The following is a 115,343-nucleotide window of genomic DNA, read 5'->3' as shown; positions in this document are numbered from 1 at the left end:
CTTTTTAAAATAATCTCCAAACGAGAAATTTCCTAACATTTCAAAAAATGTATGATGTCTAGGCGTTCTCCCTACATTTTCCAAATCATTAGTTCTAATACATTTCTGATAAGTCGTAATCCTTTTAAATGGTGCCTCCTTTTCTCCTAAAAAGAACGGCTTAAACGGTACCATTCCTGCTACAGTCAGCAATAAGCTCTTATCATCTGGTATAAGCGACGCACTTTCAAAATGCTTATGCTCTTTCGATTTAAAAAAATCTACAAAACTTTTTCTTATTTCATTTCCTGTCATTATTTGTTTGAGATTGTTGAAACAATCCCGCTCCTTTCCTATTGTATCTTTATTTTATTATTGTAAAATTATTATTTTCAACCAATATTGCTTCTTTATTATTAATCAATTTTAAATCCAATTTATCTTTATATAATTCAACAGTATTTCTCGAACTTTTCACAAAAGGCTCTTCCTCAAAATGAGGAACTATGTAAAAATCTACTAAACTTAACCCTGTATAATCATTTAATTCTGTTGCAAATGTCTTATCATCCACTATAGAGGCGTACTCTATGTCTGGAGCCGCTATTACTGAACCTGCTGATTCTCCAATATAGAGCAGTCCATTTTCTATTCTTTCCTTTAAATAAGATGTCAAATTTTTTCTTTTTAATTCTTGCAATAAATAGAAAGTATTTCCACCAGAAATAAAAACTATTTTCGCTTCTGATAATTTCTCTTTTGCAGTATTTTCTGAAAAAATAGAAACATCAAAATTCTCCACTTCATAACCAAAATCTTCAAATGCCTTTTGAGTAAGATGTATGTATTTTTTATATTCGTCTACATTAGTTGCTGTGGGAATAAATAGTATTTTTTTACTTTCAGTATTTTTATCTAAAAATTTTTTTACAAGTTCTATACTTTCGTATAAAGATGATGTTAAAATCATATTTTTCAAAAAAATCATCCTCTCTAATCAAGTTTGAAGTTATCCCCTAGATACACTCTTCTAGCTGTTTCATCATTTGCAATCTGCTGTCCTGTTCCTGCAATCAAAATTGTACCTTCTGCCATTATGTAGGCTCTTTCCGTAATTCTCAATGTTTCACGCACATTATGATCGGTAATAAGTATTCCAAGCCCACGTTCCTTTAACTGCATTATTATATTCTGAATATCCTCAACTGCAATCGGATCTACTCCCGCAAAAGGCTCATCAAGCAGTATAAAGTCTGGATTTGTAGAAATAGTTCTAGCTATCTCCACACGTCTACGTTCTCCTCCAGAAAGTGCATATCCCAAACTTTTGGCTACATGAGACAATTTAAATTCCTCGATAAGATTTTCCATTGTGGCAATTCTTTCTTTCTTATTAACTCCTCGCATTTCAAGAACCGATACAATATTTTCCTCCACAGTCAAGTTTCTAAAAACAGAAGCCTCCTGAGGCAAATATCCAAGTCCAAGCCTAGCTCTCTTGTACATAGGCAACGTTGTAATTTCCTCTCCATTGTACATTACTCTTCCATGATTTGGTCTTACAATACCTGTAATCATATAAAAGGTAGTTGTCTTTCCCGCTCCATTAGGTCCAAGAAGTCCTACAACCTCGCCCTTTTCCATTGACAGACTCACACTTTTCACAACTTCCCTGTTTTTATATATCTTTTTCAAGCTATCGGCTTCTATACTAATTTTTCTAGCCATATCTTCTCCTATTTTAAAATTATCATTCAAATAACTTTACTTATCGAAAGTTACCACTTCGCTATATTATAAATCATTTTTGCTTTTTTTTCTACTTTTTTTTAAAATTTGCAAAAAGTCAGATTATTATTTTATCCTTCTATCCATATATTCCACATTCAAATATATTACACACTGTAAAATTACAAACAATATCAATATAAAAGTTCCAAAAAATTCAAAAAAAACTGTACCAAATATTGTACTAAAAAATAAATATCCAACATTTAATCTTTCTAACATTGGGTATGTTAAACCTAAAAAACTTTCTGTAGTAAAAAAAATAAAAATTAGATATGTAATAACGAAAAATATTATTTTCAGCCAGTTTCTTTTCATCAAATGTAAATTATAATCCCAAGATTCCTTTAAATTAAACGGTCTTGCAGAAAATAATGGAATAAAATAAAACATATACAACAAAAAAATTACCATCGCTATCCAATGTATTGCGAGAAAAACTAAGAGAAGTTCATCAAAAAACATCAAATAAGGAAAAAAAGATTCCCCGATATAATTAACTATATAATATATAAAATATAAAAAGAAAAATTTTGATGCTGACTGTCCTAGTCTTAAATAATTTTTTTCTTCTATTTTAAAAATTACTTTTTGATAAAACAAAAAAAGTACCAAATAATAACAAAAGTTAAAAATCGAAAATAAATTTAACACAGGAGAAAGTGAAGTATTCTGAAGAAGATAACCTCCCATAATTCTAATACAATCTATTAAAAAGAAAAATAATATCCACCACACACCATTTCTGTCAAAAAGTAAACTTTTAAAAATAAAAAAAGTATATTTTATTTGCTGAAAAATATTTAATTTTTTTCTATCAATTTTTCTTGTAATTCTTTCATATCCATACTATTTAATGCATCCTTTCTTTTTATAATTTTTTATATTTTTTTTATATTAAAGAAAAGTGAGTATATTTCCTACCCACTTTTCTTATTTATCTAAAACTGTTTCTGATAAGAAGCACCACCGTATCTTAATGTTGCAACATTTCTATCTCCATTTTTGCTCCAAGAAATTGGCACATCTATTGTTCCCTTGTTCACATTTACTCTTACTGACGAAGGTAAGTTGCCGCCATCTTCTGGAACATAAATGTTTCTTGCAGCTCTAACAAGCATTTCATGAGCTGATTCAGTAGGAACACTTACATTAAATGTTCTTTCTGCTGTATCTACACCAGCTTTAGCTGTTGCAGTTAAAGTTACTCCTTTACTTCCACCACCATAAAATTGCTTATTAATTCTTCCAGATACTGAGAACAGGCTAGAATTCGAAGAACGCCATCTTATCGCAACTGGAACTCCATTTGAGGCAGTCATTGATTTTGGCAAGTTAATTCCGCCTCTTGTGCTTACTTCTCCTTCAGGAATTGATAATTTTCCAATTACTTCTTGAGTTGCTGCCGCATTTTTAGGGTCTGACTTCCCTTGTTCCTCGTTATTCTGAACTTCATATTGCATTTGGATATTACCTTCATTTTCAAGGATTCTTCTATCTATGTCATAAATTGCACTTTTAGATGAAATTTGGGTTTTTCCTTGATAAGTTACTACGTTTCCATTTAATTTTATTCTTTTATCTTTCAAATAAATTGTAGCCTTGTCGGCACTTGTATTAATCGTTCTGAACTGTGGCAATGTACTTACGATTTTTACATTGTTTCTGGCATACCCTTCCTGCTTATTCATATCCATATAAAGATAATTTGCTGTCATTTTTGTATTATTTTTAAAGTCTACCATAACTTTGTCTCTTGCAAGAATAAGGTTCCTTCCAGAGTCCATCTCATTATATTGAGAATCAAGTGTAATATCCTTATAAGTCATATGCACATTTTCTTTGATTTCACTACGTGTAATACTCATATTACTTCCATTTTTATGTGAAACGAAATAAACTTTGGCAGTATTTCCTATGAAGTTTACTGCTTCTGATTCTACAAGCGGTCTTGGGTCATTTACAAGATCTTTTACATTTCCACGGATTTTACCTTTAACATGCCCATCAAACCTAAATTCCTTTTTCTCAAAACTTCCACGCCCTGTATCAGATGTAATTCTATCTCCCTGAACACTTGTCATTTCCATTTTATTAGCAAAAATATCTTTTGAAATTGTGTTCATTGTTCCATTCGCACCATGTACATTAAAGTTTTGCTTTTTCACGTTAAACGGACCATTCATTCTGGCATCTCCAGTTGGGAACACATATATAAGCCCTGTTCCATCCATTTTATAGTCATCATAATTTGCAGTATAGTAGTCATTTGTTGTAAGTGTTTCTGTCTTTAAGTCATAAACTCCACTTCTATATGTTCCAGTAGTTTTTCTTGGTAAATAGTTATAAGTTCCATTTCCATCACCATTCAATATTCTAGCAATTTCATCATAGAATACATGATCTCCTGTTACTATTAAAGTTGGACTTGTATATTTTACATGTCCTCTTCCATCAACCTGTTTTTTCTTTACAAAGTATGAAGCTGTGTCTGCCGAAATCACACTATTTTTACCAGTATAGACAATATTCCCCTGCCCATCTATACGCTCATCCTTCATATAATAGTCAACTTTATTTCCTGTTAATTTATTTTCAGGATCTGTATAAATTACATTTCCTTCTGCATTTCCAATTTTGTTTATATCATCATAACGCATTTTGTTAGCACGCAGTTCTCTTTTTGTCTGTTCTTCTTTGTAAATTACATGACCTTCTGCATCTGACACTTTTGTTGGATCATGATATGTAATTTTGTCTGCTGTCAAAGTCTTTTTATCTTTCTTGTTATTATAACTTGCATTTCCGATTGCTACGATTGTTTCAAATTTCGTTGTTGTTTCAACTCTATCTGCTTCAGAAACTGTATCATCAACAGTATTTATAAGTTTTGTCCTTACTGGTGAAATTAATAAATCGCCTTGTTTCTTGTATTCTACACGTTCTGTATAAATTTCCCATTTTTTGTCCTTAGTTGTTCCAACGACTTTTTTCATTAATGTAACATCAGATGTTTTAGTATTGACTTCGCCTTCTTTTCCAGAAATTATCATCTGTTTCTTTACCAAATCTACTATTACATTTTTGAATTTGATTACTTCATCTCCTTCAGATCCAATCTGTTCATCCGCATAAATGATAGCATCATCTTTTAATCTATACACAACTTTTTTTGCTTTCATATGCTTTTGCATCTGTTCAAGCGGTGTCGGAATTTTTTTAAAGAATACCGCATATATAAAATATATCAGTATTAATACAAGTCCTCCATAAGCTATTTTTTTCCACATTATTTTTCTCCTATTTTACCAATTTTAATTATCTTTTTTGATTTCTTGCTTTAATTCAAACAAAAATTTTATAGCATCCATCGGTGTAACATTATTCACATCATAATTTTCTATTTTATTCACAATTTCTAACAAACTTTCCTTTTCTTCTTCAACCTGTACTAATTTTTCCGTATAAAATTGATTACTTTCAGTATTTTCAAAATCATTTGCACTTTCATTTTCAAATTCTTGAAAATCATTCTCTAACTCTGAATTTCCTCCAAAAAGTGAAAGCTGGTGAACATCTACGGTTCTTTCAATCAATTCCTTTTTTTGCTCCAGCCGTTTCAATATTTTCTTGCTTTCAATCAATATTTCCTTAGGAAGTCCAGCCAGTTTTGCTACTTCAATACCATAGGACTTGTCTGCTCCGCCTTTTACAATATTTCGTAAAAACATTACTTTTCCCTGCTTTTCATCCACTTCTATCCGATAATTTACAATGTGTGCGAATTTATTTTCCAGATCAGTTAGTTCGTGATAATGGGTTGCAAAAACTGTCTTAGCACCAATTTTATCGTGAATATACATTGAAATGGCAGTCGCAATGGAAACTCCGTCGGTTGTAGAAGTTCCACGTCCAACTTCATCAAGTATTATCAGGCTTTTTTCAGTCGCATTGTTTAGAATGTTGGAAACTTCACTCATTTCCACCATAAATGTACTTTGCCCTGTCAAAATATCATCAGAAGCTCCAATCCGTGTCAAATATTTGTCTATAACTGATAAATTTGCTTTTTTAGCAGGGACAAAAGAACCAATCTGAGCCATTATGGAAATTAATGCGATTTGCTTCATATATGTTGATTTTCCTGACATATTAGGGCCTGTCAATACGACAAAACTTTCCTTTTCAGTAAAGACTGTATCATTTGAAACATAATCCGTCCTTCCAATCAGTTTTTCCACAACTGGATGCCTTCCACCCTCAATTTCAAAGGAATATTCCTCATTCATTTCAGGTTTTGCGTAATCATTTTCAATGGCACTTACAGCAAAAGATACCATTACATCAATATATGCCAGCCTTTCCGCAAGTTCTGACAAAATTTTCCGATGTTCCTTGAGTTTTCCGCTAATTTCCTTGAACAAATGATATTCTAAATCTTCGATTTTTGCCTTAGAATTTATTATTGTGTCCTCATATTTTTTCAGTTCAGGCGTAATGTACCTCTCTGAGTTTGAAAGAGTCTGTTTTCTTATGTAATGTTCTGGCACCATATCCAGATTTGCTTTTGTAATTTCAATAAAATAACCAAAAACCTTATTAAATTTTATTTTCATATTTCTAATTCCAGTTGCTTCCCTTTCACGCTGTTCAATATCCAGCAAAAAGTCTTTCCCAGAATTCATGATATTTCTAATTTCATCTAGTTCCGCATTGTATCCAGATTTTATAATTCCACCTTCACGTACTGAAAATGGCGCATCTTCATTTATACTATCATCAATTATTTTATAACACTCAAACAAAATATTTGCATCAATATCCTTAAAAAAATCAGTATTTCCCAAAATTCTCATTATTTCAACAGCAGATTTTATCGTTTTTTTCAATGCTGTCAAATCTTTTCCATTTTCACTTCCAAAGATTATTTTCCCCAGAAGCCGCTCTAAATCGTAAATATTCTCAAGTTTTTCTCTCAAATCCTCACGAATCAAGATATTATCAATAAAATACTGCACATCTTTCTGTCTTCTTCTTATTTTATCAACATTTAAAAGTGGATTGTTTATAAATCTTTTTAAAAGCCGTGTTCCCATCGAAGTTTTACACTCGTCCAGCACCCACAAAAGCGAACCATAGACAGTTTTTTCCCTCTGATTTTTCAAAAGTTCCAGATTTCTGCTTGTAATCGCATTTATTTCAGCATAATTGGAAATATTCACAAACTCAATTTTTTCCACAGTCAGCTCATGCTCAACCTGCATAGCAGCTGAATAATCAAGTGCCATGGCTGCAGCTCCAATTATCGCTTTTTTATCCTTAATCCCATAACTTTCCAGCGACACAATCTCAAAATAATCCATAAGATACTTTGCACTGTCCCGAACCTTATTCACAAAAGTTACAACTGAATCATTCTTTTGTAAAAAATCATCTAACTTTTCTTTTATTTCTCCATAAAAATCATCTGTAACAAGCACTTCCTTAGGCTCAATCTTATTAATCTCATTAAATAATTTTACAAAATCATCATCCTTTTCAACTTCCGTTACTTTAAACTCTCCAGTCGTTATATCAATATACGCAATTCCAAGTTTATTCTCAATTTTCAAAATACTCATCAAGTAATTATTACTCTTGGCATCAAGTGCCTCCACATCCACAACTGTCCCCGGCGTTATAATCTTCACAACTTCCCGTTTTACAATTCCTTTTGCCATCTTCGGATCTTCTGTCTGTTCACAAATCGCAACCTTATACCCTTTTGAAACAAGTTTTGTTATATATGAATCTGCTGAATGAAATGGAACTCCCGCAAGCGGTATATCCACATTCTTTTCTTTATTTCTCGAAGTAAGCGTAAGTCCCAGCTCTCGTGACGCTTTCACCGCATCCTCAAAAAACATCTCATAAAAATCACCCAATCTAAAAAACAATATAGAGTCCTCAAAATTTGATTTTATCTCCTTATATTGCTTCATAAGCGGTGTATCTGCCATCGTTATTTTACCTCTGTTCTCTTTATTTTTTTATCTTTAAATTTTATCATAGTTTATTTTCTTTTTCAATTTTTTAAAAAATTAATAAAAATTTTTTCTTTTCCATTTTTATATCAATTTTTTTATTTAATAATTATTGTTATTTACACACTTTATAATCTTTTTTAACGCAGAGGTATCAAACGCCATACCTCTGCACTCCCGCTCTTGAATTTTAATTTTACAGCAAAAGACAAAACTCGCTTTTAATAAAAGTTATTTTAATCTCATGAAGTTGTTCTCAATTCAAATAAAATAGAAAAGCTCAAACAAGTTGTCTTTTACCGAAAAATTAAAATCTCGGAAATTTATAATAAATATTTTTTCTTTAACAAAATAAATTTTTTAGTTTAAAAACCGACGGAGCTTTTATTTGACCAACTACGACTGTTTGACGACGAAAGGAGGAGTTTCGGAGTTGGTCAAATAAAAGTCGGAGTCTAGCCATAGGTGCAGGATTTGCGGCAATGAGCAATCCTGCGAAAATAAGTAAAGAAAAAACTTAATAATACAAAGAAAATATTTATTAATAACAACATATGTTATAAATCCTTAGTAAAAAATCAAGTTTTAATTTATTCTTTTTAAAATTTCATCGTAAACTCTTTCACAATTCCCCTTATCCACATACTTCAAAAACTTTTCTCTCAACTTATCAGACTTTTGCTTCATTTCCTTATCATAATGAAAATTATTTTCCGAAATTTCAATAATTTCTTCAACGCATTTTTCTACAGTTTTGGCTTGTTTTCCAAATAAGTCCTTGTCTAGGTCTACATAAGAGCCGACTTTTTCTTCGTATTCACGTTTATCGAACTGGAAGAAGACGATTGGTTTATTTAGATAATAGAAGTCATAGGCTACGCTTGAATAATCTGTTATTAATAATTTTGATTTTTGCAGTTCTTCAGTTATGTTTACTTCTTTTGGGAGTATTTTTATATTTTTTCCAAGTTTTATATTTCCAAAGTTTTTTAGATAATCCTGCATTAACTGATGAATGTAAATATTTAATTTAATATCATTTTTTTCCAAATAGTTATTTAATTTTTTGTCTGTAATTAAATTTGCAATATTTTGGAAATATTTTGTATCTTCAAATTTCTGGTTTTCTGAGTTTTCAAATTTTAACCAGCTTCTCCATGTTGGCATGAAAAATATTTGTTTTTCAATAACTTGCAAGTTGTATAGTTTATCATATCTTGGATAGCCTGTTATAACCGTTGTTTCTTTCGGAACTTCCCACCAAGTTTCTGTTTTCGCTTTTCTTTCAAATTCTGAATCACAGATGTTTAAATCATAGGATTTTACAAGGGCTTCTCCTACTTTTGCTGTTTTTGGATTCATTGCCTGTCGAACTTTAAAGCCTACTGTTCCGTGATTCAGGAATACTTTGAATACTTTTTTGTGAAATTTGTTTATTAATGGCACTACAAATAGGTATGGAACAATGTCTGCAGAAATTGAGTGGGAAAATAATGCAACTTTTGCATTCATAAAATAAAGGTAGCTTTTTACACTTCCCTTTATTAGTTTTTCTCCTGGGATTTTTTTTGCAATTTTGGCATTTCTGTTTATTACCCAGTACACTTCTTCCTGCTGTCTTGACCGTAAATACTCATACATCGCACGTCCATTATCTACAAAAAGTTCTCCTGCGTTTCCACCCACAAGCCATATATTTCTATTTTTGAATTTTCTTTTGTTAAATGGATAAATGAGATAAGCTATTATCATATTTATCAAGCATTTTATCTTATCCATATTCTTCTCCTAATTTTTAAATTTTATATTTTGTATATCCTATTTTTCTCCCCTTCATCACAACCCTATGATATCTTCTATTTCTTGTAATAATCATTCCAACAAAACTTCTAAACTGCCGTTTCCAGTATTTCAGAATATAAAATCTGTTTTTTCTGCCTTTTACTTCCTTTTTTACCAATGCTCCAAAACCTAGAGCATATTTATAGGCACGTTCCAAATCATTATAATTTCCCTTTTTAGCTGGATGGTAAATTATATCGTTTGCAAAATATCTTCCCTTGTAACCTTTGTGAAGTAATGTCAACACATAGTCAGTTTCTTCTCCACTTCCAAAAGTTGCACCAACTCCTAAATTTTCATCAAATAAAATGATGTCATCCTTGCCATAATTTACAAAAAATGTTATAGATTTCACAGTCGTATCGACACTATCCTTCGTTATTTCCGTGTCTTTTTTCTCCATAACACCTGTTCCATAGTTTTTCCCACGTTCAAGCGTACGGCACGAGTAAATTCGATAATTCTTTTTTCTTTCAAAAAATTCTACAACTTTTTCAAGTGTGTCGGGACTATATTCACAATCATCGTCAGGAAATCCCACAATTTCGCCTTTCATCAAGATAAGTCCTCTATTTCTATTTAGGCTTAACCCTTTTTCATCACTTTTTACATATTTTATTTTAAAGTCCTCTTCGTAGTCTTTCACAATTTCAAAAACTTCATTTCCTTCATTCTGATCCACTACAATTAGCTCAAAATCTTTATAAGTCTGTGCCTTCAGGCTTTTTAGAAACAAATCCAGTTCTGTTGTAACATTTATTGTTGGCATTACAAGGGAAATTTTCATACTTTACATCTCCTTCTTCTTTTATTTTATATCTAAAATTGTCATATACGGAAGATGATCCGACAGTTTTGTCCAGTCCTGCGTTGCATCATTAATAAAATAGCTTGATTTTACCTTCCATTTTTTCGACTGGCTACCAAAAATATAGTCAATACGTGGATCTGAAAGTGTTCTTACACCACTAGCATTGGATTCCATGTAAGTATCTCTCCAGTCTTTTGTAATTTCTTCATAATATTTTGTCGTTGGCAAAAAATTAAAATCTCCACTCAAAAACTTTATATCATCTTTATCAAAAAATTTTGTAAGTAAGTCCAGCGATTCCATTTCTTCAGGCTTTATCTGTTGCTTAAAGTCCAAATGCGTATTCATTACCAGCACCTTTTTCCCAAAAGTTTTTTTAGAAAGCTCTGCAACTATAAGCTGTCTTTTTTCTACCCCTTCCGACGGCAATTCATAAGTATATATTTTCTCAAGCGGATATTTTGAAATAAATGAAATTCCATATTCTCCACCATCATAATCTCTTGATTTCTTAAAAAAATAATAATCATAACCAAGAACTTTTGCAATATCAGAAGTTATATCACGAAAATTACTTCTTTTCGTAAACTTGTCAACTTCCTGAAGCGACACAAAATCAGGCCCATACGGCTTAATGCTCTCACCCAGCTTCTGTCCATCCGTAAGCCTTCCTCCATAAATATTATATGTCATTATCTTAAATTCCTTAGCCCAGCTAACAGTTGCCCCACAAATCATAAGCGACAACAATATTTTTTTTAAATTACTCATTTTTCCAATATTTCTCCTAATCCTTCTTTATTTTCTCAAAATAACAGTTTCTCTAATAAAAATTTATCTGTTATTCCAAATTTTTCATTCAATTATATCACTTTTTTTAGTATCTACCAAACCTTTTTATTTTTACTTTTTTATTTCTATCTAAATACTCCTTATTTTTATCTCTTTTCCTTCAAATAAAACCTCGCAATTATCCTCATCTTTTTAACCAGTTTTTTTACTCCTGACAAATGCTTCGTTTCCAAAAACAATCTAGCCTTCAAACTGCTCCAGCTGTCATTCCACCAATGAATTCCGTATGTTTTAGGTTTTATGCAATCATCAGAATAAACATCCTTAAATCCGTAAGGATAAAAATATTCTTTCGGAAAAATAACTATCTCCCCATTTTTCAAAGCATTTTCCCTTTTCTCGCTCAAATTATACTTTTTCTCAAAAGTATAGGTAAAAATCTTAGGAATTGTCCAAATCGGCTTTTTCCAAATGTCATTCTCGTAAAAATCTTTAATGTCCTTTAACACTTGATTATGCTTAGTTGTCCCAAAAATCCCAACACTTATGTGTTTTTCATCTTCATAGCCAATAAAAAAATTCATCTTCCCATTTTTAGAAAATTCATCTTTCCCTTCCAAAATCGGTGTCAAATCCTTAATTATTTCCATATCCGTATCCACATAAATTCCAGAATTTTCATACATAAAATGCACTCTCATATAATCTGAAACATACGCCCAAAGCCTTTTTTCATAACATTCACGAAAAAATCTATTTTTCGCAAGATGTTTTTCCATATCAAAATTTTTCTCATTTATCTCTATAATTTCAAAATTAGGCAGATTTTTCTTCCACGATTCCAGACATTTATAAAAAATATCTGGCTTTTTGGCGTTTCCAATCCAGACATAATATATTTTTTTTTCTATCATTATTTTCTCCTATTTTTCATCTTTTTTCATAATCATCATATACTTTTTCATCGGATTTTCAGTAACATTCACAACTTCAAATCCAACTTTCTCATACAATTTCTTTGCCCCCGCATTACAATCAAACACATTTAACGTAATCGAATTCACGTCCTCATCTTGAAAAATTAAATTTATAAACTCTATCAAAGCACTTTTTCCAAGTCCTTTTCCAGTAAGTTCGGGATTAATCAAAAATCTTCCAATATGGACATTATCCATCTCTTTTCGTATTTTCTGAATAATCCCCACAAACTCATTCTCACAAAAAATCGAGTAAATATCATTCAAATCATCAATCTGACTTTCTGTAAGTGGAAAATCAAGACTTTTTCCAGCCCATTGCTCAAGAAAGTCCTTTCCCTTTTTATTAGTCCATTTGACTATATCATTTTTATTTTTATCATTTATTCCGTCTATTATTTCTATATTTTCTACTTCCATCAACGTTAAACTCCTATTTTCCTACACCAACTCATATTCAATTCCATTAACAATACAAAATTTCAATATTTCTTCATAAAAAGTTTCGTAATCCTCATCCTTTCCAGAATTTTTAAACTCTGAATTTTTAGAGGTAATTAATGTATAAACCTTTTTTTCATTATTTCCAAAAATTTTTAATATTCTGTATCCAAAATCTATCGTTCCACTTTTTGTATTCGGATTTGTAATCATTAACTTTTTTATATCATACTTACTGTATTTTTCATCATCAATACTTATAAAATTACTAAATATTTTTATAATTTTCGGTGTATAAATTTTTATTCTGATTAAAGAAATAATTTGTAAAATAATAACTCCCAAAATAATAATTATCAAAAAGTAATTCAAAAAAATATTATCAGAATAAACTATTTTAACTACTATCAAGATAAAAATTATTTTAATAGTATTTTTAAAAATATCTTTGTATTTTTCTGTAAATAATTCTTTTTTTGGAATTTCAAATACTGTATTTTCAATTTCCATTTTTTCAAGTTGAAATTCACAAATAATTTTTTCAAGTTTTAAGCAGTTTTTCTTTCCAAACAAATAAATTGGAACATCATAGTAATCTACTGATAAATGTTTTAATACACTACTCCAATGCTTTTGATAAAATATCCTAATATTATCTTTTTCTATTCTCACACACCAAACTTCTTTTCCTCTTTTATAATATGTCAAAATATTGTCAAAGGCTTCAATTTTTTTATTAAAAACAAAAATAGATAAAATTAAAAATAGTATGATTGAAAGCAGAACAGTTAAAAAACATTTAAAAAATATTTCATTTATTGAAAAATCGAAAGAAAATCTCCATCCCCAAAAAAGTAATGCTGGAATATAAATCAATTTAAATACCATTTTTAATTTCTCTACCCAATGCACTTTAAATACTTGTTCTTTCTCATTCAATCCCACTCAACTCCCTAAAAAATTAAATCAGTTCCTTCTTTTCCTCAATTTTTCTATACATATAGTCAAAACTGAAAATTATCACATAAACTGCTATTAGCATTGCCATATTTTTTATTAGCCCTTCTCCGAAGAATGAGCCTCTTGGGATATAAAATAAATTTGGTATGAAGTAATAGCTTGTTAATAATAAAAATCTATTTTTTACAACATATTTTTCGTATTTTATAATAAAAATTCCAAGCAGAATTGAAATTACAATTAACCAGAAGTAGCCTAAATCATACATTTCTGCGATATAGTTTGAGCCAATTCCTTCTCCTTTTAAATAAGCACCTGAATTTAGGTAATATGTTAATTTATCCGCAATAGAGTTGGTTGTGGCAAGTGTTTCCAGCGACTGTGGCTTAAAGCCGAATATTCCCTGCAAGATGTAGGGGTAGCTTCCGTTTCCAACAATGCTGTGCTTAAAATTGATTGTGTAGCCAAGTACAAGATAACTTACTCCTTGAGAAAATAGAAAATTAAAAATTGTGTTTACTAAATCCAGACTGAATATTTTTTTACTTCGTACAGACACTAGAATTTGTGAAAAAATCACGGTAAATCCTACTAATTTTACCATTGTTTTGGCTTTTATCCTGATTCCATAGACTTTTGCGTAATACCACATTATAAAAAGAAGCTGTGTCAAAAATATTGCTCTTGCCCCCTTAAACGAATCCAGCAGTTTTACCATAAGATAAAGTGAAGAAATTGTCAAAAATTTTCTTTTGGATGGAATTGAAATTAAAAATATCAAAAATCCAATTGTCATTACTGTACCAGAGCCTTTTGTAAATGCAGGATAATCAACCCCTTTTAAAATTCCAGTATAATAAGCCTCGTATCCAGCCCGCAAAATAACCCTCAGTTGAATAAACATCTTGTAGGCCAAAGCAGGCAATGAAATTATAAACAGAGCCATTCCAACATTCGTAAACAGCCTTCTGCTTTCAAGCGTAACACTGCTTCTAATATCACTAATCTTCTCATTTGAAATCGCAATGAAAAATCCTAGATGTGTAAACAGTAATACTAACAGAAAAACATTTATTATCTCATTTCTCACATCATAAAAAAAATAAAAGTTAGCAAACTTCGTAGCCCATCCAAACTCCCTATAATTCACAATATCCAGAAATATCCTTGTAAAATTAAACAAAAACAGCGTATACAAAAAAATCATATACGAATTTAGCCACTCCAAATAAATTTTCGCTGTAAAAAACGTATAAATATAAACACCCATAAGTAGACATTCCAAAAATTTCATCTCCAGCGCCTCATTCTGAAAAGTAGCTACATTTTTCAAAAATAGCACAAATGCTATAAAAAATATATGAAATATCAAAAACCCAATTTTATCTTTTTTCATCAATTTACCTCTATTTTTCAATTTTTTCTTATTATTTCATCTAAAATTTTACCATATCACCATTAAAACTTCAATCAGAAATGTTGTATCATTATTTAATTTTTTTTACTTTAAAATCGTTTTCATTTACTAAATAAAAATTTTAAAACTAACAACTTTCTAATGAAATTCAAAAAAAAAAAAAAAAAATAGTGATATAATTTAAATAAACAATATTTTTTAAAACAACAAACAAAAATAATACAAAGGAGCTGATTTTTATATGAAAAGTCTATTTAAAATTTTGATTATCGCTATGCTTGGCTTGAGTGTTGTCGGATGTGAATTGCTTGATCCAAAAGGATGGGAAAGAGCACGTCAAAAGGCAGCCGAAAGAGGAAGAAAATGTTATGAAAAATATAACGGAAATGTATACTGTGAGGATACTAAATAAAATATTAATTTATAAATTAATATAATAAAAATACAAAGTTGAAATATTTGTTTTAGGGAAAATTGCTCTATATAAAATTTTGAGTAATTTTCTTTTTTTATTTCAAAAAATTGATTTATCTTCTCCAAATAATTCAAATAAACAGAAAAACTCAAACAAATCCTATTTTACTGAAAACTTAAAATCTCAAAAATTCTATAACAAATATCTTTCTAATTTACTAAATCAGCAGAACTTTTATTTGTTCGACTGCAATTTTCTGACAAGTAAAAAGAAAAGTCTTGAAGTTGGAAATAAAAATGGAAATCTGGCAACAGGCATTATGTAGCTAATCTTAATTACTGGGATAAATATTTACTACAATAAAAGTAATGAATAAACAGGTAAAAAAGAAAAAATGTAATGAAAATAGTAAAAACTGCTATTAAAAAAATCAAATCTTTCAGAAATTACTTAAAAAATTTGACTTTTTTCTTACTCTATTTTATTGTGACTTCAAATATTTTTTTAAAGTTTTATAAAAATTTTCTCTTGTTCCTGCTAATAGTACAATAACTATTTTTTTATCTTCTATCTTAATTGTATACGCTAGTTCATAGTTAATTTTATTGTAAAAAATATCATAACCATATATGCCTGCTAAATCTGATTTTTTCATTTCTCCTATTTCAGGATTTTCCTTAATTTTTTTAATCGCTTCAGCAAATTTTTCTTTTAATTTTTTGTCTTTTAATTTCTTAAAATATTTTGTAGCACCAGTGGATATAATCACTTCCGTTTCCATTATTAATCCTCCCCAAATACATCCTCATAGCTTACCCCATTTTTTTCTGTGTCCGATATTAATTTCTGAATTGCAGGCTTGATATTATTTTTTCTAACTTTAAATTCTTTTAGAAGTTCTTCTCCTGAATATCCCTCCTTTATCAAGTCCTCCAAAATCAAATCTGAAAATTCCATATCTTCATTTTCTTTCACAGGCGTTACAATCAAAGAGCCTTTGCTAACCTTTATTTTTGCCTCTTTTGTAAAACCTAGATGTTCCATAACTTTTTTAGGAATTGTAATCTGATTTTTAGAAGAAATCGAGATTGTCTTATTCATTTCCAAAATATTACTTTCCATAAAAAAACTCCTTTTTTGGTTTCTTTGTTTCTTGGTAAAATTATAAACCTAATTTCAGGTTTTGTCAATTACATTTTAGAGCAAAAATATTTATAATCTAAAGTCAAAATTTATAATTATTGAACTTATCAACTTTAAAAATTTTGATTATCGCTATGCTTGGATTAAGTGTTGTCTGATGTGAATTGCTTGATCCAAAAGGATGGGAGAAGGCTTCAGAGTACAGAAGAGAAAGAGGAAGAAAATGTTATGAGTATTCTAGCGAATATATACATTGTGAAAATACTAAATAAAATATTAATTTATGAATTAATGAAATAAAAATACAATACTTAACCAAAAAGGACAGGAACACATTCCCCCTTCTGTTTTAAATATCTATGTCAAATTATTATTCCATTTTATGTGTTAACTGCTTATGTTTTTATATTTTTATTGTACAATATTTTATGTTGGAATACAAGGTGTATTCTATATTTCTTCAATTTGTTATTTTCAAAATTTTAACTACTATCCTTTAGATTTTAAGCGATTTAATACTATTTACCCATTTAAATAACGAAATTATTACAAACTTTTCTAATAAAGGGTATAAATCTAATATTTTCAAATAATTAAAATATAATTTTCATTTTTCAAACAGATTCTAGTATAAATAACCCGTCGGAGCATTTTTCTGTGCTGGCAAAACTGTCTGAGCATAGCGAGTTTTTTGTCAGTGCAGAAAAATGTCGTAGAATAGCCATAGGTTATTGCGTAGCAATCTTGCCACAATTTTAATTATTAGGATAAACTTTTACTGCAAGATAAGGTTTTGCGGCAATGAGCAATCCTACAAAAATAAAAAGAAAAAACATAATAATATGAAAAAATATTTATTAATCAAAATATCTAAAAAATAAATAAAAATAATTTACTTGAATGATTATGAATTCGTTATTAAACAACCCTATTATAAAAATTTCCAAAAAAAAGACTGAACATGTTGTCCAGTCCCATATAATCTATTTTTGTTCCACATCTTTATCTTTTTTAGCAAGTTCCGAAAATGCTGTAACCATTCCAGCCAGATTTTGTAATTCGCTTGGAATAATGATTTTTGTTGATTTTCCGTCTGCCACTTTTTCAAATGTTTCCATTCCTTTTAGTGACAATACCTCTTTTGTTGGTGCTGCTTCGTTTAACAGTTTCAACGCTTCTGCTTGTGCTTTTTGAATTGATAAAATTGCTTCTGCACGCCCTTCGGCTTCTTTTATCTGCTGTTCTTTTTTAGCTTCTGCTCTTAAAATTGCAGCCTGTTTTTCTCCTTCTGCAACCAAGATTGCCGCTTCTCTTTTTGCTTGTGCTTCCAGAATGTTTGCCCTTTTTTCACGCTCTGCCTTCATTTCCTTTTCCATTGCTACACGAATGTCAGCTGGTGGCAAGATGCTTTTCAATTCCACACGGTTTACTTTTATTCCCCAAGGATCTGTGGCATCATCCAGTTCCTGACGCATTTTCGTGTTGATAATATCTCTTGAAGTCAATGTCTGATCGACTGTCATATCTCCAATAATATTTCTCAAAGTTGTTGCTGTCAAATTTTCAATTGCTGAAAGTGGACGTTCTACTCCATAAGTGTACAGCTTCGGATCAGTTATCTGAAAATAAACAACTGTATCAATTTGCATTGTGGCGTTATCCTTTGTAATAACAGGCTGTGGAGGAAAATCCACAACTTGTTCCTTTAAAGACACGCTTCTTGCAACCCTATCAAAAAATGGATTCAGAAAACTAAGCCCCGAACTTAGGGATCTATCGTATTTCCCCAATTTTTCAATAATAAGTACACGTGATTCTGGTACAATCTTTATCGATTTAAAAATGTAAATTAACGCTATTACAATAAGAATAACTATTAATGGTAAACTCCAATACATAATAATACCTCCTATTTTTATTTAAAAAATTATCATTTTCTTTCAAGAATTATCTTGTTGCCTTTAAAGCCTTTAATTTTAACAATTTCTCCATTTGACAATATTTGCTCGCTTACTCCTGTCCAAATGGACCCTTTAAATTTTACTTCATATTCCTTTTCAGTTTGTTTAGTATCGACTACTTTTTCAATTTTTACATCAGTCCCTTTCATGCTCGCATCAAAATTTGTCTTTCTTTGCGATTCAATATATTTTCTCAAGACTGGACGTGTAAATATTAGAAAAATTACCGAAAGTACAGCAAATATTAAAAACTGTATTAGTGAATCTTCTATAAAATTTGCAAGAAACATTACAATTAAAGCTGAAAGTGCAAACCAAATTGTTACAAGCCCCGGAATAATTATTTCCAGAATTGCCGCTGTTCCTGACAAAATTGCCCAAAATAATGCTCCCATTTTTCTCTCTCCTTTTTTCTGATAAATACTTTAGCTACAAAATCTTAAAGTCCTGAAAAACCTACTCCAACATGAATCGAATTTGTCCCTTTTCCAGTACTGCTGCAAGCTACAAGTGTAAACAAAATCATAATCAAAATAATTAGTTTTTTCATTTCATCCTCCTAACTTTTTCAGTTATAAATTTTTAAATTTTAGTAACAAATTTATCGTTCTACTTTATAACAAATCTCCAGTTGCCATCAACTTTTTCCATTAATTCTCTGCTTTCTCCATAACTATAAACAGCATTTTTTAAATTTAATTTCACAACTTTTCTTGCAGTATCCTTTATTATGCTGTCTATTTTTTGTTTGTCTGTATTTGATAAAATTTTTCCATCAATTTTTTCAAAAGAATAACCCATTTGTCTTTTAAATTCATTTTTAAACATTGCATCATATTTAGGCAGAGAATTTGTTCCTATTGTCGGAGTTTTGTATTTAGCTGTTATTTCTGCTTTTTTTTCACTTAAAAATTCAATTTTAGTGATTGTTATTTGAGCATTTGTAGACAGTATAATAAGCGTTTCATCAACAAACTTGCTGTATATCTCGTCTGATAAATTTTTATTTTTTTTATCTTCTATACGTGAAAAATGATTTTTCAATCCAGATTCTGTGAATGTATTTATTACACTTTTTTCTATAAGCACAGAATTTTTTTCCATTTCGCTCTGCGTCATTTTTACAGAAGTTCTTTTAGAAATTTTATATTGTGCTGTAAAACTTATAGAAAATATCATTAAATACAACAATATTAAGAATTTTTTCATAGCCTTAACAACCTTTCCTTAAAATTAAAAATAAACTCCAACTCCACCATGTACTCCACCCGGTCCAACACCTACATTAGCTGATAAGCACGAACTTAAAGCTAAAGCCAATAAGACCAATATCAAAAGCTTTCTCATATTCCCTCCATTTTAAATTTATTTTACTTAATATATTTTACAACATAATTTTAATTTTTCAAGTTTTTTATTTATTAAACTTGTCTGATAACTTAAATCCTAATATTATTTATACAAATTCATTGATTCCTTAAACTTAGCAATTTTGTTTTCAAGCTCTTCTTTTATTCTTTTTTCTTTTTCCACAGCTTCAGGTTTTGCCCTGTTTACAAAATTTTCATTAGACAATTTTTTCAATACTTTATCTAGTTCAACTTGAGTTTTTTCAATGTTTTTTTCCAATTTTTCAATTTCCTTGTCTAAGTCAATTAACTCTGCTAAAGGAACAAAAATCTCAGTTGTGTCAACTAGTCTAAATCCAACAAGTTTTGGAATTTCCACATTAAATTCATATTTTTCAACATTTGCCAGTTTATCCAGTATTTTGGCATTATTTTGTAAAATATTCCTTGCATTTTCATCAGCTGTCTTGAAAATAACTTCAATTTTCTTAGATGGGGAAACATTTGCTTCTCCACGGATATTTCTAATTGCCGAAATAATTTCCTTCAGATAGTCAAATTCCTTTTCAGCCTCAATATTTATAAACTCTTTTTCCTCTTCTGGAAAATCTGATAACATAATTGTTTCTTCGCCAGTCTGTAATTTTTGCCAAATTTCCTCAGTAATAAACGGCATAAATGGATGCAGCATTTTCAGCCCTTTATCAAGAACATGTCTTAACACCCATTGTGCCACAACTTTATCACTGCCTTCCTGTCCATAGACACGTGTTTTGGCAATTTCTACATACCAGTCACAGAAATCTCCACGGAAAAATTCGTATGCCAATTTTGCAGCAGCGTCCAGTTCATATTTTTCCATATTTTCATTAATTAATTTTGAAGCAGTCTGCAATTTGGATAAAATCCATTTATCTTCAAGTTTAAATTCAGAATTATCCACAGTTGTTGAAACATCAAAATCTTCCAGATTTGACAATACAAATCTTGATGCATTCCATACTTTATTTGCAAAAGCTGAACCCATTTCAAGCAGTTTTTCTGAAAAATGGATGTCTTGCCCTTGTGAAGTATTGTATAAAAAGCTGAATCTTATTGCATCTGCACCGTATTTTGCTATCAAGTCAAGCGGGTCAGGCGAATTTCCTAAAGATTTACTCATTTTTCTACCTTTTTCATCCCGTATAATTCCGTGCAGATAAACATAATTAAATGGAATTTCATCTTTTATGTAAAGACTCATCATTACCATTCTTGCTACCCAGAAGAACAATATGTCTGCCCCTGTAACAAGTGCATTTGTTGGAAAGAATTTTTTCAGATCTTCAGTTTCATTTGGCCAGCCCAATGTTGAAAATGGCCATAATGCTGATGAAAACCAAGTATCAAGCACATCAGTTTCTTCCGTCAAGTTTACATCTTTTCCAAATTTTTCACGTGCCTGAATTTTTGCCTCTTCCAGACTTTTTGCCACAAAAACTGTTCCATCTTCTGAATAATAGGCAGGTATTCTGTGTCCCCACCAGATTTGACGTGAAATTGTCCAGTCCCTTATATTTTCCAGCCAGTTGTAATATACTTTTTCCCATCTTTTTGGGGTAATTTGAATTTTTCCATTTTTTACAACTTCCAGTGCTCTTTTTGCAAGCGGCTCCATTTTTACAAACCATTGTGTAGAAACTCTTGGCTCAATAATCGAATTACATCTGTAGCAATGCCCCACAGCATTTTTATGATCTTTTACTCCGACTAGCAGTCCCTGCTCTTCCAAATCAGCAAGTATAGCCTCTCTAGCTGCAAATCTTTCTAGCCCCTGATATTTCCCACCATTTTCATTTACATGTGCATCTTCTGTAAAAATATTTAAAAAGGCAAGTCCAGTTCTTTTTGCCACTTCAAAGTCATTAGGATCGTGTGACGGAGTCATTTTAACTACCCCAGTCCCAAATTCCATATCCACATATTCATCTGCCACAATTGGAATTTCCCTATTCATAAGAGGTAAAATTACAGTTTTTCCAATCAAGTGTCTGTATCTTTCATCATTTGGATTTACTGCAACCCCTGTATCTCCAAGCATTGTTTCAGGACGAGTTGTAGCAATTACAAATTCCTCATCACTATCCTTAACTGGGTATCTGATTTCCCAGATTTTTCCATTTTTATCCTCGTGATTTACCTCATCATCAGCAAGTGCCGTCTTGTCATGCGGACACCAGTTTACAATGTATTCTCCACGATAAATAAGCCCATCATTGTAAAGTTTGATAAATACTTCCTTTACAGCTTCTGAAAGCCCTTCATCCATAGTAAATCTCTCTCTTGTCCAGTCCAGTGAAACTCCCAGTTTTCTAAGCTGCTTTGTAATCAGCCCACCATGTTTTTCCTTCCATTCCCAAGTTCTTCTCAAGAACTCATCATATCCAATTTCCTCTTTGGAAGTTCCTTCATCAGCCAGCATTCTCTCAACTTTATTTTGCGTAGCAATCCCAGCATGATCCATCCCCGGAATCCAAAGTGTATCAAAGCCGCTCATTCTCTTATACCTAATAATAGTATCCTGTATTGAATTATTAAGCATATGCCCCATGTGCAAAATTCCTGTAACATTTGGCGGCGGAATAGCAATTGAATATCCTGGCTTTTCTGCATTGTGCTGTGCATTAAAATACCCTTTTTCTTCCCATATTTTATACCATTTATCTTCTATTTCATTTGGTGAATAAACTTTATTCAGTTCGTTTGGCATTATTTTTCCTCCTGTTTTAATTATATATAGTTTTTATTTAAATTTTTTTATTTCACAAATCATATTGTATATTTTATCACAAAGATGAGTTTTTTTCTACTTTTATAAAAAAATTAACAAAAAAAGCTCACTAAAATGATTAATCATCATTCAAATGAACTTTTCATATTAAATCTTTAAAATTAAATTTCTAAAATGCTGTAATCGTTGCAAGTAGCCCAAAGACTACCCCTGGAAAGTTTGCTGCTGATAAAGGATAATCTTTTTTTTCCTTTAAAAGCCCATAACTTGTCCATATTGTACAGTTAATTGCTGCTGCTAAAGGCTGTAAAAAAAATGTTTTGTGTCCGTGCAAATTTCCCATTATTTGTGGAACATAAGACACATACATTATTACAGAAAGTAATGTTCCAATCCATCCTAAGATTTTTAAATTCTTTTCACTCATTTTGTTCTCCAATCTTTTAAATTTCAATAAAATTAACAAGTATTAATAATAAAAGTATATCACAAAGTCTTTTGAAAAAACAACAAAAAATCAAATTAAATTTTCCTTGACATTACAATAAAAATTCGATATAATATCTTTGTAAATTTTGCCGCTTTAGCTCATCTGGTAGAGCAACTGACTTGTAATCAGTAGGTGGTTGGTTCGAGTCCGACAAGCGGCACCACTTTATAAAAATCACTCATATTATAATTTTAGGACTATTTTATTTTGATAAAATAGTTTTTTTTATAAATTTTTGAAAATATCAACTTTAATTTTTGGTATTAAATTATAAAATATTTTATAACTCAAAAAGAATAATAATCATAAAAATTTATAATAATATTTCTTTAAATTCATTTGATATTTATTCATCTATAAATCTTGATTCTTTATATTCCAAATCATTTAAAATGATTTCAATTCTTCTATTATTATATCTTCCTTCTACAGTTTCATTTGTATCCATAGGTTCCTCCCCACCTTTTCCTATAATTTTCACAATGGAAAATCTTTTATCTAATCCATATTCCCGCAATAATTTAGCCGCATTTATTGCCCTTTCCAAAGATAATTTTAGATTATGTTTTTTTGAACCAGTTGAATCTGTATGTCCTATAATTTCAAGGGAACCTTTTTCTATATGGGTATTAAGCATATTTGCAATGTATTTCAAATCATAACTTTCAGATTCATTCATTTTTTCTCCATCCACCTTAAATCCACGAACTACACATTTTCCATATGTCAAATCACAAGGTGGAAAACCGCAAATTATCTGAGTTGACTTTGGGGGTTCTGGAATATAATTAGTATTCTCTGTATTAACTTTTTCCTCTTTTTTTAAAATTTCCTCTGCCTGCACACTCATACTTGTTACTATCATCAAAAGTATAATTAATTTTTTCATAACCTTTTTTCCCTAGATAAATTCTATAATAAAATGCAATAAATTTTAACCCCCCCTTTTTTTAAATTCGATTTTATTTTCCTGAAGTTTCAAATTCCACATTATTCAAAAGAATCTCAACCCTTCGGTTATTGTATCTGCCATCAGCTCTATCGTCTGTATCCACAGGCGAATTTGCCCCTTCGCCTTTTATTTTTCCAAAGGAAAATCTTTTATCCAGCCCAAATTCCCTCATTAATCTTGCAAAGTTTTTTGCTCTTGTTTCTGATAATTTTAAATTATGTTTTTGTGAACCTGTAGAATCTGTATGCCCTATAACATCGATTGTTCCAGATTTGCCATATTTATTTAAATCATTGACAATTTCTCTAATAGTTGATGCTTCAGACTCATTCAGAACATTTCCATCTATGTTAAAACCTCTTATTACACATTTTTTTTCTTCTACTGAGCAAGGTCCTCCTAAATGTGCCATTACATTTATTCCAACTGCCATTACCAAAAATATAATTGCTTTCTTCATTACTATCACTCCTTAATATTTTTTCATTATAATTATAACACATTTTTGCAAAAAAAAAGAAAAATCTGATAAAATCAAATCTTTCTTTCATAAATTAATTTTAATTATTATTTTTTAGTTTTTTTCGCTAATAATTTGTTGTGTTCCTTTATTACTTCGTTGAAGTTTGCAAGTACATTTTCCGGTGTCCCTTCCTCAGTCTGTGCAAAGAAACTGTCACTTACAGATGAATGCGAAGCTTTTTCCTTTTTCTCTATTCTTTGGATAAATACATTTACAGATTGCCTAAATTTATTTGCTTTCTGGATAAATTCACTGTGGTCTCCAGGATTATATCCTTCTTTTCCGAGTTGTTTTGTATTTTTTATAGATTTTTCAAATTTATTAAAAAGTTTATCCATTTTTTCTTGAATTTTTTTGAATTTTTTGGCATTTCCTTTTACTGTAAAGTCGCTTGCATCAAGTCCTTGCTTATGGATTTCTTTTATAATTTTATCGCCTTCCTCAATAAATATAAATTGGTTGTATGTTATAAATTGTTTTCGTTTATCATAATCTTTTATCATCAGTTTTTTGATTTCATTGGATTTTTTTTCAAAAACTTCTTTATAACTTTTTGTCACTTGATTATATTTATCTAGTGAAGCAAGTAATTCTGTATGTAATGTTTGTGCTTTTGCGTAATTATCTTGTAAATATTGTTTGTTTTTGTAATATGTTTTCATTTCTTCAGCAACTGGCAACATTTTTTCAAGTATTGGAATCATAGCAATCGCCTTTTTATCTAGTTCATCTTTTTTGTCCTTGCTTGCTGATAATTCCTTTAATTTATCAATAAAGTTTTTATCTATAGCAATATCTGCTTCAATATCTTCAGTCTGAATATTTTTAAATTGTTTATCCATTCCTGCATCTTCAAAATAATACAACAACCCTTTATCAACATTTAATATTCTGTTATAAAATCGTATATGTTTATTATATTTATCTTTGTTTTTCTCTAATACAATCTGTTCCTTTGAAACACCACTTAACGATTTCTTTTCTACCTTTCCTGTTTGCCACGATAAAAAAACAATAACCAGCATTATTACTACTATTGCTCCTATTTTTTTCATATACCTTTTTCAATCCTCCTTTATTTTTTAACATCTAATTTATTTTAAAAATTTTTATTAACCATGTTTTAACTTCTTTGAGTTTAATTTCAAATTTATTTCACTACCTATACAATTATAATAATTTTTACAGATAATGTCAAATAAAAATAATATATTTGTAAAAAAAATTATTTTACATATTCTGAATAATATTATATAATCTAATTAACAATTTTAAATTTATAGAAAGAAGGGATACAAATGAAAAAATTATTAGTTATTATTTCAATGTTTATAGTATTTTTAGTTGGATACGGAAAAACAAAACCTTTTGAGGTAAATATGGAAATTGGAGCAAAGATTCCTAGCTTCGAGTTAAGAGAATTTAGTGGAAAATATATAAAAAGTAGAAAAATATTGAATAATGGTAAACCTACATTATTAGTATTTGCTGCTGAATGGTGTCCACACTGCCACACTGAATTACCAGAAGTTCAAAAATTTTATGATGAAAATAAAGATAGTATAAATGTAGCAGTTATATTTACAAGCAGAAAAACAAATTTAACATCAACAAAGCAATTTGTTGCAGAAAATAAATTTACTTTCCCCGTTTACTACGATGCCAATCAATCATTAATGAAAGGATTTAAAATTAAAAGCGTTCCAACTAACGTTGTAATTCAAAATTCAGTTATAGAAAATATTAATGAAGGAATACTGGATTACGATAGTTTAAAACAATTATTCTATATTAATTAGTTTTTTTAATTAAATAATCAAAAAAATAAAAATTAGTAGGTTTTATAAGTTTTTTGAATTCATTATTACAATCATTTTACTATTAAATCTACTAAAATAATTGTAAAACATGATCTAATAACTAGACATAAAAATCAGTTTAAAGATCATGTTTTTTTATGACAAAACAACATAAAATTTATTTTTTCACTTGTATTTAAAACTTTTCAATATCAAACCAATAATAACAAACAATATTATTGTACACTCAAACCTATTTAAAATTAAACTACTAAAATAATCTACATTAATAAAAATATGGACTAATCCTAAAAAATATTAAGAAATATTAGTCCATATAATTTTATGCTCCGAATTATAAAAATCAATACAATTTAGTTCCACATTCTGGGCAGAATTTACTGCCGTTTGTTTTTGTACCGCATTCTGGGCAGAACTTTGGTGCGGCAGTGTTTCCTGCAGATTGCTGGCTGTTTTGCATTTGATTTGACTGGTTCATCTGATTTGCCATCTGCTGTCCCATCATCATTCCCATCTGCATACTTGCCATACTTCCAGCCATATTTCCTGCTCCTCTGCCATTTTCCATTGAGTCAGCCATAGACATTTGAGTATATTTATTTACATCTCCAACCATACTTTGTCCTGCCGCCTTTTCCTGCATTCTCTTGACTTCTTCTGGGTAACTGAAGCTGGAAATAGAAAAGCTAGGAATGGAAAGCCCTATTTTTCGCATTTCAAAGTCCATATCTTCTTTTATGCCATTCCCTATTTCAAATGAATTTACTTGAAGATTGAACATATCTTTTCCTTCTCTTGCTATCCATTTCATAAGAAGCTGATCTAACATTGAAATTACTCTTTCCTTTACATCATCAATGTTAAATTGCTGTTTAATTCCAGCAATTTTATCAATTAATACGTTATGGTTATCGACTTTACAAGCCATTGTACCAAAGGCTCTTATTGGCATCCCTCCTGGAAGTCCTGGTGCTGGAATATTAATGGCGTTTTTGGTTCCCCACTTTACAGTGATTTCTTTTGTATTGACAAAAAGCACTTCTGCTCTCATTCCTGAATTAAATCCAAATTTAAACCCCTTCAATGTTGATAGAAAAGGCACAATTTGAGAGGCAATATCATAACTTCCCTCATTTTCAAACACACCTTCTACTTTTCCATTAAAAAGAAAAATTGCATCCTGTCCAGGTCTTATAATTAATCTTGAACCTTTTTTTATTTCCTTATTTGACCATTTCCAAAAAATCATCTCATCATTAAATTGCTCCCATTCTACTACGTTCGCAAGCTGATTGCCAAATAATCCCATTTTAAACTGCTCCTTTCAATTTATAAACCCATTTCCTTTTTCAATCTTTCCAGTTCTTCATCAACTGCTGATGAACTTTCTGATTCTCCACTGTCATATTTTTTCATAAGATCATCTACTTCATCTTTTTTAGGTGAATTAAGCTCTATAGACGCATTTGCTTCATCTAACATTCTATCTACTTTTTCTTCAATAGAATTAAATGAGTCCATTTTCCCGCTTATTCCAGTAGAAGATGTCATTGAGTTAATTTTTTCTGCAGATTTTGCCATTTTTATTTTTGCTTTTATTTCATTTCTTTTTGCATTAAGTTTTTGTATATCTGATGTAAGTTTATCATGCATTTCTCGCATTTTCAAAGAATTTTCAACTGCAATCATTTTTTCCTTTTCCAAAGAATCCAGCTTTATCTTGATAGACTCCTTCTTTTCCAAAAACATTCTTGCGTCCGCTTCATTTCCTGCTTGAAGAGCCTTTTTCGCATAACTTTCCATTTTTTTAATCTCGTCTTCACATTCAGCAACTTTTCTCTTCGCAGCACTTTCTTGTGCCATTACAGCAACAGTTTCAGCCTTTACACTACCTAAATCCTTTTCCATATCTCTTAGATACTGATCTATCATTTTTTCAGGATCCTCCATTTTGTCCAATAATGCATTAATATTAGACGACATAATTGTTTTAAATCTTTCTAAAATACCAGCCATTTTTATTCCTCCTAATTATTTTATTAAATTTTATTTATATAAATAGTAAATTATTGCTGCAGCTACAATTATTGCTGCTATCACAGCAAATGCTATCTTAACTGCAGATTTCGGATATTCTCCCACCATTATTCCACTTTCTCCATTTATAAGAACTTGATAGGATTTTCCATTAAAAGAATAAGACATTGAATACACAGGCAATAATAAAAGTCTATAATATTCATTGCTCCAATAAACATGAAATCTTATATTCCTTACTCTGTCATATCTTCTTAAAACATCCGAACTAATACTATTATAAATCCTATTTTCCATTATTTGCTTAGATTCTTCATATCCTTGCCTCATAGGAACCTTAAAAATTTCAGAATTATAACCTGACAAATATCCTGAAGCAAAATCTATTGTGTCCTCCACATTAAATCCACCTAGATTTCTTATAAGACTGTCCTTTAATGTTCTAGAGGCCCGCATTATTACATTTTCAAATTCATTTTGAACATTTCCTCTTACAAAATACCAGTCTGTAACTATTCTAGTCTTTATCTTCCCATCTTCTTCATAAGTTTCTGTTCTATCAATCCCTCCTTCAGCAGTATACTCACTATCCGCATCAGTATCAAAAGACCAGTATGGAAGATATATGCCTGTAACTTTCCCACTTTGATACAAAGTTTTCAGAACATTTGGAGCAAACCATCTTTTTTTTATCCATTCTGAAAAAAGCTGACCAACTTCTTTTTTATCAATTAAAAAAGGTTTCATTCCATCTGGTTCCAGTACAGATACCGCCTTTTCACTAAGCACAATATTTGAATCGCAGTAAGGACATGTTTGGGAAGTTTCAAAAGTATCCATTTCAATTGTAGCTCCGCAAGAACTACACTCCACAATTGTCTTTCCTTCACTTATTTGATTTTTTATTCTATTTTCATAATTATTTATACCATGTCTTTTGTTTGTAAAATTTTTTAGCAATTCTTCTTCTGTTCCACAATTTTCACATTTCAAATTCCCTGATTTTGGATCAAACCGCATCATTCCGCCACAATTTTTACATCTGAAATCATCACTTTTCATATTAACCACTTCCTTATTTAAATAACACCATTTTTTATTTAAATTTTTCCTAAACAATATAAAAAATTATTTTTTCATTACTTTACATTATACCATAAAAAAATGTAAAAAGTCGTAATAAATAAGACTTAAAAACAAATTATCACTAAATATTTTATTTAGGTAAACAATTACAATTTTTAGGAAATAACTCAAAAATTGCATTGTATTTACCTATTTTGTATGGTAGACTTCTATTGAAAGGTAAGCAATATAATTTATGTTAATTAAAAATACATTATATATCTATCTAAAATTAGACTTATTAAATGTTTATTTCAAGGAGAAGTTTATCATGAAAAAATTTAAATTTTTAGCTATATTTTTATTTTCTGCAGTTATTGGATTAGCAGGTATATCTAAATCATCCGCGAGTTCTTCTGATGTAATTAAGAGCCCTGATTCAAAAAATGCAATGTATATACCTAATGGTAATGGATTTACTAAATACATGTCAACTTCAGGATTGTCACAAGATATACTTAATGATATCAAATCTATACTAAATAACATAAAAGGTCAAACAATATATGTAAGAGATTACTCAATGTACCAAAGACTAAAAAGCTTAGGGGCAAGTGATATAACTAATTCATCTGATGAAATAGTCAAAACTGCAAAAGCTAAGTACGGTTATAACATATATATGGTTAGATTTTAGTTATAAGTTGTAATTATTATTTTAGTATTTTAACATAACATTTAATAGTTTATAATTTTAGTAATTTAACTCTACTTAACCAATAACTTTAATTAAATTAAACTGTTTCATTAATTTAGATCTGTAAAGTTTATGAAACAGTTTTTTATTTTTTATCAGAATTAATATTTTAATAAATAAACATCGAATCTCCAAAACTATAAAATCTATACTTTTCTTCAATAGCTTTCTTATAAGCCTCAAAAACAAACTCCTTACCACCAAATGATGAAATTAACATAATTAAAGTAGATTTTGGCAAATGGAAATTTGTAATTATTGCATCAACAATTTTAAAATTATAATCTCCATAAATAAAAATATTTGTATCCCCTTCTGAAGCCATGAGCTTTCCATTGTCATCGACTGAAGATTCCAATGTTCTTACTGAGGTCGTTCCTACCGCAATTACACGATTCCCTTTTTCTTTAGCTTTGTTAATAATTTTAACAGTTTCTTTAGGAATTCGGTACTTTTCGCTGTGCATTTTATGATCCAGAACGTTTTCCACCTGTACTGGACGAAATGTTCCAAGCCCCACATCCAAAAATACTTCTGTTATAATAACTCCTTTTTCACGGATTTTACCTAAAAGTTCATTTGTAAAATGAAGACCTGCAGTCGGTGCGGCTACTGATTCCCCCTCTTTAGCATAAACAGTCTGATATCTATCCTTATCCTCCAGTTTTTCCACAATATACGGTGGAAGCGGCATTTCTCCCAATTTATCCAAAATTTCCTCAAATCTTCCTTCAAAATTAAATTTTATAATTCTGTTCCCATCTTCCTTTATTTCTAGAAGTTCCGCCTCTAATACTCCCTCCAGAAATATAAGTTTTTGTCCAATTTTTAATTTTTTAGCAGGTTTTAGCAAAACTTCCCACGTATATAAGTCATATCTTTTTAAAAGAAAACATTCCAGCACAACCCCATTTTCCTTATGCCCAAACAGTCTTGCGGGAATAACTTTCGTACGGTTAATTACTAGAACATCATCTTTTTTTAAATAATCGATAATGTCATAAAATTTTTTATGTTCCAATGTTTTTTCTTTTTTATTTAATACTAATAATTTTGAATGATCTCTCGGATTTACAGCATGCTGTGCTATCAGTTCCTCAGGCAGTTCAAAATCAAAATCTGAAATTTTCATTTAATTTATTTCTCCTATTTCTATATTTTCTTTTTTTATTTTTATTTATTTCAAAGGAAACAGGGAATTTAATAATTCCCTGCCATAATTATTATTCAATTAATATGCTCTTCCAATTTCAAAAGTTTTGTATGTGTCTACTCTATTATACCATCCTTGTAGCCATCTTCTCTCATTTCTTGGAGCATTTCTCACACGTCTTGCCAATACATCTTTGGCAGAATTGCTAAATTCTACTAATGCACTTTGTCCTACTGCTGTTCCTTTCATATTTTCAAGCACTTGTCTTAATCCCCAAGCTATATTATTGTATGCAGAAACACCTTTCAATCCTTCACCTTTAAAGTTTACGTAGTCAATTAACGCATAAAGTCCATTAGGAGTATTTACCATTCTTTCAAACTGGTTTCTTAAATTTTCCTTGTTTGAAGACGCTTCAATCATTTTATCAAGTGAACCTTTTAACCTGTCATAAATAAACATTACTTGAATATCTCTTGTATTATCAAAAAATGCAATTAATTCTTGAATATCCTTATCACCATTAGCTTTTTTAGCCATTAATTCCGATTTACTGCTCCAAGGCGAATATCTAAATTCCGAAAGTAATTTTGGCAATGTAATACCTTGCTGTTTATAATAAGCAACCATATCAGGCAAGCTATCTCCAAAACCTTTTCTTCCGCCACTTGCTTTAAACCAAGTAAAATGTCCTATTCCAAGTGATGGAAAATTTTCTCCATCATTCCAGTCAACTAAATTATTTCTAATCCCGCCTGTTTCATTTTGGAAAATTTTTTCAGCTACAGCTAATAATTGCTCTTTTGATAATTTTACATCAGGCGTACCTTGCTGAGTTTTCCTATTTGCTGTATAAGTAGTATCTACATTTGGACGTTCATAACTTCCACTATCACGCATATTTCTTAAACTTGTATTTACATTTAAGTCAATGCTCTTATTGTTATATTGGTCCTTAATTAATTTTTCCAATTGAGAATTGCTAACATTTGTTCTTGTTGAAGCTACTAATTTTGGTTCAGGTTTTGGCGTATTTACAGTTTCAATTTTTTCTGATGCTGAAACCACATCCTTTATATTCTCACTTCCAAATGATATTATTGAGTATGTTAAGCCTAATAACAATGCTCCTGTCTTTTTAAAAATTCTCCTATCACTAATCATTAATTCATCTCCATTCTTTTTGATTAAATATTTTCTGATGTTTTAAGTTCCTTTTATAAAAATTTTATGGTAAAATAAAAATCTGAAATTATTTAATCCTTTTGTTAATTCTTAATTTTATTTATAATTTCTGCCCCACAACAACTCTATCCAGTCCAGCTAAATCCTCTATAACTTCCACATTTTTAAAACCTGAATTTGTCATAATTTTAGCAACATTTTTCCCCTGCTTATAGCCAATTTCAAATAATAAATATCCAAAATCAGCCAAATAATCAAGTGCTTTCTGACAAATCTCATAATAAAAATATAATCCGTCATTTTCTGCAAAAAGTGCTTCACTTGGCTCATGCAATAAAGTGTCATCTGACATAATACCAGCTTCATTAAGGGAAATATACGGTGGATTTGACACTATCATATCAAACTGCTTAAATTCAACATTTTCAAATAAATTTGATTTTAGAAATTTTATATTTGGAACTTTTAAAAGTTCCTTGTTTTTTTCAGCTGTTTCAAGTGCCTTTTCCGAAATATCCACGCCTAATACATAGGAATCCTTTATTTCCAATGCGGCTGTTATTCCTATTATACCACTTCCAACGCCAATATCAAGTATTTTTGGATGAATTTTTAAATTTTTTTCTAAATTTTTATTTTTTAGAATATTATTTTTTAAAATTTCAATCATCTTTTCAACCAAAACTTCAGTATCCTGACGCGGAATTAAAACTCCCTTATCAACGTAAAATTTTCTTCCATAAAATTCCTGTTCATTTAACAAATATTGAACTGGAAATTTTTCACGTCCGACTTTTTGAATAAAATATCTGATTTTTTCGATTTTTTCATCTTCAATTTCATCTCTATACTTTGTAAAAAGCATCATTCTATCGACATTCAAGACATGTGAAAATATAATTTCAGCAATTAGCTTACTTTCATCAATACTATTCTTTTCAAGATATAAAATACTTTTATCAAGCAATAATTTTAACTGCTTTTCAGATTTTTCCATATTTTCAAAATCATTATTATCAGATATTTTTTTATCATTATTTATCACATCGTTTAGTTTTTCTCTAATTTTTTTTAACTCGTCTTCTGATAATATACGCTCAAATTCAGCATAAAGCATTATTCTTTCCATTTCCATCACTTCCGAAATTATACTTTCTGCTGTCAACCTGGCGTTTTTTATATTTTTTTTTTCCAAATAATTAACCGATTTATTCAAAATATCCAGCAAATTATTCATTGCTATTTCCAACCTCTTTTAATAATTCTGCCTGTTCATAAGCGATTAATGCATCTATCATTTCATCTAAATCCCCATCTAGAACACCATCTAATCTATGAAGAGTCAACTTAATTCTATGATCGGTAACTCTTCCTTGAGGAAAATTATATGTTCTTATTTTTTCAGATCTATCTCCACTTCCAACTTGTGAACGTCTTTCGTTTTCAACTGCACTTCTTTGTTTTTCGTATTCCATTTCATATAGCTTAGAAGCCAGTACTTTCATTGCAGCCTCTCTATTTTTTATTTGTGAACGTCCATCTTGCGAAGTTACCACAAGTCCAGTTGGCAAGTGAGTAATTCTTACGGCAGAATCAGTAGTATTTACGTGCTGACCACCCGCTCCGCTTGATCTGTATGTATCAATCTTTAAATCACTTGGATTAATTTCAACTTCACTTACATCATCTATTTCAGGCAATACCGCAACTGTAATTGTAGATGTGTGAACTCTTCCAGAAGATTCAGTAGCCGGAACTCTTTGTACACGGTGAACTCCACTTTCAAATTTTAATCTTGAATAAGCTCCATTACCTTTAATCAGGAATGTTACTTCCTTCAGTCCGCCAACACCAATTTCACTTTTGTCAATGATTTCAGTTTTCCAACGGTTTCTTTCTGCATATCTTGTAAACATTCTGAAAATATCAGCTGCAAACAATGCCGCTTCATCTCCACCCGCTCCAGCACGGATTTCCATAATAACGTTTTTATCATCATTAGGATCTTTGGGAAGTAAAAGGATCTTTAATTCTTCTTCAAGCTGTGGAATTTCTTCTTCGATTGAATGAATTTCTTCAAGCATCATTTCCTTCATTTCTGAATCTTTTTCAGCTTTTAAATCTTCCTTCAAGCTTTCCATTTCTTCTTTACGATTTTTGTAATATGTATATTTTTGAACAACTTCATCAATACTGTTTAAAGCCTTATTGTACTCCATAATTTTCTTTGGATCTGAAACAACTTCAGGATCCATAAGCATTTCTGTAAGTTCCTTATGCTTTAAAACAACATCGTCTAATTTTTGAAACATAATTGATTTTTCAACTCCTAAATTTTTAAATAATTTTTGAACTTTATTATATTGATTTTTTTTAATAAAGTAACTTTTAACACCAATTATTGTAGCATATTTTTAAACTTTTTTCAATTTTTTCTTGTACAAATTTCTATCAATTATTGTATGGTGTATTGTATAATCAAATGCAGTACTAATGTAAAATATACTTCTGAAAATACAACTAAAAAAATGAGACAAAAAAATTCTGTAATAATTAATTTAATCCTTGTTAAAAAAATTTAAATTTAATTTTTAAGTATTTATCTTAAGGACTTTTATAATTTTATTTATAAATATTATGATTAATAATAGTTTCTCTATTTTTTATTTAACGTTTTCTAAATTTAAAAACTTAAAACATAATTTTCATTTTTTAAACAGATTCTAGTATAAATTAATTCGTCGGAGCATTTTTCTGTGATGGCAAAACTGTCTGAGCATAGCGAGTTTTTTGTCAGCACAGAAAAATGTCGTAGACTAGCCATAGGTTGTAGGATTTGCGGCAATGAGCAATCCTACGAAAATAAAAATGAAAAAACATAGTAATATAAAAAAATATTCATTAATAATAAACAGTTTTTCAAAATCTGAATAAAAATCTCTTATATAAATAATTAATGATTAAAAGGCTTTAATTCCATAAATTTTCTCATTTTTACTATTTAAATGGGAAATAGTATCAGATAGAATAGAAATACAATATTTATCCAAAAGAAAAAAAGGGCAAGAAAGCCTTCTCCTGTATGGAAAGTCCCTGCCCTTTATATCTGTTTCATTCCTTTTTTTATTCTCATTATCCGTTTCAGTATCTACACTTCATACATTAATATACCCTATTTCCGTATTTGTCCTCGCAATAATAAATTCCATCATTCCTTTCATAACACTCCACACCTCTTTCAGCTGCTCTTCGACCTGCATTTTTCCAAATGGCTCTATCTTTTACAGTGTATACCGTAACTACCACAGCAATAATAGCCATCAATAAGATTTTCTTAAATATTGCATATCATCTTCTTTTTATCAATTAAAATATTAAGTTTTATTCTTTAAGTTAGAAAAATTTGTAATAAATTCGTTATTTAAAACAGAGCTAGTATTAATTATACAAAATCCCAAATTGCAACATTACAAACAATATGATAAATGCAACTGAAAATCCAAGCAGTCCACCCGCAAGAACTTCCCTTATGCTATGAATTCCAGATTTAACACGGCTCTGTGCTACCAATCCTGCCATAAAAAAACCTAAAATTAATATTCTTATGTCAGAGGTCATAAAAAGCAATATTCCAAAAGCTGCAAAAGCTATGGCACTATGTCCGCTCGGCATACCTCCTTCAAGAGGTGTACCTTTTTGAAAAAAGGATTTTAGGACGATTACTAAAATTCCAACCAGAAGTAATATTAAAAGTGTAATATTACCCTTTCTTCCCGCTATAATATGCAATTTATTCGTACCATCAAAAATATCTAGCAATTTATCATAAAACAGCAAATATCCAACACAAACTGCATTTATTGCCGCAACTAATACTGCTCCAGCCGCCACATCCTTAGCTAATTTTGCAAGTGGATGCCGCTCAGGAGAAATCAAATCCACAAGTGCTTCAACAGCTGTATTTATAAGTTCCGTAATTATTACAAAACACACCGACAGCGAAATCACAAGAATCTCCACTTTGCTCGCATTTATCAAAATTGCCAAAATCACGATAACAATTGCCGCAAGTATATGTACTTTCATATGCTTTTCATTCCGTAATGCTGAAATCATACCGTCAATCGCAAAATTAAAGCTATCCACAAGCCGTTTATCTCTTGCTCTTTCCTTTTTGATATCCCAATTGTATCTATCTTTTTTATGAAACAATGAAAATATTGACTTTTTCTCTTTCTTAGTTTCTTTATCTCTATTTTCTTTATTTTTTTCTTCCAATTTTCTACTCCTTTCCACTTTTAATTACAGGTAAATTTATCTGCAATAATTAAATTTACTCAAAATTTCTTCTTCCCGTCTTCTCATAACAACTTTGTCTTCCTCTTCAATGTGGTCATATCCAAGCAAATGTAACATCCCGTGACACAAAACATAATAAAATTCCCGCTCATCAGAATGTCCGTATTCACTAGACTGTTCTTTTACACGCTCGATTGAGATTACAATGTCGCCTAACATATTCATTGCTCCAAAGTTTTCAGTTTCATTATAAGCAAAAGAAATTACATCGGTTGGAGTGTCTTTTTGACGATATTCACGATTTATTTCCTGAATTTGTGCATTTGTTGTAATTAATAATGATAAATAATATTCATTTTTGTCAAATTCTTCCTTGTATTCATCTATTAAGATGTAGCTGACAAATTCCTTTATTTTTTCTTCATCAAAAAAATTGTCAATTTGTTCAATATCATAAGTTATATCAATGCTTAACATAATTTTCTCCATTTTAGCTTTAATTTTTTTTCATTTTTTCATCCATTTTTGGATATTTTATTCTTTCATGGTAAACACCTTGCAGTGTATTTATGAATGACTGCACTACAGTTTCTATTTCTCCCAAAGTTAAATCGGAGTCACTTAGCTGCTTGTCTTCAATTTTGGATTTTACTAGATACCTGATAAAGTTTTCAATTCCTTCCTTGCTTTTGTTTTCAAGCGTTCTTGTAGCCGCTTCCACCGTATCTGCCAAAAGGATTATTCCTGATTCCTTTGTCTTTGGCTTAGGCCCGCTGTATCGGAAATTGCTTTCCACAACTTCTTCTCCATTTTCTAAAGCCTTGTAGTAAAAATACTGTGTCAGCGTTGTTCCATGATGCTGTAGTATTACATCCAGTATCTCACTTGGCAATTTATTTTCTTTTCCCATAATATAACCATCTTTTGTGTGTGAAGTCAATATTAACGCACTTAGCGAGGGTTTCACCTTATTATGCGGATTTACTCCACCTCTCTGATTTTCCACAAAAAATTCTGGACGTTTCATTTTACCAATATCATGATAATATGAAGCAATCCTTGCAAATGTGGCATTTGCTCCTATACTTTCAGCAGCACCTTCCGCAAGAGCTCCAACCATTATACTGTGGTGAAAAGTTCCAGGTGCCTTCATAAGCAACTGTCTAAGTAATGTATGTGAAAAATCACTTAATTCAAGCAATTTCATCGTTGTCAGAATTTCAAAGTAATCTTCAAAATATGGCAACACCGCAAGCGACACCATTCCAGTCAAAATTCCTGAAAATACTGAAAATACTATCATTAACATTATCAAACCAAAGCTTGACTGATTAACCAATCCATAACTAAACGACATCAAAGCTTGAAATATTCCCAAAAAGAAACTAAGTTTTACAATATCACTTCTACTTACAAGACCCGCAGCTTTATAAATTGCAACTAGTGAAACTGCTATTGTTACCAGAAACCATGATTCTTCCCTTGATAAAATGATCATGTTTGAAAATGTCATTATAACTGCATATACTTTGTTTCCTAAAATAGTTGATATAATCGGAAGCATTGCAAATGGAAGTAAATAAATAAAAAATTCATTGTTCAAAAACAAAATATAAATTGTGTTTACAAATATTATTGTAAGAAGCGTCGGATAAAATGCCTTTGATTCCACAACTTTTCTTGCATTTTTTCGTAACAAATAATAAATCAATGTCATAATTAGCGTAAAAGTAGCTACAAGTCCAACAGTTTTTCTAAATTTATCCCCATTTCTTACAAGATTTAATTTTTCGAGTTTCAAAAATGTATCTGAATCAATAATTTCACCTTTTTTTAGAATGATATCTCCTTTGTAAATTTTGATTTCCTTATCTCGTAATGACATCATATTATCTGCAATTTTTTTCTTTGTAGCCGCTTCATTTATAACTAGATTTGGCTTTATAAAGTTTTGCAAGACTTTCATATCAATATTATCTGCTTTTATATCTTTTTTTCTGATGATTTTTGACAAATTCTCCATTTTATAAATTCCGTTGTCATAAATTTCAGATATAATATCTGTCAAATTTACAGAATACTCCACACTTTCTATTCTTATTGCTATTTCCTTAATATCTTCAATTGTAAATGTGTAATTATTTTCTTTTATGTATTTTTCAATTGACTCATCATCAGTCAACTTTCGTATATCACGTAAAAATTTATTAAGCGAAATTATGGTTTGTTTGTTTACATCCTTTATTTTATCAAATTCAGGCTGGGTCGTCTTCATTATCTTTTCTTCAATACTGTCATCCAAAATATCCACAAAATAAGATACATTTTTATACGCTACAATATCCGATTTTGCAACGCTTCCAACGACATAATTCACATTTAACCTTGACATTTCAATAATTAGCCCAAATATCATAAATGTGATTGTTAAAATAATAAATCTGAACATAAATTTATTTTTGTTAGTATATTTTATTTCATTATTTTTAGGATTTTTTTCTTTTACTTCAAAAACAAATTCTCGCCCTAACGCACTTACTCTCATTTTCCCTTTCCTTTCCTAAATTTTATAAAACTCCTTTTTATTAAAACTTTCTATTTCATTATTTTTAGAATATCCCTTTTACTTTCAATGACTTTATTTCTTGGTAAAGCTGTCAAAAATTTCTTTCCATACATTTTTTTTATTATCCTATTATCAAGGATTATAATGTTTCCGCTATCAGTTTTACTTCTTATAAGCCTTCCAACTCCCTGCTTGAACTTAATTACAGCTTGTGGAACTTGATAATCATTAAATGGATTTTGTCCATTTTTTCTAATATTTTCAATAATCGCCTCAGTTACAGGATCATTTGGCACTTTAAACGGCAATTTTGTGATAATTACTGATTTCAACTGTTCTCCCTGTACATCGACACCTTCCCAAAAACTGTCTGTCCCAAATAATATCGGATTTTTAGAATTTTTAAATATTTCTATCATTTCATGCCGTGGAAAATCATTTTGCTTTATAAGCGTATATTCCTTTTCTGAAAAACGTGATTTTAACTGGTTGTACAAAAAGTTCAAAGTACTGTACGAAGTAAATAATAAAAAACAATGTCCTTTTGTACTTTTTATTACCCCTTCAATAAATTCTTCTAAATCTCTTATAAATTCAATATTTGTTGGATCAAGTGCATCTTCTGGAATATAAACTTTCATTTGCTTTTCATAATCAAATGGAGATTTTACAATTCTTTCATCTATTTTTCTACGATTTTCCTTCATAAGCCCAATACTTTTTTTATAATAGTCAAACTTATTGTCAACAGCAAGTGTCGCTGAAGTAAAAACCATTCTATCCATTTTTGTAAATAAATTATCATTCAGTTCATCTGAAATATCAAAAGGAGTAGCGTATAATTTTACATTTGGACGGACAGTAGTGACATTAGCCCAGTAAACATATCCTTCCTCTTTCCCCTCTAAAATAAATTCAAATTTCTTATAATACTGCTTCAATCTTTCATAGTATCTTGAAAATTCAAATAAAAAACCCTCTTTGTCTTCTAAATTATAATTGCTCACAGTATTTAAAAACTTGTTAATTCTTATAACTAAATTTCCATAACTTTCCTTAAATTGGCTATTAATTTCCATAACTTCACGAAAAGCCTTATTACTTGGCATTTTCTGCTTATCAATCTTTATCTTGATTTCCCTGTTGTCATTATTTTCTGAAAAAAGATAAATCAATTTATCAAAAATATCTATTCCTTTATCGTAAAATACGTTCAATTCTGCGATAACATCTTCCTTCAATTCATCAACTTTTTCATATTCTTCACTTGAAAGACTTTCGTTCAAATAAGTCATTAACCTTACAATAGCCCCACCATTGCTGGAATTTACGACACGTCTATTATAAATATTCCCCATAAGCCGTCCAAATGATATTTTTGATGTTTCAAAAGTAAAATAATTTCGAGCCGTATCTTCTATATTGTGAGCCTCATCAAAAACAACAATATCATAATTTGGTAAAATTGAATAATTTGTATAAAATCCTGTCTGATTTCTAATTGCTAAATCTGCAAAGAACATATGGTGATTAACAATAAGAAGTGTGGCATCCGCAACATTTTTTCTAGCATTAAAAAAGTGGCATTTTGAATAATACGGACACTTTACTCCTTTACACATATCCACTTCACTATTCACTTTTTCCCAGATACTGTTTGAAATTTCGTATTTTAGCTCATTCCTGTCACCTGTCCTCGTAACATTTTTATCCCAGTCAATAAGATTTCTTATAATATTTTTTTCAGCTTTTTCCTCTTCCGTATCTGTTTCCTTCTCTGTAACATCTATATTGTAAAGTTTTCTCTTGCAAAGATAATTCCCACGTCCTTTTACAATCTGATAATTAAAGTCCTCGTCAATAATTTTCTTTAAAAGCGGAATATCCTTATTAATAAGCTGTTCCTGCAAATTGATGGTATTTGTGGAAACAATTACCTTTAGATTATTTTCAATAGCGTAAAGCAATGTTGGCAATAAATAGGCAATCGTCTTTCCAGTACCAGTACCAGCCTCTACTATAAGTTTCTTATTCTCATTCATGCTATTTTCAATAAACTTAGCCATTTCATACTGCTCACGCCGTACCTCAAATTTTCCAAAATTCTTATGAATAGCCCCATTTTCACCAAAATATTCATCCACATCTATCTTTATAAATTCTTTTAAAGGCACAATCACATAAATATCATCCACAGCATTATTCACAATGTATGAAGCTCCCCCAACTTCTCCATACATGCTGGAAATACTCACATCTTCATCAGAAGGAATTAGCACTCCAGACGGATGATTATGTATTATAACTTCATTTTTTCTCATCATATTTAATAATGCAGCAACAGAACTGGAATTTCCTCTCGCAATAACTTCGACTTCAGAAACTATCCCCTCTCCATTAGGAATCCCACGAAAAAATACTTCATTTCCACCAGATTCACTAATTTCCAGACGCATTTTTTCTATCGTTTTCGCATTAATAAATTCAGCAACTTTCATCTTTCCTCCTATAGTAAAGATTTTACTATATAATAGGCTTTTTTTCAACTTTTCTTTTTAAAAATATAGAAAAAAGCCATTTGATATAATTTTAAAAATTATATAAACAGCTTTTTAAATTAGTTTTTAATTGTTAATTTTAATTTTTTAGGCCTTATTCTTCAATTGAACCATGCCCAGAGTTTTGAAGGCTACAGCTTTTATCTTTTCCATTTTCTGTGTAAACAGCTTCGTTTCCTTTCATATGGATAGAGATATTTCCATTTGAATATCTTTCTCCACTACCAGATGATGCTGAATTTAAAGTGTGAATTCCACCATAACCGTCAGCTACTTTTACTTTGTCTGTTGAAACATTTTCAACTGATATGTCTTGATAACCATCACAGCTGTATTTTCTTAGTAAATTACCGCTAGAACTTTGATTGTTGCTAGTTGAATTGTCATTCATTGTCATATAGCAACTTTCATCGCTTCCATTCTTTGTGAAAACTGCATCATTTCCTTTTATGTGAATAGAAACTCCTCCACCTGTATATTCTTCTCCACTACCAGATCTTGTTAATTTCAGATTGTAAACTTTTCCATTTCCATCTGTCAATCTTACTTTGTCTGTAGAAAGATTTTGCACTGTCACATTTCTGCTGCTGCAGCTAAATTTTCTTGTTACATTTGATGCTTTGCTTGAAGATTTTGCTCTTGTTGCTGAAAAACCAATAGAACTAAGAGCCAAAACTCCAACTAAAGCTGTTAAAATCATTTTGTTTGCTGATTTCATAACATCCACTCTCTTTTCTTCAAATTTTTATTATATGCTCGAACTCCTAAAAATGAAACATATAAATTTTGTTTTAGAAATAGCCCAAAATTTATTCATTTTAAAGAAATTTGGCTATAACAATTACATTTTTGAAATTTTACAAATCTCTTCTAAAATTTCGAGATTAGTATACCACACTTTTATTTTAATTTCAATTATTTAATAAAAAATTTTTTTAATATTTTTTATCAAAATTTAATTAAAAAATTCTATAATTTTATTTTTTTTGCACACTCAAACTCTCTATTTATAGTTAATAATAACATATCAGACTCCAAAGACAAAAATATTTTCAAAATTTGTTCAATAATTAAAGGAAAAAAAAAGTAATATCATGTATAATTCTATACAAAGGATATACGTTGCCTGAAATTAACGTAAATTTTTTATAAAGGACATTTTATTTTTATGAAAACAAAAACAATTTTTACCTTGATTAAAGAGTATTTTTTAATTGGACTTGGAACTTTTATCCTGGCGTTTGGATTACATTTTTTCTTTTTCCAGAATAAAATAGCAAGTGGCGGAGTAACAGGGCTGGCATTGGTTGTCAATAGTATTTTTAACATTTCAACAGGATTCTTTGTTGCAGTTAGTAATTTCATCCTGTTTACACTTGCGTTTATTGTAATCAGTGGACAGTTTGGTATAAAAAGCATTTATGCTACGGTAATTTTATCCGTTTTTCTTTCATATTTTGAAAAATTTTACCCTAACTATGCTCTTACTCACGATTTAATTTTAGCAACAATTTTTGGAAGTGCATTATGTGCTTTAGGAATAACAATTATTTATTTTTATGAAGCTTCTACTGGCGGTACTTCAATCATTGCAAGAATTCTTACAAAATATTGCCACATCAGTTACGGAATGTCTAGCTTCATCGTAGATGCAATTGTTACTCTTTTAGCGATTTTCGCCTTTGGAATTGAACTGGGACTTGTGGGACTTTTAAGTGTCTATGTAACAGGATTTATCATTGACAAGTTTATTGAAGGATTTAATTCACGTAAACAGATTATGATTATCACTTCAAACAAGGACATCGTTTTAAACTACATTTTAAAGGACTTTGACAGAGGCTGCACTGTGCTTAAAGCCGTTGGAGGCTATTCTGGAGCTGAAAAGGATATTTTACTCACAATTATCGAAAGAAGGCAGTTCATTCAGCTAAGAAAATTCCTAAAAACTCACGATCCAACTTCCTTTGTAACAGTAACCGATACAACAAAAGTCTTTGGAGAAGGTTTCGATCAATTACATTAATTTTTACATTTCAGAAAAAAAGAGAAAGCCAATTACAATAATACTTTATTATAAAAGGCTTTCTCTAACACCTATTTATTTTTTCAAATAACTCTTTACTATTTAGTATCCTTACAATAAATACTTCCATTTGCTCTTTCATAACATGTTCTACCATGCTCAACACTTCTACGATGTGCTTCTTTCCACTCATTACTATCAAAAAGGCTACAACTAACAACAATCATTCCAAAAATTATCATTAATATTACTCTAATTATTTTTATTCGCATTTTAAATAACTCCCTTTTCAATTTTTATTCTTTATTCGTTAAAGTATACCTTTAGAATTAATAAAAATCAATTTTTTTCTTCTATACTTCTAAATGTTTTTTCTTATCTTATTTAATAACAGTTTTTTTAACGCAAGGGCATCAGACGCCATGCCCTTGCATCCCCGCTCTCGAATTTCAATTTTACAGCAAAAGACAAAACTCGCTTTTAACAAAAGTTATTTTAATCTCATAAAGTTATTATCAATTTAAATGAAATAGAAAAGCTCAAATAAATTGTCTTTTACTGAAAAATTAAAATCTCGGAAATTTATAATAAATGTTTTAGTTTCAATAAACCGATTTAGGATTTTTTCTATTAGATTAATTTTTATAATTGAATTAAAATGTCGTGATTTTTTGGAAATAAAAATTATTGTCTGAGCTTTTTCAAAATATTAAAATGGTAATTATTTGAAGAAATAAAAATAACTTTTATTAAAAAGCGAGTTTAATTTTTGTTTTCAAAAAATGCTTAGACGAGCCAGGAGTGCAGAGGAAATGGCGATTGATTTCCTCTGCTTTAGAAAAAAGAAAAAACATTTATTAACCAGTAAAATGTTCAAAATTTATGATATAATTTCTAAAATTTTAAAAATAAAAAAATAACCACATTGAAGTAGTTATCAAATTAATTATTATCAGTAATTAGTTAATGGAGGCGACAACCGGATTCGAACCGGTGTACAAGGTTTTGCAGACCTCTGCCTAAGCCCCTCGACCATGTCGCCATTTGACTTTGATAAGTTTATCATATTTTTTAAACTTTGTCAAATACTTTTATTTCCCCGCCACCAACAATTTCATTATCTAAATAAAATACAATGTGCTGTCCTTCTGAATTTTCGTGAGTGCTTTCATCAAATTCAAAAACTATCCTATTTTCATTGCTTTCTTCACTTTTCAAAAGTTTCAATTCTCCAGCCAGCCCTTTTGAAGAAAATCTCGGACGTGCAGTTAATTTTTTTCCAATCATTTCTTCTAAATCATAATGAAATTTACAATTTATCACTTCTATTTCCTTTATTAGCAATTCCTCAAAATCTCCCACAACAACCTCATTTGTTTCAGGGCGAAGTTCAAGTACAAAAAATGGCTTTCCTAAATTAAGCCCCAGTCCACGCCGCTGCCCAACTGTATAAAACTGATAACCTATATGCTCTCCAATAATTTTACCATTTTTATCCACAAAATTCCCCTTTTTTACATCATTTCCAAGTACTTTTTTCAAAAATGGAATATATCCGTTGGGAGCAAAGCAAATTCCTTGGCTGTCAGGCTTGTTATGGGTATGAATACCATTTTGTCTTGCAATTTCACGAACTTCTGATTTTTCGTATTCTGCAAGGGGAAACAAAAATCTTTCCACGACATCCTTATCCAGCCGATAAAGCATATAAGTCTGATCTTTTCTGTTATTTTTGTCCCATAAAAGCATATTATTCTCGCTAACTTTTGAATAATGCCCTGTCGAAATGTATTTTATTCCCATTTTATCAGCAAATTCTACAAGTTTTTTTATTTTTACCTTTTCATCGCAAATTACACAAGGTGAAGGGGTTTTTCCAGCATTATACATTTTTATAAAATATTCCATTACATCCTTTTTAAATTCTTCCACAACATTTAGTACATAATGAGGAATTCCCAATGTGTAGCAAGTGTATCTGGCATCATTTATATCATCAAGGGAACAGCACGTTTTTCCAGGATTTTCCGAAAGTTCATCAGGCAAATGCTTTAACGTAACCCCTATAACTTCATAGCCTTGCTGTTTCAACAAAAGAGCAGCGACAGAACTGTCTATGCCGCCACTCATTCCAACTACTACTTTTTTATCATCTAATTTTTTGTTCATTTCGTATTTCTTTCTATTTTCTAAATTTTTAATTTATATGTTTCCAAACTCAAAATCTTATTTTTTATTTTTCTCTTTTTGCCACATATATTCTCCAATTCCTAAAGCAAAAATTAAAAACAATTTATTTTTATTTTCTTTAAATATTTTTCCAAATTTATATCCTGCTGCCCTGCAAAATTTATAATAAACAGCATTATTTAGAATTTTCTGCTTAAAAGATAAATTCTGGGAATTGATTTCGTTATGATAAAGTGCCTGTCCTTTCGGATTTCGCAGCAGTAAATTGTTATATTTGGCTGTCAATCCATCTTCCTGATATTCCTTTATCTCGATTTTCTCATTTACATAAACCATCTTATATTTTTCACAAATTCTGTTATAGACAACAGCTTCTGTAATAAATTTTTCATCGTCAAAAACTGGAAATTTATATTTTTTTATAATTTCAGTCCGAAACATAAGCCCTTTATCGCCCTTAACTCCGTATTTATTGTAAATATCAAACTGTGTTGAAATCATCTCTTTTTCTGGGAAACTAGAGCCTATAACTTCTCCATTTGGATAAGTTGACAAATATCCCATTCCTGCAATATCGCTATTTTTTTCATATTTTTTCCAATATTTCAAAATAGTTTCAAGTCCATTTTCCACATATTCATCATCAGAATCAAGGCATATAAAAAGTTCTCCATTTGCTTTATCAGTTGCGAAATTATACGCTCGCTGTTTACCTCCGTTTTCCTTAAAATAATACTTTATATCCAGCTTTTTTTCACTCAAAAATTCTTCTGCTTTCTCTTTAGTTCCATCAGCAGAGCCATCATCTACAATAAGCCACTCAAAATCCTTGTACGTTTGCTTTTGAAGTGATTTATACAATTTTTCAAGCAGTTCCTTTCGATTAAAAGTTGGTGTAAAAATCGTAAATTTCATTTTTTATTTCCCCTTATTTTCCAAAGCTTTAAAATTTAACGTTTTATAATTTTTCTTTTTATTCCATTTACAAGATTTGCAATTTTAGCGTAAACTTCCCTATTTACGAGCAATTTTGTCACTATCGCCAAATAAACTATTTTCAAGCCAAATTTCATCCACGAAAGCTGATCATTTGACAAGTAGAATATTACAGGATTTACAATAATTATGAAATATAAAAATAATTTTTTATAATTAAACGAAATCTTGTATTTTTTCCTTATAATTATCATTTCCATTATCGCTCTAAATAAAAAGGCAAGTAACGTTGTCCATGCGGCAATAATAGGTCCAATTTCTGGAAATTTCGGTATAAAAATTATATTTCCAACCAAATTAAATATCATTGCAAACATTGTAAAATAAAAAATGTATATACTATCTTCGTGAAAATGGAAAAAATAATCAAGGCAAAATAGTGCCTGAACGACAATTCCAGCTAGAATTAAAGGCATATAATTTATCGCCTGATAATAACTTTTTGGAAATATCAATTTTATTCCTTCTGGAGCAAACAACTGTGCAATTACACAGGCAAAGGAAATAATTGCAATAAAGTTTTCCACACTCCGTGTTATTCTCGGATTTGTCCTATCCTCCTTCATCGCCTCATAAAACTCTGGCGTCCAGCTGTTCACAAAAGAACCTGTAACAACTGACAAAACCCTTCCTCCAGTAAATGCAAGCGTATATCCCCCAACTACCGCAAGAGAAACAAATTTTGCCAAAACAAGCCTATCGCTCAAATTCACAACCTGATCCGTAAGTTCAATAAAGATTAGTGGTAATCCATTTCTTAGCGAATATTTCACATAATCAAAATTCAGCTTAAATCTAAATTTTCCAAAATAATCCTTAAAATAGAACAGAAATACTATAATCAGCGCAATTAAATTTGCAAACTGGTTTCCAAAAACTCCCCATTTTAAGTATTTTATAAAGTAAATTGCCAGAATATAAGTTGTAAAAAGGCTTACAACACTCCCTATCGCAACCTTCATATACTTTCTCTTCATTCTGAACAAAGTTGTCGAAAGATTGTTAAAAGCGTTCGTTGTGGCAATCAATACACTGACAATTATCAAGGGATAATAACTTACCTTGCTTAAATCAACTATGTATGAAAAAAGTTTTTTAGCTATTGGCGTAAATAAAAAAATATAAGTAAGTATATTAAAAACTACTATAATCAAAGTTGAAGAAAACATATAGCTTCCAAATTCATCTTCACTTTCCTTCAAATCTACATATTTCTTCATCTGAGCATTATAAAGCCCCAGCCCTAGAATTACAGTAAATAATGAAGTAATCGGAGCCAATGTTCCCACAATCCCAAATTCTTCCTGTGTCAATAACCTCGTTATTATCGGCAAAAATATAAACGACCCCATCTTTGTAACCAAATTCATAAGAGAATAAACCATCGTTCCCTTCAATAAATTCTTATTATCCATCTCTCTCCATTTCCAAAACTTTTCATAAACCTTACTTAATTTAAACTAATTTTTAAACATATAGTTTTTAACAACATTTTATCCCTATAAGTATTCAGACAAATAATTTTTTTTATCTTGATTTTTATATTTTGTTATTTTTAGATAATTTGAATTAATATTTTTTCTTCTTAAATCATTATTTTCTCTTTAACAAAATTTCACTTGTTTTTTGTTTTACTTAAAATTAACTATTATAATTAAACTAAAGACTGTCGTGATTTTTTTGGAATAAAATTGATTGTTTGAGCTTTTTTGAAACTTTTAAGTTACAATCAATTTATAGAGTTGATAATAACTGTTATTAAAAAGCGAGTTTCAATTTTATTTCAAAAAAATGCTTAGACAAGCTGGGATTATAAAGGGGATAGCGACTGATCCCCTTTACGTTTAAAAAAAGAAAAAAATATAGAAAAAACAGCAATTAATCAAAAAAATTTAGAATTTTTAAAAATTATTTATCTGTATATTTAAGAAACAATTTTGTTATTAATAAAAAAATTAAATATGTTGCTATCTTAATCCTATTAAATCGTGTACCCGTATCAAGCCTACAACATTTCCATTTTCTACGACTGGTAATACATTAATCTGGCTTTTTCTATTTTCCATCAGATGAAGCGCATCAAGAGCCATCGCATCCTTTTCAATCGTTACGGGTATAGAAATCATAATATCAGAAGCCACATAATCAAAAAATTTCTCCTTATGCTCCAATGCACGCCGAATATCTCCTTCTGTTATAATTCCAAGCAGTTTTCCATTTTCAAGTCCTGTGTCCGAAATACACACAGCTCCTAATTTTTTCTTTGTAAGAACCATTAATACATTCTCAATTTTCTCATCTTCTTTTACAACTGGCAATTCATCTCCAATGTGCATTAAATCTGAAACATGTAATAATAGCCTTTTTCCAAGGCTTCCTCCCGGGTGATATTTGGCAAAATCATTTTCTGTGAAATCTTTTAATTTCATAAGGCACACAGCTAGAGCGTCCCCAGTTACAAGTGTCGCTGTAGTCGAACTCATCGGAGCTTGCCCTAGCGGACACGCTTCCTTTTCTACTCCCACATTTATCGTAAGTTCGGCATATTTTGCCAAAGTAGAATTAGGATTTCCAGTAAATGCAACAATTTTTCCACCAATTTTTTTTATTGGTGCTAAAATGCTTAATACTTCGTCAGAATTTCCGCTGTTTGAAATGGCTATTACCACATCTCCATCACTAATCATTCCCAAATCACCATGAAGTGCTTCTGCTGCATTTATAAATACCGATGTTGTACCAGTTGAGGCAAGTGTAGCTGTAATTTTTTTACCAATTATTCCTGACTTTCCAATCCCTGTTACAACAACTTTATTGTTGTTTTTCAATTCTAAAATCATTCGGACTAATTTTTGAAAATCATCTCCTAATTTACTTTTTAATTTTTCCAGTTCTGCAATTTCAATATCAAATACATTTTTAGTTTCCTTTAAAATATCTATTTCCATTTTTAGTTCTGCTCCCTTTTTTCAATCAATTTTATTTATTATTCCGCCTTATTCTTCTCAATCAAAAGTATAACATAATTTATTTATTTTATCAAAAAGAATATTCATAAAATATTATTTGAATGCTTAAAGATAAATTCAAAATAAATGTTGATAATAACTTACATTTTTTGATATAATATGAGAAGATAAATTTTTAATTGCTAAAATTGTATGTGATGAAAGGACAAATTAAGAATGATTAGTGTTTTAAAGGGAATGAAAGATAGATATTCTGACGATGTAAAAAAATATGACTTAATTGTTGATACAGCAAAAAATGTATTTGAAAAATATGGATTTGAGCGAATTATAACGCCTATTTTGGAAGAAACTGAGCTTTTTAGACGTGGTGTTGGGGATGAAACAGATGTTGTTTCAAAGGAAATGTACGAATTTGTAGATAAAGGTAATAGAAATGTTACGATGCGTCCAGAAGGTACTGCTGGAGTCGTGCGTGCCTATTTGGAAGCTGGTTTCCACAAATCCTCTCCAATTGTAAAATGGTTTTATCATGGTCCAATGTACCGTTACGAAGCCCCACAAAAAGGAAGATTCAGAGAATTTCACCAAATGGGTATTGAAATGTTTGGAGTCCGTTCTGCTTACCTTGATGCAGAAATCATCCGAATGGGATGTGAATTTCTTGAAAAACTTGGAATTACTGGACTGACTGTCGAAATAAACAGTCTTGGAAACATTGATTCAAGAAAAAAATACATCGATGATTTAAAATCATTTATGGAAAAAAGACTGGATAAACTTAGTGACGATTCAAAACGAAGGTATAAAACTAACCCTTTAAGAGCATTGGATTCAAAGGATAAAGGTGATCAGGAACAATTTATCAACGCCCCAAAATTATACGACTATCTTGACGAAGAAAGCAAAAATTATTTTGAAGATACAAAGAAATATCTTGAATTAATGAATATTAATTATGTGGTAAATGACAAGCTGGTACGTGGACTTGACTATTACTCAGATACAGTCTTTGAAATAAAATCTGACAAATTAGGCTCGCAGGCAACTGTGCTGGCTGGAGGGCGTTACGACAGACTTCTTGAAATACTTGGAAATGCAAAAGTGCCAGGAATAGGCTTTGCCGCTGGAATGGAAAGAATTGCAATGCTTATGGATGAAAATTTGATTGCAAAAAAAGAAAACAAAATTTACGTTATTTATTTTGATGAAACAAAAGAATATTTTGTAAAAGTAATAGAAGAACTACGAAAAAATGAAATAAAAGTCAACTTTGACTACAATCCAAAAAGTTTTGGAGCCCAAATGAAAAAAGCAAACCGTGAAAATGCAGACTATGTATTGATTTTAGGTGAAGATGAACAAAAAGAAAATGTAGTTACAATAAAGAAATTTAGTACTGGAGAACAGGAAAAATACAGTTTTGAGCAAGTTTTGAAACATTTTGAAAGAAAAAGTCTTGAAAAATAGGGGGGGGCTATGGGAAATTTTATAAATTTTTTAGCTATTATTTTGGGTAGTTTGATAGGATTTTTCGTAGGCCATAAATTTAAAAATGAAATGAAAGATCTTATAATGGAGTGTGCCGGACTATTTATAATAGTTGCTGGTTTGAAAAGCACGATAAATTCAAATCGAGATATTATTGTTTTAATTTATCTGATTATCGGTTCTATAATTGGACAAATCATAGATATTGATTTAAAATTAAAAAATTTGGGATTATTTTTGGAAAAAAAACTTAATTTTGCTATCAAAAATCCAGAAACTAATGATTCTGAAAAAAGTTTTGCAAAAGGCTTTTCAACTGCTACAATTTTATTTTGTACAGGAGCAATGGCAATTGTAGGAGCAATAAACAGTGGACTTACAGGTGACGATACAACGTTAAAGATAAAAGCAATTTTAGATGGAGTAATTTCCATCGTTATAACATCTCTATATGGAATAGGCGTTATGTTTTCAGCTGTTTCAGTTTTTATTTACCAAGGATTTTTCTATCTTTTTGCTAATTATCTAAAACCATATTTAACTGAAAAAACAATTTCAGATATAAATTTTCTTGGTGGAATAATGGTTATGGCAATCGGAGTAAATTTATTATTAAAAAAAGAAATAAAAATTGCAAATATGTTACCGGCATTATTTATACCAATTATTTTAGAGATTTTTATATAAATAAATTAAAAGAAATTTGAATATAAAGAAAGGAAATAAAATGTACAGAAATTATAAATTAAATGAATTAAGAATGGAAAACATCGGAGAAGAAGTTATTTTATCTGGATGGGTTTCAAAAGTTAGGGATTTGGGGCATTTCACATTCATTGACTTGCGAGATAGATATGGAATTACTCAAATTTTAGTAAATGAAGAAGTTTCAGGAAAAGAGCTTTTTGAGGAAGCTAGAAAATTAAAAAATGAGTGGGTTATAAAAGTCACTGGAAAAGTTGCTGAAAGAAGCAGCAAAAATAAAAATATTCCTACTGGAGATATTGAAGTTGAAGCAAAAAATATTGAGATTTTGAGCCGTTCTAAGCAATTACCATTTGAAATTGATGAAACAGGAAATCTTAATGAAAATATGCGTCTAACTTACAGATACCTCGATATAAGACGTCCAAAAATGTTAAATAACATTATAAAAAGAAACGATATGCTGTTTTCAATTAGAAAATTTATGAATGAAAATGGATTTTTGGACATTGACACCCCTATTCTAGCGAAAGCCACTCCCGAAGGAGCAAGAGATTTTGTAGTTCCAAGCCGAATAAACAAAGGTGACTTTTACGCCCTGCCACAATCTCCACAGCTATTTAAGCAAATACTTATGGTATCAGGTGTTGATAAATATTATCAGCTTGCAAAATGTTTCAGAGATGAAGATTTAAGAGCCGACAGACAACCTGAATTTACACAATTAGACTTGGAAATGTCATTTATTGAGCAAGAAGATATTTTAAATGTGACAGAAGCACTTGCAAAACGAGTATTTAAAGATGTTACAGGCATTGAAATTACTGAAAATTTTGAAAGAATGAGTTATGATGATGCAATGAATTTTTATGGTTCAGATAAGCCTGATTTAAGATTTGACATGAAATTGATTGATTTATCCAAAGAAACACAAAATTGTGGATTTGGAGTATTTGAAAATGCAGTAAAAGATGGTGGAAATGTAAAAGCGATTGTTGCTCCAAATGCTGAAAAATTTTCAAGAAAATACATCAAAGATTTAGAAGACTTTGTAAAAATATATTTTAAAGCAAAAGGACTGGCTTATATCAAAATTAATGAAGATGGCGAAATTAATTCTCCAATTGCCAAATTTTTTACTGAAGAAAAATTAACTGAAATTACTCAAAAATTAGGAATTAAAAATAACGAAATTGCTTTAATATTAGCTGATAAATATAAAATTGTTCATGATGGGCTGGGAGCATTAAGGCTAAAACTTGGAGAAGAACTGGAATTAATTAACAAAGATTCTTTCAAATTCCTATGGGTAATTGACTTCCCAATGTTCGAATGGAGCGAAGAGGAAAATAGATACAAGGCTCAACATCATCCATTTACTTCAATAAAACAAGAAGACAGAAAATATCTTGATTCAAATGAACTTGATAAAATAAAGACAGATTCCTACGATATGGTTCTAAACGGTTATGAAATCGGTGGTGGAAGTATTAGAATTCACGAAGAGGAATTACAGGAAAAAGTATTTGAAAAATTAGGGCTTAGCAAAGAAGAACAGCAAGAAAAATTTGGCTTCTTTCTGGAAGTATTAAAATACGGTGTACCGCCACACGGAGGACTTGCCTTCGGAATCGACAGATGGCTTATGGCAATGCTAAAAGAAAATTCAATAAAAGAAGTAATCCCATTCCCTAAAACAAATAAAGGACAGGATTTAATGACTGGAGCTCCTGCTGAAATTGAAGAAAATGTACTTGCAGAAGATTTAAGATTGAAATTATTAGAAAATGAAAAAGAAGATTAAATCGTACTACAAATAAACATAGATACTTAAACTCGAAAGGAGAATCCTACAAAATGATTATAATATTTGGAACAAAAAATAAAATAAAAAATCTAGGTGTAGTGGGAACATACGAATGTTCTCGATGTCACAATTTATCAGATTTACAGTTTATAAGCATACAGCAATGGTTTACGCTTTTTTGGATACCTGTTTTTCCAATAAGCAAAAAGCAGGAACTTATGCAATGTCCAATTTGTCACCAAGCCTATGAAGTTCCTAAATAACATTATTTAATAAATATATTTATTCAAAAACTGTTTCAGTACTGTAAATGAAGCAGTTTTTTGTTTACCCAAATATACATTTATTGATTAATTTTAGATGTATTTTTAATAAAAATTTTTATTTTTTACCTAAAAAATAGAAAAATCAAAGAAAATATGATATAATATTATAGAGAAATTATAATAATAATAAAATCAAGGAGGAAATTTATTATGAAAAAAAGTATGTTTGTATTGTTTATTATGTCTATGGCGGCTTTTGCAGGAGGTACAGAAATAAAAAAAGTACATACTAAAACTGCAAAATTAGAAAAAGATTCATATTGTAATATTCCGAAAGTGTATAGTGATTTTAAAAAAATTAATGAAAAAGATTACCGAGTTGATGTAGATTTTGAAAAATGTGTATTTGATGGAGAAACTTATGAAAATGTAAAAGTTGGAGTCTTAATTCAAAATGTTGAAAAAACTGAAAAATATTTGAAAAAATACAAATATATGCATTTAAAAGCAGGTAAAAATCTAGTTTATAATTCAAATGATAACAGCTACTATTACAATGGTTCTTGGGCATTTAATAATGATAAAGCTTATCCAACAGTATTTGATGGTAAATAATTTATAAATAAATTTAGGACGGCAGTTTTATTAAATTGCCGTTTTTATAATTTCTGAGGTTAGATTTTATAGCAAAACTTCTTTAAAATCAAACTCAAAAGCTATGACTATTTTACTCAAACCCTAAATTTACCATAATTTTTAGTAGTTCAATTTTAAATGGGTTGGAATATACTTAATAAATTATTTTCACGACAAACGCATGAAGATTAGATTAAATTTTTAATACTCACAAACATAAAAAAAACAGCTATTAAAAAAATTAACTAACGAAAAATTGAAAGAAGAACATAGATGAAGTTAATGCTCATATATGATTTGAATATCTTGAAAGAAGGGCTGATGTGAACCACATGAATAAAAAAAAAGAATGCGAAGAGCTATGGGCAAAAAATAAATATTATGTGTTAAGCAAATCGCATAAAGTGTACTTGGAAATAAGAAATTATTTGAAAGAAAAAGAAATTGATATTGTATTTATTAATGAAAGAATACAAAAAGTAAGGGATATGAAAGAAAGTAAAAAAGATTTTAGTAATGCAATTCTTCATTTATGGGGATATTTCAAAAAAAAGGCAACGAAGATCGAAAAACAAGGGTTATTTAACATACTGGAAGAATATATGGGAGGGAGGAATAATCAGAAATCGGTAATTGAATATATCAATACTTTACTAAAGAAATATCCAAATAAATATTTACAAGAATCTACTTTATTAACAGGAGAAAACGATGAGACTATGGCATGAACAAATTATTCATCTATTGCCTAAAAATCAACTTCTTGGTCAACATAGAGAATGTTGTGCGCTTAGGGGAAATGGATGGAAAAAGAAACATAAAACAGTAGACTATGTATTTTTATATTCTCCATATTATTTATTTGTTTATCATTCATTGGTTATGGATGAAATGGAAAAAAGAGGGTATAAAGTTTCTAAAGAATGGAGAGATAAGAATTATAGAGGAAAGAAAGCAGAAAATTATAATAATCTTGAAGAAAAAATTATAGATAGCCCAATTTATAAAGAACATGATAATGAATATTTAGTTGAGTGTATCGAAAATTTGCAAAAAAAAGGGATTGAATTAGAACTATAAAAGTTTTGATTGTTTTAATTACCACAACTCATTGTCCTGCAGGGGAGACACAAGCTAGTGATTCATGTAATAATTTTTAAATAATAAAAATAGCTGTGAAAAGAGAATTATTTTAAAATCTTATTCAAAAATCCTCTACAATATGATAAAATGTATTTAGATTTTTAAAGCTAGATTTAAAGCTAATCTTTCTTTAAAACATAAAATATATATTGAAATGAAAGGAGATGTATGATTAAAAGAGTATCATTACTGGTGTTATCAATTTTAATGATGATGACTGTTGCTGTGCAATCATACAGTAAAGAGTATAAAATGAAAGTGAAGATTATTACTGCAAAAGGTGATGTTAATATTAATTTATTACCTGACAAATCGCCTGTAACTGTTGCTAATTTTGTAAACTTAGCAAAAAAAGGATATTATGATGGATTAAAATTCCATAGGGTTATTGACAACTTTATGGCACAAGGAGGAGATCCGACTGGAACAGGAATGGGAGGACCAGGATACCGATTTGAAGACGAAGTTAATAATGGACTGAATTTTTCTAAAGCTGGTAAACTAGCTATGGCAAATGCTGGACCAGGAACAAATGGAAGTCAGTTTTTCATTACAACTGTACCAACAGAATGGTTAAATGGTAATCATACAATTTTTGGAGAAGTTGTGTCGGATGCTGATTTAGCTGTTGTAAAAAAATTATCTAATGGAGATGTAATGACAAAAGTTGTAGTTGAAGGAGATGTTGATGCTTTCCTAAAAACTCAAAAAAATAGAGTTGACAGCTGGAATAAAACATTAAAACAAAATTTTCCAAATAAATTTTAATTGAAGGGAACAAAAAAATGGCAAAAGAAAAAGTAGTTTTAGCCTATTCAGGTGGACTTGATACCTCGATTATCATACCTTGGCTAAAAGAAAATTATGATTTAGAAGTGATTGCGTGCTGTGTTGACGTTGGACAAGATGAAGATATGGAAGCTGTAAAAGTTAAAGCTATCGAATCTGGAGCTTCTAAGGTTTATGTAGAAGATAAAAAAGATGAATTTGTAAAAGATTATGCTTTCCGTGCTTTAAGAGCAGGGGCAGTTTATGAAAATAAATATTTATTGGGAACTTCGTTTGCAAGACCATTAATTTCTAAAGCATTGGTGGATGTTGCCCACAAAGAAGGAGCGACGTATATTTGTCATGGATGTACTGGAAAAGGAAATGATCAGGTTAGATTTGAAACTGGCGTATTTTCATTAGATCCAACATTAAAAATTATTGCACCTTGGAGACTTTGGGACATTTCTTCAAGAGAAGATGCAATTGACTACGCACAAAAAAATGATATAAAAATAACTGTAACAAAAGAAAAAATTTACTCAAGAGATCAAAATCTTTGGCATATTTCACACGAAGGCGGAGATATTGAAGGGCTTGAAAATGAGCATAAGGAAGATATTGTCTATATGATGACAACTCCGCCTGAAAAAGCACCAGACAAGCCAACATACGTAGATATTACATTTGAACAAGGTTGGCCAGTAAAAGTAGATGGTGAAGCATTGGAGCCAGTGGAATTATTAAGAAAATTAAATAAAATTGCTGGAGAAAATGGTGTTGGTGTTATTGACATTGTTGAAAATAGATTAGTTGGAATGAAATCAAGAGGAATTTATGAAACACCAGGCGGAACATTGCTGATGGAAGCACTAAAAGAGCTTGAAACTTTAATTTTTGATAAAGATACTTTTGAATTTAAAAAACTTGTTTCTCAAAAATATGCAAGCATAGCTTATTCAGGACAATGGTTTACACCCTTTCGTGAAGGACTTGACGCATTTGTAGATGAAACTTCAAAAAATGTAAATGGTACAATAAAACTGAAACTATACAAAGGAAGTATAAAAATCGCTGGAAGATTTACTGATTTTGCATTGTATGATGAAGAAATTTCTTCATTTGGTGCAAGTGAACTTTATAGTCACAAAGATGCAGAAGGATTTATAAAATTATTCTCACTTCCAAACAGAATCAGAGCTTATAAAAAACATAAATAAAATTAATTGAAGGATTCCTGAAATAACAATTTTGGGAATTCTTTTTTATTTGTTCTTTATTTATTTTTACAGAATCGCTCATTTTGACAAATTCTTATCGTACAGTAAAAGTTTATTACTTTATTTTATTAAAGAAAAATATTTATCATAGATTTCGAATTTTTAAATAGATTGATTATAACTAAAATTTATTACAAATAAGAATTAAAATATATAGTTAAAAAATTTACAAAACCAATTTTTTGTAGTACAATATAGAAGAATTGGTTAAAAATAGATAAAATTTGAAAAATAGTAATAAATAGATAAAATATTTTTAATATAGGAGGTTTTAATGAAAATAAAAGATATGTTTGAACAGAAGGAGCATCTTATTTCCTTTGAGATTTTTCCACCAAACAAAAATTTTTCGCAAGAGAAATTAAAAGAGGTGACGGCTGAACTGGTTGAATGCAAGCCTGATTTTATTAGCGTTACATACGGTGCAGGCGGGCAGACTAAAGGTGGGACTATTGAAATGGCTTCTCACATTAAAAATAATTTGAAAACAGAAGTTTTGGCTCATTTAACTTGTGTTGGAAGTAAGAAAAGTGAAATTCATGATTATTTGCAGGAAGCAAAAAGTAAAAATGTAAAAAATATTTTGGCACTTCGTGGAGATGTTCCGCAAGGAGAAACAGAAGATATTTATAACAAGGGAGATTATAAGTACGCTTCTGAACTGATTAGTGACTTGAGAAAAAACAGTGACTTTGATGATTTTTCAATTGGTGGTGCGTTTTATCCAGAAACTCACTATGAAAATAATGATTTGGTTGACCTGTTTCATTTGAAGAATAAAGTTGAAGCTGGGACAGATTTTTTAACTTCTCAAATGTTCTTTGATAATGATATTTTTATAAAATTTAAGGAAAAAGCAGAAAAACTAGATATAAAAGTACCTTTAGTTGCTGGAATTATGCCAGTTACAAATGCAAAACAAATAAAAAGAATTATAGAACTTTCAAAATGCTCTGTTCCTCACACATTAGATAAATTATTGGAAAAATACGGAGATAATCCAGAATCTATGAAAAAGGCTGGAATAATGTACGCAAGTGAACAAATTATAGAATTATTAGCTTATGGAATCAAGGGAATTCATATTTATACAATGAATAAACCTGAAATAGCAAAGGAAATTATGAAAAATATTGAATTTGCAAGATAAATTTTAAATATTTATTTAACAAATTAATTTTTGAAATGTTTTGATTGTATAGATGTTTTTATCATATTATTTTTTATAAAAACAAGGGTTATTGATAATTTGAAACTGAAATAATTAAAATATAAAACAGGAGGTAACAAAATGTCTATAAAAAAAGTATTAACAATTGCAGGATCTGATACAAGCGGAGGAGCTGGTATACAGGCGGATCTGAAAACGTTTCAGGAAAGAGGAGTGTATGGAATGAACGCTCTGACAGTTATTGTTACAATGGATCCTAAAAATAGCTGGGCTCACAAAGTTTTTCCAATTGAATTGAATGTTATAAAAGAGCAAATTGATACAGTTGTAAATGGAATTGGAGTGGATGCATTAAAAACTGGCATGCTTCCTACAGTTGAAATTATTGAATATGTAGGTTCTATTTTAAAAAATTGTAAAAATCCAGTTGTTATAGATCCCGTTATGGTGTGTAAAGTGAGCAGCGGTTCTACTGAAAATCTTTTCCCAGAAAATGTAGTTGCCATGAAAAATCATTTATTGCCTTACGCAACTGTTGTTACTCCAAACTTATTTGAAGCCGCACAGTTAGCTGGAATGGAAAAAATTGACACACTTGAGGAAGCGAAGGAAGCGGCTAAAAAAATATGTGACTTAGGTGCAAAAAATGTTGTTATAAAAGGAAGAAAATTTTTCGCTGGAGAAAAATCAATTGATTTCTTATACGATGGAAAAGATTTTGAATTTTTTGAATCTGAAAAAATTGATACAGAATGGAATCATGGTGCAGGATGTACTTTCTCCGCCTCAATCACAGCAGAATTGGCAAAAGGTTCCACAGTAAGCGAAGCAGTCTCCACTACAAAAAAATTAATCACAGAAGCCTTGAAACAGTCCTTTAAATTAAACGACTATACAGGACCTTTAAATCACAAGGCATTTGCTTTGAAATAATAAGTAATAAAAATATGTTTTTTAAAAAGTATTCTCTTTGGAGTAGGTGTTTAAGGGGATACTTTTTTTGTAAAATTTTAACTTATCATAAATTGCAATATTAAATGCAACATTTTTTTATCTGAAAATCAAACAGGAGAATATAAATAATGGAAAAAATTAGTCTTGAAGAATTGAAGGATTTGTTATTAATACTAAACTCTTTTGAAAATAGGAATAAATTTTTATAATAGCTATTTCATAGCCATTCAACTAATTACTATGTTTTTATAGGATTGCTCATTGCCGCAAATCCTACAACCTATGGCTAGTCTACGACATTTTTCTGCACTGCCAAAAAACTCGCTATGCTCAAACAGTTTTGTCAGCACAGAAAAATGCTCCGACGGATTAGTTTATGGTAGACTCTGTTTAAAAAATGAAAATTATATTTTAATTAAAAATATTAGTTTTTTATCCTTTTTTAGAAAAGTTTTTAATAAATTCGCTGTTTAAATGGGGTTTAGTATAAAGAAACAAATAAATGTTCAGCGATTACAAAAGAAGTTTTTTAAAAATGATAAGGAAACATACAATGGAGCGATGTGATTTTTCAGATTAAGAAAATAATAAAAATTAGATTGGAAATGAGGAATATAAGTGAATATTTTAATTGATGAACAAAAGTTCAAAGAAAATTATGAAATTTTATCTGATTATAAATTTGATTTTGAAATGGAAAAAAGATGTATAGATTACATTAAAAATAAAAAGGGAAATCAGTTATCCTGTATGAGAACATTATCATCAGGGTATAAAGTACTTGCTTCAAAAAATTTATTGATAGAAAATAATTTAAATTCTTTTAGGTTAAACTGTCATATTTCAGAAAAATTAAAAATTTTAGGAACTTCTAAAGAATCAAAACTTTATAAGGCTAGCTATAGTTTATTTGGATTAATTATGTCAAATAATAAAGAATGGATAAGTTTTTTAAAAAATAATTTAAACTATATAACTTCAAATGATTTTAATTCAAAAGAGAACACCTATATAAAATCAAAAGATTTACATCGAAATTCTTTTTTATCAAAAACAACTATTTTAGCACTATTAGGAGATTTTGAAGAAGTAGAAAAAAGAAGCAAAAAATATTTGGAAGAACCATTAACTAAAAGTTATTATGCATATACAAAATATGATTTTATGTTTTTTGAAGCATTAGTAAATAAAAATACAGAAAAAATGAAACGAGCAATACATAAATTATTAGAACCTAAAATAGCTAAAAAAATTCTTTTTGATACAGATATTAATTATAGTTTTTATTTGAATATTTATGTATTAATGTATTCTAAAATAGCATTATTACATGGATTTGACTTAGGAATTAATGATAAAACGGCTCCTAAAAATTTAATTGATAATACCTCACTACAAAGTTATGAAGAACCATACGATTTTATGAAAAAAATAGATTTGGTAACATTGACACCTGAAAAATGGACAGAATGGACAGAAGATTACTCAATAATTGTACCGATTACTTAATTTAAATATTAAAATACAAATTATTATATAGAAAAATATAAATAAATTATTTTCATAATTGATTTTATTACAATTTTTTGATAAAATATATAAGTACAATTTGATTTGATAAACAAATAAATTTATGATAAAATCAGTTTATGAAATAATTAAAAATTGATATGTTTCACTCAAATTTTTGCTTTGATTAAGTTTAGTGAAATTTAGATATATTTAGAAAAATTTTGGAGGTAAAATTAACATGAGTTTGTTAGAATTGAAAAACGTAAAATCTGAAGTAGAGGGGAAGGAAATCTTAAAAGGACTGAACTTGACTATAAATAAAGGAGAAGTTCATGTAATTATGGGGCCTAATGGAGCAGGAAAATCTACACTTGCAAGTATTCTTGTGGGACATCCAAAACATGAGCTTGTTGATGGGGAAATTATTTTGGATGGAGAAAATATTAATGAAGATGCTGTTGACGAAAGAGCTAAAAAAGGTATTTTCCTATCATTTCAATATCCAGAAGAAATACCGGGACTTACAGTAGAAGACTTTTTGAGAACAGCAAAAGAATCTGTTACTGGTGAAAAACAGTATTTAATGCAATTTCACAATGAACTAGTAGAAAAAATGGAAAAACTTCACATTAATCCCGAATATGCAGATAGACATTTAAATGTTGGATTTTCTGGTGGAGAAAAGAAAAAGAATGAAATTTTACAGATGGCAGTTTTAGAGCCAAAATTGGCTATTCTGGATGAAACTGATTCTGGACTTGATATTGACGCTACAAAAGTTGTATTTGAAGGTGTTCAAAAATTAAAGACTAAAGATACAGCTTTACTTATAATTACACACTATGATAAAGTGCTGGATTATTTAAAGCCTGATTTTGTTCATATTTTGATGAATGGAAAAATTGTTAAGACAGGTGGGCAAGAATTAGTTGAAAGCATTGAAAAAGATGGTTATGCTAAAATGAAGGAAGAATTAGGATTATAATTAATACAGAATAGAAAGTGTGGGAATAATGGAAAATAGAAAAAAAACATATGTTGCAGATATTGAACGTGGTGTCTATGATATAAAAGACGAAGGACATTATAAATATAAGGCTGAAAAGGGACTTACTCCTGAAATTATCAAAAAAATTTCAGAAAGAAAAAATGAGCCTGAATGGATGAGAGAATTTAGATTAAAGGCATTAGAAGTTTACAATTCAAAACCTATGACTGACTGGGGTCCAGATTTATCAGATCTTGATGTAAATGATATTGTGCATTATTTAGAACCTGATTCGGCACCTATGAATGAAAACTGGGATGATGTACCAAGCTATATAAGAGATACATTTGACAGACTTGGAATTCCTGAGGCTGAAAAGCAGTCACTTGCAGGAGTAGGAGCACAATATGATTCGGAAGTAGTTTATCACAGCATTCATAAAGAATTGAAAGAACAAGGTGTAATTTATACAGATATTGAGACTGCTATGGTAGAATATGAAGATATGCTAAAGGAATATTTTATGACATTAATTACGGTTAATGATCACAAATTTGCGGCATTACATGGAGCAGTATGGTCTGGAGGATCATTTATCTACGTTCCAAAAGGAGTAAAGGTAAATATGCCTTTACAATCATATTTTAGATTGAATGCACCTGAAGCAGGACAATTTGAGCATACGCTTATTATTGTGGACGAAGGAGCTGATTTGCATTATATCGAGGGATGTTCTGCTCCAAAATATCAAAAAAATGCATTGCATGCGGGAGCGGTTGAATTATTTGTAAGAAAAGGGGCAAGATTAAGATATTCAACAATTGAGAATTGGTCAAGAAATATGTACAATCTTAATACAAAAAGAGCAATAGTGGAAGATGATGGAGTAGTTGAGTGGATTTCTGGATCATTTGGATCAAGAGTTTCGATGCTTTACCCAATGAGTATTCTAAAAGGTGATCGTTCAAGATGTGAATTTACAGGAGTTACATTTGCAGCGGCTGGACAATATTTGGATACAGGATGTAAAATTATTCATCAAGGAAAACAGACAAGTTCGACAGTTCATTCAAAATCAATTTCCAAAAATGGAGGAACAGCATTTTATAGAGGGCTTTTAAAAGTATTGCCAGAAGCAACTGGAGCAAGATCAACTGTAGAATGTGAATCATTAATGCTGGATAATGAATCAACTTCAGACACTATACCAATAATTGATATAAATAATGATAGCGTAGATATTGGACATGAAGCAAAAATCGGAAGAATAAGCGACGAAGCAATATTTTACCTTATGTCAAGAGGTATTAGTGAAGATGAAGCAAAGGCGATGATTGTAAGAGGATTTGTTGAGCCAATTTCTAAGGAGCTTCCACTTGAATACGCTGTAGAGCTTAATAAATTGATAGAGCTGGAACTGGAAGGAACTATTGGATAATTTAAAGACATTGCTAAAAAAATGAGAGGAGTAAAAATGTTAGAAAAATCAAGCATACAAAATCTTGATAACAGTGATTACAGATTAAAAATTTTTGAAGAATATAAAACACTTGAAAAAGTTAATTGGAAGAGGGTTGGCTATAAATATGAGGAACCTGAAACTTTTAAGGAATTTAATAATCTGGAAGTTAAAAATGAAAATCAAGATGGAGTTGTTATAAAAAATATAAATGATTCTTTGCAAGAACTTGAAAGTTTGAAAAACGATAATGATTATGGATTGGGAGATTTTTTCAAGAAACAGAACTTTGCTTTTTATAACAAAGGGAAATATTTGAAAATAAAAGAGAGAAAAACTGTTGAAAAGCCAATTTACTTAAATTATCGTGCAAATAAAGAAAATAATTTTCTAGTTGACTACAATGTTATTGAAGTCGAAGATTTTGCAAAAGTTACAGTAATAATTACTTATGATTCAGAAGATGACACACCAGTTTATCACAATGGAATTATAAAAGTGTTTACAGGACGAAATGCAGAAGTAAAAATTATAAAAATACAAACTTTAAATACAAGCAGTTCTAATTTTGAATCATCTAAGATAGAAACTTTAGGACAAGGGAAAACACAATATTACAGTGTTGAACTAGGTGGAAAGATTAATGCAATAAGCCATAAATCTTATCTTGAAGAAGATTCAGCAGAAGTTTATGTATGGCCTGCATACCTTGCTGATGAGGACAGAAAGCTGGACTTGGAATATTCAGTAGTATTCCGTGGTCGTAGAACTATTGGAGAACTTCAAGGAAGAGGGGCTGTAAAAGATACGGCTAAAAAAGTATTTCGTGGAAATCTGTACTTTAAACAAGGTTCTAGTAAATCTGAAGGACGTGAAGGGGAATTCGCCATCTTGTTAAATGATAAAATAAAGGCTGACTCTATTCCGACATTATTTTGTAGTGAAGATGATGTTATCGGAGAACATGCCGCTTCTGTCGGAAAAGTTGATGAATCAAAATTATTTTATTTAATGAGCCGTGGACTTTCTGAAGGAAGAGCAAAAAAATTAATAGTAGAATCTTCATTCCGTCCAATAATGGATAACATCGATGATGAAAAATTAAGAGAAAAATTATTTGAAGAGCTGGAAAGAAGAATTTAAAATAAAAAATATGAATTTGAAAAATTACCCACAAAGTGATATAATTTTTTATTGCTTGTGGGTAAAATTGTATAGGGAGGGAAAAATGGACTATAGAAAAGAATTTCCAATATTTAAGAATAGAAATAATTACTATCTTGATACAGCGGCAACTTCACAAAAGCCAAAAAGAGTGCTGGATAAAATTATGGAATATTATGAAAAATATAACGGCAATCCAGGACGTGGTTCGCATACTTTATCCATGGAAGCCTCAAACTTGATGACAAATGCACGTAAAACTGTACAGAAATTTATTAATGCAGAATATTCGGAAGAAGTAATCTTTACCAAAAGTACTACAGAGTCAATCAATTTAATCGCCTATTCTTATGGAATGGAATTTATAAATGAGAATGACGAGATAATTCTAGGAATTTCAAATCATCACGCAAACATTGTCCCTTGGCAGTTTGTAGCTAAAAAGAAAAATGCCAAGATAAAATTTGTTTATCTTACTGAAAATGGACAATTTGATATTGAAGATTTTGAAAATAAATTGTCTGATAAAACAAAACTTGTAGCTATTTCTGCTGTGGTAAATGTTACAGGAGTTATTCAGCCAATAAAGGAAATTGTTGAAATTGCACGAAGCAAAAATAAAAATATACGTATTCTTGTGGATGCTGCACAATCGATGTTGCATTTTAAACACGATGTTCAAAAACTGGATGCAGATTTTCTTGTATTTTCAGGACATAAATTATTTACGCCAATGGGAATTGGGGTTATGTACGGGAAAAAGGATATTCTTGACAAAATGCCGCCTTTCTTATATGGTGGAGATATGATTGAATTTGTAACAGAGGAGGAATCAACGTTTGCGCCGCTTCCAAATAAATTTGAAGGCGGGACTCAGAATGTGGAAGGGGCAGTAACTCTGGAAGAAGCAATTAATTTTATCGAAGAAATAAGTTATGAGAAAATTAATGAAATTGAAAATTCTCTTACGGAAATTGCTTTAGAAAAATTGAAAAAGCTAGATTTTGTGGAAACATATTTTATAAAAGATGTTAAGCGTGCTGGAATTATTGCCTTTAATGTAAAAAATGTGCATTCTCATGATGTAGCATTTATACTTGACTCGTATAATGTGGCAGTTCGTTCGGGGCATCATTGTGCACAGCCTTTAATGAAGTATTTAGGAGTGCCTTCGTGTTGTCGTGCAAGTTTTAGCATTTACAACAATGAAGAGGATATTGATAAACTTATAGAAGGGCTTTTAAAAGTGAAGGAAGTTTTTGAATTATAGGAAAAATAAATAAAAAGAAAAAAATTTGAAAAGGAGGTTTATATGAATTTAGAAAAAATATATCAGCAGACAATACTGGAATACAGCAGACGTAAGGAACTAAACCGTGAAATCGAAAATCCGACATTTGCAGAACGTGGACATAATCCAAACTGTGGAGATGACTTGACGCTTGAAATAAAAACTGATGAAAATGGAGTAATAACAGATGCCGCTTTTATTGGAAGCGGATGTGCAATTTCAACGGCTTCTATGGCTATGCTGATTGACTTGGTAAAGGGAAAGACGTTGGAAGAAGCGAAAGAAAAAGTAAATTTATTTTTCAAAATGATGAAACAGGAAGAAAAATTGACAAGTGAAGAAAGCAAGAAATTAGGAGATGCTGTACTTATGGAATATGTGGCTCAAATGCCTGCAAGAGTAAAATGTGCGACACTTAGCTGGCATTCATTAAAAGTAATTGTAGAAAAAAGTGAAAAATAGAAAAAGGCTGTTAAAACAGCCTTTTTTGTTAGACCAAAAAATTTATAATTATTTCTTTACTAAAAATGTCAAATAAACACAAGAATTTATTACTAGAAAAAATTAAAAATTAAGCTAAAGTATAGAAAATCTAAATATTTTTGAATATTTTTAACAAAAAAAATGGCGTCCCCGGTTGGACTCGAACCAACGACCCTCTGATTAACAGTCAGATGCTCTAACCGGCTGAGCTACGGAGACACACAAAAGAAAAAAGTTTGGCAACTACCTATTTTCCCGGGACGAATCCAAGTATCGTAGGCGTAAACAGACTTAACTGCCGGGTTCGAAATGTAACCGGGTGTATCCCTGCTGCTAACATCACCAAACTTTAAAAACTAAATTGTCAAGTTAAGACAATGAGAAATAAATAGTAGTAGTAAAAGATTAATTAAAAAGCAGATGTAATATTAGTACCAGTCAGCTGAATGCATTGCTGCACTTACACCTCTGGCCTATCAACCATGTGTTCTCCATGGATACTGCGAATACTCATCTCAAAGTCGGTTTCTCGCTTAGATGCTTTCAGCGATTATCCGTTCCAGACGTGACTACCCAGCCATGCCACTGGCGTGACAACTGGTACATCAGAGGTCTGTCCAACCCGGTCCTCTCGTACTAAGGTCAGATCTTTTCAGTATTCAAGCGCCTGCAGTGGATAGGGACCGAACTGTCTCACGACGTTCTGAACCCAGCTCGCGTGCCTCTTTAATGGGCGAACAGCCCAACCCTTGGGACCTTCTCCAGCCCCAGGATGAGACGAGCCGACATCGAGGTGCCAAACACTTCCGTCGATATGGACTCTTGGGAAGTATCAGCCTGTTATCCCCGGGGTAGCTTTTATCCGTTGAGCGACGGTCCTTCCATACGGAACCGCCGGATCACTAACTCCTACTTTCGTACCTGCTCGACCCGTCAGTCTTGCAGTCAAGCTCCCTTATGCGTTTGCACTCTTAGGCTGATTTCCATCCAGCCTGAGGGAACCTTTGAACGCCTCCGTTACTCTTTGGGAGGCGACCGCCCCAGTCAAACTGCCCATCTAGCACTGTCTCCGTTACCAGATTAGAATTTCAACGGCATATGGTTGGTATTCCAACGACGACTCTGTTAAAACTGACGCCTTAACTTCACAGTCTCCCAACTATCCTATACACACACAGCCAAAACCCAATGCCAAACTACAGTAAAGCTCCACGGGGTCTTTCCGTCCTACTGCAGGTAGTCGGTATCTTCACCGACATTACAACTTCACCAGGTCTCCAGCCAAGACAGCTCCCAAATCATTTCACCATTCGTGCAGGTCGGAACTTACCCGACAAGGAATTTCGCTACCTTAGGACCGTTATAGTTACGGCCGCCGTTCACCGGGGCTTCAATTCGAATCTCTCAATCCTCCTCTTAACCTTCCGGCACTGGGCAGGTGTCAGCCCATATACGTCGCCTTTCAGCTTAGCATAGACCTGTGTTTTTGGTAAACAGTTGCTTGGGACTCTTCACTGCGGCCTGTTTCCCCTTGAGGTGTTTCTCCTCTCAAGTATATCAGGCACCCCTTCTCCCGAAGTTACGGGGCTATTTTGCAGAGTTCCTTAGCTAGAGTTATCCTGTCGGCCTTAAGTTTCTCACTCTGTCCACCTGTGTCGGTTTACAGTACGGGCACTATTTCTCATCGATAGAAGTTTTTCTCGGCAGTGTAGGATCTGTGACTTATGCTAATGCACTTCCCCATCAGGTCTCACATTTAGACACGCGGATTTTCCTGCGTGTCCATGCTACGCCCTTAGAAAGACTATTCCGTCAGTCTTCTCACATACCTTCCTGCGTCACTCCGTCTCTCAAGCGATAATAGTGGTACAGGAATATTAACCTGTTTTCCATTCGCCATCACAATTTTGCTTATGCTTAGGTCCCGACTTCCCCAGGGCGGACAAACCTTCCCCTGGAAACCTTGGACTTCCGGCCGGCGGGATTCTCGCCCGCCTTCTCGCTACTCATTCCTGCATTCTCACTTCTGATACCTCCAGAATGGCCTTACGGCATTCCTTCAACGGCCTACAGAACGCTCTCCTACCAGGCGTGTAAACACGCCTCCGCAGCTTCGGTTTATGTCTTAGCCCCGTTACATCTTCGGCGCAGATACTCTCGACCAGTGAGCTATTACGCACTCTTTTAAGGTATGGCTGCTTCTAAGCCAACCTCCTGGTTGTCTGTGAATATCCACCTCCTTTCCCACTTAGACATAATTAGGGACCTTAGCTGGCGGTCTGGGCTGTTCCCCTCTCGTCCGCGGACCTTGTCATCCGCGGACTCACTCCTGACTATTAATATATGGTATTCGAAGTTTGCTTGATTTCGGTAAGCAGTACGCCCCCTAGACCATACAGAGCTCTACCCCCACATATCTTAACGTCAAGGCTGCACCTAAATGCATTTCGGAGAGAACGAGCTATCTCCTAGTTCGATTGGCTTTTCACCCCTAGACCTGCCTCATCTCCCAACTTTTCAACGGCGGTGAGTTCGGCCCTCCACTGAGTCTTACCTCAGCTTCAGCCTGGACAGGCCTAGATCACTAGGTTTCGCGTCTATGACTAGCGACTTAACGCCCTATTAAGACTCGGTTTCCCTTCGGCTCCACTTTATTAACCTTGCCACTAATCATAACTCGCAGGATGATTAACCAAAATCCACGCAGTCACACATAAAGTGCTCCTACCGTTTGTAAGCACACGGTTTCAAATTCTATTTCACTCCCTTGCTCAGGGTTCTTTTCACCTTTCCCTCACGGTACTCTTCACTATCGGTCAACAACAGTATTTAGCCTTGCGTGATATGGTCCACGCTGATTCACGCCAGATTCCTCGTGCCTGACGCTACTCGGGTGCTTCCAGTCACTATATGTATTTTATGTTCTACAGGACTATCACCTTCTTTGGTTCAGCTTCCCAGCTGATTCTACTTACATACATACAGTTTAAACATTATGACAATCCGTTAATGGAAGTCCCACAACCCCGTGCCAGCAATGCTGTCCGCTTGGCACTGGCACGGTTTAGGCTTTTCCCCGTTCGCTCGCCGCTACTTAGGGAATCGTTTTTACTTTCTTTTCCTCCCGTTACTTAGATGTTTCAGTTCACGGGCTTACCGTTTTCACGCATGTCCTCCAGACATGCAGGTTTTCCCATTCGGAAATCTGGGGATTAACGATTATGTGCATCTTCTCCCAGCTTATCGCAGCTTATCACGTCCTTCATCGGCTGTTGTTGCCTAGGCATCCTCCGTGTGCCCTTATTAGCTTTTTATCCAGAATAACTTTTACTCTAGTTTCATTGTAATCTTTTACCTACTATTCATTTCCCATTGTCCTAAAGACTATAAAGATATACGAAGAAGCAGTGTAATGAATTAACTCCTTAGAAAGGAGGTGATCCATCCGCACCTTCCGGTACGGATACCTTGTTACGACTTCACCCCAATCACTATCCACACCTTAGATGCCTTCCTCCTTACGGTTAGACCGGCAGCTTCAGGTGCAAACAACTCTCGTGGTGTGACGGGCGGTGTGTACAAGACCCGAGAACGTATTCACCGCAGCATTGCTGATCTGCGATTACTAGCGATTCCAGCTTCATGAAGTCGAGTTGCAGACTTCAATCCGAACTTGGACCGGCTTTAAAGATTCGCTTGGCGTTGCCGCTTTGCAGCTCTCTGTACCGGCCATTGTAGCACGTGTGTAGCCCAGATCATAAGGGGCATGATGACTTGACGTCATCCCCACCTTCCTCCTGCTCTTCGCAGGCAGTCTCGCTAGAGTCCCCAACTTAATGATGGTAACTAACGATAGGGGTTGCGCTCGTTGCGGGACTTAACCCAACATCTCACGACACGAGCTGTCGACAGCCATGCACCACCTGTCTCTACGTTCCCGAAGGCACTGCCTGTTCTCACAGGCATTCGTAGGATGTCAAGATCTGGTAAGGTTCCTCGCGTTGCGTCGAATTAAACCACATGCTCCACCGCTTGTGCGGGTCCCCGTCAATTCCTTTGAGTTTCAGCCTTGCGGCCGTACTCCCCAGGCGGATTACTTATCGCATTTGCTTCGGCACGGACACTCTTCATGCCCACACCCAGTAATCATCGTTTACAGCTAGGACTACCAGGGTATCTAATCCTGTTCGCTCCCCTAGCTTTCGCACTTCAGCGTCAGTTGCCGTCCAGTGAACTATCTTCATCATCGGCATTCCTGCACATATCTACGAATTTCACCTCTACTCGTGCAGTTCCGTCCACCTCTCCAGCACTCTAGCCAAACAGTTTCCAGGGCAGGCTTGCGGTTGAGCCGCAAGTTTTCACCCCAGACTTGTCTGGCCGCCTAGATGCCCTTTATGCCCAATAATTCCGGATAACGCTTGCGACATACGTATTACCGCGGCTGCTGGCACGTATTTAGCCGTCGCTTCTTCTGCAGGTACCGTCACTTTCTTCTTCCCTGCTGAAAGCACTTTACAATCCGAAAACCTTCTTCGTGCACACAGAATTGCTGGATCAGGGTTGCCCCCATTGTCCAATATTCCCCACTGCTGCCTCCCGTAGGAGTAAGGGCCGTATCTCAGTCCCCTTGTGGCCGTTCACCCTCTCAGGCCGGCTACCTATCATCGCCTTGGTGAGCCGTTACCTCACCAACAAGCTAATAGGACGCAAAGCTCTCCTGCAGCATCTCTTTTCATTGCCAGGCACATGCGTGCCGGCAATTGTATCAGGTGTTATCAGTCGTTTCCGTCTGTTATCCCTATCTGCAGGGCAAGTTCTTTACGCGTTACTCACCCGTCCGCCTTGGCTAGGCTGTGCAAGCACAGATTTGCCAAAGACTTGCATGTGTTAAGCATTCTGTCAGCGTTCATCCTGAGCCAGGATCAAACTCTTCATTCAATATATTTTACATATATTTAAGTTTCACCTTTATCTTGACGAGAATCTTGTTTTACAACAAGAGCTCTTGACTATTATTTATCTTTTACACATTATTGCTTCTTCTATTCTTATCTCAATTGTCCTGCGACACAATTTCGTATCGACAAGATATATATTATCATAACTGAATTTATTTGTCAACTACTTTTTTCAAAAAATTTGTGTTTTTGAATATTTTTATTCGTAGTCTATTTTTTATTTCTTAGAAAGTGCTTTAAAATCTAATTTTAATTTGTATTCTGTGAAATATTTTGTACTTTGAAGTTTTACCTTCTTTCCAAGTCCTTTTTATTTTTGAATTTTTTGTAAAATCATTTTTATAGCTTCACTTATATCTTTCACTTGTGCTAATTCCTTATCTGTTATCCATTTAGAAACATCACTATTTATGTATCCTAAAGATTCTAAAGCTAACTTTAAATCTTCTTTCATTAGTAGTAATTTTGGATTTGATGTGTTTGATGTTATTAATTTACCTGATGATATATCACTGATTTCTTCTATTGTTTCTGTTAAATCTAGTTTTTTTACTTTATCTTTTAAGTCTAAAATTATTTTTTGGGCTTTTTTTATTCCTAGCCCTGGAACTCTTGTAAAAATCTTTGACTCATTTTCATTTACAATGTCTATAATTTCTCGTGTATTAAATGTCGATAATATTGCAATTCCAAGTTTAGGTCCTACACCGCTTATACTTATTAGTGCCTTGAAAAGTTCTCTTTCATTTTGGGTTTTGAAACCATATAATGAAATATCATCTTCCTTTACATTTGTATAAATGTATAATTTTTCATCATTTCCAATGTTATCTAATTTTTCAAACGTTTTTAAGGATACATATACTTTATACGCCAAACCATTTATATCTAAGGCTACATAATCAATTTTTTTGATTGTTAATTTTCCAGAAATATATTCAAACATTTATTTCCTTTCTTTATAATATATTATAACTATTTCTATATAATGTAATTTCTATTATTACAATTTAACAAGCTCTACTTTTTTAATATTTTCTTCTAAAAACATAATACCGATTTCTTTAAATTTTTCCTGTCCATCAGTTACATAATAATTTACTTCTTCATTTTTAAGAGCATCGTTTTTTAAAAATTTATTTTTTTGTAAAATACTTTTTAAATCTAAAGCTGTTTCTTTTGCTGGATCTACTATTTTTATATCAGGATAAATTTTACTAATTGCATCTTTTAACAAAGGATAATGAGTACAACCTAATATTAATGTGTCGATTTTCTCTTCAAAATCATCAAGATATGTTTTTATTATTTGGTTTACTAATTTTCCACTTAAAATCCCTTCTTCTACGGCTGGTACAAAAAGTGGACAAGCTTTCTGAAAAACTTTTACTTTTGGATTAAAAAGTTTTATTTCTTCTATGTATTTTTCTGATTTTATTGTCGCTTTTGTTCCTATCACTCCAATTTCGTTACTTTTCGTAGTGTTTATCGCCGTTCTTGCACCTGCTTCAATTACTCCTATAATAGGAATTTTAAATATTTCCTTCAACTCCTTTAAAGCTAGTGCCGTTGCTGTATTGCAAGCTACTACGATTGCACTCACATCTTTTTCTAGCAAAAATTCAACTATTTCTTTTGAATATCGAATAATTAATTCTTTTGTTTTTTCTCCATATGGAACTCTTGCAGTATCTCCAAAATAATATATTTTTTCATTTGGGAGGACTTTTCTAATTTCTTTTAATACTGTTAGCCCCCCAATTCCAGAATCAAATACACCAATTGACATTGTACTTCCTTTCTTTGTATATTCAAAATTGTTTATCTATTAAAACAATAAAATTGAGCCGTTAAAAAACAGCTCTATTTTTATTTTAGTTTATTTCATAATTAATTCTCCGCTGTAAGTTAATGTTCCATCAGTTGCAACATATGTCCCCACTACTTTTCCTACACTTTTTTTATTAACTCCTGAATTTAAATTTATTGTATAATTTAGATTTGGACGTTGTGTAGCAGTTATTTCAACATCCTTTGTTGGATACAAGTTATATTTACTATCTCCTATTGTTGCTATTGCTACTACATCATTTTTACTTATGATTTTCATTTTCTTAGCTGAATTTTCATTATTGTTATTCTTTTTAAAAATCATATTGAAAAATTGTTCTATTTTATTTCCTTTTGTTTGAGAATGATTTTCTGTATTGTTATTATTATCGTTTGTTTGATTATTATTGGCATAAGTGTTAGTTGCTACACTTGTTTTTCGTGCATAACCATTTGTATAATAATTATTTATTTCTCTTGCTCCTATGGCGTTTCTATCTTTTGCTCTGTTTGATCCTAAAATAATAGCTATCATTCTATCGTTTCCTCTATTTGCGGTTAGAACAATGTTTGATCCTGCTGCGTTGTGGTATCCTGTTTTTATTCCATCCACTCCTAGTACATTTCCTAAAAGTGCATTTGTTGAAGTTACCTTTGTATTTCCGTTGTCTACATAATCTGTCTTATTTTTTGAGAAGTTCAAGTATTCACTATAATCTTTTAGTGTTATTTGAGCAAGTTTGTACAAATCTTTTGCATTTCCTTGATCCATGCATGAACCTGTATAACTAGGTGGCAATCCATGTGGAGAACAATATCTAAGAGAATTTAATCCATAACTTCTAGCTTTTTCATTCATGGAATGTACAAAATTCGAAACATCCCCTCCAACATACTCTGCAAGAGCGTATGCAGCATTATTTGATGATTTTATAATTGTTGCCTTTAACAAATCTCTTACTGTATATTGCTTTCCAGCAGTTAATTTTATTCCATATGGAACTGAAGCAGCTTTTGCTGAAACTGTTACTTTATCATCATATGAAATTTGTCCATTTTTTATTTTATCCAATGTTAATATTGATGTCATAATTTTTGTTACTGAAGCTAATGGACGAACATCAGAACTATTGTCCTCCTTTATAATATTCCCATTTACATCTCCGATTAACAGTGCTTTATAGTCCTGATAATCTTCACCATCAGCAAAAGAAAATGCTGATATAGCCAAAAATACCATAGAAAATAATAACTTTTTACTTTTTCTCCCAATTTTTACTTTTTTTCCCATTTTACTTTTCTTTCCTCTTTTCATTTCTAAATAATTTTACTAAATCGTATTATAACATTTTCATATTAGTTTTTCATTTGTAAATTTTTGAATAAAACTTGTTTAAACTAATTATACCTTACAAATATTTAACTATAAAAACTAAATATTCCTTGTTTAATAGTGATTCAAAGTGTTTTAATATTATTAAATATATATTCGTTAAATTTCTATATATATTGAATTCAGTTTTAAAATGATGTTATTATATATTTTTTATATTAGTATAAAATTTAAGTTATAATTTAGAAAATTTTATTATTAAATTATACAGATTTAATTCGCATTTTCAGATTATTTTGAACAATATAATATTATTTTTTTATAAAGTAATTTGAAATCATTACAAAAATTAAAAGTATTTTTTCAAAAAATATGTTATAATTACAAAAGATATAAATTCAGAAAAGAGAAAAATTATAAAATAAATAGATTTTAATTGAAAAAGAATTTATGAACAGGAGAAAATATGATTACAACATTGTGTTATCTTGAAAAGGATAATAAATATCTGATGTTACATAGAAATAAAAAGGAAATAGATATAAATAAAGGGAAATGGCTTGGTGTAGGAGGAAAGCTGGAAAATGGGGAAACTCCTGAACAATGTCTGAGAAGGGAAGTCAGTGAAGAAACAGGGTATGAGCTTAACAGTTTTGAGTACAGGGGACTTGTGATTTTCAACTACAATGCTGATGAGCCTTTATTTATGTATCTTTATACGAGTTCTGATTTTAATGGGATACAGAAGGAATGTGATGAAGGGGATTTAAAATGGATTTCAAAAGATGAGATTCTCAACCTTAAGTTATGGGAAGGGGATAAGATTTTCCTGAAACTGCTATTTGAAAACTCTCCATTCTTTTATTTGACTTTAGATTATGAAAATGATGATTTAATAGGGTCAAAATTGAAATTTAAGCAGGAATACAGTTCTTTTGAGGTTTTTGTTCCAGAAAAATACGTAGAAAAAATTGTGGAGAATCTGCAAAGATATTCCCTGCTGACAGAAGGATTTTATGCTGACGTCTACTCTACATCTGATACGATTGGGCATTGGAAAACTCTGGAAGGTGGAAGTCCTTTTGATGGAGAAGTGAGAAAATCAAGTGTTGCAGATGAAAAAATAATGAAGTTCAGGGTAAAAAGAGAATTTGAGGAACTGGCATATTATCTGGTAAAAGAGGCTCATCCTTATGAAACAGCGGTAATTAATGTGTTTAGGATGGAAGTTTAAAAATTTTTTTAGAAAAATTAAAAAAGTAGGAAGAAAAATTGGTTATGAAAAAAATAATTTTCGCAATTACAGTTTTTTTAACAATAAATTTTGGCTTGAATGCGTATACTTTGAGGGAAAATGTTCAGGAAACGCTTTCAAAAAGAGGAGTGAAGCAAAGTATAATTGATGAAACATCGGACTTTTTGTTAGATTCAAGAGGTAAAATATCTATTATTCCACAGCAAGATGAAATTGACAGTTTGATTGACAGAGCAGAAACGTTGCTGAAAAAAGATAAAAATAATATTGTGATTAAGCAATATTTATCGTCAATGTATTTGAAAAAAGGTGGAAATAAGAATACTTTAAAGGCACAAAAAATAAATGAAGAAAACTTAAAAGACAAAGGAATTACTGATTTTGAAAAATGGAGTGTAACAGGACTATATTATTACCAAATCGGAGAAAAGAAAAAGGCTCAAGAATATTTTGACAAAATTAAAGAAAAATACAAGGAAAAGCCTGCCGTTTATAATTTAATTGAAATAGTAATGATAGATATTGATGTATTAAGAGACAGCAAAAATTTTAGCCAACTTATTGTAGATACAGCAACTAATGAAAAAAAGATGAAAGAAATGCAGGAAATATCTAAAAAACAAGTTGAAAAAATGAAAATAGTTAAAGATTTCTTTCAATCAGAAGAAAACAAAAGAGAATTTGGTGTTGTAGACGAGTTAGTTTACTCTTTTGATTTGTTATTAAATCTTTCCAAAATTAATGAGATAATGCAAAAAGATTTCAAACAGGATGGAGAATTTAAAATAAAAACTATAAAAGAAGCAACTAATTATTATTTAAAAAATGTTGCAAATAATGAAAAAATGACAGAAGATTCAATAAAATACAATATAATATTGGAAAATATGTATTTGAGAATAATGGTAATATTAGTGTCAGATGATGAAAAAGAAAGTGCAGAATTTTCAAAAAAATTAGAAAAAAGTAAACTTTATAGAATATTTGAAAAGCTCGAAAAATAAGTATAAAAAATCAGATATGAAAAGGAGAAAAAATGAGAACAGCGATTTACTGTGTAAGTAAAACTGGTTATAAAACTTGTTTAAAAGTAAAAGAAAATGTGTATAATAATTTACATATTTACGTATCAGGAAGAGTAGCTAACTTGCTAAATCTTGAAAATGAAAATAACGAAGATTTAATTGTAATAAATGAAAGAGTGCCGATTTTGCTTGAAAAAACATTTAATAAATATGATTTACATATATTTGTTGCAGCAACTGGAGCTGTTGTGAGAATTATTGAAGGAAAATTTAAAAGCAAAGATACTGATCCTGCAGTTATAACGATTGATGATCACGCTAATTTTGTGATTTCATTACTTTCGGGACATCTTGGAGGGGCAAATGAAGAATGTAAAAAGATTGCTAGTGGAATAGGAGCAATTCCAGTAATTACAACGGCATCCGATGTTGGTGGAAAAATAGCGGTCGATACATTATCACAAAAAATCAAAGCCAAATTAAATGATTTGGATGGAGCAAAGAGAGTAACTTCGTTAATTGTAAATGGAGAAAATGTAAGCCTTCATTTACCAAAAAACATTGTAAATAATTATGAAAATAGTGCTGGAGCAATAATTGTGTCAAATAGAAAAAATATTGAAATCTCAAAAATTATTCCGCAGAATATTTTTATTGGTATTGGATGTAAAAGAGGAGTTAGCAAGGAACACATTATCGAAAAACTAAAATATGCAATGGATAAACAGAATTTAGAGCTTTCGGCTATAAAAATGGCAGCATCTGCCTGGGTAAAATCTGATGAAACAGGACTTCTTGAAGCGATGAAAGAGCTTGATATTCCAATAAAATTTTTTGAAAAGGAAGAAATTTTGAAACTGGAAGATTTGATTGAAGAAAAATCGGAATACGTAAAAAAAACTATTGGAGTTTATGGAGTTTCTGAGCCTTGTGCATTTCTTGCTTCCAGCGGGAAAGGAGCATTTTTAGCAAAAAAAATAAAACTGGATGGTATGACATTGTCGATTTTTGAAGAGGTAATTGAAAATCAAGAAGGGAAATAGGCATGAAAAAAATATTTTTATCATTAACATTATTTTGCATCTTAACCCTAAATTTAGATGCTTTAACAATAAAGGAAAAAATTCAGCAGGATTTGTCAAAAGTTGGGGTGAAGCAGGAAATTATAGATGAAACTGTGAAATTGGATAAAGAAACTGGAGAGGGATTTACAACGAAAAACGAAGATGGGGAAGTATCAACAGAAGATAGGGATAAATGGGAAAAAATTTATTTAAAGGATAAAAGAAATTACGTTGCTTTGGAAAGATTGATAGAATTCTATTTTTTGACTAGAACAGAGAATGATCCTAAAAAAGAGAAGTATATTTCAGAATATTTGAAAACAAATATTTCTGAAGATAGAAAAAATTTCTTTTTGGGAAAGAATTTTTGGATCAGTTCAAAAGAAAAAACTGAAAAAAATAAATATTTTGAAAAAGTTAAAAGTATTAGCAATAATCAGTATTATTTGAAAGTAATAGATTTTTTTGAGTATTTATCAAAGGAATCAAAAAATATAAATCAAGACAATAATTTAAAAACAGTTAAGCCAAAAATAGATGAAATAATGCAAAAAATGGAGGAAATTGATAAAATACTTAATAATAAAGATTTGAGGGAAAAATATAGAATTTCTGATGAAGAGGCATATTCTGATCAACTAATTTTTTTTATAGCTGGCGGTATTTTAAAAGTAGTAGCAGGTGATACAGAAGGAATGGTCAATGATTTTATAAATAAAATTGCGAATAAACAGATTTCTAAGGAAGTGGCAGAATATAATAAAAATAAAGAAATGATGACTGTTATGACAATTCAGATGACAATGGCTTTGAAAGGATTTTTTGGAGAAATGTCAGAAAAAGAAATTACACAACTTGAAAAATTGACAAAAAAACTTGAAGATACTGAAATGTTTAAAAGAATTATGGAAAATTCTGAAAAAGAGGAAACTATTGAAAGCGATATTCATTTAGAAGATAAAAGAAAAAAATTTTAATTACTTTCAGATGATGAACAAATAAAAAAAATTGTTAATTAAAAAATTTGACTATATCGAAACAAGAATATACAAGGAGAAAAAGATTTTTGACTGAACATCTGGATGTAGTGGATTAAATTGTGAACTTATTTTTTTAGTAAAAAATAAAGAATCTTGAAGCATTAGACATATATAATAAAATTGTAAATTAATTTTTTAATTAATTAGATAATAAAATTTAGGAGGAGAGAAAAAATGAACAAAAAAGGAAAAATTTATGTAGTAGGAATTGGGCCAGGAAAAAAGGCAGATATGACTTTTAAGGCTTACGAAGCAATGGAGAAAAGCGATATAATCGTTGGATATAAAACTTATACTGACTTGATTAAGGAATATTTTCCAAATACAGAAATAAAAAGTTCAAGTATGATGAAGGAAGTTGACAGATGTATCGAAGTTCTAGAACTTGCGAAATCTGGTAAAAATGTTGCTTTAATTAGTAGCGGAGATGCTGGAGTATACGGTATGGCTGGAATAATGTATGAAGTTATTGATGAAAAGGATGATGTGGAAATTGAAGTAATCTCAGGAGTTACAGCAACAAACGCTGCAGCCGCAATCGTTGGAGCACCAATTATGCACGATTATGTAACAATTAGCTTAAGTAATCTTTTAACAGACTGGGAATTAATAAAAAAACGTCTGGAACTGGCAGCACAGGGTGATTTTATCATAAGCTTATACAATCCAAAAAGTAAAGGAAGAACAACACAAATTGTTGAAGCACAAGAAATTATGCTAAAACACAAATCAAAAGATACTCCTGTTGCAATTGTAAGAAATGCTGGACGTGAAACTGAAGAGTATGAAATTACAACACTTGAGAAAATGCTTGATTCTGAAATAAATATGCTTACAATTGTACTAATTGGAAATTCAAATACCTTTGTGAAAAAAGGGAAAATGATTACACCTAGAGGGTATGAGAAAAAATATGAATATTAATACTTTTTAAAAAACTAGTAACAAAATTTGACAATATTTATAAAATAAAAAAATTGGACTATCAAAAAAATATTAAGTTAGTCCATTTTTATTTTCTATTCTATTTTCCTTTATTTTTTTTTAACCATTCAAATAGCTTTTTTAGTGATAAGACAGGTTTATTTCTTACAATTTTTTCATTTCCTAAAAAATCACGCATTGTCTTTAATGTTTTTCCAGCATTTTTTACAACGAAATTATATGAGCCAGCACTTTTAGTATCTATGAAAAAACCACGAATATATTTGTCTTTAAAAAAAATCTGTGCCCTTACTCTTATAATTTCTTCCCAAGGAATCTGAATATAGTCTTCAGGATTACGGTTATTATAAAATTCAAAAGCTTTATCGCCTACGAGTATGTTTCCATTTTTATTTCCGATCATTCCTGATAAAGAATTTGCCTTTGTTGTGAATAAGACTTTTGTATTCATTGAAATAGCCACTTTTATTCCTCATTTCTATAACTTTATTATTAAAACTTCTACAATCAAACAATAACTATAAATAAACAATCTGTTTTTAAAAAATTTCAAGTGTAAAATTAGAAAAAAGTTGGCTTTTTAGTTCCAACTTATTTCTTCTAAATAGATTTTCTATTTATCTAAAATTGAATTTTTAGTAGTCATTCCTTATTTTTAGAATATTCCAACTAAGTGTCCTAAAATTCCCACTGCAAATAATCCAAAGATAATTACAATTGGACTTACTTTTCTCTTAAGCAGCCACATACATAAGAAAGTCAGTAATAAAGCTGCTAATCCTGGTACTAACTGATTTAAGTTGTCTTGTAAAGTTGTTACTTTTTCAGGAGAAAGAGATAATCCGCCTGCTATATCTCCAAGAATTTTTTGTAACTGAGTACCATCTACAGAGCCTTTTGGAAATTCTACGTAAGCTCCTTTTGCTAAAGGAACTTTTGATACAACCATTGGGAAATTAATTGTTGTCCAACGTTGAACCAGTATTCCCATAACAAACATTCCTAAAATAGATGCTCCTTTAGTAATTGTTTGTAATAAACCACCTGACAAGTCTTTTGTAATTTCAGCACCTTTTTGGTAACCAAATTCTTGAGTATACCATAAGAAAGCCACACGAATTACATTCCATACAATGAAGAAAAATAAAGGAGCTATAAGTGATCCACCTGCCGCCAATGAAGCTGCAATTGCTCCTAAAATAGGACGTACTGTAAACCAGAATACGGGATCTCCGATTCCTGCAAGTGGTCCCATCATTCCAACTTTTACCCCTTGGATAGCTGCATCATCAACTGGAGCTCCATTAGCTCTCTCTTCTTCCAGAGCTAGAGTTACTCCTAAAATAGGTGCAGCAATGTATGGGTGAGTGTTAAAAAACTCCAAATGTCTTTTTAACGCTGCTGAAGCATCATCTTTATTTGGATATAGTTTTTTTAATGCAGGAATTATAGCGTAAGCCCATCCTCCATTTTGCATACGTTCATAGTTCCAAGAACCTTGAAGAAATTGTGAACGTAACATTATATTAAAACGATCTGATTTTTCTAATTTTACTTTCTTATTTTCTGCCATTTCGTATTCCTCCTTTAATTAATAGTCATTTAAAATGTCACCTAACGGATCTCCAGAAGAAGATGCTCCTCCGTCTCCTCCACCGTTACCTTTGTTGTTTGTAACATTTAAGTAGATAATAGCCGCAGCAACACCGATAATTCCTGTAGCAATTAATGTAAGCTCTTTTACTGGCGCTAATGCAAAACCTAGGAAGAAGAATGGCCATACTTCTTTATTTGCCATTAAGTTAATAACCATTGCGTACCCTACCGCTACAACAAATCCACCACCAATAGCCATTCCTTCAGTAAACCATTGCGGCAATGAACTCAATGCTCCTTGAATAACATCTGAAGGAACAAATAATAGTAACAAAGCAGGAATAGCAATACGTAAACCTTGACACGCAAGTGCTATCATATGCCATAATTCGACACCTTTGAAGTTACCTTTTTCTGCTTCTCTATCAGCCTGGTGAACAATAACTACTGATAAAGTACGAACAACCATAGTTAAAACTAGTCCCGCAGTTGCAAGAGCGACAGCTGTTCCAATTACGGTACCTTGATCTTTAAAATTATTTTTTGCAAAAATTATAGCTGAAGCTACAGAAGCAAGAGCCGCATCAGGTGCAACAGCTGCTCCTACATTTGCCCAACCTAAAGCCATTAATTGTAAAACTCCACCTAGCATAACACATTCTTTTATGTGCCCTGTCGCAACTCCAATTAACGAACATGCAATAATTGGCTGATGGAATTGGAACTGGTCAAGGATACCTTCCATTCCTGCTAGAAATGCGACGATTAATATTAAAATAATTGATAAAATATTAAAATCCATAATAACCTCCTAAAATTAAAGTTTTAATCCTTCATTTTGTTTTTCTGAAATTAATTTAAATAAATCTGCCTTCTTGTCAGCAGCAACCTTTCTTACATCAAATTGAACACCTAAATCTCTAAGTTTCTTATAAGTGTCAACATCTTTCTGATCCATTGAAAGCACATTGTTTACCATTACTTTTCCAACAGTATGCGCCATCGAACCTACGTTTAACTCTTTAATGTCCACACCTTTTTCAATTACATAAAGTGCATCCTGAGGATTTTCAAATAGCAATAATGCTTTTGTATTTCCAAATCTTGGATCTTTTGAAACTTCCACTAATTTGTCAAGTGGTATAACGTGTGCACGTACACCCGGAGGTGCTGCCTGTTCTATTAATTTTTTACGTAATTCATCTTTTGAAACTGTGTCTGAAACAACAATTATTCTATTTGGATTTGTTGCTTTTGTCCAGCTTGTTGCAACTTGTCCATGTAACAGACGTGTATCAATACGAGCTAGAACAAATTTTATTTTCCCATCTCCGATAACTGTTCCTTCTGGAATTGCTCCTTTTGGTGTGTCATCTTGAGTTGCTGCTTTTGCTACTGCTTCTTTAGGCTGTAATTCTTCAGGACGAACCTTAACTTGATCTTTTCCTTCTGGAACAATAGCTTTTGCTACTTCATGAGCTGTATCTAAATCTTCTCTTTCTGATAAAGCTGCTAATAGCATTGGCAAGTTAAGTCCTGCTACAATTGCTCTTTTTTCAGGTGCTTCTTCAAAGAAACGATTTGATTGGTTGAAAGGGCTTCCTCCCCATAAGTCAACTAAAAACAGAACTTCTTCAGTTCCTAGTTTGGCAATGGCATCTTGAATTTTTTTATATAAGTCTTCTGGTCCTTCACTTGGCATAAATACAACTGATTCTAGCAATTCCGCCTCACCTAGAATCATTGAAGCTGACTGCTTTATACCAGCTGCAAATTCACCATGACTTGCAACGATAATTCCTACCATTTTGAACCTCCTTTTAGATAAAATATATTTTTTATGTTTTCACTTTATGAAATTTTAATGTTCCTAATTATTTCTAGTAATTGTTTTACTAAAATTAAAAGTGAATAACCTCATAATATGAGTGTACCACATTTTTTTAAATTTGCAAGTATTTTATAAGAAATTTATATAATAAAATTAATGGATATTGATTTTTAGTAGTTTTTTTATAATTTATAATATCAAAATCAATATAACTTAATGTCAAAAACATTTTTACTATAAAAAATAACAATTTAAAAAACTTACCTATTTATTCTCCTTATTAAGTATTCAATTCAATATAACTTAGCTATATAAAATATAGTAAAACTTCCATACCTTTTTTTATTTATTATAATTTATTTTTTTATTAGAAAAATACTTGCATTATTTTTTAAAAAATTATAAAATGATTTGACAACAAAAATATTCGATTATCGCAGTATTTGTTAAACTTTTGAAATAATTTTAAAGTGAATTATTAAAAGTTTATCAAAAAACTTATTTTAAAATTATTTTAAATAAAAAAATTTCAGAAATCAAAAAATAATAATGAGAGGAGATGGACTAAAATGACTCTAGTGGAAGGAAAGATTGGAGAGAAATTTTTGCTAAAAGATATTGATTAGAGGACATTGGATACACGATTATTAAGTTTGGGAGTTTGTAGAGGCGACGCATGTACAATAGAAAATATTGCAAATGGAAATATCTTAATAAAGACAGTAGAAACAAAAATCGTAATCAGTACAAATTTAGCAAATCATATTCAAATTGAGGTGGTAAAATGATAAATGTAGCATTTGTCGGAAATCCTAACGTAGGAAAAACCGCTTTAATTAATCAAATCTCACATGCAAGTTTAAAAATAGGAAACTGGCCAGGGGTAACAATAGAAAAAAAGGAAGTTTTTTTTAAGATAGGCAATGAAGATATAAAACTTATCGATTTGCCGGGAATTTACAATTTATCAATAAATACTCCTGAAGAGCGTGTTTCAAGAGATTTTTTACTAAATGAAAAAGTTGATGTAATAATCAATGTTATGGATTCCACATCGCTTGAGAAAAATATTTATTTAACAGCTCTATTAAAGGAACTCGGCATTCCAATCGTTATGGCACTTAACTTTGAGGATGAATTTAAAAGGATTGGTTATAAGCTGGATATAGAGAGATTTCAAAAGCAGCTTGGCATCCCAGTCGTCTTTACAAGTGGAAAATCTGGAAACGGCGTAGATAAGCTTATGGAAAAAGTAGTTGAAATTTCAAAACAAACTTCATCAGAACATAAACAGAACAGACTTTTGTTTGACAAAGAAATTGAGAGTAATATTGAAACTTTGAAAAATAAACTAAAAAATGAGAAATCCTATGAAAAAATGCTAGAAAAATACTCTGCTGACTGGCTTATTATCAAAATTTTAGAAAATGATACAAATGTAATGGCAAGAGTAAAAAATGAATTTGGAATCAACTTATTAGATGTTGGAAGTCTTGAGAAGAAAAATCTTGAGGAACATTATGGAATTGAGCCTGAAGATGTATTGGCAAGGGCAAGATACGGAATTGTGCGTGGAATTATCTCAGCAAATTTGACAAGAGGTACTGGAAATAAATTTGCCTTGACAGATAAAATTGATAAAATACTTCTAAATAAATTTTTAGGTGGAATCGCATTTCTTGCTATAATTTATGCAGTGTTTGTTATTGTATTTGATGGAAGTTCTCCCTTTATTGACTGGATTGACGGGTTTTTTAGTGATTTTGTAATAAAATATGTAGGGCATGCTATTGAAGGAGTACCTGACTGGCTAAGCAGCTTTGTGCTGGAAGGGATTCTTGCTGGAGTAGGTTCAGTCTTGACATTTGTTCCACTTATGTTCTTTATATATTTTTTCATGGCAATTCTTGAAGAAAGTGGGTATATGGCACGTGTAGCGTTTATTCTGAATAAAATGATGACAAAAGTTGGACTTTCTGGAAAAGCATTTATCCCAATGTTAATCGGATTTGGATGTACAGTTCCAGCAATTTATTCCACAAGAACGTTAGAAGATGAGAAAACAAGAAGGCTGACAGGAGTTATTGCCACTTTTATGTCTTGTGGTGCAAGACTTCCAGTTTATTCTCTTCTTGCGGCAGCTTTTTTCAGCAAACAGGCAGCCCTAGTTGTAGTTTCAATTTATCTTTTTGGAGTATTTATGGCTCTTTTTGTAGCATTTATACTAAAAAGATTCAAGTACTTCAAGGGAAATAACACTGAACTTCTAATAGAACTACCTCCTTATAGATTACCAAGCGCAAAAGTTGTATGGAATAATATGAAATCAAAAACTTTTGCCTATGTAAAAAAAGCAACCACAGTAATTTTAGGAATACTTCTAGTTATCTGGTTTTTCCAATATTTTCCAAATAAAGGAGATGCCGAAAATTCTTACTTAGGACAAGCGGCAAAAGTTGTACAGCCTGTTTTCAAGCCAACTGGCTTTGGTGACAGATGGGAACCTGTAGCTTCCATTGTACCAAGTATTATAGCAAAGGAGACTGTTGTGGGATTTTTAGGGCAAATTTTGTTGTCAGAGAAAGAAGACGAGCAACAGGAATATAATTTTGCAAATGATTTAAAAGAGCAAGGAATTGGTCTAGGAAATGCTGTACTTGATTCTACAAAATCTTTGGGACACATTGCGACTTTCAAAATTTCAACATTGGAAATGAAAAGTCAGGAAGATCTTGATGAAGATGCTGGAGGAAATATCGTTCCAGCAATTAGAAATCTATGGAATGACAAATATGGTTCAATAAGAGCTTATTCATTTATGTTGTATGTTCTTCTTGTAGTGCCATGTGCTGTAGCAATGGGAGCATTAAAACAGGAGTTTGGATGGAAATTATTAGTATTTCAAGTATCAATGCTATTAATTTTACCTTATGCTGTATCAGTACTGTTTTTTAATGTCGCACGATTATTTGTATAATTTCAGAATCATTGAATTATTATAATTCAAATATATTTTTAGATTAAAATATAATTTTAAAATGATATTTATAAATAAAATTTATTATTAATCATGCAATCTTGAAAGGATGTCAAAACATGGTAAAAACAATCATTGTTGCTGTAATTGCAGCTATAATTGTGTTTGCAGTCTTTAGAAAAATATATAAAGATTATAAGAAAAATAAAAATTTTTGTGGAACAGATTGTTGTAGCTGTTCAGGCACTTCAACCTGCAATTCACATAGAGAAACGGAAGATTATAATGAATAATACAACTCAAGCATCACTATCTCACAAAGATAAAACAAAGCTTTAAAAAACTTTATTATAAGAGTTTTCCTGTATAATCATATCTGACCAATAGAAAAAGTGAAAACTTTTTTCTTCAAAACTCCTTTTTAAATATGCTATCACAAGGGTAGCATATTTTTTTTGCCATTTTTTTACAAAGCAAGGTAATACAGTACCAAAAAGGTATTCAGTTACCTTTTTCATTTTTTAAGATTTTTTATTTATTTGTGATTTTTCCAAAAAAGGTACTCAGTTACCTTGCCGGTTGGTCCCCCGTTGGTCCCCAAATTCATTGCCTACAAATTATCAGTTTTATTGATCCGATTAGATCTTTTAATTTACATCATTCAAAAATTTGATGTTATCCATTGATACAGTCAATTCCTCGATGTCTGATTGAATATAATATTCATTTGTAGTGCTTATGTCCTCGTGTCCCAGTATATCAGTTATTACAACGCTATTTATTTTCTGATTGTTCATAAAGGTTGCCAATGTCTTTCGGCAATCGTGTGGCTTATGGTTCATTTCTAACTCTTCCAGCGTCTTATAAAACTTTTCTCTAAAATAATTTGTACGTATCGGCTTATTTTCTTTTTTCTTTTTCTCAAATACCCATTTTTTATTATATAGCAAATATTCAGTTGGACTGCTCTCATATAGTCCTTTCACTAACTGAAATATATCCTTGTGTATTGGTATTTGTCTATGTCTCCCTTTTTCCGTCTTGTTTCCGCCGTTTATAATTCTACGTAATAAGTCAACGTTTTCTTTTTTCAGTTCTGTAATTTCGCCTATTCTCATACCTGTGTAAATCATAATCAAAATATAGTCTACCCACTGTATGCCAATATTATTCCATAGCTTTTGAATTTCATAGCCTGTAAACACATTCTTTTGCCTTTTACTGCTTTCCTTTGGCAATCTTATAAACTTCGCTCTGTTCACTGTCATTATTTCAAGTTCCATAGCATAGTTGGATAATACCGTCAAAAAGTTCTTTGTGATCTTCTTTGTTGCTACACTGCAATCAAGATTGTTTACAGTGTCTTGCATTTGTGGGCTTTTTATTTCCCTAAATATTAGACTATGTAACGGCTTACATCTCTTAAAGCTGTTCTCATAGCCTTTTATCGTGCCAACTGCAACAAGTCCTTTTTGATTTTCAATAAATAATCTATACAGCCCTTTAAATGTCATTGTACTGTTCTCTACATCATAGGGATTGTATAAATATTCATTCAGCACTTCCATTGCCTGTTTCCTTGTTTCATAATATCCCAGCGATACCCTTTTCTTTGTTCTCCAGTCCGTAACCCTTACCCTGTAAGGCTTTCTCTTTGTGGTTTTTGTTACGCTTCCAGTACCATTTGCATTTTTTATTCTTTTCATTTCTTCCACCAATCCAAAAATCTAGCTAATAGGCACTACTCTGCCCTATAATTTTAATACCGTTTTTTACAATAGTCAAAAAAATATTTTAATCAATTCATTGTCCGTTAGTTCTAATAACTCTTTTATTTTGTATATTTCCGACTGTGTAAAATAATTTTTTCCGTTTATTTTTTTATTAAGTCCACTTTCCGATATTCTTAATTCCTTAGCTAATTTCTGGTAATTCAATTTTTTATCCTTTATCTTGAGCTTTAATACGTTGTATGCCATTCTCTTTGCTCTCAAGTTCAATTAAATCACCCCGTTTTGTTATTTGAATATTCCTGAAGTAGTAAACAGCCTTTTCCTGTCGTTTATCATTTCAAAAAAGGCCCGAATTTCCATATCATCAAGTTTCATTATTCGTTTTTTTCCTATAATCGTTATATATCTTAATACTGCGTCTATATCATTTTCCGTATCTTTGACTATTTTTACATCAATAGCATTTTTAATTTCTTCCTTTTTCCATTTTTTCCAAGTCTTTTCCAATTTTCCTATTTCTTTTTTCCTAATCCAATGTTTTTTAAAGTCCTCTCTAACTCCTAATAACAAATGGATATGCGGCAATAACTTTCCTGTGTATTTGTTATAGGAAATTTCAACTATTTTTATATATCCCAGCATTATAGCCTGTATGCTCCTTTTTCTTACAATTTTTGCCACTATGTCGTTATTTTCAGTAACTTCATCTCTTAATTTCGATAAGTCGCTTATTTCTCTGCCGTTAAATGTTATTAGGATATATCGGATTCCGTTTTGTTCATTGATTTTTTCCTTTAGTTTTAAATACGTCTTGTATTTCCTGTTTTCTCTACATAAAGGGCAAGTTTGACGCTTGCACCTTGTTACATAGTTTATTTCTCCACTTCCGTATAACAGTTCATTGTTTATACATTCTAGCGTTTCATCAATTTCACTCGCTTTCCTGTATTCCTCTATGATTTCCAATATCTCTATTATCCTGTTTGTTTCTTCTTCTGTGTATCTATATCTTTTCGGATAATTTCCCCTTTCACTCATTAATTTCACTTCCTTACCCAAATGTTAAATTCGGCGTGCATTATCCCTCTCTTTTCTCTATAATTATTTTTCTTTGTGTATGTCTGTATATAATCAATAAATTATCATTGCTTTTCTTTGAAATATATAGATTATTTTATATTCTAAGCCCTTATTTATGCTATCTAGGTTATATCTTTGAATGAAAAATGATTAAAAATGTAAAATTCGTTCCCATTATAACTATATATAAGTAAAGGAAAAAAATTTTGCTTATTCAAAATTACGTAATTTTTTTAACCTTGTATTAATCTTACATTTTTGGCTGTTATGGTATCTAACTTTACATTTTTATTTCCTATTTTTTACTTTAAAAATGTATAATTTGTTATGGTATTTAATATTACATTTTTATTCTCTTATCATTTAAAGATTGGGGCCTAAAATTTTGATTGTCTTAACTGCTGTGATATGGTATAATTGATATATAGAAATACACCAAAATAATTATGATTGCTTGTTATAACACTCCCCCCTTTTTGTGAAATAACAGGCATTTTTTATTTCTTGTTCTTTTTCTTTGGATCATATTCTTGCTGTGATTTTCCATAATTCAGTTTGCCACACTTCTTGCATTTGGCAGCATAATAAATACAACTGTTTTCTATTCCAAATAAGAATGTTCCACAATGCTTGCAATATACTGATTTCATATTTTCTCCTTTCGCTGTTATGATAATGGTTGTCTGTCTTCCTCTTCATCAAAGACTTGCATTATTTGTTCACTTTCGTCAATAAGTGCTTCAAAAACAACATTATCTATTGATACCTCTAACAAATCGGTAACTTTATCCACTATTTGAATTATTTGTTCACCAGGTATTTGCAATTCGCCTAAAAACTCAACAAATGCCAATGCCTGTATTTTCCGTTCTTTTTGTGTTTCAATCCACTTCTTTTTTCGTTCTTTATTTGCTGTTGTTACGACTTTTCTCAATATATCTATTTTATCCATTCTATCCCCCTTAATTGTATGCTAACGCTGTTATTTTTATGCCAAGCTCCATTAATTCATATATTGATGTTAAATATCTCTCGTATAGCTTATAATCGTCTATTTCCTTATCTAATTTCTTTATCACGCTTTCTATATCCTCGTTATAATTTTTATGTCTCTGTATCTTTTGAATATTTTTTCTAACATTAGGCATTTTCTTTTCGTATTTTCCCATTTTTAAAAATCTCCTATTTTTTTCATTTTAAAGCCTAAAATTCCAATTATCTTGAAAAATTAGGCTATTTTTTCATTATATTAGGCCCAACTGCTCCTGTTCCATTGCTTCAAATCCCCTTTGTGTTGCCTTGTCTATTTCGCTTATAAACAAGCTCCGCACTTTCCTAAACACTTCCGTTGCCTTGTCCCTGCAATCCTGATATATCAAGTAATGTGGCACGTTCTTAGATATATTTTCAATGATTGTAACGTTTATAACTGTCTCCAGCTGTTGCAATAAACTTAATTCCTGTGCATTTATTTCGTTTCTTTCAGGCTTTTTCTTGTATCCCATTATCCTGTACGCTATCATTGTGTAGTTTGAAAAATATAGTTTCCATTTTTCTTTTGGTACATTCCCATACTCCAGCAATCTTTGAATAGTATTCGTTTCCAAGTTCCTTAATGCTTTTCCCATTGCCCTTACTTGCAATCTTTCACGTTCCAGTGCCTTTTTAAGTTCATTTTCTAAATGTTCGATATATTTAAATACTTTATCTCGTACAATTATACTTTCACGGCTTGCCACTCTTATCGCTTGTCTGAATGTTAATTCAAACATTTCTCTTTTTTCTCCCTTTTTGTCTATATATTCAACGCGGAAAATATTTTCCTCGTTAAATTCTTGTAAAATGATACGTTTTAATTTCCTGTGTTCCATTTCTACAAAATGCTCTCTTTTTATTTCTGCTTTTGTCAATGTTCCAGCCTTTGCCTTTTCCTCATACTCCTTTTCTCTAAATTCATTAATCTTATCCAGTAACTCCCTACTTGTTATCATTTCCTTGTTTCCCATTAATTCCATTTTTTTCCTCCACTCTTAATTTCTTTGTCTATATTGTGATAAATAGCTTTTAATTCTGTCCATTTTAGGTTGTTTAGTTCATTTAAACTGTTATTATTCAATACCGCACTTTGTTTATCTTTGCTAATTTTTGAAATGTTGTTCTCTATCCATTTTATACAATTTTCTTTTTTTAGTTGTTCTTCTTTAGCTGTTATTTGCTGTTTTAACTGTCGTTTGTTTGTTTTTTCCTCGTGCTTATTTATTGCGTCATTATCCCTTTCATTATCAATGGTGAATGCTCCACACATTAAATATTTTCTAGCATAGCTTATTGATACGCCTGTTGCCTGTGTCAAATCATTCCCATTCTTAGTTTTTGCTATAATAACATCAATACTTTTTGTGATTTTTTCAACTGGATTTTCCACATCTATAATTTCAAGCGTGCTTGTTAAAATTTCTCTTTCATTTTCTATTCTAATCTTCTCCTCAAATAACAATATTAATTTATCCTCTTTTAAAAATGGCTTTAAAGCGTTATAAATATCTTCCGCCGAACGATAATTATAATTTCCAAATTCATTTTTATTTTCTTTCGGAGCCTTTAATTCAACCTGTATTTTATTTATTTTTTCATAAATATTCATTTTACAACCTCTTATTTCTAAAAATCTTAAACACTTTCTTCTTTTTCTATTAATTTATATTTTAATTGTTCAAGTTCCTCAGTAATATTTATTCCCATATTTAAAATATGGACGAGGCCCGCCGCTCTATATTTAAAACCATCTCCATTTGATACAGCTTGATACATTGCGTCTAGTAACCCCGTTAATTCTTCACATTTAATTTGTATTTCTTCAACTTCTATAAATGAAATTTCCATTATTTCACCCCCTTAATCATTCTTTTTATTCTGTTAATCACTTTATTTCGGGCCTTTTCCCTTGCTTTGTCGCTGTTTTTGTTTACCATTCCTATGGCTTCAAATTTGTGTTTCATTCCTTACCACTCCATTTCTATATTAAATTTTCTGTGTATCTCCGTTTTCGATGTATCAAAAAATTATTAAGCCCAACGCTTAACCTAACAATCAAATTTATTTGTGTATTTTCTTATATTGCCTAGAAATGTATTCTATATGCCTATTTACTTGTTTTATGATATGTGTTATAATTGTTTTGTATTTTTTCGATGTAAATTTTAGGTATAAAAAAATACTACAAATTCCTTTGCATTTTTAAGAAGTTTGTAGTATAATCTACTTGCTACGGTGGATTATACCACAAAGCTCTTTTTGTCTAACGATATAAGGGGCTTTTGCCTTATACGACTTAATAGGTTGTGTAAGGCTTTTTTTAATTCCTTTTTATAATTATTTGCTTGTTTTCTTCATCTAAAATGATTTTAATATCATTGTTTTCTTTTGACAATTCCAAAAATCTAGCAAATTCAGCTGGTATTGTTACTTTGTTAGTTGTTCCGTTTCCAGCTTTATAAAAAGTGATTTTTGCATTTTTCTCTTTCATAAAACTCTCCTATCCGTTAGTACAAACATATTATATAATATTAGTACTAACTTGTCAAGTTATAATTTACATTTTTTTCATAAATTACATTACAAACTTCTCAAGTATGCTATTTGATTGTGATTGTCCTTGATTTTGACAGGCCCAAATGCTTCTATAGTTTCATATCAGTTTAATAACAAAACTTCATTATTCCCTAGCCCTGTATTTCGATTGATTCCGTCCATTATAACCCTTACACTTTCGGGGTATAGCCTTGTTACTACTTTCAATAAGTCCTTGCCATAATCATTCGCTAGTGCATATTTAAGCACGCTTTTAAATCTGTCCTTTGCCCTTACCGTCTTGTTATAATTTTTCATTCTAGCCTTTAAATCAATGTGATATTGTTCCTTAAATACCCTTTAAATTTCATTGTATCTGTTCCCATAATTTCCCCCGCCAACTCTTACGACCCTGTTTATAATGTCCTCTATCTGATAAGGCTGTAAATCTCCATTAAGCCCTTTGATTATTTCCTTTTGTGCCTTGTTCTCAATTCTTAACCTTTCGTTTTCAAGCTCTGTTTCAAGTGCCATTTGCAAGGCTTCTATTTTGGTTAGTTGCTTAGGCTGTACCTGTCCAGTTACTACAACGAAGTAGCTATCTATTAGCATATCCTGTATTTTCCAGCTTAATTCATCTGTAAATGATTTGGTAAGTTTTAAATATCCTCTTTCAGTATAAAGTATTTCGATACTGTTTTTACTGTATTTGGAAAAGGATTCCGAAAATTTCGACTTCCTTATTTCATCTTTGGATATTTCAAAATAATCTTTTCCAAGTTCAAATTTTCCCCTGTTATTTTGAAAATTCTCAATAACTCTTTTAGGCTCTCTCTTATGCAATTTCGCCACATCATAGGACGTTATCACTCTTTGCCCTTTGTATTCCTTAGTTTCAATCTCAATTCCATTGATCAAGATTTTGTTGTTTCCTGTCAATACTGCTAATTCTTTCATTTCTTACCTCTCCTATCCTGTTTTTTAATATTACTCGGCTAAAATTTCAGCCCACCCCTATTCGTTTATAAAGATTTCTACTACTTCATCATTGGTTAGGTTTAAAAATTCTTTTAGTTTAGCGATTTCTTCAGGCTTAAATTTAGTTCTCCCATTAAATCTTTTGTTTACTGGAACTATTGAAAAGCCGAATAATTTAGCTACATCGTCCTGTGTTTTTCCGTTTAATACCATTTTTGAATCCAATAATTTTCTGTTAATCATTTTTTATCACTCCTAACTATTACATACTATGTATGTTTTTTGTTTAAATATAACATACATAATATGTGAGTGTCAAGCATTTTTTGTTTGTTTTTTTAAACTTTTATGATATGATATTTATAGAATCAATATAGATTGGATTGGTGAGTAATTATGAAAATAAATGAAAAAATAAAACAATTGAGAACCGAAAACAAAATGACACAAAAGGAATTTGCCAATAAAACAGGTCTATCAATTTCAGCAGTACAAAAATACGAGTATGGCGACTTAACTCCTAGTGAATCAGTATTATTTAAAATTTCTAAAATATTTGATATAGATATTAGTTTTTTTTTAAGTAACAAAACAAATAAAGATTTTAAAAAAATAGATGATTTCAATAATCAATTGCTTAGAATGGCTTATAATAGATTTGAGGATTTAATAGAACTTACTAAACCTTTTGAAAGTGCAACAAAATATAATTATAACGAACAAGCAACAAAATACAATTATAACTCTGAATTATCTGAATTTTTTACAATATTAAAAGCAGATGGATACGATGTAATTTTTTCTATAAACAATCTAACATTTTCTATAAATTTAAATGAACTTTATAATGAATTGAAACCATTTATTGAATTTTTATTATACAAACATTCTATACCTGTAAAGGTAGAATTTAGAAATGATGATACCCCTGAAAATAAAGAAAAATAATTATAAAATCAGACGGCAAAACTTCTGCCATCTCAAAACGACTGGGTAAATCGCCTACCCATAGTTAAAGGACTAGGCGAATTGTCTACCCCTATTAATTAAAATGTTAGGGGAGTAGTTAAAAGCGACACCCTTTGAAGTGAATAGATAAAATCTACCGTGTTAGCTTTTATTAGCCAGTATATAAAATTTATATATCAGATAACGGGCTATGTTAAACTTAGGTCGTGAATAATCATTGAATACAGCCAATAGGGATAAACTCCCCTTTGGTTGTTTTTATTTCTCCATTTGTGGGGAAAATTAAGATAACGGAAGTTTCCATTTTCGGATCAAGTAATAACTATTCGCCAGAAGTGGCGAAAATGATTTTATACCTACATTTTCCAACACGTCAACAAATGTCAACAATTTTCCTTATAACTTTTTACAGCATAAATAAGTGATAACCCTGATACGAAAATTTTTCGTAGCGTGAATAATAATTTTTTTAGTTACCTAGTGAAACACGACCCCATATAAACAAAATACAAGCCCATACACGCTTTCAATTCATTTCTTTGATAATTTCACTGCCTAACTTATCAAAATACTTCCACAGCTTGTTTTTAAGCTCACGGCATTGTGAAACTTACAGACAATTCATTTACATTTGGGCCTTTTGAAAACTCTCTATAATTCCCCGAATAGCTTGTAAAAATTAAAAAATAAAACATTTTTTTAATGTTAATGAAAATTAAATTGTTGGCTTTTGTCTAGTTTTTATATCCATACTGCATAAATCTAACTTAGGGAATTTTTTTATACCCTAATTCAAATTTAGTGTTTCCTAGAATTATTTTTACAACAAATCAGCAAGTTAAGATTATTTCAAATTTTAGTATTTTTTAGTAATTTATATTTTCCATTTCTCAATTTATTCATAAGACGTTCACAGACGAACGTAGAGGGGGTATCACGTTCATTAAATTAAATTTTGGTATTAATCTATGGCTAGGGTATAAATCTATCTTAAATCGCTTAATTTTCATTAAAAAATTATTTTTATTTTTAATTTTTACAGGCTATTCGGGTTTTTATAGGTTGTTCTAACAATAGGCCCATTTGTTATTAGCTGTTACTTAAATTTAAGTAGTAGCTCCAGCGTTCTTCTTTGTGAAGTATGTAGGTAAAATATTTTACTCACATCATTTTTGAATAGGTCGGCACAAATTTCAGCCGACCCCAATACGATACCTTAAATTTAAGGCGTCGTATTTATGCCGTAATTTGCAGTATTTTTTTACTTGCTGGATCTACCAAGAAAATTAAAATGTTAGGTTTTGTTAAGTTTTTACAATTCCTTATCCAGTGTTATATTTTAAAATCAATTCTAAGAGCTATAGAGTACCCACCACGTTCATTTGTAAAACTTTTGGTATTAATCTATACCTTGACTTAAATAATTGCTTATATCGAATATATGAAGTTCATAATTATAATTTTATCTGAAATGTGAAAAGTGATTTGTGAGTTCATTCTTAAAATCAATTTTAAGGTGGCTGCCGTTTCGCTCACGTTCGTTTACAAACTTTTGATATAAAACTATGGCTAAGATGTAAAATGTTCTCAAATCGCCTTAAATTTGTTAATAATTAATTATTTCCGTTTTATGTCCGTTTTTATTAAATGGTAAAATTGCTTGCAAGTACTTAAATAAGCTATGTTGTATATTTATTTAATTAAAAAAAGCGGAACGGACATTGATTTTAAAAATAATAGCGTATGTAAATTAGTTGGGACTCGCCAGACCCACAGGGCAAAAAAATCTCTCCAAAGTACCTTTTTTTTATTTTGTTTTTGCATAAAAAAATCACAGCTAAATTAATAACTGTGATTCTGTTCTGCTCTTTTATTCCTCTGTATTCATATATTTACCTATCGTTGTAACGAATTCCCTTGCGTCCAGGAAATAATTTGGGTACGCTTTCCGTAAGTTCTTTAAGTTCTCAACTGATACCGATACAACGTTGTTTGTGTCCTCTTTGTATTCACGTTCATACATCAAATAATCTCGGCTTATATTTTCTTCTGGCACTTGAATATATCTTATGCTGTTGCCTTTGTAGTCCAATATCAATATCAAATAGCCTTCTCCTGTGATTTCCTCAAGCCGTTTGGTTATAACTCGTAAACTGCTTAAAGTTTTCAGTATATTAAATTCCCTGTTTAGTTCTCTTAACCTATCCAGCTCTTTTGAAATTTCTGAAATATCTTTGTTCAATTCGATGTATTCTATCAGTTTACTTGATAATTTAAAAAATTCTCTATAATAAATATCGCCGCCGCCTGTCTTTAAAGATTGCTGCTTTATGCTGTCTATTATTTCAACTGAGGTAGCCCATTGATGTTGCAACTTAGTTCTTATTTGTAACTCGATCTGATACCCCTCAAGTTTTGTTTCCTTTTTCCCTTGATACTTAAATATCTGATGTATTGACCTATAACCGTCCTCTTTTGGCTCTAAGATATAATTTTTTTCCCTAATAAATAAAAAATTATTCTTGTCTTTTTGTTTATAAACTTTATTTTTTAAGTAGCTTGCAACTTCTTCGGTATCTTTTATGCTAGGTAATATTATTCTTGCTCCTGCTAAATCCTGCATTCTACCCAAACGTAGCTCTGGAAACCTTTTAAGTTTCCCTATTATTGAGGGCAATCTCTTTAATCTTTGGGAAATGATTATTGAATTTCTGTTGCTTGGCAATTTTATTTTCTTGTTATTTATAATACTTCTTAAGCTCCATACGAAACTTTTTATTATTTTTGAGTGTTCCGCCCTAAAATCTGATAACTTTTGTAAGTCCTCAATAGTTTCAGTATTTTCAACTATTCTTTTACTTATCCTGTTCAGTTCCTTTTTAGATACCTCTTTATCATTAATATAAACCATAAAATAACTCTCCTTTCATTCGTATCAAGGTAAATTATTCTCCAGTTTCTTCTTTATGCTTTGGCTCCCCAACATAAAAAGGTATCCTCTGTTCTCTTACCGCTTGCTTTAAAAATATATTTACCGCAGTAGTTAAATTCATTCCTAAGTCCTTAAATAACTCTTGGGCCTCTTTTTTAGTTTCATCATCAATGTTTATAGTCGTTGCACTCATTTTCATCACTCCTTAAATATTTATATTATATATATATTATACACTTAAAATATATAAAAAGCAATAAAAAAAAGCCAAATCTTTACATCAGGCCCATTTATTCAAGTTCAATTATAATTTTATTTCCAACGTTCGTTCGCTTTTGGTTGTATTTACTGCAAATTTTTGCAATCTCTCGTGTTTCCTTGTTACCTATTCAACCACTTATCATTTCTGCTTTTGTTTCCTGTTTGCACCTTTTTGCTTTGGGGTGCATTTTTGAAAAAGGGTGCATTTAGTGCCACTTTTCGCCATTATTATTTGGTTTTGGTTACCGTTTCAATATACCATAATTAAAAGCTTATTTGATGTTTTGCACTCTTTTATAAAGGGGTGCATTTTGAAAAAAAGTGGGTGCATTTACTGAAATTTTTTGCAAATATTTTCATTTTTGGTTGTTACCTTTAACCCTTATTATTATTATTGTATTTATTAACACTTTGCAACCACTAAAACTGGTTGCATTTTTGGTTACTTTTGGTTGCATTTCCAATTCTAAGTGGTTGCATTATTAAATTTTTATGGAGTAGTACCATTATGAAATACACTACTAGCCTTTGGATTGGTATTATAATTATACCATATTTTACATAAAATTTGAATCAGCTGGGAAATAATTTACATCAAAAAAGGACTACTCAAATTTGAATAATCCTTTTTTTATTAGCTAGATTTTTAATTTTAGAATTGCAAAAGTAGTGGTATTTTTTTGGTACTCGCAAACCCCCATAAATAGCGACTTCATTTTTTTACTTTTTGAGGTTGGTCCCCCGTTGGTCCCCAAATTAAATTTTATACCCATTTTTACTGGCTTTCTCTTAAAAAAGAAGTTTTTTCTTCAAAACTCCTTTTTAAATATGCTATCACAAGGGTAGCATATTTTTTTATATTATTATATTTTATGAAATCAAATAATGGAGTATTTTAAGAATAATTATCTATGTAATCTACGTTTAAACTCTTCTTTATAAGACTTATAGGCATATCTTAGCATTATACTTAAAATAAATAACGGAATAGAAGAAAATATGCTCCATGTCATCTTTTTACTTATAATTAGTTCCAAAATCAAAAGAAATATTCCAACAAAAAAAATGAAAAAATTTAGCATCTTTAATCTGTCGCTCTTATGCTTATCCCAGACATACGAAAAAATAAGGCTGATGAGATAAAGGGCAAGAACAATGGGAATCCCAAGTCTAAGGCTCCAAGTCAATTTTTCATCTCCAAAATCAAGCAAAAGAAAATAGGCAATAAAGCCACTTAGCAATAAAAATAGATTTGTTCTCATCCTGTACGAATCTAAAAAAACAAATAAACCTAAATCAAATATTAAAATAGATGGAATTGCATAATAACCCCATTCCAATTTTCCATACATTATCAAATTTTGAAAAAGAACTTCCAGAATCGAAATGATTGATATTGTAAAAAATGATAAAAATACAGCCTTTTTAACTTTCTTCATTTTCATTTCATACAAATTTATATTAATTGTCGGATATTCCTTCACAAATTCCTTATCTTCCAGACCCTCTAATTCAGGAACAGGCGTTTCACACAGCGGACATCTTTGTGCTCCGTCTTCCAGTTCCACTCCACATTTTATACAATACATGCTTATCCTCTTTTTTCTATAATAATTCTACTTTAAAACTGAACTCAAAAGTTGTGCTTTTTTTTCAAAATATAATTTTCATCCATATTAATTTTGAAAAAATTCAATTAAATATTTAAAAATAATTAGTAATAATCTTGGATTTCATTCCTCTCTTTCTTAAATAAACAAAAAAATCTCTCTCAATATCATAATTTGCAGTCAAATTTCCAAAATTTACATAAACCTTTTTACAATCACTTACAACTCCCATCTTGATTTTGCACCTTTTACTTGGTGGTGGTAAAAATCGGAGTCCTTTTAGATATTTTTCATACTTTTTATTAACTTTAAAAATTCCTAAATTTGAAAATCCTGTTGTATAGCCCCGTTCTCCGTAATAATCAAATATAAAAGGGAAAAACATACGTTTTATCAAATATGGAACAGACTTTATTATTATATTTTGCATTGGATTCATTGCCTTGTATATACTTTTGTAAAATTCTTTTTTTGTAATTTTTAGGGCAAAATAATTATCCAGATAGGTTATGATTTCAGAGAGAGAATACGCACCAAGACTTGCATCCACGCTAGGAGTTATGTTTATAAAAAAATTTCTGTATGTAGTTTCTTCAAAAATTTTTCGTAAATCAACCGGCACTCCAATAACAATCGGATTTTTTGCTTGAGAATACCTATCCAGCAAAATTTTGAAATATACTGAAAGAAGATACTTCCCAATAGTAGTCCCATATTTTTTACTTTCTTCCTTCAGGCTTTCCACATCAATTTCTCCAGTTGTAATATGGTACTGCCCTTTTTCCAGTATTTTCATTGGCAAGTGAAATGCTGACTTTATCGTAGTTTCCTTGCTCACTTTCCTCATATATTTTTCATAAAGGTCGACATACTCGTTTTTTTGAGAATTTTTTAACACACTATCATTTCCCAGCAATTCTCTTGTTTTTTCAAAAAAGTTTTTTTCAGATTTTTTATTTTCAAAATCTTTTTCATTTTTATTTATCTTTTTTCCAAAATTAATTATTTTATTTATTTTCTCAATTTCTACTTCCTTCTTTTTTTCGGTCTTATCAATTAAACTATCTGTCTTATCTTTTTCAAAATTTTCCCAAAAATACTTTTTCTCCAAATATTCTTCAATCAAATCCTGAAAAAATAACGCCGCACCTTTTCCATCGGTCAAAAAATGTGCTATTTCTATCGACAATTTATTATTAAAATAAATGATTCTCAGTGGATTATCCTTCTGTATATCTGTACAAGGATAAGTTTTCTCCTCCTCAATCATAAAATGAGCCTTTTTCTGCTGCAAATAATTCCAAAAAATCCCTTTTTTTAGCTCAGAATTGTAAAACGGATACTTCTTTTCAAGCAAAATCGCCACTTTTTCCAATATTTCCAAATCAATATTTTCAGAAAATAATGTCGAAAGCCGAAAACACGTGGTTCTACCTTCACTAATTATCGAAGAATAGGTTTTTGCAAAAGCGTCCAGTTCATACCATATTTTTTCATTTTTCACTTTTTTCCTCTTCCATTTTATTTATTTTTAACTTCTAAAGCATTATTTAAACCAACTTTCTCAATATTTTCCTTCTACAAATTCAATTCTTATTTATAAATGCTCAAGTTCAGATAATCAAAAAATTATTACCCTTCCAAATATTTTTTCAAATTTTCATAATTTTTTTTCGCTGTTTCATAGCCAATACTATACACTTCCAAAAGTTTCTTCTTATTTTTCTCAATTCTCCCAAGTGTCAGTTCCACTTCTGGACGAATCACAAAAATCTCTCCTTTTGTCTCCAGCTCATCAATGTAATCAAGCACTTCATTATATCGGCTATATCTTGTATCCATAAGTTCTACAAATTTAGGAAACTTTTTATATCTTATCCCAGTAATTTTACCCAATGCACTTTGTTTTTTTCTATAATTTTTATCACGTGTCAAGACAACTACATTTTTTGTATTTCCATTTTCCATAGACTTTTTAATTGGTATTGAATCGGAAACTCCGCCATCCAGATAAACATTTCCATTAATATTAACCATTCTGGCAAGCAACGGCAAAGAGCTTGAAGCCCTTACATAAACAGTGTCCTTGTCGAAGTCTTTAACTTCTGGATATTCCGCTTCTCCAGTCTCACAATTTGTAATTACTACCTGAAATTTTGTCTTATTTTTCATAAACGCCTCATTGTCAATCGGATTCAATTTATTCGGAATCTCATCATAAACAAAGTCTACTCCAAACAAGTCTCCAGTAGTAATCAAGCTATACAAACTGCAATATCTTTTATCATCCAGATAATCTACCGACACATTAAACGCTCTCTTATGCTGTTTGGCTAAATAACTGCAGGCATGGCAAGCTCCTGCAGATACTCCTATACAACTATCAAATTCAATATTTTTTTCCAAAAAGAAATCCAGTACTCCTGCAGTAAATATCCCCCGAAGTCCTCCACCTTCCAATACTAACCCAGTTTTTTCTTTCATTAATTTCATCCCTTTCAATATTAATTTTTTGTTTTCTCCTATTATACACCCTTTGATTGTATTTTTCTACTTTTTTAATAATTTAATTTTCACTATTCAAATTTTTTGAAATAAATTATTAGAAAAAATTGATTTTTATTAATTATCAGATATAATTAAAATATAGGTTTATAAGTATTATACTAAAATTGAGAAAAATGTGTTGACAATCTAACTATATTTTGTTATAATAAATTTGTAATTATTACAAATCTATATAAATTATAAATTAAGGAGTGATAAAAATGTCAAAAACAGTTGAAAAATTAAATCTTTACTTAGCTAACTTGAATGTGCTTTACAGAAAAGTCCAAAATTACCACTGGAACATTGTTGGTGCTGGATTCTTTGCTGTTCATGAAAAATTGGAAGAATATTATGATGCGATAAATGAACAAATTGACGATGTAGCTGAGAGAATTTTGTCAATAGGAGGCCGTCCTTTAGGAACATTAAAAGACTACCTGGAAATTACAACTATTAAGGAAGCTGAAAATAAGGAAATTTCTATTCCAGAAGCAGTAGCTGATGTGAAAAAAGAATTTGAAGCAATGTTAAAATTAGTAAAAGAAGTAAAAGAAGCCGCTGATGAAGAAAACGACTATGGAACATCTGCATTAGTTGACGAATATATCAGTACATACGAAAAAAACTTATGGATGTTAAACGCATATTTAAAATAAGATTTTTATAAAAAAATTACCAAACAAAGTCATTAAAATTACCTATTATATATATTTAGAGAAAGTCTGTAAAAAGATTTTCTCTTTTTTATTTACAAAATATATAAAAAATGTTATAATTAATTATTAACAAAAAATTAAAAAGGTGGGGTTATGGCAATAAGTTTATTTAGTTGCAGTTATATGGGTGTGGATACTTATGTTGTGGAAGTGGAAGTTGACCTGTCTAGAGGGCTGCCTGTGTTTAATATAGTTGGGATGGGAGATCAGGCGATTTCCGAGAGCAAGGAGCGGATCAGAAGCTGTTTTAAGAATGTGGGATTTGAATTTCCTGTCAGACGTGTGCTGGTGAATTTGTCGCCTGCAAATATCAGGAAAAAAGGCAGTCATTTTGACTTGAGCATATTTTTAGGAATACTTGCGAATACGGGACATATTTCAAATATAGAAATATTAAAAAAATATCTAATTTTAGGAGAAATTTCCTTAAATGGAAAGATAAAATCAATAAACGGGGCAATAAATGCCACAATTCTGGCAAAAGAAACAGATTTTAAAGGCGTTATCGTTCCAATGGAAAATTACAATGAAGCAAAACTGATTTCAGGCGTGGAAATTATTCCTGTTGATGAAATTACCGAATTACTGGACTTTCTGGAAGGAAAAACTGATGTAGAAACATTATGCAAAAAAGCTGTTGAAATGAATACTTCAAAATTGGAAAAAGATGAAAACTCAGATGAAACTGTCGATTTTTCAGATGTGAAAGGGCAACTGCTTGCAAAAAGGGCTTTAGAAATTGCAGCGGCTGGTGGACACAATGTATTTCTAATAGGCGATCCCGGTTCAGGCAAGTCAATGCTTGCAAAAAGATTTAATACAATTTTACCTGATATGCCTGAAGAAGAAATAATCGAAACAACAAAAATTTACAGCATTTCAGGAATGTTGAGCCAAAATGAGCCAATAATACGCAAACGCCCTTTCAGAGCTCCACATTATTCAGCTACACAAGTGGCTCTAGTAGGCGGTGCAAACAGAGTTGGGGAAATCACGCTGGCATTAAACGGAATATTATTTTTAGATGAAATTGGAGAGTTTGAAGGGAAAACATTGGAAACATTAAGACAGCCTCTGGAAGATGGAAAAATAGTTATTTCGAGAGCAAATTTCAGCGTAACCTATCCAGTAAAAAACATTACAATAACTGCCTCAAATCCTACTCCAAGCGGATATTTCCCGGATAATCCGCTATGCAACGACAGTTTGTACGAAATAAAGCGTTATCAGAAAAAGTTTTCAGGTCCGCTCCTCGACAGAATGGATTTATATGTAGAAATGCACCAATTAAAAAAAGACGAAATTTTTGACGAAACTTTATCAGAAAAATCAAAAGATATTCAGGCAAGGGTAATAAAAGCTCGTGAAATTCAAAGGCAACGTTTTAATTCAAATACTTTGAATAAAGATATGAACAAAAAACAGTTAAACAAATATTGTAAAATAGATGAAGAAAGTGAAGAAATTATGAAATCTGCGATTGATAATTTAAAATTATCAGTCAGAATGTTTGATAAAATCTTGAAAGTATCTAGAACTATAGCAGATCTGGATGGGGAAGAAAACATAAAAAAGGAACATTTATTGGAGGCACTAAATTATCGAAGAAAATAAATAGCACTAAACTTATTTAAAAAAGAATTTTTTAATAACAAGCAGTCTTAATACTTGTAAAATCAGAAAATTTATGAAATTAAATTTATTTTGTATAAAATTACAAAAGTTTTTAAGACGGGTATTTAAAAATTAAATTTGATTTTTTTTTACAATTTGGCAAAATAAAAAATGTGTAACTATTCAAATAAAACTGAGTAATTACACATTTTGGTATATTCTTTAATTCCTTATTTTTTCCCATTAATCCGCTCTTCTATAAAATCAAGCAATTCTTTTCTTCCAGTATTTTTTAATGAAGAATAAAAAAATACATCTTCATTTTTAAATACAAGTTTTTTCCTAATCTCCTTTAACTGCTTAAATTTTTCATTATTTGACAATTTATCAGCCTTTGTAAAGATTATATAGTATTCAATTTCAAAATGTTCCAGCCATTTTAACATTTCCATATCCTCATTTGACGGAACTCTACGCAAATCAAGCAATAAAAATACTACTTTTTCACGTTTTGACACAAGATAGCTTTCTATCGTTTTTCCCCAATTCCTTCTCACAGCCTCAGGCACTTTAGCAAACCCATATCCTGGCAAATCCACAAAATGAATTTTATCATTTATCAAAAAATAATTGATTAACTGAGTTCTTCCTGGTGTTTTACTTGTTCTTGCCAGATTTTTTCTTTTTGTAAGTGAATTTATAAGTGAAGATTTCCCCACATTTGATCTTCCGATAAAAGAAAATTCCACAGTATTATTAAATTCTGGATAATCTTTTTCCACAACTGCTGATTTCACAAACTCTGACTTGTTTATTTCCATATTTCACCTATTCTTTCTTAAATTTTCTAATTTTTAAACTCATCCTTCGCATTTTCCAATGAAGTTTCTTCTGGAATAAAATACCAAACTCCATTAATCATTCTTCCATCTCCATTAATTTCATACTGCTTAATTTTTTTATTTAGCAGAAATGCTGGAAATACTGACAATCCTCTAATTGGATTTACTGCAATATCCATCTTTTCTTTTGCGTATCCGTAAACTTCTGGAATATATTTCCAGCCAGATGGTGCAGCTATTTTTTTGGCAATTCCTTGAATAACTTGTCTTTGACGCTCTTCTCGCTTGGTAGTTGTGTCACTTTTTCTATGTCTTGTATAGGCAAGTGCCATTCTCCCTCTCAAATTATAGACTTCTCCTTGATTAAAGTGAAATACTTCCTGACCAAAATAGTCCTGATTAAAGGTATGATTTGAAACAACATCCACTCCATCAATTAAATTTGTCAAGTTCATAACATCTTCAAATCTAAACCTTACATGATAATTAATTTTTGTATCAAGAAAGTTTTCTACAGCGTCAATAGTACATTGCACGCCTCCAAAATGATGCGAATGCGTAATTTTATCCTGCTTATAATTTTCACAAGGAATTTCAGCGTACGTATCACGTGGAATCGAAATCATTTTTATCTGTGCCAAATAAGGAACAACCCTTATAACAACCAGACCATCGCTTCGAGAACCTTCTGTTGGCTGATTAGCATACGCATCTACTCCTATTATAAGAATGTTAAATGGCGCAGAAAGCCACCCTATAAGTACTACTAAAAATATTCCTAGTATTATAAATACTTTTTTCATTTTTTCACCTCTTAATTTTTACATTTTTTCAATTAACATATTTTAAATAACATAAAGTAAATTATTTAAAGCCTATATTTGACTTTATAACTTTTTAACCTAATAAATTTTATCTTTTAATACTATTTCCCATTTAAATAGTAAAAATCAGAAAATTCATGGAATTAAAGCCTTTTTTTACAAGATTGTACTGTTTATAACCTATGTAATTATAAAATTCCTTTAATTAAATTTTGAAAAGCTACTCATTGTTAATAAATGTTTTTCATAATTTTATGTTTTATGTTTTTATATAAGCAAAATTTCGTTAAAGGAAAAATAACTAAATACAAATGTATTTCTTTCGCCATAATTTTTATAATGATCGAACTTATTTATGTTAAAATAACTCTTGTTTGCGAAAGTGAGCGTAGTTTTACGAAGCGAGTTTTATTTTTTCTTTATAAGAAAGTTTTGCGTTAAGCGGGGTAGTTCGTAGAACGTTTCGCCATTATCTCTAAATAGTAACCAGTTATACATGTTAAAATAACTGCTATTGCGAAAAAGGGCATGGCATCTGATACCCTTACGTTAAAAAAACATATAAATAAAATAAGAAAAAACATTTATTAATCATAATATCTATAAATAAATTACAAAAGTCTTTAAGATGGATACTTAAAAATTAGATTTGATTTTCTAACAAGGCTATCAAATTAATTATTATAGAATTTTATTGCTATTTTTTAAATGGTGTTTAGTATAAGTTATTCAAAGTTCATTTTTACTACTTTTTTCAAAAATTCATCAATTTTTCTTTCTAAATCCTGAATATTTCCGTCATTCTCAATAACGTAATCACTTCGTTTCTTCTTTTCATCCAAAGACATCTGTGAATTTATAATATTTAAAGCCTCTTCTTCACTACGTCTGTCCCTGTCTAAAATACGTTGCACTTGCGTACTTTTTTCTGCACTGACTAACAAAATATAATCAAATTCCTTTTCCCACTGGACTTCAAAAAGAAGCTGAATTTCCACAAAAACTATCTTGCTTTCTTTTTTATATTCTAAAATTTTTTCTCGCATAGCACGTAAAATTTCTGGATGCATAATCGAATTTAAAATAAGCCTTTTTTGCTTATTTCCAAAAATAATTTTCCCTAACTTTTCACGTGAAATATTGTATTTTCCAAAATCATCACTTTCTAAAATTTCTCTTCCAAAGTTTTCCACAATTTTTTCCACAACCTTAGGAAATTTAATAACTTCATGAGAAATTACGTCCAGATCAATAACTTTATACCCTTTTCTTTGCAAAATCTGGCTAACTGTACTTTTTCCAGTTCCAATTCCACCTGTAAGTCCAATAACCATTTTTCTCCTTTACGCTTCCTTTCCACAATAAAATTTTTTTTAACTATTTTATTTTTACAAATTTATTATTATAAAATTTTAAAATATAATGTATTTTATACCTTTTTTCATTTATTTGCAACAATTTTTATTTTATAGTTTAAAATTTATTTCTTGTATTAATTTGCTTGTTTGAGGACAAAAATTGAAAAATTTTAGAGAAATAATAAAATTTTACAAGAAAATATGGTATAATAAAGGTAAGACTTAAAAAAAGAAAAAATTGAAAAAATGCTTGCAATATGATAAAATTACATATACAAAGTTTTTATAATAATGCAAAGATTTGATTTATAAAACGAGGAGGAAATATGGAACTTAAGGATATTCAAGAATTGATGCAAGTTCTAAAAAAAGAAGATCTAGCAGAAATTAAAGTAAGATACGGAAAAGTAAAGCTTACATTAACAAATTCTGAAACATTAAATACTGTAAACAATCAAGGATCAACATCAAAAAAAGAAGAAAAAGAAACTCCAAAACCTGCATTACCAGTAGAGGAAATTATTACATCAGGTAATGTTGGAAAAATAAAGTTATTAAGCTCAAAAACAGGAACAGTGGTAAAAAAAGGGCAAATTCTTGCTAAAGTTAATACAATGGGAATTGATAATGAGGTAAAATCAACTGTAAATGGTATTTTAACAGAAATTCTTGTTGCAGACGGTTCAGCTGTGGATTTTGCAAAAGAATTATTTAAAATTGAAGTGTAAATTATAGTTTTTCTTCTAAAATACAGACTTTATAATTAAAAATAATCAGATTTAATTTTTGAAGTCCGTTTTTGGAAAAGTGATTGTAATATATAACAGAAAATTTTTTAGGAGGATAGAATATTAATGTTCAAAAAAATATTAATAGCAAACAGAGGAGAAATTGCTGTTAGAATAATCAGAGCAGCAAGAGAATTAGGAATAGCAACTGTTGCAGTTTATTCAGAAGCTGACAAGGAATCACTTCACGTAAAGCTGGCTGATGAAGCTATTTGTATTGGAACTGCAAGTAGTGCAGATTCATACTTAAAAATACCTAATATTATTTCAGCAGCACAAATAACAGGAAGTGAAGCCATTCACCCTGGATATGGTTTTTTAGCAGAAAATCAAAGATTTGCTGAAATATGTGACAAAAACGAAATTGTCTTTATTGGACCAAAACCTGAATTAATCAATATGATGGGAGATAAAGCAACAGCAAGGGAAACAGCTATCAAGCATAAAGTTCCTATAACAAAAGGTTCTGATGGAATTGTGCCAAATGTAGAAGAGGCAAAAAAAGTTGCACAATGGATAACTTATCCCGTTATGATAAAAGCCACTGCTGGTGGTGGTGGTAAAGGAATGAGAATTGCCCAAAACGAAAAAGAACTAGTGGAAAATTACACTGCTGCACAAAATGAAGCAAAAGCTGCATTTGGAAATCCAGATGTCTACATTGAAAAATATGTTGAAGAACCAAGACACGTTGAAATACAAGTTGTTGGGGATAAATTTGGAAATGTCGTTCATTTAGGAGAAAGAGATTGCTCTATTCAAAGACGACACCAAAAATTAATAGAAGAATCCCCATCAGCAGGAATTGATTCCAAAACACGTGAAAAAATGGGTAAATTTGCAGCAAAATTAGCTAAAGGTATTGGTTACGATAGTGTTGGAACATTGGAATTTCTCGTTGATAAAAATATGAATTTCTATTTTATGGAAATGAATACCAGAATTCAAGTAGAACATACAGTAAGTGAAGAAATTACTGGGGTTGACTTAATAAAAGAACAAATAAGAGTAGCTGCAGGAGAAAAATTAAGTATTTCTCAAAAAGATATAAATATCAATGGACATGTAATAGAATGTAGAATTAATGCGGAAGATTCTGAAAATGGATTTTTACCTTCATCTGGAATACTGGAAACATATATTCCATCTGGAGGAATTGGAGTAAGAGTCGACTCACACTCTTATCAAAATTACGAAATCCCACCTTACTACGATTCAATGATAGCAAAACTTATCGTAAAAGGTAAAAACAGAGAAGAAGCTATTGCAAGAATGAAACGCGCTTTAAAGGAATTTATTATAGAAGGTGTTGACACAACTATACCATTTCACTTAAAAGTACTTGATAATCAAGACTTCAAAAAGGGAACTATCTATACAAATTTTATTGAAACACACTTTAAGGAAGCACTTGGCAAATAATTAACTTTGTTAGTAAACAAGTAATAATTTTATAAATCAATTAAAATCAGATTATTAAATATTTGATAAAAACAAAAATTAGGAGGAATTAAAATGAACGAATTAGGAAATGTAAATATATCACAGGAAGTAGTAGCAACAATTGCAGAATCAGTAGTATCAGAAATCGAAGGAGTAAACAGCCTTGTTGGTGGAACTTCTAAAAATGAAATTGTTAAATTTTTCCAAAATGTATCTTCAGGTGGAAAAGGTATCGAAGTAGAAGTTGGAGAAACTGAATGTACACTAGATTTATACATTGTAGCAAAAATGGGATACAAATTACCTGCATTAGCTGGAGAAATCCAAACAAAAGTAGTAAAAGCAATTACTGAAATGACAGGATTAAAAGTTCAAGAAGTTAATGTTTATATTCAAAAGATTGTAAAAGAAGACAAGAAAGAAGTTGTTCAAACAGCTGTAGCAGAAACAGCAGAAATTGAAGAATAATAAAAATCATAATATACTCAAACTCTGTAAAACTTATCTAAAATAAATTATTCAGAGTTTGGGTAAACTCTAAAAGAAAGGAGAGACTGCCCAAAACATACTATTTTTAATATTAATTCTAACATTAATAAAAAATATGGTATATTTTTGACAGTATATATTAATGATTGTAATATTAGGATTTTTGGCAAAATTATCTGTTATACTCGGATTTATTGGAATCGCGTTTTCAAGTATATCAGATATGCTGTTTAAGACTGATTATTTAGGACAGCTTGATAATTTTATTGATTTAAATAGTTTAAATTTTAAAATTTTAGTTGGAATACTATCAATTATTTATTTAGTCATATTTTTACTTTCTTACATTAACAAACTTACAAAATATTCTCAGAATAGAAAAGTTAAAAATAAAAATGGAGAACTTGAAGTTTCCATAAAAACAATAAATGAAACATCAAAAGACTTTTTAAGTGGATTGGAAATTATAAAAAACTCAAAAGTGAAATCATATCCGAGTGGAAAAGCAGTCATTATAGAGGCCACTGTAGACACTTACAACGTCGATAATCTCAATGAAAAATTAATAGATATTCAAAATAAATTATCTGACTACATTTTTCAAGCAACTGGGATTACCGTGAAAAAAAGTAAAGTAAAATTGAAAAAAGTTTTAGGTGAAACAATCATTGAGAAAAAAATCATTGATTCTCCAGCTGTTCAAAAGGAAGAAAATAATAATAACGAAAACACAAATTTAAAAAACGAAAATGAGGCACAAAATGAAACTTCCCCATCTGGAAAGGAAAATTAATGACACGAAGAGGAATTAGAGAAGAAATATTTAAACTTCTTTTTGAATATGAATTAATTGACAACAATATTGATAAAAGAATAAATGATGTAATTAATGAAGAAAATTTTAAAAAAGATGAAGAAATTGACTTTTTAAGAAGTTATGTTACAGAAATAATTGAAAATCAGAATATTCTAATTGAAAAAATACGGGAAGTGCTAGATGGTTGGACTTATGAGCGTTTGGGAACAATAGAAAAAGTTTTGTTAAAAATATCTTTTTATGAAATTACTATAAAAGATATAGGATATGAAATAGCGATTAATGAAGTTCTTGAAATTGCAAAAAAATATTCCTACAATGATACCAAAGACTTTTTAAACGGAATTCTTGCAAAATTAGTACAAAATATTAAAGACGAAAAATAAAAATAATGTAAGAATATTTCAAGCAAAACAAATAATAAGCAAAAAACTTCTGTATTTATATATGGAAGTTTTTTTGTATATAGCAATTCTAGTTTAAAATTACAGTAAAAGGTAACAGTATCTATAACTATAGCCAATAGATTACTTTTTACATATTTTACTTCAATTTTTAAGTAGATTGACTATAATTTTAAATTTTGTAAACTTAGTATTTAAAAAATTTGAACATACTATAAAATTAAACTAGAAAAGGAAATAACACAATGAAAAAAATAGGAATAATTATAGGAAAATTTTTCCCTCTTCACATTGGACATGTAAACTTTATTCAAAGAGCCAGTGGGATTGTAGACAGATTATACGTTGTGATCTCATATTCTGATGATGCCGATGATTTACTTACTTCTAATTCCCGTTTTGTAAAGGAAATCACACCAAAGGACAGATTACGTTTTGTAAAGCAGACATTTAAAAACCAACCTAACATCTCGTCCTTTTTGCTGGATGAAAATAACTATTCCCAGCAAGGTGACAACTGGCAGGAATGGGCAACAGCTTTAAAAAATGAAATTGAGAAAAGAGAAAATCTGAAAAATAAACAGGAAATAGACTGGCAAAATGATGTAATTTTCATAAGCAATAGAGATGGGGACAAGGAATACAATCTAAAGCATTTTGGATCTGAAACTAAATCAATTGACAAAAATTATATTGAATACAACGTAAACTCAAAGCAAATACGTGAAAATCCAAGTAAATACTGGGAATTTTTGCCACGTGAAGTAAGGGAGCATTTAATTCCCATTATTACAATTTGTGGAGGGGAAAGCAGTGGAAAAAGTGTAATGATAGACAAACTTGCAAACGTTTTTAATACAACTTCCGCTTGGGAATATGGACGTGAATATGTTTTTGAAAAATTAGGTGGAGACGAAGAATCATTACAATATTCTGACTATGAAAAAATCGTTTTTGGACATCAGTCAAATGTTTTGTACGCTGCTAGAAATGCGAATAAATTTGCATTAATTGATACAGATTATATCGCAACTCTGGCTTTTTGCCTAACTTATGAAAAACGGGACAATCCGATAGTTCGTGAATTTGTCCAAAATTACAGATTTGACTTGACGATTTTACTTGAAAATAATGTTGCTTGGGTAAATGATGGGCTTCGTTCAATTGGCGACAATGATAGACGTCAAAAATTCCAGAATTTATTGAAGGATTTGTATAAAGAATACAATATTCAATATATTACAGTAAAATCAAGCAGCTATGAAAAAAGATATTTAGCTTGCAAGCATATTATAAAGGCATATTTAGACGGTGCTGATAATTCACAGCTTCAGGAAATAGCAGATACTTTTATATAAAAAAATAACCTATTACTAAAATTTGTTTTAATACTTAGTAAATAGGTTTTTTTATTTCTCAAATTTTTTATTTTTCTATTTTTTAAATTTCAATTTTAAGTTTTTTTGAAAAAACAGCTAAATACTTTTATCGTGCCCTCCTTAAATCGTGCATACTTAGCCATTTTTGAAAAACCACTTTATAATTATATAATTTAACAAATTATATATCTAATTATTCTCTTGTCCCCATTTCCTTGTCTAATAAATATAACGTAGCACTGTTATTATCAACATCAAGTGAAACAATCTTGTCAATTATTTTTTGAGCTTGTTCCTCTTCTTCTTCCTGCTCTTCAGCAAACTCATTTAAAAATACTTCTGCTCCATAATCTCCCAATTCTCTAGCAAGTTTGTGAATATTTTCAATTGCAGCTGTAACAGATTCTTCGTGAGCAAGTGCTGCTTCAAAAACTTCCTTCACTGATGTAAAATCCATTTTAGGTTTATCTAATCCCAAAAATTCAATTTTTCCATTTCTTTTTAATACATACTCATAAAATTTTTTTGAATGTTCTATTTCCTCTTTTGCTTGATTTCCCATCCAGTTTGCAAAACCTTCTAATGCTCTTTCGTCAAAATATGCAGCCATAGCTTGATACTGATAAGCCGCTGCTAATTCCATATTTATTTGATTATTTAATAAAATTTCTAATTCTTTATTTAATTTCATATTTTCTCCATTTCTATTTTTTGTTTTAATAATTTATTTCTAATTTTTCTTTTCTAAACATTTTTCACAAGTACCTTTTATGTAGAAATGTATTTCATCAATTTCCACATTACCCAATTTTGATAAATCAAATTTTGATAAATTTACGTCAAAATCTATTATTTCTCCACAAATTATACATTTAATTATTCTCTTGTGCCCATTTCCTTGTCTAATAAATATAACGTAGCACTGTTATTATCAACATCAAGTGAAACAATCTTGTCAATTATTTTTTGAGCTTGTTCCTCTTCTTCTTCCTGCTCTTCAGCAAACTCATTTAAAAATACTTCTGCCCCATAATCTCCCAATTCTCTAGCAAGCTTGTGAATATTTTCAATTGAGGCTGTAACAGCTTCTTCATGTGCAAGAGCAGCTTCAAATACTTCTCTTACTGATGTAAAGTCCATTTTAGGCTTATCTAATCCCAAAAATTCAATTTTTCCATTTCTTTTTAATACATACTCATAAAATTTTTTTGAATGTTCTATTTCCTCTTTTGCCTGATTTCCCATCCAGCTTGCAAAACCTTCTAATGCTCTTTCGTCAAAGTATGCAGCCATAGCTTGATACTGATAAGCCGCTGCTAATTCCATATTTATTTGATTATTTAATAAAATTTCTAATTCTTTATTTAATTTCATATTTTCTCCATTTCTATTTTTTGTTTTAATAATTTGTTTCTAATTTTTCTTTTCTAAACATTTTTCGCAAGTACCTTTTATGTAGAAATGTATTTCATCAATTTCCACATTACCCAATTTTGATAAATCAAATTTTGATAAATTTACGTCAAAATCTATTATTTCTCCACAATTTTTACATTTGAAATGTCCATGATCCTCCGTCACTACATCGTATCTCACTTCATTTTCTTCAATAATAATTTCTTGAATAATGTTATTACTGACAAATATATTTAATGTGTTATACACTGTAGTTTTTGATAAAGTAGGCATTTCAGGAGATAAATTCTGAAAAATATCGTCGACTGTTGGATGTGTATGATGATCCAGCAGATATTGAA

General features: G+C 30.5%; 112 protein-coding genes, 3 tRNA genes and 3 rRNA genes (2 of these 118 only partly in view). 41 read left to right on the top strand and 77 right to left on the bottom strand.

Annotated features, from left to right (window positions below):
• The 13 genes from alaS to wzy all read right to left on the bottom strand — a co-directional run.
• On the bottom strand, positions 1–294 hold the start of the coding sequence (alaS, locus tag QU666_RS02845) for an alanine--tRNA ligase (RefSeq protein WP_021769522.1). The gene continues 2,322 nt to the left of window position 1, outside the view; the window shows 294 of its 2,616 coding nt (coding positions 1–294); it begins with the start codon at positions 292–294; its stop codon lies beyond the left edge, outside the window.
• Positions 295–343: 49 nt separating this feature from the next.
• Positions 344–967 carry a Type 1 glutamine amidotransferase-like domain-containing protein gene (locus tag QU666_RS02840; protein WP_021769523.1) on the bottom strand — a complete coding sequence of 208 codons (624 nt, stop codon included), beginning with the start codon at positions 965–967 and terminating at the stop codon, positions 344–346.
• A gap of 5 nt (positions 968–972) precedes the next feature.
• The gene (gene lptB / locus QU666_RS02835) at positions 973–1,707 is read right to left on the bottom strand and encodes an LPS export ABC transporter ATP-binding protein (protein ID WP_036071194.1); all 735 of its coding nucleotides are present in this window, start codon (positions 1,705–1,707) and stop codon (positions 973–975) included.
• 126 nt (positions 1,708–1,833) lie between these two features.
• Positions 1,834–2,160, bottom strand: coding sequence for a hypothetical protein (locus QU666_RS02830; RefSeq protein WP_304984862.1), 327 nt, complete (start codon positions 2,158–2,160; stop codon positions 1,834–1,836).
• Positions 2,161–2,708: 548 nt separating this feature from the next.
• The gene (locus QU666_RS02825; RefSeq protein ID WP_021769526.1) at positions 2,709–5,057 is read right to left on the bottom strand and encodes an LptA/OstA family protein; all 2,349 of its coding nucleotides are present in this window, start codon (positions 5,055–5,057) and stop codon (positions 2,709–2,711) included.
• A 24-nt stretch (positions 5,058–5,081) separates the two neighbouring features.
• Positions 5,082–7,766, bottom strand: a complete 2,685-nt coding sequence (mutS, locus tag QU666_RS02820; protein WP_021769527.1) for a DNA mismatch repair protein MutS — start codon at positions 7,764–7,766, stop codon at positions 5,082–5,084.
• Between the two features lie 609 nt (positions 7,767–8,375).
• Entirely contained in the window at positions 8,376–9,569 is a 1,194-nt protein-coding gene (locus QU666_RS02815; RefSeq protein ID WP_021769529.1) for a CDP-glycerol glycerophosphotransferase family protein, read from the bottom strand.
• A gap of 16 nt (positions 9,570–9,585) precedes the next feature.
• Positions 9,586–10,419 carry a glycosyltransferase family 2 protein gene (locus QU666_RS02810; protein WP_021769530.1) on the bottom strand — a complete coding sequence of 278 codons (834 nt, stop codon included), beginning with the start codon at positions 10,417–10,419 and terminating at the stop codon, positions 9,586–9,588.
• 21 nt (positions 10,420–10,440) lie between these two features.
• Positions 10,441–11,214, bottom strand: coding sequence for an endonuclease/exonuclease/phosphatase family protein (locus QU666_RS02805; protein WP_021769531.1), 774 nt, complete (start codon positions 11,212–11,214; stop codon positions 10,441–10,443).
• A gap of 167 nt (positions 11,215–11,381) precedes the next feature.
• Complete coding sequence (locus tag QU666_RS02800; protein ID WP_021769532.1) at positions 11,382–12,149, bottom strand: glycosyltransferase family 32 protein; 768 nt, start codon at positions 12,147–12,149, stop codon at positions 11,382–11,384.
• A 9-nt stretch (positions 12,150–12,158) separates the two neighbouring features.
• Complete coding sequence (locus QU666_RS02795) at positions 12,159–12,632, bottom strand: GNAT family N-acetyltransferase (protein WP_021769533.1); 474 nt, start codon at positions 12,630–12,632, stop codon at positions 12,159–12,161.
• Between the two features lie 21 nt (positions 12,633–12,653).
• Complete coding sequence (locus tag QU666_RS02790; protein ID WP_021769534.1) at positions 12,654–13,598, bottom strand: hypothetical protein; 945 nt, start codon at positions 13,596–13,598, stop codon at positions 12,654–12,656.
• A gap of 16 nt (positions 13,599–13,614) precedes the next feature.
• On the bottom strand, positions 13,615–15,009 hold the full coding sequence (gene wzy / locus QU666_RS02785) for an O-antigen polysaccharide polymerase Wzy (protein WP_021769535.1): 1,395 nt from the start codon (positions 15,007–15,009) through the stop codon (positions 13,615–13,617).
• A 262-nt stretch (positions 15,010–15,271) separates the two neighbouring features.
• Here wzy and QU666_RS02780 point away from each other — a divergent pair, with 262 nt between their 5' ends.
• Positions 15,272–15,442: a hypothetical protein gene (locus QU666_RS02780; protein WP_021768275.1), complete on the top strand. Its 171-nt coding sequence runs from the start codon at positions 15,272–15,274 to the stop codon at positions 15,440–15,442.
• A gap of 484 nt (positions 15,443–15,926) precedes the next feature.
• Here the strand turns inward: QU666_RS02780 and QU666_RS02775 are convergent, their stop codons facing one another.
• Both QU666_RS02775 and QU666_RS02770 read right to left on the bottom strand, forming a co-directional pair.
• On the bottom strand, positions 15,927–16,226 hold the full coding sequence (locus tag QU666_RS02775) for a type II toxin-antitoxin system RelE/ParE family toxin (RefSeq protein WP_021768273.1): 300 nt from the start codon (positions 16,224–16,226) through the stop codon (positions 15,927–15,929).
• Between the two features lie 2 nt (positions 16,227–16,228).
• Complete coding sequence (locus QU666_RS02770) at positions 16,229–16,567, bottom strand: AbrB/MazE/SpoVT family DNA-binding domain-containing protein (protein WP_006805976.1); 339 nt, start codon at positions 16,565–16,567, stop codon at positions 16,229–16,231.
• 180 nt (positions 16,568–16,747) lie between these two features.
• Here QU666_RS02770 and QU666_RS02765 point away from each other — a divergent pair, with 180 nt between their 5' ends.
• Positions 16,748–16,888 carry a hypothetical protein gene (locus QU666_RS02765; RefSeq protein WP_156908187.1) on the top strand — a complete coding sequence of 47 codons (141 nt, stop codon included), beginning with the start codon at positions 16,748–16,750 and terminating at the stop codon, positions 16,886–16,888.
• A gap of 683 nt (positions 16,889–17,571) precedes the next feature.
• Here the strand turns inward: QU666_RS02765 and QU666_RS02760 are convergent.
• The 5 genes from QU666_RS02760 to QU666_RS02740 form a co-directional block, all read right to left on the bottom strand.
• Positions 17,572–18,486 carry an SPFH domain-containing protein gene (locus QU666_RS02760; protein WP_021770292.1) on the bottom strand — a complete coding sequence of 305 codons (915 nt, stop codon included), beginning with the start codon at positions 18,484–18,486 and terminating at the stop codon, positions 17,572–17,574.
• 32 nt (positions 18,487–18,518) lie between these two features.
• The gene (locus QU666_RS02755) at positions 18,519–18,944 is read right to left on the bottom strand and encodes an NfeD family protein (RefSeq protein WP_021770291.1); all 426 of its coding nucleotides are present in this window, start codon (positions 18,942–18,944) and stop codon (positions 18,519–18,521) included.
• 214 nt (positions 18,945–19,158) lie between these two features.
• Positions 19,159–19,728: a hypothetical protein gene (locus QU666_RS02750; RefSeq protein WP_021770290.1), complete on the bottom strand. Its 570-nt coding sequence runs from the start codon at positions 19,726–19,728 to the stop codon at positions 19,159–19,161.
• 273 nt (positions 19,729–20,001) lie between these two features.
• Positions 20,002–22,647: a valine--tRNA ligase gene (locus tag QU666_RS02745; protein WP_021770289.1), complete on the bottom strand. Its 2,646-nt coding sequence runs from the start codon at positions 22,645–22,647 to the stop codon at positions 20,002–20,004.
• A 190-nt stretch (positions 22,648–22,837) separates the two neighbouring features.
• Positions 22,838–23,095, bottom strand: coding sequence for a SemiSWEET family transporter (locus tag QU666_RS02740; RefSeq protein ID WP_021770288.1), 258 nt, complete (start codon positions 23,093–23,095; stop codon positions 22,838–22,840).
• Positions 23,096–23,245: 150 nt separating this feature from the next.
• Between QU666_RS02740 and QU666_RS02735 the strand changes: the two genes are divergently transcribed.
• A tRNA-Thr gene (locus tag QU666_RS02735) sits at positions 23,246–23,321 on the top strand.
• Positions 23,322–23,504: 183 nt separating this feature from the next.
• Here QU666_RS02735 and QU666_RS02730 read toward each other — a convergent pair.
• From QU666_RS02730 to QU666_RS02720, 3 genes are all read right to left on the bottom strand, one after another.
• Positions 23,505–24,047 (bottom strand): OmpA family protein, encoded by a 543-nt coding sequence (locus QU666_RS02730; protein ID WP_021770287.1) that lies wholly within the window; start codon positions 24,045–24,047, stop codon positions 23,505–23,507.
• A 73-nt stretch (positions 24,048–24,120) separates the two neighbouring features.
• Complete coding sequence (locus QU666_RS02725; RefSeq protein WP_021770286.1) at positions 24,121–24,570, bottom strand: OmpA family protein; 450 nt, start codon at positions 24,568–24,570, stop codon at positions 24,121–24,123.
• 107 nt (positions 24,571–24,677) lie between these two features.
• Positions 24,678–25,688, bottom strand: coding sequence for a YiiG family protein (locus QU666_RS02720; protein WP_021770285.1), 1,011 nt, complete (start codon positions 25,686–25,688; stop codon positions 24,678–24,680).
• A gap of 243 nt (positions 25,689–25,931) precedes the next feature.
• On the opposite strand from QU666_RS02720, the gene QU666_RS02715 reads away from it, so the two are divergent.
• Complete coding sequence (locus QU666_RS02715; protein WP_021770284.1) at positions 25,932–26,432, top strand: TlpA disulfide reductase family protein; 501 nt, start codon at positions 25,932–25,934, stop codon at positions 26,430–26,432.
• Positions 26,433–26,796: 364 nt separating this feature from the next.
• On the opposite strand, the gene QU666_RS02710 is transcribed toward QU666_RS02715, so the two are convergent.
• The 3 genes from QU666_RS02710 to QU666_RS02700 are packed head-to-tail and all read right to left on the bottom strand — an operon-like array spanning position 26,797 to position 29,552.
• Positions 26,797–27,762, bottom strand: coding sequence for an SPFH domain-containing protein (locus tag QU666_RS02710; RefSeq protein ID WP_021770283.1), 966 nt, complete (start codon positions 27,760–27,762; stop codon positions 26,797–26,799).
• A 20-nt stretch (positions 27,763–27,782) separates the two neighbouring features.
• The gene (locus QU666_RS02705; RefSeq protein WP_021770282.1) at positions 27,783–28,469 is read right to left on the bottom strand and encodes a PspA/IM30 family protein; all 687 of its coding nucleotides are present in this window, start codon (positions 28,467–28,469) and stop codon (positions 27,783–27,785) included.
• 30 nt (positions 28,470–28,499) lie between these two features.
• Positions 28,500–29,552: a hypothetical protein gene (locus QU666_RS02700; RefSeq protein WP_036072036.1), complete on the bottom strand. Its 1,053-nt coding sequence runs from the start codon at positions 29,550–29,552 to the stop codon at positions 28,500–28,502.
• Positions 29,553–29,886: 334 nt separating this feature from the next.
• Between QU666_RS02700 and QU666_RS02695 the strand changes: the two genes are divergently transcribed.
• Entirely contained in the window at positions 29,887–30,252 is a 366-nt protein-coding gene (locus QU666_RS02695; RefSeq protein WP_036072034.1) for a hypothetical protein, read from the top strand.
• A 169-nt stretch (positions 30,253–30,421) separates the two neighbouring features.
• On the opposite strand, the gene queA is transcribed toward QU666_RS02695, so the two are convergent.
• The 4 genes from queA to prfA form a co-directional block, all read right to left on the bottom strand.
• Positions 30,422–31,444, bottom strand: a complete 1,023-nt coding sequence (gene queA, locus QU666_RS02690) for a tRNA preQ1(34) S-adenosylmethionine ribosyltransferase-isomerase QueA (RefSeq protein ID WP_021770279.1) — start codon at positions 31,442–31,444, stop codon at positions 30,422–30,424.
• Positions 31,445–31,543: 99 nt separating this feature from the next.
• Entirely contained in the window at positions 31,544–32,629 is a 1,086-nt protein-coding gene (locus QU666_RS02685; protein ID WP_021770278.1) for a hypothetical protein, read from the bottom strand.
• A gap of 121 nt (positions 32,630–32,750) precedes the next feature.
• On the bottom strand, positions 32,751–33,899 hold the full coding sequence (gene prmC, locus QU666_RS02680; protein WP_369750593.1) for a peptide chain release factor N(5)-glutamine methyltransferase: 1,149 nt from the start codon (positions 33,897–33,899) through the stop codon (positions 32,751–32,753).
• Positions 33,880–34,962, bottom strand: coding sequence for a peptide chain release factor 1 (gene prfA, locus QU666_RS02675; protein WP_021770276.1), 1,083 nt, complete (start codon positions 34,960–34,962; stop codon positions 33,880–33,882). The genes prmC and prfA overlap by 20 nt, the downstream gene beginning before the upstream one ends.
• 444 nt (positions 34,963–35,406) lie before the next feature.
• Here prfA and QU666_RS02670 point away from each other — a divergent pair, with 444 nt between their 5' ends.
• Positions 35,407–35,532, top strand: a complete 126-nt coding sequence (locus QU666_RS02670; protein WP_304984861.1) for a hypothetical protein — start codon at positions 35,407–35,409, stop codon at positions 35,530–35,532.
• A gap of 280 nt (positions 35,533–35,812) precedes the next feature.
• Here the strand turns inward: QU666_RS02670 and QU666_RS02665 are convergent, their stop codons facing one another.
• From QU666_RS02665 to QU666_RS02640, 6 genes are all read right to left on the bottom strand, one after another.
• The gene (locus tag QU666_RS02665) at positions 35,813–35,971 is read right to left on the bottom strand and encodes a hypothetical protein (protein ID WP_021770274.1); all 159 of its coding nucleotides are present in this window, start codon (positions 35,969–35,971) and stop codon (positions 35,813–35,815) included.
• Positions 35,972–36,088: 117 nt separating this feature from the next.
• The gene (locus QU666_RS02660) at positions 36,089–36,946 is read right to left on the bottom strand and encodes a diacylglycerol kinase (RefSeq protein ID WP_021770273.1); all 858 of its coding nucleotides are present in this window, start codon (positions 36,944–36,946) and stop codon (positions 36,089–36,091) included.
• Positions 36,947–36,964: 18 nt separating this feature from the next.
• Complete coding sequence (ybeY, locus tag QU666_RS02655) at positions 36,965–37,438, bottom strand: rRNA maturation RNase YbeY (protein ID WP_021770272.1); 474 nt, start codon at positions 37,436–37,438, stop codon at positions 36,965–36,967.
• A gap of 7 nt (positions 37,439–37,445) precedes the next feature.
• Positions 37,446–39,494 carry an HD family phosphohydrolase gene (locus tag QU666_RS02650; RefSeq protein WP_021770271.1) on the bottom strand — a complete coding sequence of 683 codons (2,049 nt, stop codon included), beginning with the start codon at positions 39,492–39,494 and terminating at the stop codon, positions 37,446–37,448.
• Between the two features lie 50 nt (positions 39,495–39,544).
• Positions 39,545–42,013, bottom strand: coding sequence for a helicase C-terminal domain-containing protein (locus QU666_RS02645; RefSeq protein ID WP_021770270.1), 2,469 nt, complete (start codon positions 42,011–42,013; stop codon positions 39,545–39,547).
• Positions 42,014–42,167: 154 nt separating this feature from the next.
• Positions 42,168–42,791, bottom strand: coding sequence for an MliC family protein (locus QU666_RS02640; RefSeq protein ID WP_036072021.1), 624 nt, complete (start codon positions 42,789–42,791; stop codon positions 42,168–42,170).
• 450 nt (positions 42,792–43,241) lie between these two features.
• Here QU666_RS02640 and QU666_RS02635 point away from each other — a divergent pair, with 450 nt between their 5' ends.
• A complete protein-coding gene (locus QU666_RS02635) occupies positions 43,242–44,099 on the top strand; it encodes a YitT family protein (protein ID WP_021769295.1) in 858 nt (285 codons plus the stop codon).
• Between the two features lie 98 nt (positions 44,100–44,197).
• Here the strand turns inward: QU666_RS02635 and QU666_RS02630 are convergent, their stop codons facing one another.
• From QU666_RS02630 to QU666_RS02605, 6 genes are all read right to left on the bottom strand, one after another.
• Positions 44,198–44,371, bottom strand: coding sequence for a hypothetical protein (locus QU666_RS02630; RefSeq protein WP_021769294.1), 174 nt, complete (start codon positions 44,369–44,371; stop codon positions 44,198–44,200).
• Between the two features lie 695 nt (positions 44,372–45,066).
• Positions 45,067–45,141: transfer RNA gene (locus QU666_RS02625), tRNA-Cys, on the bottom strand.
• A 29-nt stretch (positions 45,142–45,170) separates the two neighbouring features.
• On the bottom strand, positions 45,171–46,268 hold the full coding sequence (gene mnmA / locus QU666_RS02620) for a tRNA 2-thiouridine(34) synthase MnmA (protein ID WP_021769292.1): 1,098 nt from the start codon (positions 46,266–46,268) through the stop codon (positions 45,171–45,173).
• 57 nt (positions 46,269–46,325) lie between these two features.
• Positions 46,326–47,204, bottom strand: a complete 879-nt coding sequence (locus QU666_RS02615; protein ID WP_021769291.1) for a glycosyltransferase family 2 protein — start codon at positions 47,202–47,204, stop codon at positions 46,326–46,328.
• 35 nt (positions 47,205–47,239) lie between these two features.
• A complete protein-coding gene (locus QU666_RS02610; RefSeq protein ID WP_021769290.1) occupies positions 47,240–48,700 on the bottom strand; it encodes a lipopolysaccharide biosynthesis protein in 1,461 nt (486 codons plus the stop codon).
• Between the two features lie 552 nt (positions 48,701–49,252).
• On the bottom strand, positions 49,253–50,233 hold the full coding sequence (locus QU666_RS02605) for an SIS domain-containing protein (RefSeq protein WP_021769289.1): 981 nt from the start codon (positions 50,231–50,233) through the stop codon (positions 49,253–49,255).
• A gap of 237 nt (positions 50,234–50,470) precedes the next feature.
• Between QU666_RS02605 and hisS the strand changes: the two genes are divergently transcribed.
• From hisS to sufU, 17 genes are all read left to right on the top strand, one after another.
• Complete coding sequence (hisS, locus tag QU666_RS02600) at positions 50,471–51,724, top strand: histidine--tRNA ligase (protein WP_021769288.1); 1,254 nt, start codon at positions 50,471–50,473, stop codon at positions 51,722–51,724.
• A 9-nt stretch (positions 51,725–51,733) separates the two neighbouring features.
• Positions 51,734–52,432, top strand: coding sequence for a DUF554 domain-containing protein (locus tag QU666_RS02595; RefSeq protein ID WP_021769287.1), 699 nt, complete (start codon positions 51,734–51,736; stop codon positions 52,430–52,432).
• A 40-nt stretch (positions 52,433–52,472) separates the two neighbouring features.
• Positions 52,473–54,254 (top strand): aspartate--tRNA ligase, encoded by a 1,782-nt coding sequence (aspS, locus tag QU666_RS02590; protein ID WP_021769286.1) that lies wholly within the window; start codon positions 52,473–52,475, stop codon positions 54,252–54,254.
• Between the two features lie 53 nt (positions 54,255–54,307).
• The gene (locus QU666_RS02585; protein WP_021769285.1) at positions 54,308–54,520 is read left to right on the top strand and encodes a zinc-ribbon domain-containing protein; all 213 of its coding nucleotides are present in this window, start codon (positions 54,308–54,310) and stop codon (positions 54,518–54,520) included.
• A 213-nt stretch (positions 54,521–54,733) separates the two neighbouring features.
• Complete coding sequence (locus tag QU666_RS02580; RefSeq protein ID WP_021769284.1) at positions 54,734–55,138, top strand: hypothetical protein; 405 nt, start codon at positions 54,734–54,736, stop codon at positions 55,136–55,138.
• Between the two features lie 353 nt (positions 55,139–55,491).
• The gene (locus tag QU666_RS02575; protein WP_021769283.1) at positions 55,492–55,887 is read left to right on the top strand and encodes a YbgA family protein; all 396 of its coding nucleotides are present in this window, start codon (positions 55,492–55,494) and stop codon (positions 55,885–55,887) included.
• Positions 55,871–56,239 (top strand): TIGR02328 family protein, encoded by a 369-nt coding sequence (locus QU666_RS02570; protein WP_021769282.1) that lies wholly within the window; start codon positions 55,871–55,873, stop codon positions 56,237–56,239. The genes QU666_RS02575 and QU666_RS02570 overlap by 17 nt, the downstream gene beginning before the upstream one ends.
• 231 nt (positions 56,240–56,470) lie before the next feature.
• Positions 56,471–57,070: a peptidylprolyl isomerase gene (locus tag QU666_RS02565; protein ID WP_036070961.1), complete on the top strand. Its 600-nt coding sequence runs from the start codon at positions 56,471–56,473 to the stop codon at positions 57,068–57,070.
• A gap of 17 nt (positions 57,071–57,087) precedes the next feature.
• On the top strand, positions 57,088–58,290 hold the full coding sequence (locus QU666_RS02560) for an argininosuccinate synthase (RefSeq protein WP_021769280.1): 1,203 nt from the start codon (positions 57,088–57,090) through the stop codon (positions 58,288–58,290).
• Between the two features lie 334 nt (positions 58,291–58,624).
• Positions 58,625–59,500, top strand: a complete 876-nt coding sequence (gene metF, locus QU666_RS02555) for a methylenetetrahydrofolate reductase [NAD(P)H] (protein WP_021768332.1) — start codon at positions 58,625–58,627, stop codon at positions 59,498–59,500.
• Between the two features lie 141 nt (positions 59,501–59,641).
• Positions 59,642–60,454, top strand: coding sequence for a pyridoxine/pyridoxal/pyridoxamine kinase (gene pdxK, locus QU666_RS02550; RefSeq protein WP_021768331.1), 813 nt, complete (start codon positions 59,642–59,644; stop codon positions 60,452–60,454).
• A 639-nt stretch (positions 60,455–61,093) separates the two neighbouring features.
• Positions 61,094–61,984 carry an immunity 49 family protein gene (locus QU666_RS02545; protein WP_021768330.1) on the top strand — a complete coding sequence of 297 codons (891 nt, stop codon included), beginning with the start codon at positions 61,094–61,096 and terminating at the stop codon, positions 61,982–61,984.
• 241 nt (positions 61,985–62,225) lie between these two features.
• A complete protein-coding gene (gene sufC, locus QU666_RS02540; protein ID WP_021768329.1) occupies positions 62,226–62,972 on the top strand; it encodes a Fe-S cluster assembly ATPase SufC in 747 nt (248 codons plus the stop codon).
• A gap of 28 nt (positions 62,973–63,000) precedes the next feature.
• Complete coding sequence (gene sufB, locus QU666_RS02535) at positions 63,001–64,413, top strand: Fe-S cluster assembly protein SufB (protein WP_021744693.1); 1,413 nt, start codon at positions 63,001–63,003, stop codon at positions 64,411–64,413.
• A 21-nt stretch (positions 64,414–64,434) separates the two neighbouring features.
• Positions 64,435–65,577, top strand: a complete 1,143-nt coding sequence (gene sufD, locus QU666_RS02530) for a Fe-S cluster assembly protein SufD (RefSeq protein WP_021768328.1) — start codon at positions 64,435–64,437, stop codon at positions 65,575–65,577.
• Positions 65,578–65,662: 85 nt separating this feature from the next.
• The gene (locus QU666_RS02525) at positions 65,663–66,868 is read left to right on the top strand and encodes a SufS family cysteine desulfurase (RefSeq protein WP_036069909.1); all 1,206 of its coding nucleotides are present in this window, start codon (positions 65,663–65,665) and stop codon (positions 66,866–66,868) included.
• A gap of 42 nt (positions 66,869–66,910) precedes the next feature.
• Complete coding sequence (gene sufU, locus QU666_RS02520) at positions 66,911–67,351, top strand: Fe-S cluster assembly sulfur transfer protein SufU (protein WP_021768326.1); 441 nt, start codon at positions 66,911–66,913, stop codon at positions 67,349–67,351.
• A gap of 163 nt (positions 67,352–67,514) precedes the next feature.
• Here the strand turns inward: sufU and QU666_RS02515 are convergent.
• The 7 genes from QU666_RS02515 to QU666_RS02485 all read right to left on the bottom strand — a co-directional run bounded on the left by QU666_RS02515 (position 67,515) and on the right by QU666_RS02485 (position 75,454).
• Positions 67,515–67,591: transfer RNA gene (locus QU666_RS02515), tRNA-Asn, on the bottom strand.
• Between the two features lie 15 nt (positions 67,592–67,606).
• Positions 67,607–67,719 (bottom strand): 5S ribosomal RNA (rrf, locus tag QU666_RS02510).
• Between the two features lie 61 nt (positions 67,720–67,780).
• Positions 67,781–70,686 (bottom strand): 23S ribosomal RNA (locus tag QU666_RS02505).
• A gap of 115 nt (positions 70,687–70,801) precedes the next feature.
• Positions 70,802–72,313 (bottom strand): 16S ribosomal RNA (locus QU666_RS02500).
• Together the 16S, 23S and 5S rRNA genes with 1 tRNA gene alongside form the textbook arrangement of a ribosomal RNA operon.
• Before the next feature lie 330 nt (positions 72,314–72,643).
• Positions 72,644–73,279: a Holliday junction branch migration protein RuvA gene (ruvA, locus tag QU666_RS02495; protein ID WP_021769274.1), complete on the bottom strand. Its 636-nt coding sequence runs from the start codon at positions 73,277–73,279 to the stop codon at positions 72,644–72,646.
• A 57-nt stretch (positions 73,280–73,336) separates the two neighbouring features.
• Positions 73,337–74,122 (bottom strand): glutamate racemase, encoded by a 786-nt coding sequence (murI, locus tag QU666_RS02490; protein WP_021769273.1) that lies wholly within the window; start codon positions 74,120–74,122, stop codon positions 73,337–73,339.
• Between the two features lie 90 nt (positions 74,123–74,212).
• Positions 74,213–75,454, bottom strand: a complete 1,242-nt coding sequence (locus QU666_RS02485; protein ID WP_036070943.1) for a D-alanyl-D-alanine carboxypeptidase family protein — start codon at positions 75,452–75,454, stop codon at positions 74,213–74,215.
• A 508-nt stretch (positions 75,455–75,962) separates the two neighbouring features.
• On the opposite strand from QU666_RS02485, the gene QU666_RS02480 reads away from it, so the two are divergent.
• The 5 genes from QU666_RS02480 to cobJ all read left to right on the top strand — a co-directional run bounded on the left by QU666_RS02480 (position 75,963) and on the right by cobJ (position 80,804).
• Positions 75,963–76,730 (top strand): NUDIX domain-containing protein, encoded by a 768-nt coding sequence (locus QU666_RS02480; protein ID WP_021770080.1) that lies wholly within the window; start codon positions 75,963–75,965, stop codon positions 76,728–76,730.
• A 44-nt stretch (positions 76,731–76,774) separates the two neighbouring features.
• Positions 76,775–77,755 (top strand): hypothetical protein, encoded by a 981-nt coding sequence (locus QU666_RS02475; RefSeq protein ID WP_021770081.1) that lies wholly within the window; start codon positions 76,775–76,777, stop codon positions 77,753–77,755.
• Positions 77,756–77,787: 32 nt separating this feature from the next.
• Positions 77,788–78,819 (top strand): cobalt-precorrin 5A hydrolase, encoded by a 1,032-nt coding sequence (gene cbiG, locus QU666_RS02470; protein ID WP_021770082.1) that lies wholly within the window; start codon positions 77,788–77,790, stop codon positions 78,817–78,819.
• Between the two features lie 2 nt (positions 78,820–78,821).
• On the top strand, positions 78,822–79,817 hold the full coding sequence (locus QU666_RS02465; protein ID WP_021770083.1) for a hypothetical protein: 996 nt from the start codon (positions 78,822–78,824) through the stop codon (positions 79,815–79,817).
• A 237-nt stretch (positions 79,818–80,054) separates the two neighbouring features.
• A complete protein-coding gene (gene cobJ / locus QU666_RS02460) occupies positions 80,055–80,804 on the top strand; it encodes a precorrin-3B C(17)-methyltransferase (RefSeq protein ID WP_021770084.1) in 750 nt (249 codons plus the stop codon).
• A 100-nt stretch (positions 80,805–80,904) separates the two neighbouring features.
• On the opposite strand, the gene QU666_RS02455 is transcribed toward cobJ, so the two are convergent.
• From QU666_RS02455 to QU666_RS02440, 4 genes are all read right to left on the bottom strand, one after another.
• On the bottom strand, positions 80,905–81,288 hold the full coding sequence (locus tag QU666_RS02455; protein ID WP_036071826.1) for a DUF956 family protein: 384 nt from the start codon (positions 81,286–81,288) through the stop codon (positions 80,905–80,907).
• A gap of 192 nt (positions 81,289–81,480) precedes the next feature.
• Positions 81,481–82,398 carry a PTS system mannose/fructose/sorbose family transporter subunit IID gene (locus QU666_RS02450; protein WP_021770086.1) on the bottom strand — a complete coding sequence of 306 codons (918 nt, stop codon included), beginning with the start codon at positions 82,396–82,398 and terminating at the stop codon, positions 81,481–81,483.
• An 18-nt stretch (positions 82,399–82,416) separates the two neighbouring features.
• A complete protein-coding gene (locus QU666_RS02445) occupies positions 82,417–83,223 on the bottom strand; it encodes a PTS mannose/fructose/sorbose transporter subunit IIC (RefSeq protein ID WP_021770087.1) in 807 nt (268 codons plus the stop codon).
• Between the two features lie 15 nt (positions 83,224–83,238).
• Complete coding sequence (locus QU666_RS02440; protein ID WP_021770088.1) at positions 83,239–84,228, bottom strand: mannose/fructose/sorbose PTS transporter subunit IIA; 990 nt, start codon at positions 84,226–84,228, stop codon at positions 83,239–83,241.
• Between the two features lie 656 nt (positions 84,229–84,884).
• On the opposite strand from QU666_RS02440, the gene QU666_RS02435 reads away from it, so the two are divergent.
• The 3 genes from QU666_RS02435 to QU666_RS02425 all read left to right on the top strand — a co-directional run bounded on the left by QU666_RS02435 (position 84,885) and on the right by QU666_RS02425 (position 87,522).
• Positions 84,885–85,040 (top strand): FeoA domain-containing protein, encoded by a 156-nt coding sequence (locus QU666_RS02435; RefSeq protein WP_232218484.1) that lies wholly within the window; start codon positions 84,885–84,887, stop codon positions 85,038–85,040.
• A complete protein-coding gene (gene feoB / locus QU666_RS02430) occupies positions 85,037–87,229 on the top strand; it encodes a ferrous iron transport protein B (protein ID WP_021770123.1) in 2,193 nt (730 codons plus the stop codon). Before QU666_RS02435 ends, feoB begins: the two co-directional genes overlap by 4 nt.
• Before the next feature lie 119 nt (positions 87,230–87,348).
• Positions 87,349–87,522: a FeoB-associated Cys-rich membrane protein gene (locus QU666_RS02425; RefSeq protein ID WP_021770122.1), complete on the top strand. Its 174-nt coding sequence runs from the start codon at positions 87,349–87,351 to the stop codon at positions 87,520–87,522.
• A 354-nt stretch (positions 87,523–87,876) separates the two neighbouring features.
• On the opposite strand, the gene QU666_RS02420 is transcribed toward QU666_RS02425, so the two are convergent.
• From QU666_RS02420 to QU666_RS02360, 13 genes are all read right to left on the bottom strand, one after another.
• Positions 87,877–88,935, bottom strand: a complete 1,059-nt coding sequence (locus tag QU666_RS02420; protein ID WP_036071852.1) for a site-specific integrase — start codon at positions 88,933–88,935, stop codon at positions 87,877–87,879.
• A gap of 75 nt (positions 88,936–89,010) precedes the next feature.
• On the bottom strand, positions 89,011–89,229 hold the full coding sequence (locus QU666_RS02415) for a helix-turn-helix domain-containing protein (RefSeq protein WP_084410146.1): 219 nt from the start codon (positions 89,227–89,229) through the stop codon (positions 89,011–89,013).
• An 18-nt stretch (positions 89,230–89,247) separates the two neighbouring features.
• Complete coding sequence (locus QU666_RS02410; RefSeq protein WP_021770118.1) at positions 89,248–90,000, bottom strand: protein rep; 753 nt, start codon at positions 89,998–90,000, stop codon at positions 89,248–89,250.
• A 539-nt stretch (positions 90,001–90,539) separates the two neighbouring features.
• The gene (locus QU666_RS02405) at positions 90,540–90,692 is read right to left on the bottom strand and encodes a hypothetical protein (RefSeq protein WP_021770117.1); all 153 of its coding nucleotides are present in this window, start codon (positions 90,690–90,692) and stop codon (positions 90,540–90,542) included.
• Between the two features lie 17 nt (positions 90,693–90,709).
• Positions 90,710–90,976 carry a hypothetical protein gene (locus tag QU666_RS02400; protein ID WP_304984859.1) on the bottom strand — a complete coding sequence of 89 codons (267 nt, stop codon included), beginning with the start codon at positions 90,974–90,976 and terminating at the stop codon, positions 90,710–90,712.
• 28 nt (positions 90,977–91,004) lie between these two features.
• Positions 91,005–91,211, bottom strand: a complete 207-nt coding sequence (locus QU666_RS02395) for a hypothetical protein (protein ID WP_021770115.1) — start codon at positions 91,209–91,211, stop codon at positions 91,005–91,007.
• 75 nt (positions 91,212–91,286) lie between these two features.
• A complete protein-coding gene (locus QU666_RS02390; RefSeq protein WP_021770114.1) occupies positions 91,287–92,057 on the bottom strand; it encodes a hypothetical protein in 771 nt (256 codons plus the stop codon).
• Positions 92,048–92,686 carry an ERF family protein gene (locus QU666_RS02385; protein WP_021770113.1) on the bottom strand — a complete coding sequence of 213 codons (639 nt, stop codon included), beginning with the start codon at positions 92,684–92,686 and terminating at the stop codon, positions 92,048–92,050. The genes QU666_RS02390 and QU666_RS02385 overlap by 10 nt, the downstream gene beginning before the upstream one ends.
• Before the next feature lie 26 nt (positions 92,687–92,712).
• Positions 92,713–92,925, bottom strand: coding sequence for a hypothetical protein (locus QU666_RS02380; RefSeq protein WP_021770112.1), 213 nt, complete (start codon positions 92,923–92,925; stop codon positions 92,713–92,715).
• Between the two features lie 472 nt (positions 92,926–93,397).
• The gene (locus QU666_RS02375; RefSeq protein WP_021770111.1) at positions 93,398–93,568 is read right to left on the bottom strand and encodes a hypothetical protein; all 171 of its coding nucleotides are present in this window, start codon (positions 93,566–93,568) and stop codon (positions 93,398–93,400) included.
• A 167-nt stretch (positions 93,569–93,735) separates the two neighbouring features.
• A complete protein-coding gene (locus tag QU666_RS02370) occupies positions 93,736–93,930 on the bottom strand; it encodes a hypothetical protein (protein WP_021770110.1) in 195 nt (64 codons plus the stop codon).
• Positions 93,931–93,972: 42 nt separating this feature from the next.
• The gene (locus tag QU666_RS02365) at positions 93,973–94,569 is read right to left on the bottom strand and encodes an ORF6N domain-containing protein (protein ID WP_021770109.1); all 597 of its coding nucleotides are present in this window, start codon (positions 94,567–94,569) and stop codon (positions 93,973–93,975) included.
• A gap of 57 nt (positions 94,570–94,626) precedes the next feature.
• Positions 94,627–94,833: a helix-turn-helix transcriptional regulator gene (locus QU666_RS02360; protein WP_021770108.1), complete on the bottom strand. Its 207-nt coding sequence runs from the start codon at positions 94,831–94,833 to the stop codon at positions 94,627–94,629.
• 153 nt (positions 94,834–94,986) lie between these two features.
• Between QU666_RS02360 and QU666_RS02355 the strand changes: the two genes are divergently transcribed.
• The gene (locus QU666_RS02355; protein WP_021770107.1) at positions 94,987–95,538 is read left to right on the top strand and encodes a helix-turn-helix domain-containing protein; all 552 of its coding nucleotides are present in this window, start codon (positions 94,987–94,989) and stop codon (positions 95,536–95,538) included.
• Between the two features lie 1,891 nt (positions 95,539–97,429).
• On the opposite strand, the gene QU666_RS02350 is transcribed toward QU666_RS02355, so the two are convergent.
• The 5 genes from QU666_RS02350 to QU666_RS02330 all read right to left on the bottom strand — a co-directional run bounded on the left by QU666_RS02350 (position 97,430) and on the right by QU666_RS02330 (position 102,846).
• Positions 97,430–98,470 (bottom strand): RelA/SpoT domain-containing protein, encoded by a 1,041-nt coding sequence (locus QU666_RS02350; RefSeq protein ID WP_021770104.1) that lies wholly within the window; start codon positions 98,468–98,470, stop codon positions 97,430–97,432.
• Between the two features lie 34 nt (positions 98,471–98,504).
• On the bottom strand, positions 98,505–98,684 hold the full coding sequence (locus QU666_RS02345; RefSeq protein WP_198012149.1) for a type II toxin-antitoxin system RelB/DinJ family antitoxin: 180 nt from the start codon (positions 98,682–98,684) through the stop codon (positions 98,505–98,507).
• A 973-nt stretch (positions 98,685–99,657) separates the two neighbouring features.
• The gene (locus QU666_RS02340) at positions 99,658–100,341 is read right to left on the bottom strand and encodes a DUF6320 domain-containing protein (protein ID WP_021770101.1); all 684 of its coding nucleotides are present in this window, start codon (positions 100,339–100,341) and stop codon (positions 99,658–99,660) included.
• Between the two features lie 115 nt (positions 100,342–100,456).
• Entirely contained in the window at positions 100,457–101,866 is a 1,410-nt protein-coding gene (locus tag QU666_RS02335; protein WP_021770100.1) for a hypothetical protein, read from the bottom strand.
• Between the two features lie 128 nt (positions 101,867–101,994).
• A complete protein-coding gene (locus QU666_RS02330) occupies positions 101,995–102,846 on the bottom strand; it encodes a patatin family protein (RefSeq protein ID WP_021770099.1) in 852 nt (283 codons plus the stop codon).
• A gap of 284 nt (positions 102,847–103,130) precedes the next feature.
• On the opposite strand from QU666_RS02330, the gene QU666_RS02325 reads away from it, so the two are divergent.
• The gene (locus tag QU666_RS02325; RefSeq protein ID WP_021770098.1) at positions 103,131–103,568 is read left to right on the top strand and encodes a Dps family protein; all 438 of its coding nucleotides are present in this window, start codon (positions 103,131–103,133) and stop codon (positions 103,566–103,568) included.
• 153 nt (positions 103,569–103,721) lie between these two features.
• Positions 103,722–105,242 (top strand): YifB family Mg chelatase-like AAA ATPase, encoded by a 1,521-nt coding sequence (locus QU666_RS02320; protein ID WP_036071845.1) that lies wholly within the window; start codon positions 103,722–103,724, stop codon positions 105,240–105,242.
• A 230-nt stretch (positions 105,243–105,472) separates the two neighbouring features.
• Here the strand turns inward: QU666_RS02320 and yihA are convergent, their stop codons facing one another.
• The 3 genes from yihA to coaE form a co-directional block, all read right to left on the bottom strand.
• Entirely contained in the window at positions 105,473–106,063 is a 591-nt protein-coding gene (gene yihA / locus QU666_RS02315) for a ribosome biogenesis GTP-binding protein YihA/YsxC (protein WP_021770095.1), read from the bottom strand.
• A 26-nt stretch (positions 106,064–106,089) separates the two neighbouring features.
• Entirely contained in the window at positions 106,090–106,887 is a 798-nt protein-coding gene (locus tag QU666_RS02310) for an LCP family protein (RefSeq protein ID WP_021770094.1), read from the bottom strand.
• A 746-nt stretch (positions 106,888–107,633) separates the two neighbouring features.
• Positions 107,634–108,242 carry a dephospho-CoA kinase gene (gene coaE / locus QU666_RS02305; protein ID WP_021768401.1) on the bottom strand — a complete coding sequence of 203 codons (609 nt, stop codon included), beginning with the start codon at positions 108,240–108,242 and terminating at the stop codon, positions 107,634–107,636.
• 350 nt (positions 108,243–108,592) lie between these two features.
• Here coaE and QU666_RS02300 point away from each other — a divergent pair, with 350 nt between their 5' ends.
• From QU666_RS02300 to nadR, 6 genes are all read left to right on the top strand, one after another.
• Positions 108,593–108,994 carry a biotin/lipoyl-containing protein gene (locus QU666_RS02300; RefSeq protein ID WP_021768402.1) on the top strand — a complete coding sequence of 134 codons (402 nt, stop codon included), beginning with the start codon at positions 108,593–108,595 and terminating at the stop codon, positions 108,992–108,994.
• A 126-nt stretch (positions 108,995–109,120) separates the two neighbouring features.
• Positions 109,121–110,476, top strand: a complete 1,356-nt coding sequence (accC, locus tag QU666_RS02295; protein WP_021768403.1) for an acetyl-CoA carboxylase biotin carboxylase subunit — start codon at positions 109,121–109,123, stop codon at positions 110,474–110,476.
• A gap of 93 nt (positions 110,477–110,569) precedes the next feature.
• Positions 110,570–110,965: an Asp23/Gls24 family envelope stress response protein gene (locus tag QU666_RS02290; protein WP_021768404.1), complete on the top strand. Its 396-nt coding sequence runs from the start codon at positions 110,570–110,572 to the stop codon at positions 110,963–110,965.
• A 163-nt stretch (positions 110,966–111,128) separates the two neighbouring features.
• Complete coding sequence (gene amaP / locus QU666_RS02285; protein ID WP_021768405.1) at positions 111,129–111,779, top strand: alkaline shock response membrane anchor protein AmaP; 651 nt, start codon at positions 111,129–111,131, stop codon at positions 111,777–111,779.
• Positions 111,779–112,189: a transcription antitermination factor NusB gene (gene nusB / locus QU666_RS02280; RefSeq protein WP_021768406.1), complete on the top strand. Its 411-nt coding sequence runs from the start codon at positions 111,779–111,781 to the stop codon at positions 112,187–112,189. The genes amaP and nusB overlap by 1 nt, the downstream gene beginning before the upstream one ends.
• A 263-nt stretch (positions 112,190–112,452) precedes the next feature.
• Entirely contained in the window at positions 112,453–113,565 is a 1,113-nt protein-coding gene (nadR, locus tag QU666_RS02275; protein ID WP_021768407.1) for a multifunctional transcriptional regulator/nicotinamide-nucleotide adenylyltransferase/ribosylnicotinamide kinase NadR, read from the top strand.
• Between the two features lie 214 nt (positions 113,566–113,779).
• Here nadR and QU666_RS02270 read toward each other — a convergent pair whose 3' ends face one another.
• The 3 genes from QU666_RS02270 to QU666_RS02260 form a co-directional block, all read right to left on the bottom strand.
• Positions 113,780–114,277, bottom strand: a complete 498-nt coding sequence (locus tag QU666_RS02270; RefSeq protein WP_021768408.1) for a ferritin — start codon at positions 114,275–114,277, stop codon at positions 113,780–113,782.
• 185 nt (positions 114,278–114,462) lie between these two features.
• A complete protein-coding gene (locus tag QU666_RS02265; protein WP_304984858.1) occupies positions 114,463–114,960 on the bottom strand; it encodes a ferritin in 498 nt (165 codons plus the stop codon).
• 39 nt (positions 114,961–114,999) lie between these two features.
• Positions 115,000–115,343, bottom strand: partial view of a Fur family transcriptional regulator gene (locus tag QU666_RS02260; protein WP_021768409.1) — the 3' portion only. The gene runs 73 nt beyond the window's last position; 344 of the gene's 417 nt are visible here — the last part of the coding sequence; its start codon lies beyond the right edge, outside the window — the gene reads right to left on this strand; it ends in the stop codon at positions 115,000–115,002.

Source organism: Leptotrichia sp. HMT-225 (genome assembly GCF_030644325.1).
Taxonomy (GTDB): Bacteria; Fusobacteriota; Fusobacteriia; order Fusobacteriales; family Leptotrichiaceae; genus Leptotrichia; species Leptotrichia massiliensis.
This window is presented reverse-complemented; position numbering and strand designations above follow the sequence as displayed.

Coding starts and splice junctions, on each gene's coding strand:
- QU666_RS02840 (WP_021769523.1), bottom strand. CDS start 967: ATGATTTTTTTGAAAAATATGATTTTAACATCATCTTTATACGAAAGT.
- lptB (WP_036071194.1), bottom strand. CDS start 1,707: ATGGCTAGAAAAATTAGTATAGAAGCCGATAGCTTGAAAAAGATATAT.
- QU666_RS02830 (WP_304984862.1), bottom strand. CDS start 2,160: ATGTTTTATTTTATTCCATTATTTTCTGCAAGACCGTTTAATTTAAAG.
- QU666_RS02825 (WP_021769526.1), bottom strand. CDS start 5,057: ATGTGGAAAAAAATAGCTTATGGAGGACTTGTATTAATACTGATATAT.
- mutS (WP_021769527.1), bottom strand. CDS start 7,766: ATGGCAGATACACCGCTTATGAAGCAATATAAGGAGATAAAATCAAAT.
- QU666_RS02815 (WP_021769529.1), bottom strand. CDS start 9,569: ATGGATAAGATAAAATGCTTGATAAATATGATAATAGCTTATCTCATT.
- QU666_RS02810 (WP_021769530.1), bottom strand. CDS start 10,419: ATGAAAATTTCCCTTGTAATGCCAACAATAAATGTTACAACAGAACTG.
- QU666_RS02805 (WP_021769531.1), bottom strand. CDS start 11,214: ATGAGTAATTTAAAAAAAATATTGTTGTCGCTTATGATTTGTGGGGCA.
- QU666_RS02800 (WP_021769532.1), bottom strand. CDS start 12,149: ATGATAGAAAAAAAAATATATTATGTCTGGATTGGAAACGCCAAAAAG.
- QU666_RS02795 (WP_021769533.1), bottom strand. CDS start 12,632: ATGGAAGTAGAAAATATAGAAATAATAGACGGAATAAATGATAAAAAT.
- wzy (WP_021769535.1), bottom strand. CDS start 15,009: ATGAAAAAAGATAAAATTGGGTTTTTGATATTTCATATATTTTTTATA.
- QU666_RS02780 (WP_021768275.1), top strand. CDS start 15,272: ATGAAAAGTCTATTTAAAATTTTGATTATCGCTATGCTTGGCTTGAGT.
- QU666_RS02775 (WP_021768273.1), bottom strand. CDS start 16,226: ATGGAAACGGAAGTGATTATATCCACTGGTGCTACAAAATATTTTAAG.
- QU666_RS02770 (WP_006805976.1), bottom strand. CDS start 16,567: ATGGAAAGTAATATTTTGGAAATGAATAAGACAATCTCGATTTCTTCT.
- QU666_RS02760 (WP_021770292.1), bottom strand. CDS start 18,486: ATGTATTGGAGTTTACCATTAATAGTTATTCTTATTGTAATAGCGTTA.
- QU666_RS02755 (WP_021770291.1), bottom strand. CDS start 18,944: ATGGGAGCATTATTTTGGGCAATTTTGTCAGGAACAGCGGCAATTCTG.
- QU666_RS02750 (WP_021770290.1), bottom strand. CDS start 19,728: ATGATATTTTCTATAAGTTTTACAGCACAATATAAAATTTCTAAAAGA.
- QU666_RS02745 (WP_021770289.1), bottom strand. CDS start 22,647: ATGCCAAACGAACTGAATAAAGTTTATTCACCAAATGAAATAGAAGAT.
- QU666_RS02740 (WP_021770288.1), bottom strand. CDS start 23,095: ATGAGTGAAAAGAATTTAAAAATCTTAGGATGGATTGGAACATTACTT.
- QU666_RS02730 (WP_021770287.1), bottom strand. CDS start 24,047: ATGAAAAAATTAATTATACTTTTGATGATAGTAACAAGTATGAGTGTG.
- QU666_RS02725 (WP_021770286.1), bottom strand. CDS start 24,570: ATGAAGAAAGCAATTATATTTTTGGTAATGGCAGTTGGAATAAATGTA.
- QU666_RS02720 (WP_021770285.1), bottom strand. CDS start 25,688: ATGAAAAAAATAGGAGCAATAGTAGTAATAATGCTGGTTATTGTTTTT.
- QU666_RS02715 (WP_021770284.1), top strand. CDS start 25,932: ATGAAAAAATTATTAGTTATTATTTCAATGTTTATAGTATTTTTAGTT.
- QU666_RS02710 (WP_021770283.1), bottom strand. CDS start 27,762: ATGGGATTATTTGGCAATCAGCTTGCGAACGTAGTAGAATGGGAGCAA.
- QU666_RS02705 (WP_021770282.1), bottom strand. CDS start 28,469: ATGGCTGGTATTTTAGAAAGATTTAAAACAATTATGTCGTCTAATATT.
- QU666_RS02700 (WP_036072036.1), bottom strand. CDS start 29,552: ATGAAAAGTGATGATTTCAGATGTAAAAATTGTGGCGGAATGATGCGG.
- QU666_RS02695 (WP_036072034.1), top strand. CDS start 29,887: ATGAAAAAATTTAAATTTTTAGCTATATTTTTATTTTCTGCAGTTATT.
- queA (WP_021770279.1), bottom strand. CDS start 31,444: ATGAAAATTTCAGATTTTGATTTTGAACTGCCTGAGGAACTGATAGCA.
- QU666_RS02685 (WP_021770278.1), bottom strand. CDS start 32,629: ATGATTAGTGATAGGAGAATTTTTAAAAAGACAGGAGCATTGTTATTA.
- prfA (WP_021770276.1), bottom strand. CDS start 34,962: ATGTTTCAAAAATTAGACGATGTTGTTTTAAAGCATAAGGAACTTACA.
- QU666_RS02665 (WP_021770274.1), bottom strand. CDS start 35,971: ATGGCTATTATTGCTGTGGTAGTTACGGTATACACTGTAAAAGATAGA.
- ybeY (WP_021770272.1), bottom strand. CDS start 37,438: ATGGAGAAAATTATGTTAAGCATTGATATAACTTATGATATTGAACAA.
- QU666_RS02650 (WP_021770271.1), bottom strand. CDS start 39,494: ATGAGAGTAAGTGCGTTAGGGCGAGAATTTGTTTTTGAAGTAAAAGAA.
- QU666_RS02645 (WP_021770270.1), bottom strand. CDS start 42,013: ATGAAAGTTGCTGAATTTATTAATGCGAAAACGATAGAAAAAATGCGT.
- QU666_RS02640 (WP_036072021.1), bottom strand. CDS start 42,791: ATGAAATCAGCAAACAAAATGATTTTAACAGCTTTAGTTGGAGTTTTG.
- QU666_RS02635 (WP_021769295.1), top strand. CDS start 43,242: ATGAAAACAAAAACAATTTTTACCTTGATTAAAGAGTATTTTTTAATT.
- QU666_RS02630 (WP_021769294.1), bottom strand. CDS start 44,371: ATGCGAATAAAAATAATTAGAGTAATATTAATGATAATTTTTGGAATG.
- mnmA (WP_021769292.1), bottom strand. CDS start 46,268: ATGAACAAAAAATTAGATGATAAAAAAGTAGTAGTTGGAATGAGTGGC.
- QU666_RS02615 (WP_021769291.1), bottom strand. CDS start 47,204: ATGAAATTTACGATTTTTACACCAACTTTTAATCGAAAGGAACTGCTT.
- QU666_RS02610 (WP_021769290.1), bottom strand. CDS start 48,700: ATGGATAATAAGAATTTATTGAAGGGAACGATGGTTTATTCTCTTATG.
- QU666_RS02605 (WP_021769289.1), bottom strand. CDS start 50,233: ATGGAAATAGATATTTTAAAGGAAACTAAAAATGTATTTGATATTGAA.
- hisS (WP_021769288.1), top strand. CDS start 50,471: ATGATTAGTGTTTTAAAGGGAATGAAAGATAGATATTCTGACGATGTA.
- QU666_RS02595 (WP_021769287.1), top strand. CDS start 51,734: ATGGGAAATTTTATAAATTTTTTAGCTATTATTTTGGGTAGTTTGATA.
- aspS (WP_021769286.1), top strand. CDS start 52,473: ATGTACAGAAATTATAAATTAAATGAATTAAGAATGGAAAACATCGGA.
- QU666_RS02585 (WP_021769285.1), top strand. CDS start 54,308: ATGATTATAATATTTGGAACAAAAAATAAAATAAAAAATCTAGGTGTA.
- QU666_RS02580 (WP_021769284.1), top strand. CDS start 54,734: ATGAAAAAAAGTATGTTTGTATTGTTTATTATGTCTATGGCGGCTTTT.
- QU666_RS02575 (WP_021769283.1), top strand. CDS start 55,492: ATGAATAAAAAAAAAGAATGCGAAGAGCTATGGGCAAAAAATAAATAT.
- QU666_RS02570 (WP_021769282.1), top strand. CDS start 55,871: ATGAGACTATGGCATGAACAAATTATTCATCTATTGCCTAAAAATCAA.
- QU666_RS02565 (WP_036070961.1), top strand. CDS start 56,471: ATGATTAAAAGAGTATCATTACTGGTGTTATCAATTTTAATGATGATG.
- QU666_RS02560 (WP_021769280.1), top strand. CDS start 57,088: ATGGCAAAAGAAAAAGTAGTTTTAGCCTATTCAGGTGGACTTGATACC.
- metF (WP_021768332.1), top strand. CDS start 58,625: ATGAAAATAAAAGATATGTTTGAACAGAAGGAGCATCTTATTTCCTTT.
- pdxK (WP_021768331.1), top strand. CDS start 59,642: ATGTCTATAAAAAAAGTATTAACAATTGCAGGATCTGATACAAGCGGA.
- sufC (WP_021768329.1), top strand. CDS start 62,226: ATGAGTTTGTTAGAATTGAAAAACGTAAAATCTGAAGTAGAGGGGAAG.
- sufB (WP_021744693.1), top strand. CDS start 63,001: ATGGAAAATAGAAAAAAAACATATGTTGCAGATATTGAACGTGGTGTC.
- sufD (WP_021768328.1), top strand. CDS start 64,435: ATGAGAGGAGTAAAAATGTTAGAAAAATCAAGCATACAAAATCTTGAT.
- QU666_RS02525 (WP_036069909.1), top strand. CDS start 65,663: ATGGACTATAGAAAAGAATTTCCAATATTTAAGAATAGAAATAATTAC.
- sufU (WP_021768326.1), top strand. CDS start 66,911: ATGAATTTAGAAAAAATATATCAGCAGACAATACTGGAATACAGCAGA.
- ruvA (WP_021769274.1), bottom strand. CDS start 73,279: ATGTTTGAATATATTTCTGGAAAATTAACAATCAAAAAAATTGATTAT.
- murI (WP_021769273.1), bottom strand. CDS start 74,122: ATGTCAATTGGTGTATTTGATTCTGGAATTGGGGGGCTAACAGTATTA.
- QU666_RS02485 (WP_036070943.1), bottom strand. CDS start 75,454: ATGGGAAAAAAAGTAAAAATTGGGAGAAAAAGTAAAAAGTTATTATTT.
- QU666_RS02480 (WP_021770080.1), top strand. CDS start 75,963: ATGATTACAACATTGTGTTATCTTGAAAAGGATAATAAATATCTGATG.
- QU666_RS02475 (WP_021770081.1), top strand. CDS start 76,775: ATGAAAAAAATAATTTTCGCAATTACAGTTTTTTTAACAATAAATTTT.
- cbiG (WP_021770082.1), top strand. CDS start 77,788: ATGAGAACAGCGATTTACTGTGTAAGTAAAACTGGTTATAAAACTTGT.
- QU666_RS02465 (WP_021770083.1), top strand. CDS start 78,822: ATGAAAAAAATATTTTTATCATTAACATTATTTTGCATCTTAACCCTA.
- cobJ (WP_021770084.1), top strand. CDS start 80,055: ATGAACAAAAAAGGAAAAATTTATGTAGTAGGAATTGGGCCAGGAAAA.
- QU666_RS02450 (WP_021770086.1), bottom strand. CDS start 82,398: ATGGCAGAAAATAAGAAAGTAAAATTAGAAAAATCAGATCGTTTTAAT.
- QU666_RS02445 (WP_021770087.1), bottom strand. CDS start 83,223: ATGGATTTTAATATTTTATCAATTATTTTAATATTAATCGTCGCATTT.
- QU666_RS02440 (WP_021770088.1), bottom strand. CDS start 84,228: ATGGTAGGAATTATCGTTGCAAGTCATGGTGAATTTGCAGCTGGTATA.
- feoB (WP_021770123.1), top strand. CDS start 85,037: ATGATAAATGTAGCATTTGTCGGAAATCCTAACGTAGGAAAAACCGCT.
- QU666_RS02425 (WP_021770122.1), top strand. CDS start 87,349: ATGGTAAAAACAATCATTGTTGCTGTAATTGCAGCTATAATTGTGTTT.
- QU666_RS02420 (WP_036071852.1), bottom strand. CDS start 88,935: ATGAAAAGAATAAAAAATGCAAATGGTACTGGAAGCGTAACAAAAACC.
- QU666_RS02410 (WP_021770118.1), bottom strand. CDS start 90,000: ATGAGTGAAAGGGGAAATTATCCGAAAAGATATAGATACACAGAAGAA.
- QU666_RS02405 (WP_021770117.1), bottom strand. CDS start 90,692: ATGAAATCAGTATATTGCAAGCATTGTGGAACATTCTTATTTGGAATA.
- QU666_RS02395 (WP_021770115.1), bottom strand. CDS start 91,211: ATGGGAAAATACGAAAAGAAAATGCCTAATGTTAGAAAAAATATTCAA.
- QU666_RS02390 (WP_021770114.1), bottom strand. CDS start 92,057: ATGGAATTAATGGGAAACAAGGAAATGATAACAAGTAGGGAGTTACTG.
- QU666_RS02385 (WP_021770113.1), bottom strand. CDS start 92,686: ATGAATATTTATGAAAAAATAAATAAAATACAGGTTGAATTAAAGGCT.
- QU666_RS02380 (WP_021770112.1), bottom strand. CDS start 92,925: ATGGAAATTTCATTTATAGAAGTTGAAGAAATACAAATTAAATGTGAA.
- QU666_RS02375 (WP_021770111.1), bottom strand. CDS start 93,568: ATGAAAGAGAAAAATGCAAAAATCACTTTTTATAAAGCTGGAAACGGA.
- QU666_RS02370 (WP_021770110.1), bottom strand. CDS start 93,930: ATGAAAAATTATAACAAGACGGTAAGGGCAAAGGACAGATTTAAAAGC.
- QU666_RS02365 (WP_021770109.1), bottom strand. CDS start 94,569: ATGAAAGAATTAGCAGTATTGACAGGAAACAACAAAATCTTGATCAAT.
- QU666_RS02360 (WP_021770108.1), bottom strand. CDS start 94,833: ATGATTAACAGAAAATTATTGGATTCAAAAATGGTATTAAACGGAAAA.
- QU666_RS02355 (WP_021770107.1), top strand. CDS start 94,987: ATGAAAATAAATGAAAAAATAAAACAATTGAGAACCGAAAACAAAATG.
- QU666_RS02350 (WP_021770104.1), bottom strand. CDS start 98,470: ATGGTTTATATTAATGATAAAGAGGTATCTAAAAAGGAACTGAACAGG.
- QU666_RS02345 (WP_198012149.1), bottom strand. CDS start 98,684: ATGAGTGCAACGACTATAAACATTGATGATGAAACTAAAAAAGAGGCC.
- QU666_RS02340 (WP_021770101.1), bottom strand. CDS start 100,341: ATGTATTGTATAAAATGTGGAGTGGAACTGGAAGACGGAGCACAAAGA.
- QU666_RS02330 (WP_021770099.1), bottom strand. CDS start 102,846: ATGAAAGAAAAAACTGGGTTAGTATTGGAAGGTGGAGGACTTCGGGGG.
- QU666_RS02325 (WP_021770098.1), top strand. CDS start 103,131: ATGTCAAAAACAGTTGAAAAATTAAATCTTTACTTAGCTAACTTGAAT.
- QU666_RS02320 (WP_036071845.1), top strand. CDS start 103,722: ATGGCAATAAGTTTATTTAGTTGCAGTTATATGGGTGTGGATACTTAT.
- yihA (WP_021770095.1), bottom strand. CDS start 106,063: ATGGAAATAAACAAGTCAGAGTTTGTGAAATCAGCAGTTGTGGAAAAA.
- QU666_RS02310 (WP_021770094.1), bottom strand. CDS start 106,887: ATGAAAAAAGTATTTATAATACTAGGAATATTTTTAGTAGTACTTATA.
- coaE (WP_021768401.1), bottom strand. CDS start 108,242: ATGGTTATTGGACTTACAGGTGGAATTGGAACTGGAAAAAGTACAGTT.
- QU666_RS02300 (WP_021768402.1), top strand. CDS start 108,593: ATGGAACTTAAGGATATTCAAGAATTGATGCAAGTTCTAAAAAAAGAA.
- accC (WP_021768403.1), top strand. CDS start 109,121: ATGTTCAAAAAAATATTAATAGCAAACAGAGGAGAAATTGCTGTTAGA.
- QU666_RS02290 (WP_021768404.1), top strand. CDS start 110,570: ATGAACGAATTAGGAAATGTAAATATATCACAGGAAGTAGTAGCAACA.
- amaP (WP_021768405.1), top strand. CDS start 111,129: ATGATTGTAATATTAGGATTTTTGGCAAAATTATCTGTTATACTCGGA.
- nusB (WP_021768406.1), top strand. CDS start 111,779: ATGACACGAAGAGGAATTAGAGAAGAAATATTTAAACTTCTTTTTGAA.
- nadR (WP_021768407.1), top strand. CDS start 112,453: ATGAAAAAAATAGGAATAATTATAGGAAAATTTTTCCCTCTTCACATT.
- QU666_RS02270 (WP_021768408.1), bottom strand. CDS start 114,277: ATGAAATTAAATAAAGAATTAGAAATTTTATTAAATAATCAAATAAAT.
- QU666_RS02265 (WP_304984858.1), bottom strand. CDS start 114,960: ATGAAATTAAATAAAGAATTAGAAATTTTATTAAATAATCAAATAAAT.